Origin of the sequence: Wolbachia endosymbiont (group A) of Crataerina pallida (assembly GCF_964028475.1) — a bacterium.
GTDB classification, from domain to species: domain Bacteria; phylum Pseudomonadota; class Alphaproteobacteria; order Rickettsiales; family Anaplasmataceae; genus Wolbachia; species Wolbachia pipientis.
Map to the genome: position 1 here is coordinate 1,268,772 of NZ_OZ034785.1, position 115,343 is coordinate 1,384,114.

Sequence of the window (115,343 nt, forward strand, 5' to 3'; positions counted from 1 at the left end):
ATATAGTAGAAGAAAAATAGGAAGGAATGAGCAGCCGAGTGCCTGTATAGTAGATAGTCAATCTGTAAAGACTACAGAAAAGGGGGGATCAAAGGCTATGATGGAAGTAAAAAAGTAAAGGGTAGAAAAAGGCATATAATTACAGACACTCAGGGTTTTATACTAGGTTGTTACGTAGGCGCTGCTAACGAAAATGATAGAGATGGTATTAAAATAGCATTAAACAATATGAGAACAAAATATACTAAAGTTAAAAAAATGTGGGCTGACATGGGATACCAAGGAAGAAATTTAAAGAATCACATAAAGGAAGAATATGACATAGATATTGAAATTGTTAAAAGGCCTCCATGTAGATTTTGGGTGCACAAAGATACGCCACCTGAGCTACTACCAACAAGAGAACAAGGGTTTAAAGTACAGCCAAGAAGATGGGTTGTAGAAAGGACTTTTGCTTGGGTTAATAGGAATAGAAGGCTATCGAAGGAGTATGATTTACTCACAACATCCACTGAGAATTTCATATACCTAGCTATGAGTAGGGTTATGTTAAAGAGGGAATATGCTTGAATTTACTAGTTTCCGGACAACCTCTAACTATTGCATTCCTGCACAATTTATTCTCATGATAAAAACGTCTTAACTTTCTCTCTACTTTTTCTGGGTAAGGTCAAATAGAGAATTTTACAAAAATCTATTTTTAACTTACAATCAATTATTACAATTTTAAACCTACAACTTATGTATAACAGACTTATAGTCAAATCTTTTTCAGTATTATGCATCTGTTTATTTGCTTTATACATAACACTGCCAAATTTCTTTGATAATAAGCTTTTTATTTCGAAAAAAAGAATAAACTTAGGCCTTGACCTGAAAGGAGGGGCATCTTTGCTTTTAAACATAGACTTAGACTTCTATTTTAAGGAAAAGCTAAGCATGCTAGCTAACGAAATAAAAGAGACATTGCTAACAAAAAATATTGAATCTAACGTACAAAATAGCGTTATAACTTTAAATAATATTGATGATTATAAAAAAGCATCTGTGTTGATTAATGCGATAAATCCAAATTTAGAGCTAAATAGAAAAGATTCTTCAATTCTCATTTCGTATAAACCCCATTATAAAAATTCTTTGATCAGTGAAGTAGCTGCAGAATCAATAAACAATGTCCAGCGCCGTTTGGACAAACTTGGCACAAAGGAAGTCAGCGTTCAAAAACAAGGGCAGAATAAAATATTAGTGCAGGTGCCTGGAGTAGAAGATACCAAGCAGATAAAATCTCTGCTTGGCAAAACTGCTAAGCTAGCTTTTCATTTGGCAAACACTAACATAGCCAAGGTGCAGGATATAGACCATGAAACCACTGTCATGCTCAAGGATTCTTTAGGTAATTCTTATCCAATATTCCGCAGAACTGAAATAGGTGGTGATTCGCTGGTTAACGCATCAGTTAGATTTGGTCACTTAGGTAAACCAACAGTGCATTTTAAATTTGACAGCATAGCGAGTAAAAGATTCGCAAAAATCACTAAAGAAAATGTGGGGAAACCTTTTGCAATTGTTCTGGATAACACAGTCTTAACAGTACCTACAATACGTGAGCCAATTTTAAATGGAGAGGGAGAAATTAGCGGTAATTTCACTGAAAAACAAGCAAGCGAACTTGCAATACTTTTAAAATCTGGAGCACTGCCAGCACCACTTAAAATAATTGAAGAAAAAAACATTGGCCCAAGTCTTGGAGAAGAATCAATAAAGGCAGGGGAAATGGCAGCAACAATCTCTATTATAGCCGTGGCTTTATTTATAATCATCACTTACGGCAAATTAGGTGTATTGGCCTCTGTTGCACTTTTTTCTAATGTAGTTCTTATATTATCAATTCTCACTCTGCTTGAAGCAACTCTAACTTTACCTGGAATTGCCGGTATTGCACTCACTGTCGGTATGGCGGTGGATGCAAATGTTTTAATATTTGAGCGAATTCGTGAGGAAATCAAATCTGGCAAGAGAGTGGAACGTGCTATTGAAGAAGGGTTTAAAAACGCTATAAAGACAATACTGGATTCAAATATCACTACATTAATTGCTGCAGGAATAATGTTCATTATTGGCAGTGGAGCAATAAGAGGCTTTTCTGTCACTCTATCAATAGGAATTTTATGTTCGATGTTTTCTGCAATCACAGTCACAAAACTCCTGATAGAGTTGTGTATGAACCCGAAGGAACTAGCGCTTTGAATTAAGGATTTAGATCTCAGTCAACCACCTTCATTCCCACAACGTTATATCCTGAATCAACGTGCAAAATTTCTCCAGTAGTGCCACTACTTAAGTCGCTTAATAAGTATAACGCTGCCTTGCCAACATCCTCTATTGTAACATTGCGTCTGAGCGGAGAGTTATTTCTATTCCATTCTGATATGGAGTGAAAATCGCTTATTCCAGAAGATGCTAAAGTTCTGATTGGACCAGCGGAAATTGCATTTACTCTGATATTTTGTGGCCCGAGATCACATGCTATATATTTTACACTTGCTTCAAGTGCCGCTTTACATAAACCCATAACGTTATAATTTGGCATAACTTTTTCAGCGCCATAATAAGATAAAGTAAGTAAACTACCACCATTTGACATCATTTTTTCAGCCCTTTGCGCTAAAGCAGTAAAAGAATAGCACGATATATGCATTGCATTGAGGAAGTTATCCAGTGAAGTATTGACATATTTACCATCTAACTCATTTTTATCGGAGAATGCTATTGCATGCACCAAAAAGTCAAGAGTACCCCATTTTTTCTCTATTATTTCGAAAGCGTTATCTATGATTTTTTCATTTGAAACGTTGCAGTGTAATATTAGCTCCACATTTAGTTCATCTGCTATTGGTGATAGTTTTTCTTTTATTATTTCATTCTGGTAGGTGATTGCAAGTTCTGCTCCGTGCTCTGAGAGAGTTTTTGCTATACCGTATGCTATTGATCTCTTATTTATTATTCCGGTTATTAATCCCTTTTTGCCTTGTAATAGACTTGTCGTCATAGAACTATCTGTTTTTTTATAATTTGGAATATTAACTAGGTAAAGTCAAGATATCACTATGTTTTAAAATATTTTTTGCAGTAACTTGAAGTCTATAAACAGTAATCTTGATTCTTCTACAACAAAGCCATCCCATATGACATTTTACCTATACCCAATCAAGCATATTAATAAGTAAGTAAATCTTAATATAATCTTATTATACTTATAAATACGCTGTATAGAATGAAAGTATGGATGATTTCATAACTGCAAGAAGAAAAGATGATGCTGTGGTATCTGTTTGTCAGGATAATAAGAAAAAAAACGTGTTAATTTTAGGGCTCAATCAAGCCGCAAGGAATTTGTTAAAATACGAGGAAGGGAATTTACTTAATAAGCCGTTGATCAATATTTTAAGTGCAAGAGCAGCTGACGACATGAAGAATTATTTAGAGTATACCGAAAATGGGCACGATTTACTTGATATATTACCTAAAGTGATAGATTTTTCCTTAACTGATGCTAAAGGAGAAGATATCAGGACAAAAGTAAAAGTTTTCCGCACTGCACAATTTGCCAGTAATAAAATAAATTATGAGCTATTAATACGTGATATCAGTTTGTCCCATAAACTAGGAATCTTTAGAGATAAATATCTAATGGGTAAAAAATATAAAAACCATGACTTATTCGATATACCGGGCAATGAGTCCACTATTCTAGAGTTATACGTTATATTAAATTTTGCCTTTCAACATCAAATTAATGCAGCTATAGGAGTGATTGGCTTAAATAGTAGCTGTAGTGAGACAAATAATGCACTGAAAGTTATCATAGAACATTTTTATAAAAATTGCCGTAGTGATGATTTTCTAGGGTATATTGATGAGAATAAAGTGCTTTTTGTTTTGATTAACTGCGATGTAAAAAGTATATCTAAAATAATTAATCGTATACATTCTGCCATTAATAAGCAGTTATTAAAGCGAAAATTACCAAGTGTATCAATAATTTATGGGAATATAGCTCAAAAACAGGCAGCAAAATCTACCAGCGGTGCCTTCTGAAAAGTTGTTTTTTATTTATATTGAGTTTAAACTTAAATTTTTATAAAGATTTAAGTTTATTTATGAAGTTAAAGTACTACCTGGTAGCACTGCTTTCATCATTGTTTTTGCAGAATAGTGCTAGCTCTAAAACAATTTTGGATAAGGAAATATTTTATGCAGAACTAGACGGAAAAATAGATTTGAGATTCGGCTACGCCTTCAACAGAGATTCTTTCAATGCTAAGCCTAAGGATAAAACTTCAAGTTATTCATACTTGCGCTTTCTTTATTTACAGCAAGTTTATCCAAATACTCAAATGGGGGTTAATGTTAAGGCAGGGGTTTCTGGTATTGCAAACCTAAAAGCGTTAGATATAGAAAAGTTAGACATGGAGGAATGGTATTTTATCATAAAAAACCAGGAACTTGGATCAATTGAATATGGTAAAAGAAGTTTAGTTGGTCAGAGCATGTTAATTAACACTTCAAAAATTTATGCAGCTGCTGGAGGAGTAAATGGTCATTGGACAAACTATGCAAATTTGCGCGGTGATCATAAAAAAGATGGTGACCCTGGATATGATCAAGACAAGGTGTTCTGGGTCAAGCCCAATATTTATAGCGATTATAATGAACTCGAACTAGGGTTAAAACAATCATCAATTAACTACATCTCCCCTGAAATCTATAACTTTCAACTCGGATTCAGTTATGTTCCAGGAAAAAATAACTTACAGTACAGCAATTTAATTGCTGCTGGCCTTTCCTATAAAAACAGCTTGTCAGATGATATAGGTTTTACTACAGCTTTGACTGGTGAATTTGCAAGAGAAAATTTAACTGATTGCTCAGATGGGACTTCTAAAAATTATGAATGCCGCAATCAATTACTACACTGGAATTTTGGTTTGAAGCTAAAATTGTTCGATCTTGATTGCATTTTTTCGTATGGTAATGGTGGTAAATCTGGTGAGAAGCGTAATCCTGAAATAAATAATACGTATTATATGAATGCAGGTATCGCTTACCATTCTGATTCTTACAAATCAAGCTTAACATATTTTAGTAGTGGTAGGGATATTGCAGGCGAAGGTACAAACGAGTTAACATCATATGCTTTAAGCCTTGAAAATTCTCTTTTTTTAGGTACTTCATACTATTTCGATATTGTAAAGTTTAGTACAAAAGAGCCTAAAATAGAAAATAACAACTCTGGTTATGTGTTCTTGGCTGGACTGAAATTAAGTTTTTAATATTGCCTCCTTCCAACACTCTTTTCTGTCATCCAAGGTAACCGTTCACACTTAATTTTTCAATCTCACTCATGGAGAGGCCAGTAAACTGACCTTACCCAGAAAAAGTGGAGAGAAAGAAAAGAGTTTTTTTGGGTAAAATAAAATTTTGGAGGATTAGAAATGGTAAGAGAATATACGGCAGAATTCAAATTGGAAGCTGTTAAACTGGCAAATGAACAAAGAAAGGCAGGTCAAACAATTACAAAAATAGCAAGAGATTTAGGAATAAAGGGTGGTTTATTAGGAAAATGGATAAAGAAACACAACGAAAAAAAGTCAGCGGCAAATGCATTTCCAGGTAGAGGTAACATGGCTCCTTACGACAAAGAGAGGTTTGATTTACAAAGCAAGAGTAACAAGGGAAAGAGACATTTAAAAAAAAGCCCTGGCCAGTCAAAAAGAGTAAAATATTTTTTTATAAAAGAGCATAGTATAGCATTTCTCATAATAGTCCGAATAGGTCATAGGAAGGCAGAATCAACAGCACGACGAAAGGATTCGAATAGAGGAATGTTTTTCCTGGCTCTGTTTTTTATAGCAAACCAATGATGCTCAATTTTGTTAAAATCTGGAGAATAAGGCGGCAGATACAAAATTTCTGCACCGACTCCTTTAGCGAGCTTGATAAGCTTATCAGACTTATGAAAAGTAGCATTATCAAGAATGACAGTTTGTCCAGGTTCTAAGATCGGTGCCAAAAATTGCTCAAACCATCCATTAAAAATATCCATATTACAGTGGCCTTCAAATGTTAATGGAGCAACTATCTTTCTTCTACTTAAGGCTGCAACCATGCTGATTCGTTGAGTTTTTTTTCCAGATTTTAGGGCATAAAATCGCTGTCCTTTCTGGCAATACCCATATGGATAGTCCTCCGTGTTATCAATCCCAGACTCATCTATATACACTAAGTTTTCTGGTTCTTTTGTTGCTATAATTTTTAAGAATTCAGCACGTTTTTCTTCGTTCCTTTCCTTGTATCCATATGTCTTTTTTTGCGCGTAAATCCAATTTTTCTGAGAGCTCGGTGGATCGTTTGGATACTAACGTTGCCCCAAAGTTTAGCCATTTCCGACAGAGTTTTTCTACCGTGTTTTTTAGCAAATTCGATAAACTTATTCCAGTCGATAATTTTCTGATTGTAACCTCCATTACCGAGTTTTTTTGACTGAAAGTCGCCTGTTTCTTTTTTTCTTTGCTGCCACTCCCACAAAGTAGTTCGTCCAATTTTAAATCTTGCTGCCACTGCTTCTCTGCTTTCCCCTTCGTCTAGTGCTTCCATTGCTTTTTTTCTTAAATCATAACTATATGCTGCCGGCATCCAACCTCCTTATCGCCATCTATCCTTAATCTTATCATATCCGGACTTCTGTGGAAAGAGCTATAACTATTGCATTCCTGAGCATTTTGATTCATCATTCTCTTTGTGAAAAACATTCCAAACTTTCTCTCCACTTTTTCTGGGTAAGGTCAGTCAAACCTCCATTTTTTTTATATCAATTTATTACTTTTTTTTCGGTTTGACACACTTTTTTGAACATTCCCAACGAAAAAAGAAAAACAAGGTTTAATTTTCTTTTTTATTTGCGATTTATCTATTAATTAACCGTGAAAGGTTACGTGTAATGCTTCTTCACATAATTATCAATAATTGCCTTAAATTCTTCAGAGACATTATCACCTTGTAAAGTTTTGAAATATTTGCCGTTTTTGTAGACTGCTGAAACAGGTTTTTCTCCATATCCAGGTAAGCTGATTCCCAAATTTGCGTGTTTGCTTTCTCCAGGACCATTTACTATGCATCCCATAACAGCAATGTTCATATGCTCTACACCTGGATTTTTTTTCTTCCACATCGGCATATGAGTTTTTATATAGCCATTCACCTCTTCAGTTAATATACGAAAACGATCGCTACTCGTGCGCCCACAACCAGGACATGAATTAACCTGAGGGTTAAAGTGTCGCAAGCCTATAGACTGCAATATTTCCTGACACACCACCACTTCATTAGTACGCGATTCACCAGGACGTTGAGTCAAAGAAGCCCGTATTGTATCTCCAATGCCATTTTGCAATAAATAAGTAAGCCCTGCTGCGGTATTTACCACACCTTTATTGCCCATACCAGCCTCAGTTAAACCCAAATGCAGCGCATAATTGGAAGATTTTGCAAGTGCCATATAAACTAAAATTAAATCTTGTACTTTGCTAACTTTACATGAAATGATTATTTTGTTTGAATTTAGACCAATTTCTTCAGCTTTTTTTGCACTATCAAGAGCAGACATTACAAGTGCTTTGCGCAGTATAACATCAGAAGGCCTTGAATTACTAAGCGAAGAGTTTTCATCCATCAATTTTTGCAAAAGGTATTTATCAAGACTACCCCAATTTACCCCAATTCTAACCGGAAGATCGTGCATTATTGCATACTCTATCACCCTTTCAAACTTCTCATCACGTTTGTCGCCAAAGCCTATATTGCCTGGATTGATTCTAATTTTACCCAGCATTTTGATGTTGTCTGGATAATCTTGAACTAATTTATCTAGCTCATATTGACCGCAGCCTACCAATATTTTACCGTCAAAACCTTCTTTATTTATCTCTTCTACTATATAAGGTATTGCTCTTGCTACCTCCTCTGAGTTCAAGGCAATTCGCACCAATTCTGAACCTGTACGCGCTAGTTCTGTTATCTCTTTTGCATAATGTTTTGCGCTACTTTTTATATTATCAGCATCTATATGCACGCCAAGCGCCATAGATTGTACAACTACAGGATTATTTCCGCCTATCTTTACTTTTCCAACTTCTACAACATGAGTTTTGTGCCTGGAAATCTGCGATAATTCATATGTATTATCATTCAATATCAGGTCTTTATCTAGCATATTATTAATGGCCAATATTGTGATACTATTTTACTGTGTCAGCTACACTGCCAAATGAACTTGAACCATTCAAACTATAAGCATCTACGTTATCCAAATTAGCAATAGAATCATGTGAGCACGTTCTTCTTGATGGAGTTTCTTTTATAGTGACATTTATAGGAGAAACTTTCTTTTCTCGTGTTGAAGTAACTTTCTTCTCTTCTTGTTGTTCACTTTCATGCTGCTTATTTTCATACTGGAAAACTGACTCTTGATCTATAAATACAGCACCCCTTAAACGTGCGATATTAATACCATGCTGATTTATCATAGTGCTCTCTTCATCGTCGACTATGCAAGCTTCCATGTCATTTGGCTCATTATCAAGACTAGCAATTTTTTTCTCTTTTAATTTTTTGATTAGATCTTCTTTATTTATAGCTCGATCTTGTAATTTTTTTTTCTTGAGCAATTCCCTACGCTTCTCATACAGTTTATATGACTCAGCAAAATCCTCATCTGTATGAAAGTTTGCACCACCAGGGTTACCAGGAGGTATGTATCTCTTACTGAGCTTAGATTTAGCTTCAGCACTATGCACAGTAAAAAAGCTAGAAACCAAAAACATTAATATAAATAAAATTTTAGAAAAAACCCTAAGCATATGGTGCTATAGTAAATATCGTGTTTTAAAAGATAGCAATTAACAAACTTTAAGTAAACCAGAATCTTTACTAACTTTACAATACAAATATTTTTCTAAAAAGTGATATGTTTGCTATCAAAAAAACCTACGCAGACTAAGAGAAGAGTAAGGTGTTACAAGTTGCGTAACACCTTTTCAAGAAAAGTGTTATGCAGCTATATGTTTGCAACTTTTAAGTTATTCTGTAGTTTTTCAGTACCATCGGTAGTATCTACATTATTAAGTTTTGCGTCTGGCGTATCTTTAGATAAGTCGTTTTTTTTCTCTTTATCAAGCTTAACTCCCTGATAGATACAGAATGCAACAAAACTAGTTATTGCTATTGCGGCAACAGCACTGACTATGATACAAATTGCCATTATTTTTTGTTGATCTGCTACTGCCTCTGCAAGTGTTTCCACTTTTTCTTGCAGGCCGTTTAAGTGCTCTTGCATAGCTTGAAACTGCTTAGTACCAATCTTGTCTTCTAATGCACTAAAAACTTTTTCAAACTGCTCAACATCTATCTTTTGAGCTTCTTGCCATTCTTTTAATGCACTAAATACCTCTTCAAACTGTTTAGCATCTATCTTTTGAGCTTCTTGCCATTCTTTTAATGCACCAAAAACTTTTTCAAACTGCTCAGCATCAATTTGTTGACTTTCCTGCAATGCTGTTATATCTGACTCATCAAAGCCAAGTACCCATTTAGTTATACCCATTTTTAACCCCCTAGTTAATTAATATATTATAATTTTACATTCCAAATGTTTAAATTATTATTAAATCAATTGTCATTATGTATTGATCTTTTAATAATTTCGTTTGACTTGCTTTTTGAAAGTGCGAAAACTTAAATTAAGGTATTACAAGATTGTTATTCAACCAATATCTCTCTTTTCCCTGAGTAATTTGGAGCGCTGACAATACCTTCCTTTTCCATTCTTTCAACGATGTTTGCTGCTCTGTTATAGCCTATTCTAAGCTGCCTTTGAATGTAACTGGTTGAAACTTTTTGATCTCTTTGAATGATGGCCACTGCTTGGTTATAGAGGTCATTTTCTTCATCCTCCGTTTCATCGTGTGACTCTGTAGAAGAATTTTCATCTTCTTTAGTGATTTCCTCCATGTAGTTTGGCTCACCTTGCATTTTCAGATGATCAACTATATCTTGCACCTCATTATCACTTACAAATGGGCCGTGAACTCGAATGATCTTACCACCAGAGGCCATATAGAGCATGTCACCCATGCCGAGCAATTGTTCAGCCCCTTGTTCGCCAAGTATTGTACGGCTATCTATCTTAGAAGTAACAGCAAAACTGATTCTCGTTGGAAAGTTCGCCTTTATCACACCTGTGATCACATCCACAGATGGGCGTTGTGTTGCCATTATGATGTGTATTCCTGCAGCACGAGCCATCTGAGCTAAGCGTTGAATAGAGCACTCTATTTCTTTGCCGGCAACAAGCATCAAATCTGCCATTTCATCCACGATCACTACAATATACGGAAATGTTTCCATCTTGATTGGTATTTTTTCAAACAGAGGTTTGCCTGTTGTTGAGTTAAAGCCAATCTGCACAACGCGCTCCAATTCTATTCCACTATTCATCGCTTCTGTGATTCTTTGGTTATAGTTTATTACATTGCGCACATTTAAATAGGACATCATGCGATAGCGATTTTCCATTTCTTTCACTATCCACTTAAGAGCGACTACAGCCTTTTTTGGCTCTGTTACCACTGGCGTTATTAGATGCGGTATTGCATCATATATTGAAAGCTCAAGCATTTTTGGGTCGATCATTATCATCTTACATTCATCAGGACTTAATCGATAAACGAGTGAAAGAATCATAGTGTTAATCGCAACTGATTTACCAGACCCTGTGGTTCCAGCAACGAGCAAGTGGGGCATTTTAGTTAGATCTGCAATAACTGGTTTTCCACTTATTTCTTTGCCAAGCGCAATTGGGAGATTTAAGTTTGCATTTTGGTATTCTGGGGATTCAAGCAAATCACGCAGCATTACAATTTCCCGTTCCTTGTTCGGCAACTCTATTCCCATAGCATTTTGCCCACGAATTATTGAAATACGTGCAGAGAGTGCACTCATCGAACGTGCAATGTCATCTGCAAGGCCAATTACTCTTGCAGATTTCGTGCCAGCTTGTGGTTCAAGTTTGTACAAAGTCACAACCGGCCCATAGCATACACTGATAATTTTTCCTTGCACGCCAAAATCACTCAGGACTTGTTCCAGCAGAGATAAATTTTTATTGCTCTCCATTTCATTTAGCTGTTTTCTCTGCAAAGACTCTTCTGCTTTAGAAAGTAAATGGATACTTGGAAACTTAAACTCACTTAAAACCTCCTCGGTAGCTTTTTTCTGTCTTTCTTTTGGTTGTTGTTTAGTAGTGATTTTAGTTCTATGTTTTTCTTCTACTACTAATGGTGCAATTGAATACTCAGTAGTTTTATGTGATCTGAAGAATGGAACATTTACAAATAAGCAAGCTATTTTTTTACATAAGAAGAATAGAGAGTAAATTGTTCTCTTCCAACCAACAGATCCTACAAGACCTATTGATGTTACTATCACAAATATATAAAACGGGCAGTTATTAATTAGTGCATTCCCTATTATTCCACTGTGTCTGTACCTTGCAGTGATGCCTAGCGAAAGTTGTGGTAGTATAGCACATATCCCTAAATTGATTAATATTAAATAGAGAATTTTTAGCAGCCTTTTTGATGGCCTGAAGATCAACAAGTAAACTATGGTTGTAGCTATTGTAACACTAGTTAATCCAAGAAATTGAACCAATATATCAGCTAAATATGAACTTACTATTCCACCTAAATTTGTCACTTCCTCATTTGTAGCTGTGTTTAAGGAAGGATCTTTATAGTTATAGCTAAAAACTGATATATATATATATATTAAAAGGGATAGATATATTGCTGATTTTAGATATTTTTTTAACATCTACCTAAAGTAGTAAGCTACTGTATATTTTACAAAGTGAATTGTTATTAGCAATATCATTATAGATAAATCTAATCCGTTGAACGGTGGTATATATCTTCTAATAATCTTTAGTGGTGGATATGTCAATTGGTTCAAGATGTGCATTATGCTACTGACAGTTTCATTATATATGTTCACCATATTAAGTTTAACCAGCCAGTTTAGGACAACCCAACATATTAGAATGAAGCTATAAAGATCAAGTAACGTATTGAGTAGATATATGATTGGATGCATACATATCTATTACACGAAAGTTATATAAAAGACAAGTATTTAGCCTTTTCAAACTCAAAATGTTGTTTTTGCTGAACCAAAAAAAACTTCATTTTTTGAGCTGCGCAAAGCCACCTAAAGTAGAGAATGGACAAGGAAGGAGGGGTGTATAATATATATTAATGTTGATATTTATTTCTTATAAATATCATCTCTATGTCCTATCTCTGTGATAGTTACTATATGATCTAATTGATTTACTCTGTAAATTACACGATAGTCACCAACTCTTAGCCTTCTACATCCTTTTAAGTTATGATGTAGTGGTTCACCAAAATTTATTGGGTCAACTGTAAGACGTTCTTTTATAGCCTTTTGAACTCTTAGCCTTATTATCTTTGGAAGGTTTGGTAAATCTTTTTCAACAACACTCTTTAGAGACTTAACCTTGTAACGCTCTAATCCCACTTAATATCTTCAAAATCAACTGTTTCTGCACCTTCAACATCACGCTCATCAGAAATTTTAGATACTAAAAAATCCTCCATTTCAAGCTCAACTGCTTCTCTAAATAGTTTTCCTGCTAATTCTTGAACGGGCTGTTTAGTAAATTCAGATAATTCAGCAAGATGCTTTAAAGTTTCTTCGCTAAGAGCTATGTTAATGCCTGAATTTGCCATATGTTTTACCAAAGTCCACTAATAATTATACAACATTTTTTTTAATTTTTCAATAAAGAAAGGAGTGGTGTATAAAAATATATTTAATGTTTCAGTAGGTCCAATATTGCCTGCTTGTAAATATTGTCCCTGTGTCCTATTGAAACAATAATTACTATACGTTTTACAGTATTTACACGGTAGACAATACGATAATCATCAGCAACTTTTATTCTTCTATGTTCCTTTAATCTCTTGCGTAGCAACACACCGTTACCAATAGGATCAGTCTCAAGATACTCTTTTATTGCATCTTTAATACTTGGCTTTACATCTTCCGGCAAGGAAGGCAAATTTCTTTTAAGAACATGCTTTAGATATTTAATGGTGTATTGCTTATTTCCAGATGTCTTCACTATCCTCTACTTCTTCTGCATCATCAGAATTTAACTCCCTAATAATTTTGGAAAATGCAATATCTTCCGCTTCAAGTTCGATTGCTTCCTTGACTAGCTTTTCTGTTAATTTTTGAACAGACTGCTTGGTGGCTCTAGCTAGTTCAACAAGATGCTGCGAAGTTTCTGGGTTGAAAGTTACACTAACTTTTGAATTTACCATAAGTTTTACCAAAGTCTACTACTATAGCTATTTTACAACATTTTTTTTAATTTTTCAATAAAGGAAGGAAGGAGGGCTGTATAAAAATATATTTAATGTTTATCAAGTAGCCTTCTCATAAATGGTGTCTCTATGTCCTGCTGTAGCAACAAATACCTTATGTTTTGCAATATTTACAGTATAAATAATTCGATAATCACTAACCCTTATTCTTCTATACCCTTTTAGCCTGCCACGTAATGGTTTACCAAATTTAATTGGATCAGTTGTAAGCCGCTCGTTTATCGCTTTTGTAATCCTTGATCTTATTGTTTTTGGAAGATTTAGAAAATCTCTTTCAGTAAAGTTTTTTGAGTAGACAATATCGTATTTCAGTTTATGTCCTCTCCCTTTCAGATAGTACTGTATTCCAGTCTACATCCTCACATTCCTTAATAGTTTTATATAACGCAATATCTTCTACTTCGCACTCGATTCCTTCGATGACTAACCTTTTTGCTAGTTCTTGAACGGATTCCTTGGTGATTTCAGCTAACTTAGTAAGGTTATGTGAAGTTTTTGGGTCAAAAGTTATACTAATTCCTGAATCTGTCATATGTTTTACCAAAGTCTACTAATAATTATACAACATTTTTCTGAATTTTTCAATAAAGGAAGTTGATGATATGTAAGAAAAATTTTGCCACCTGCGTTAATAAATAATTAAAGATTTAGCATATTTATCTACCCTCTATTCTATTACTTAAGTTAGACCACTTTTTTCTATTAATATTTTTTGTTTATAAAGATGAGCAGTTACTCATCACGCAGTTGATCTATGGATATAATACTACCGTTTGATAGTTTTTCAGTACATTTTTCACTTTTGTATTCTTTATCAGAGTCGATACTGATTTTGTCAAATATTAAAACATCTCCTGAAATTTTATCACGAAACTCACTAATAGCAAAAAACGGTATAGTAATTCGCTCTTGTTTTCCTTGAAAACTCAAACTGACGCTAAATTTATCCTCAGAAACTTTTAAATCATAGAATTGATGCTGTAATATAATAAGCATTTGAGTAGGGTATGACTTTTTCAAACGATCTGGCATGGTCACACCATTAAAATATGTGAAAAATAATATTTCTAAGTGAGGGATAAAACCATTACCTGATATAACATCTAAAGTCTTTTTGATAACTTGAAACTTAGCAGAATTAAGCAGTTTTTTGTAATCTGTTTGCTCCATATAACTTTCACATACGTAAATTTTGGGGAACTTCTGTTACCCGGCGTTCCCTGAACCGTGCTTATAGCAATGAAGTTATAGTGCTTAAATTAAGCAGCTATTGCGTCGACATTGTCTTCAGCAGCAAAATTATCGTTTGCATTTAAATTATGAACTCTTAGCGGTGGTGTCTAACCGAGCAAAGCTACCATCTTTACTATGCATGTCGATCCTTATTCGTCCCCATATAAATTAAAAAACATGGTGGAGACGCCGAGTACTGCCCTCGGGTCCAATACACCTATTACAAGGTAATTTTATTGCTATAGTACACAAAATGTACATAGCTATTATATAGCAACATTAAATAAATGTCAAGATATTATGACCTTAAGTTGATTTATTGCTAAAACAAAATTAATATTTCCAGTAAAAAATTCTGTGCTCTTAACCTGACACATATGGCTTTTTGAATACTCCCAATGAAAATATTTATAAATAAATATTTACTCTTCTTTTTTATTGTTTTTAGGTTTTTCTTGATCAACCATTTCTCCACCGATCTCTTTTATTTTTAGTATCAACGACTCTGGTACATACATGTCAATTACTTCTTCTGCTGTCACAAATAAAGCCTGATAAGAGTGTGAATTTATTATCCAATTAGGCAATATGTCTTCTGCTTCTATTTTATACTCTCCCTCTTTTTTGTCATATACTGTGTAGCAATATAAGTGCACAGCAAAAAATAATACATAAGAGAGCAATATTCCTTTAAGCACTCCGAGAAAGATTCCAGTAACTCTATCGATAAACCCCAACCTTATGGGTGATAATATGTACATTAGCCAGTTATTTATTATCATGAATATAAGATTAAGTATAATAAATACAGAGATTGTAGAAAGTATGTTTAGTGTAACTTTAGAATCAAAATATTTACTATAATTTGGAGCGAAAAAATCATAGTGATTAGCTGTCAGAAAGACCGATAAAAATAGAAACATTAGTGCGCATAGCTCTTTTATAAAGCCTCTAGTTACCGAGATTATTACGCATAGAACAACAATGAAGATAATTAGGCTATCGAAAAGCATGTTTTATATCTATATGGTTTTCAAGATATAATAGTTGTAAATAACAAGGTTGTAAAATTAATTGTATTTATGCTGCATCAATTGATCTAAATACCTAGCGATCATGTCAATTTCTAAATTCAAATAATCATTTACTTTGTTGTACTGAAAAGTTGTATTTTCCCATGTATAGGGAGTGATATTTACTGTAAATTCCTGATTAATAACTGAATTCACTGTGAGGGAAACCCCATCTAGTGTAACGGAGCTTTTTTTTGCAACAAATTTAATTAATTCTTGTGGGCACGATAGTTTGATTTCATGAGAATCTAAATTTTGATTAATTGTTAAAAATTTTACTATCCCATCAACATGACCCTGAACCAGGTGGCCATCGATCTTATCGCTTAATCTCATTGCTTGTTCGAGATTTATTTTTTTTCCTATTCTCCACGTATTTAAGTTAGCAACCTTCATAGTTTCTTGAGATGCTTGGACTGTAAATGTATCGCTCATTATATCAACAACAGTTAAACACACACCAGAGCAAGCTATTGAATCTCCTTTATTTATAGAGGATAAATTTTGTGTCTTGATATGGAAAATTTGATCAGAGTTGGAGTGAGTGGTAGTATCAGTTATAGTCCCGATATCCGTGATAATTCCTTTAAACATATGGTGAAAATAAATAATTTTACCATGAAAAATTTTTTACAACAACTTATTTCTATTTTGTTATAGTTAAAGTAATTCTGGTTTACCGACAATTTAAAAAACGACAAATTCGTCATCCCGCTACGTGTTAGCGGGATCTAGAGATACCGTGACGGTATGACGTAGGAAAACTGAGCCTGCACTAGCTATAGGCGCGAGAAAGGGGATCGTTTTCACTTACTTGTTCAATAGATTCTATAGAATATTCAGAATATATGAAATAAGCCAAACTCAGAACACATAATGCAGTTAATATTGGTAACCCTATGTTCAATGCTAGCCCAATACTTTCTCTTTTTTCTGGTGGCACTAATCCTTTTAACATTGACACTTTTCCTAACGGAAAATGCCATAAGCAAAGTGTTGATGCAGATGCTACTATTATAAATAGACAAAAATAAGCCTTTTTTGAGGAAAATACAGTTTTTAATGATGATTTGAGTGTAATGTTAGTAGGTGGTAGAGTTTTAGCTTCATTTGTTGCTGGTGAAAGATCTTTAATTGGTAAAGGGTTTGTAGATTTATGAGGAGTATTTTCATGTTGTGGAGAAGGTTGTTGTATATAAACACCTGAAACTAATTTAAGCAATTGCTCTTTTTTTCTATATACTTGTTTTTGTAAATATTCTTTACCTAAAAGTGAGTTACTAAGAGGTTGTGGCCTTTCGAGTATCTGTAATACTTCTGATATCTCGCCTGGCTCTAATATTGCATGTAATTGTTTATCTTGAAAGTAAACAATATTGAATACTGAGCTGAAAATATTGCAAAATGTTTCTGGATCTTGATTTTTGTATCCACTCATCACTTCAATAAATATTTTATCGAGTTTTTTCCCCCTGTGCTCAATTTGGTTATCTATCATAGCTACTCTAGCATCATTTTGTGCTTGTTTTATGGCTAATGGTTTTTCTTTCTCTGATAGTTCTTTGGTCTGCTTTTTTGACTTCTTTTTTCTGTTAGCCTTAAAATACTCTGTGTGCGAAGTAGTTTGACCTACATTCTGTTCTGCTTCTTGAGGTATTGGATTTTCTATACTACCCCCTGTCATCCGAGTAGCTTGACTACTTGGATCCATGTTTCTTTTTTCCTGGTCAAACGCTGGAATAACACCAAATGGTATATTGTTGCTCTGTATAGAAAATTTTGGCAATTGTTGGGAAAAGAATTGTGACGTATTAAAAAAATTGGGTAGACAGAAAAAAGATCTAAACCAGAAAACGTTTTCATGCATTGCAGCAACTACTATCGAAACACGTGTAACTTGTTTTCCATTATTTGTTACATCGAAGCCAAATGAGCCTGTAACTGGTACGATTTGTTTATTTTGTGCATTTTTTTGGTTAGTTTCACTCTGTTCTTTTTTGTCTTCATTTTCAGTTTTTTCTGCATGTTGTAGCTTTTCATTTAGAAATAACTCGATTTGGTACAAGTTGTCCAGGTTAATGTTTTCAACGTCTGTTTGTAGCGTTATCGTTGTGCCCTGCAGAAGGATTTGAGGCGGAGCACTATTTACGAATTCTTCTACAGTTTTATAACTGTTAGTTTTACAGTAGTTATTATATAGTTCACTGCTTTCTTTGGGCACTTTTATGTTGGCTGTAAAATTTTTTTCCCGGGAAAGGCAGATTTTGAAAAAATTAATTAAAGAGTTTATTCGAAATAATCTTATATTAAAGGTGTCTTTATCTGTTGCTGTTAGCTCAAATGAAAATTCTTGTATATTACTTTCAATACTTCTCGAGCGAATAGTACTGATCTTAATTGTTTCGCTAGAAAATGCTTTACTTATGTTTCTGGATTTTTCCTTAAAGAGCTTAGGTAAATCCTCTATTTTATACTTATTCTTAGTTTCAGTATTACTGTTGTGCATAGTTGATACAGCAAATTCATCAACGCAAAGGTAAATAAAAAAGATTAATCAGTCAATAAATTAATAATCAGAATAGGGCAATTTTTCGGATTGTTGATGATATTTAAAATTTCACTATAATGAAAGTTTAAGCCAGCGTTTTTAAGATGAATAAAGAGTTATTAGATGACATACTTTCACTTGAAGATAAAGCAGTTTCCGAAATTGAGAATGCTTCTTCTTTACAAGATTTAGAAAAAGTTAGGCTATCATATTTGGGAAAAAAGGGTGTAATTAAAGCTTATTTTGACAACTTAAAAGAGATAGAAGACGCAGGAAAAAAGCGCAATTTAGGCGAAGTTATCAACGTTTTACGTAATAAGCTAGATCAGCTTATAATGAATAAGGAGAATATACTAAAAGCCGAAGAAGTTAACTTTAAATTGCAGAACGAGGCAGTTGATATCACGTTGCCTGCGAGGCCAGAAAAAATTGGCAAGGTCCATCCACTCAGTAAGGTTCTAAATGAAGTAAAGCTTATTTTTGCACATATGGGTTTTAAGGCAGTTGATGGCCCTGACATTGAAGATGAATTTCATGTATTTGATGCACTGAATACTCCAAGTCATCATCCTGCACGAGAGGAGCAAGATACCTTCTACTTAAAGAATAAAATAGATGATAAAAGAATGGTACTGCGCACTCACACCTCATCTGTACAGATTAGAACCATGGAAAAAACAAAAAAATTCCCAATTAAAATAGTAGCCGCAGGTAGAGTATACAGAAACGACTTTGATGCAACTCACACCCCTATGTTCCATCAAATAGAGGGGTTATATGTCGATGAGAATGTCAATATGGGCCAGTTAAAATTTACTATTCATCACTTCCTTAATAAGTTCTTTGGCGATAAAGGGCTGAAGATACGTTTTCGTAATAGTTTTTTCCCTTTTACCGAGCCTTCTGCGGAAGTGGACATAAGTTATAAAGGTAGTAAATGGATAGAAGTACTGGGATGCGGTATGACGCATCCAAATGTATTTCAAAATGTTGGAATAGACCATACTAAATACAACGGTTTTGCGTTTGGCATTGGTATAGAAAGGCTTGCAATGCTAAAATATCAAATTAGCGACTTGAGGAGCTTTTATGACAACAAAATCAGCTGGCTTGATCATTACGGTTTTCATTTTTCATCTTTAAGATAAGTGATAAGTAAAACTCATACGTTCGTTATACTTGCTGCAGGGCATGGCAGGCGGATGAATTCAGATTTGCCTAAGGTCCTACACAAAATAGGCAGTTTTTCCATGCTCCAGCATGTCATTTACAATGCAAAACAGTTAAATCCTGAAAATATTGCTGTTGTAGTTGATCAGCCTTTAATTGAAAGACTAAAGTGTTTTAAGGATATACAGTTAATTACACAAGAATTAACACTTGGCACGGGAGATGCGGTCAAAACTGCGATGAGAAACCTAAGAGAATTGCCAGATTCAAGCATAGTTGTTGTGCAGTATGGGGATACTCCGCTCATAAAAAGCAGCACAATAACTAAAATGATTAGTTATTTAGAAGGCAAGGCTCTAGTTTGCCTAGGTTTTAGGACAAGCAATAAAGAATACGGTAGGTTAATTATTGAGAATGGTTCCTTAAGAGAAATCGTAGAAGCAAAGAGTGATAAAAATAATCATGAAGAATTTCTTGCAAATGCTGGAATAATGGTTGCATGTGCAAAGAATTTACGTGAATTGGTGGAGAAAATAGAGTGCAATAGCTCAACTCATGAATATTACTTGACCGATATAGTTTCCATTGCAGTGAAGAGTAATTTAAATGTCGGTTACGTTATTACCGGTGGAGAAGAAGCAACGGGAATAAATAACAGAAATGACCTTATAAAAGCTGAGTTTTACTTTCAAGAAAATAAAAGAAAAATTTTTACCGACTCCGGAGTAACGCTTGTTGCACCAGAGACTGTTTTCTTTTCTCTTGATACGCAAATTGCCAGAGATTCAGTTATTTACCCATATGTTTTTTTCGGTACTGGAGTGAAAATAGAGTCTGGTGCGAAAATACTGCCATTTTCGCATTTAGAAAACTGCTTAATTAAAAGTAATGCTGAGGTCGGTCCATTTACCAGAATACGCGGAAACACAACAATTGGTAATAAGGCAAAAATAGGAAATTTTGTGGAAGTGAAAACAAGTGAAGTTGGTCAAAACACTAGAATAAAACACTTAAGTTATATAGGAAATGCTAAAGTAGGGCAGGAGAGTAATATAGGAGCAGGCACTATTGTTTGTAATTATGATGGGAAAAATAAACATGAAACGAATATAGGGAGCAATTGCTTTGTTGGCGCCAATAGCTCACTAATTGCGCCGCTTAATATTCATGATGAATCTGTAATTGCAGCAGGTAGTGTTATAGTTGAGGATGTACCAGAAAAAAGCCTTGCAATAGCAAGAGAAAAGCAAGTAACTAAGAGAATAAAGTAGTCTAATTTAATTATGTTGTTGTGTCATTTTTAATATTAGACTTCTTGCATAACCATATAACAAACTTTTATTGGGAATAGAAACAAAAAAACTTCCTTGACAAACTCCGCCAGCCCCCTTATCATAACAGTGAAGCTATTGTATTTGCTTTCGCCAATCTGCAGATTAAAAGGTAAGGATTACTTAATGTATCGGCGTCTTATGTTTAATTTTTTGCAGTATATAGATACTGTATGTCTTTACAAAACTTCATCTACATCTAGATTTTTATCTAAATAAGCTGAACGCGCTTATAAAGCGTTACAAGACATCAAAAAATGCCAATACTCGACAGAGATAGTAAAAGACTAGCTAACTCGGGGGTCCTTTGTCTTTTTTTCTGCTTAGTAAATTTCTTAAACATTTGCAGCGTAGGTTAGTTGCAATTAAAAGCAGCTAAATTGCAGTGTTTAAGACTTAAAAAACGCCAATACTGAAAATAGACAATGACTAGGGTTTCTTTTGCCTTTTTTTTCATTTGGTAAATTCCTTAATGTTTATGGCTAAACGACAATCGTCATCCCGCTGCTTGTTAGCGGGATCTATTGCTGAGATACCGCGAATGAATCGCGGTATGACGGTTCGCGGCGGTATGACGTAGGACTGCTGTCATCCCAGTGCGTGACACTGGAATCCCAAAAAAGGATGATGTCATCCTAGTGCTCCTTTTTTTGTCATCCGAGTAGCTGACACTTGGATGACATCGTCATAAAGGAACCAGTGTCAAGCTACTCGGATGACAGGAGAAGGGGCTACTTGCATGACGGTGTCGGTAAACTTAGAGCTATAATAACTATTTGCCTTTTTTCTGCTTAGGTTATGCAAGAAGTCTACTGTCTGAGAAAAGGTAGATAAAAGATGAAAACAGATAGAAGTATTTTAGTAGCTCAAAAAGAACGTTAAGTCATGCTTTTTATTTATATTGACAGCGTATATGACATCGTTTACGATTAAAGTTAATAACAATAATTTATATTTATCATGTTTGCAGTAATTGAGACTGGTGGAAAGCAATATTTAGTAAAAGAAGGTAGTATAATAAAGGTAGAGAAGTTAGAAGCTGAAGAAAAAAAAGAGGTGGAAATCAATAAGGTGATTTGTATTTCAAATAATGGCTTATCTTATTCATCTAATGCTACTGTTAAAGCTGAAGTGTTGGAGCAGTGCAGGGGGGAAAAAATTATAATCTTTAAGAAGAAAAGAAGAAAAAATTACCGTAGGAAAACTGGTCATAGGCAGTATATAACTGTTCTTCGTATAAATGAAATTAGTCTTCAAAAGTAAGAGGTAAGATATGGCAACTAAAAAATCAGGTGGTAGTTCCTGTAATGGTAGAGATTCAGCGGGTCGTAGGTTAGGAATAAAGAAGAATGGGAAGGTTATTCCTGGTAACATAATTGTGCGCCAAAGAGGCACAAAATTCCATCCTGGGAAGAATGTTGGTATAGGTAAAGATCATACGATTTTTGCTAAAATAGAAGGCTGGGTCAGCTTTAGAAGGTCAGCAAATAAAAAGACTTTTATTGATATCGTGCCTACAGATAATATGAAAGCTTCAGCTTGAATAAATCATGGGTCTGTAGCTCAGGTGGTTAGAGCGCACGCCTGATAAGCGTGAGGTCGGAGGTTCAACTCTTCCCAGACCCACCATTTAGTAGTTACTAACTGTGTTTTCTATAGCGGTTTTGATATTGTATAAGCAAAAACATGAGTTTATATAAAAATTTAGTAACCAGTGAATCAGTGGCGGCTGGTCATCCAGATAAAGTAGCAGATCAAATTTCAGATGCAATACTTGATGAGTACCTTTTTACTGATCCTTTTGCGCGAGCTGCAATAGAGACTTTAGTCACCAAAGATAACGTTATTATAGCTGGGGAAGTGTTTGGGCCTAACATCAAAAATAGCAGGATTGAAAGTATTGTACGGAATACAATAAAAGATATTGGTTACAAGCACGATGGGTTCCACTGGAGAAAAGTGAAAGTAAATATATTGCTGCATGAGCAATCAAATGACATTGCAATAGGGTTGGATCAAGGTGCTGGAGATCAGGGCATAATGTATGGCTATGCAACAACAGAGACAGAAAACCTTATGCCGGCACCCATTTTTTATGCACACTCGATTCTGAAAAATATCATGAGCGCAGTTAAAGAAGCAAAACTTGGTCCAGATGCAAAGTCACAAATCACTTTGGCATATGAGAATAACCTCCCGGTACGTGCTGAAAGTATTATTGTCTCAATACAGCACCCTGAGGATTTGGATCAATCAAAAGTAAAAGAAATAATTTACCCTTACATAGTTTCATCTTTACCTGAAGGATGGATGTGTCCTGAGGAAAATCTCTTAGTCAATCCAACTGGTAGATTTGTTATTGGTGGACCGGTTAGTGATTGTGGATTAACCGGACGAAAAATTATGGTTGATACTTATGGAGGTTATATTCCACACGGTGGAGGAGCGTTTTCCGGAAAAGATGCAACCAAAGTTGATAGATCTGCGGCTTATATGGCAAGATATCTTGCTAAAAATATTGTCTTTGCAGGTTTGGCTGAACGTTGTCTTGTGCAGCTTTCTTATGCAATTGGTGTATCAAAACCTACTTCATTCTATATTGATACATTTGGTGCGAATAAGGTAGAGGAAAGAGTAATTAAAAAGTTTATCGAGAATAATATAGATTTATCAACAAAAGGCATAATCAAGCATTTATCGCTTAATCATCCTATATATAAACGTACAGCCTGTTATGGACATTTTGGTAAAGAGTCAGAAAGTGACGGTGGATTTTCTTGGGAAAGCATAAACTTGTCTGCTGATCTTCGTAGAGAATTCAATATAGAAGGTAATAGTAAAATTTCTTTAGATTGCTAAAATTTTTGATTTACAGCCCCATATTTATATACTAGCTTATTGTTAAAGCATAGCACGCTTTTTCATAATAATTATACCACATTAGTAATAATTTTTATATTCAATTTTTATTGTGAGGCTTATAAAGTGTATAACGAAATAGAAGGAGAACTGTACAACGTAATTGTAAGAGGTTGTCCGGAAACTAGTAAATTCAAGCATATTCCCTCTTTAACATAACCCTACTCATAGCTAGGTATATGAAATTCTCAGTGGATGTTGTGAGTAAATCATACTCCTTCGATAGCCTTCTATTCCTATTAACCCAAGCAAAAGTCCTTTCTACAACCCATCTTCTTGGCTGTACTTTAAACCCTTGTTCTCTTGTTGGTAGTAGCTCAGGTGGCGTATCTTTGTGCACCCAAAATCTACATGGAGGCCTTTTAACAATTTCAATATCTATGTCATATTCTTCCTTTATGTGATTCTTTAAATTTCTTCCTTGGTATCCCATGTCAGCCCACATTTTTTTAACTTTAGTATATTTTGTTCTCATATTGTTTAATGCTATTTTAATACCATCTCTATCATTTTCGTTAGCAGCGCCTACGTAACAACCTAGTATAAAACCCTGAGTGTCTGTAATTATATGCCTTTTTCTACCCTTTACTTTTTTACTTCCATCATAGCCTTTGATCCCCCCTTTTCTGTAGTCTTTACAGATTGACTATCTACTATACAGGCACTCGGCTGCTCATTCCTTCCTATTTTTCTTCTACTATATTTTGTAATTTCATAATTCATTTTCTCAAAAATTCCCTGCTTCTTCCATTGCCTGAACTGCTCATACACAGTCTTCCATAGCGGAAAATCATTTGGTAAATACCGCCATTGACACCCTGTACGCAATACATAGAAAATTGCTTCTAATATTTCTTTTTTGCTATACTTTGGCGGCCTTCCTCCTTTCTTGTATGATACTCTGAAGTGTTTTTCTATTCTTGCCCATTCCCTTTCGCTTAGATCTGTTGGATACTTTTTTCTCATCTTTACCCCGTACTAAAATTTCAGATATTATAGCCTTTTACTAGTTTCCGGACAACCTCTAAAAGAGTTTTCTGATCTTATTGATAAAATAAAAGAACACCCTTTTAATGTTGAATTGATAAATAATACATTAGATTATGAAAAATTCAAATTCTACCTTCAGCAGGATTTTCTGTATTGTATAGACTGCGCTCGTGCTTTTTTAATTGTTGCAGCTAGAGTTGATGATATTGAAATGATGAGTAGTTTAATCAATTTGGCACAAGGAGCATTTTATGTTCGAGAACAGTATAAAAAACATTTTGAAGATTGTGATCTATCTGATGATCACAAAAAGTCAAGAGCTTGTTCTGCCTTTACTGACTTTTTCATGAGTGCCGCATATCACAATTCTGTTAATGAAGCTTTAGTAGCATCTTATTCTTGCTTTAACATATACCAAATCGTTATACGCCATATGGTAAATGAGATAACAACTAAAGGGGTTAAAAATAACAAATACAAAGAGTGGATCAACATTTATAGTAGCGAAACAGTAAATGCTGTAATTGATGAGGTTACTGATATTACAAATAAGCTATATAAAAAAGCTAGTGACTGTGAAAAAAAGAGGATGTATGAGTTTTTTAAGAAAGGGCTGGAATTAGAAATAATGTTTTGGGATGAGGCATATTACTCTAATATATCTAGCAAAGAATATTAGCAGCGGATTATTTACGTTAACTTGATCTTTTATCGGTAACTACAGTGTTCAGTGGCATAATTAGGAGCTGTTACGGGTCAAATCTTTTAAAGGATATAATTTAGCATCCTTTTAATGTTGAGTTAGCGAATAACACCCTAAATATAGAGAACTTCAAATTCTATGCTCAACAAAAGACGTTGTTCTTAGGTGATTATATTCGTACCACCTTAATTACTGCATCCAAAATGGAAGATTATAGTAGTATTATCTCGCTTGCTGAAGTAGCCCAAAGAGTAGTGACTGTTAATAGAATGCTATATGACTACTACTTTACTATGTACGGTATAAGTCGCGAAAAGAAATCTCTTGAGTGTTTTAATTTCACTAATTTTCTTTTATCCATCTCGCATAGTAATACCTATGAGGCTATGACGGTTTTGTATTCTTGCATGTTTATATACGAGACTGTCGTTGATAGCATGAAAAATAGATTCAAGAAAAATAATAGATATAGGGATTGGTTTAATTTTTGTTACAGTGATTCAGTAAAGTCTGGATGCATTATTTTGGAAAATATTGTTGATGGATATTGCAGCAGAGCAAGAGAAAACGAAAAGAGCAGAATGCTTGAGTTGTTTAGAATAACTGCACAATTTGTGTTAGATTTTTTGAACGGTGCATATAATTTTTCAAGATTCAATCAATTTCCTAAGGAACATTGACAATTTTAAGCTAATTTGTATCCTTAATAAGTATTTTTTAAAATGCTATGAAAAGTAAAGAACATGATTTTCATTTAGTGGATCCAAGCCCTTGGCCAATTGCTGTATCAGCAGCAATTCTTATTCTTGCACTTGGATTAGTTGGCGCGCTTCATAAACAAATTGTCGGAATGTTTTGTTTAGTTTTGGGAATCTCCGCAGTATCAGGGGTGCTGTTTTATTGGTGGAGAGATGTAATAAGGGAGGCCATTTATGACAAATGTCACACTGCCATTGTAAAACATGGACTCAAATTTGCAATGTACTTGTTTATTCTCTCGGAGGTCGTATTTTTTATAGTGTTCTTTTGTTCATTCTTTAAAGCCTGGCTTGATCCAGTTTTTTTATTTGAGGCGTTTTCTCCTGCAAAAAAAGTTGAATGGCCCCCTGAGGGAATTTTGCCACCTGATCCGTGGTCACTACCATTCATGAATACATTAATATTATTGCTTTCTGGTACAACAATTACTTGGGCAAATCACTCTTTACTTAAAAATGATAAAAAGAGCATGATTAAAATGCTGTCCATAACTATATTGCTTGGAGTTTTTTTTATAATAGTGCAAGCAATAGAGTATCATGAAGCGAGTTTTTCTCTACAAGAAACAGGAGAAAAGCTTATTTATACATCCAATTTTTATATGATTACCGGTTTTCACTGCGCACACGTTATAATAGGAATAATATTTTTATCAGTGTGTTTATTTAGAGCACGGAAAGGCCAATTTACACTTCAGGACCATTTGTGCTTTGAGTTTGCCTCCTGGTATTGGCACTTTGTAGATGTAGTCTGGATATTTTTATTTTTGTTTGTCTATTGGTTAAGCGTTTATTAAGTGGTTAAAATAATAGGTCTAGATCCAGGAATAAGCAAGACTGGGTGGGCCATTATCAGCCTGAACGAAAAAAATAATATTGAATTTTTGGGCGGCGGTACCATATCAACTGATGGTAAATTGGGTACAGGTGAACGCCTACATACAATTTTTGAACAATTAAAGAAAGTAATTTCCCTATACTCTCCGAATGAAGCTGCGGTAGAAAAAATTTTTGTTAATAAAAATCCTAAATCTTCACTAACTTTGGGATATGCAAGAGGGGTTGTAATTTTAGCGTTAAAAATAACAAAGCTAACTATGAATGAATATGATGCAAACTATGTAAAAAAAAGCATTACCGGAAATGGCCATGCTGATAAGGATCAGATTATATTTATGGTGAAGCAAATAGTTAAAAATTTGAGTATAAAATGCCACCATGCTGCTGACGCTCTTGCTGTAGCAATTTGTCATGCTTATACGAAAGGTTCTTGTTTTGTTGAGTAACTTTTATATGGGATTCAGTTTGAAGATTTCCAGATCTGGAAAAACTATTTGATTGTATTTATCTTGTCTAACGTTCGTTGCAAAATAATACATGCGGAGATTTTATCATCTATTTTTTTCGATTTTGTGATTGATACTCCAGTAATTTTTAGTGTATGAGTTGCGATAGATGTTGAGAAGCTTTCGTCTTGTAAGTATATATTTACTTTATATTTTTTTATTATTTTATTTGCGAATTGGATTATAGTTTTACACCATTTAGTTTCTTGCTCGTCCATTTTTAATGGTAGTCCTATTACCATTGATCCAGATTCATTTTCTTTGAATATTCTATGCAGATAACCTAAATCTTTGCTCATATTTTTTCTGTGATATATGCTATGAGCTGTGGCTATGAGCTGTGTTTTATCGCTAAATGCTATGCCTATTTGCTTTTCTCCCATGTCAAGGCACATTATGCGCTTATCTTTTGGAATAGACTTTAGAAACTCATCTGGATTTCTATGTAGCATCTATTAGACTTCCTTTAAAGTGACCTTACCAAAAAAGTGGAGAGAAAGTTAAGAAAATTTTTTACAAAAAGAATAATGAATCAAATTGCTCAGGAATGCAATAGACTTCTTGCATAACCCAAACTAAGTAGAAAAAAGGTATCATCTAAGTAGCTGACACTGGTTTCCATCCAAAAGGGCAGTGCCCCTATGATGTCATTCCAGTGCTTGACACTGGAATCCAGACTTTAATTGTTATACTTGTAAATAAGTCTGGTGAGAATAGACGTTCATCTCAAAATGCAGTATTTTTGTTGAAATAGCTCAACTGGATTCCAGCGTCACGCGCTGGAATGACACCTTTGTGTTTGCATAGCTGTACGAACATTGTGATTTGAGAGCAATCTCCACAAGGGAGGATGTCATTCCAGTGCCCAGACACTGGAATCCAGGAAAAAGAATGGTGTCATCCAAGTAGCTGACACTGGGATCCAGAAGACTTAATTTCAACCAAATAATAAAGGCTGGATCCCAGTGCTTGGCACTGGAATGACAGCAATCCTACGTCATACCACGATTCATTCGCGGTATCTCGGCCGCTAACAAGTAGCGGGATGACGGTTATCGTTTAGCTACAGACATTAAGAAATTTACCAAACGAAAAAAAAGGCAAAAGAAGCCCCGTGGTTGGCTAATTAGAGGTTGTCCGGAAACTAGTAAATTCAAGCATATTCCCTCTTTAACATAACCCTACTCATAGCTAGGTATATGAAATTCTCAGTGGATGTTGTGAGTAAATCATACTCCTTCGATAGCCTTCTATTCCTATTAACCCAAGCAAAAGTCCTTTCTACAACCCATCTTCTTGGCTGTACTTTAAACCCTTGTTCTCTTGTTGGTAGTAGCTCAGGTGGCGTATCTTTGTGCACCCAAAATCTACATGGAGGCCTTTTAACAATTTCAATATCTATGTCATATTCTTCCTTTATGTGATTCTTTAAATTTCTTCCTTGGTATCCCATGTCAGCCCACATTTTTTTAACTTTAGTATATTTTGTTCTCATATTGTTTAATGCTATTTTAATACCATCTCTATCATTTTCGTTAGCAGCGCCTACGTAACAACCTAGTATAAAACCCTGAGTGTCTGTAATTATATGCCTTTTTCTACCCTTTACTTTTTTACTTCCATCATAGCCTTTGATCCCCCCTTTTCTGTAGTCTTTACAGATTGACTATCTACTATACAGGCACTCGGCTGCTCATTCCTTCCTATTTTTCTTCTACTATATTTTGTAATTTCATAATTCATTTTCTCAAAAATTCCCTGCTTCTTCCATTGCCTGAACTGCTCATACACAGTCTTCCATAGCGGAAAATCATTTGGTAAATACCGCCATTGACACCCTGTACGCAATACATAGAAAATTGCTTCTAATATTTCTCTTTTGCTATACTTTGGCGGCCTTCCTCCTTTCTTGTATGATACTCTGAAGTGTTTTTCTATTCTTGCCCATTCCCTTTCGCTTAGATCTGTTGGATACTTTTTTCTCATCTTTACCCCGTACTAAAATTTCAGATATTATAGCCTTTTACTTGTTTCCGGACAACCTCTTATAGCATTTCTCATAATAGTCCGAATAGGTCATAGGAAGGCAGAATCAACAGCACGACGAAAGGATTCGAATAGAGGAATGTTTTTCCTGGCTCTGTTTTTTATAGCAAACCAATGATGCTCAATTTTGTTAAAATCTGGAGAATAAGGCGGCAGATACAAAATTTCTGCACCGACTCCTTTAGCGAGCTTGATAAGCTTATCAGACTTATGAAAAGTAGCATTATCAAGAATGACAGTTTGTCCAGGTTCTAAGATCGGTGCCAAAAATTGCTCAAACCATCCATTAAAAATATCCATATTACAGTGGCCTTCAAATGTTAATGGAGCAACTATCTTTCTTCTACTTAAGGCTGCAACCATGCTGATTCGTTGAGTTTTTTTTCCAGATTTTAGGGCATAAAATCGCTGTCCTTTCTGGCAATACCCATATGGATAGTCCTCCGTGTTATCAATCCCAGACTCATCTATATACACTAAGTTTTCTGGTTCTTTTGTTGCTATAATTTTTAAGAATTCAGCACGTTTTTCTTCGTTCCTTTCCTTGTATCCATATGTCTTTTTTTGCGCGTAAATCCAATTTTTCTGAGAGCTCGGTGGATCGTTTGGATACTAACGTTGCCCCAAAGTTTAGCCATTTCCGACAGAGTTTTTCTACCGTGTTTTTTAGCAAATTCGATAAACTTATTCCAGTCGATAATTTTCTGATTGTAACCTCCATTACCGAGTTTTTTTGACTGAAAGTCGCCTGTTTCTTTTTTTCTTTGCTGCCACTCCCACAAAGTAGTTCGTCCAATTTTAAATCTTGCTGCCACTGCTTCTCTGCTTTCCCCTTCGTCTAGTGCTTCCATTGCTTTTTTTCTTAAATCATAACTATATGCTGCCGGCATCCAACCTCCTTATCGCCATCTATCCTTATCTTATCATATCCGGACTTCTGTGGAAAGAGCTATACTTACATTATACTTTCAAGTATGGCGTTTTTTTATTCTAAACACTTAATAACCGCGATTCAGTTGCTTTTAAACCGCAACTAATCTAAATTATAAACGTTAAGAAATTTACTAAACAGAAAAAAAGGCAAAAGAAACCCTAGGGTAGCTAGTTATTCACTATCCATTTTTTAAGTTGGCGTTTTTTTATGTTTTAAACGCTTTATAAGCGCGTTTCAGCTTATGTAGGTAGAAGTTTTATAAAGACATAAGGTGCACATAGTGCAAAAAATTAAACATGAGACGCCAGATACGTGAGTTTTTTTGTCATTTAATCTGTACAGAGAAGATAAATAAATAGCTTCAATTTTATGATAAGAGGGCTGGCGAAGCTTGTCAAGTAATCTTTTGCATTTAACCCGTTTCTATGGGTAAAACAATCTGCATACCACTTAGCTAACATGAGTTTTGTTTTGACTTTTTGTGCTAATTTTGCAGAATATTAAGATTATCATTTAAATAAAATACATGACGAAAGAGGATTGGGAAGCGGTAATTGGGCTTGAGGTGCATGCTCAAGTTTCTTCTAATACGAAGCTATTTTCTAGCTCATCAACGGAATTTGGTGCTGAGCATAACACTCAAGTTTCTCTAGTTGATGCGGCAATGCCAGGTACGCTGCCAATACTAAATTATTACTGCATAGAGCAAGCAATACGCACTGGTCTTGCACTTTCTGCAGAAATTAATAAGTATTCTTACTTTGATCGGAAAAATTATTTTTATCCTGATTTACCACAAGGTTACCAGATAACTCAGTTTTTTGAGCCAATAGTTAAAAACGGTAGAGTATTTATCAACGACAATGAAAAAGAAATAAGAATTGCGAGAATTCATTTAGAGCAAGATGCAGGAAAGAGCGTTCATGAGGAAAGCAGAACTTATGTAGAGTTAAATCGTGCAGGGGTTGCTTTAATGGAAATTGTTTCAGAGCCAGATCTCCGTTCATCTGCGGAAGCTGCAGAATGCATGAAAAAATTGAGGCAGATTTTGCGTTACATTGGTTCATGTGATGGTGATATGGAAAAGGGATCACTTCGTTGTGATGCAAATGTTTCTGTCCGCCTAAAAGGCAGTAGCGCACTTGGCACTCGTTGTGAGATAAAAAATCTGAACTCGATACGTTATATTGTGCAAGCTATAGACTATGAAATACAAAGACAAATTGAAATTTTAGAAAGTGGAGAAGAAATAAGTCAAGATACCTTATTATTTGATGTTGCTTTGGGAAAAACAAAAGTGATGAGAAGCAAAGAGGATGCAAGCGACTATAGATACTTCCCTGAGCCTGATTTATTACCTGTTGAGGTAAGCCAGGATAAAATAGATTCTATTAAATCATCTTTACCCGAGTTGCCAGATCAAAAAAAGCTGCGATACATTGAGGAATTGGGTATCAACGAATACGATGCAAACGTCATTACCTCCGATAAAGCAATTGCTGATTATTTTGAGGAATTGATAAAAAAACATGATTCAAAGCTCGCCGTTACCTGGTTAACCGTAGAGCTTTTTGGTCGTTTGAATAAAGCAGGTATTGATATTGTGAGCTCCCCAATCAAAGCAAATGCTTTGTCCGAACTCTTAGATTTTATCGTTGATGGAACAATCTCTGCTAAACTTGGCAAGCAGGTATTCGATAGTATGTTTGAAACTGGCAAACCTGCATCTTTAATTATAGAAGAGCAAGACCTAAAACAAATAACCGATAGAGGTCAAATATCAGGAGTTATCGACACAATCGTCAATAACAACCAAGATAAAGTTCAAGAATACAAAAGCGGTAAAACAAAGTTATACGGATTCTTTGTCGGCGAAGTTATGAAACTTACCAAAGGAAAAGCCAGCCCTGATGTGGTGAATTCAATTTTGAGTGAGAGATTAAGTAATTAGTCACATTTTTTTATTTACATAACAGCACATCTCGTAGATATTCCAAGGTCTTTGTTACGATATCTGTATATCATGACATATAACTTTTTTACCATTTGTTGGTACTATTTTTAAAATTATGTGAGGTTGAGGATGCCTGAAACTTATCCTGCTTGGGGAAGAAAGCGGTCTCTTCATGGTGATATAGCTCTTTCCACAGAAGTCCGGATATGATAAGATTAAGGATAGATGGCGATAAGGAGGTTGGATGCCGGCAGCATATAGTTATGATTTAAGAAAAAAAGCAATGGAAGCACTAGACGAAGGGGAAAGCAGAGAAGCAGTGGCAGCAAGATTTAAAATTGGACGAACTACTTTGTGGGAGTGGCAGCAAAGAAAAAAAGAAACAGGCGACTTTCAGTCAAAAAAACTCGGTAATGGAGGTTACAATCAGAAAATTATCGACTGGAATAAGTTTATCGAATTTGCTAAAAAACACGGTAGAAAAACTCTGTCGGAAATGGCTAAACTTTGGGGCAACGTTAGTATCCAAACGATCCACCGAGCTCTCAGAAAAATTGGATTTACGCGCAAAAAAAGACATATGGATACAAGGAAAGGAACGAAGAAAAACGTGCTGAATTCTTAAAAATTATAGCAACAAAAGAACCAGAAAACTTAGTGTATATAGATGAGTCTGGGATTGATAACACGGAGGACTATCCATATGGGTATTGCCAGAAAGGACAGCGATTTTATGCCCTAAAATCTGGAAAAAAAACTCAACGAATCAGCATGGTTGCAGCCTTAAGTAGAAGAAAGATAGTTGCTCCATTAACATTTGAAGGCCACTGTAATATGGATATTTTTAATGGATGGTTTGAGCAATTTTTGGCACCGATCTTAGAACCTGGACAAACTGTCATTCTTGATAATGCTACTTTTCATAAGTCTGATAAGCTTATCAAGCTCGCTAAAGGAGTCGGTGCAGAAATTTTGTATCTGCCGCCTTATTCTCCAGATTTTAACAAAATTGAGCATCATTGGTTTGCTATAAAAAACAGAGCCAGGAAAAACATTCCTCTATTCGAATCCTTTCGTCGTGCTGTTGATTCTGCCTTCCTATGACCTATTCGGACTATTATGAGAAATGCTATATCTACCAACTAAAGTGGGTAATGCTGCTTCTCAAACGTGCAGTAGATGTTGGATATTCTTTCCGTTTAGCTACAGAAATGGAATCAGCTACGGGTTTTGATGATATTGTTTTTCAGGATAGGAAAAATGAAAAAATAGTACATAGGTTTATACAAAACAAACACAAGCAAAATGAATGCGAAAAAATCGGTGTAGGTAAATTGCTTTCAAAAAATAAAAGTGGTGAATTTAGCGTTCCAAAATATTTTGTTTCATATCTAAAGATTAAAATTAATCCAGATTTTGCAGATGGTGACCTAAAGGACTTTACTATCTGTACTAATATCGGTTTCGATCTAGCTCAAAGTGCAACACAAAATACAATAAAAAAGTTGAAAGCAAAAACTTCGGGACCAAACAAGGGAATAGAAATTGCAGTTGAAGTAATAAGCACTAGTGATATTTTTTTTAAATACGGCGGTACGAGATACAAGTTCTCTTGTACTCACGATAACATGATTTCAATAGTGCAACCGGCATTTAAGAGTGCTGTAAAAGAAGCAATAGAAGAATTGGAAAAGGAGATAAAAGAACTTCAAGGTAAATCAGATCAAAACTCAAAAAGAAAATTGGAAAGAAATCAGGTATGGCAACGTGAGTTTGAGCGAATGACAAATGAAGGCAAGTTAGAAGAGAATATAAGGGAATTTTTTGATAAATTAGTATTTGCAGTAGATCAACCTAACGAGATAAAACTAGCGGAAATCATTGAGAATGAGTTGGGAAAAGAATTTAATAATCTCGATAAAAAGAACGTTTATAGTCGCTTTCTGGTAGAAGTTCTGGATTGGATGAAAGCAAGAGAGGGAAAGTTTCTATCACATGAAGAAATAAAGGAGTTTTTTGAAAAAATAAGAGAGGAAATTTTAGGAGCGATTTGGTTTGATGTAAGAGGTCCAGTCAGACTATTTACAGGAAGAGATGAGGAATTGGGAATGCTACATGATTCGCTACAACGCGATCCCAAAGGTGCTGTAATTTCATACATAACGTCTATTAGTGGTCCTGGGGGGATGGGAAAAAGCCAGTTAGCTAGAAAATATGCTTGTAAATATAGAAGATATTATGACGGCAATGTTATATGGATAGACGCTGAAAACTTTGAAGCTATGAAAGATTCTTTCTTAAGGTTAGCTAGAGATAGATTAGGTATTTCTTCTAAAGATAAGTATGGAAACGACAAAACGATAGAAACTATTGTTAGAGAAGTATATGCTTTCTTCGCAAGAAGGAGGAGCCTGTTCATTTTCGATAACGTTCAAGAGTACAAAAAGATAAGTAAATTTTTGCCATTTTCTTTATCTCCTGATCTTAACAAGCCTCATATTTTGATTACCTCGCATGATCAGGAACTGGAAAAGGGAATAGACGTTATAAAGCTAGGAGAATTGGAACAAAGAGACGCTATAGAGTTTGTTAAAAAAGGATTTAATATACTAAAAAAAGATAAATCGCAAGATCGGGAGATAGAAAATTTGGTAAGAAGGTTGCAATGCTTTCCTTTAGCTATACAACAAGCAATATCATATATTGAAGATCAGAGAATAATAGAGGAGTTTAAAATTAGTGATTACCTAAAAGAGTATGAAAAGAAAGCTAAGAAGTTGCTTAAGTCTAAAATATTTCAAGGAATTGATAACGACTATACTAAAACAACTTTTACAGCTTGGGAAGTTACGATGGATAAAGTAAGAAGTGATGAACAATATGGACCGTTAGCTTCAGAGATTTTAGATGTTTTGGCTTATTTTGCACCTGATAAAATCGCTAGAGAAATATTCTTAAATTCGGTAAGTGATTATAAGAAAAAGCAGTTAAAGCTAGCCATCCGTTTACTTGTGAGATATTCCATGGTGGGCGGTGAACAAAACCAAAGTGTATTAAATGTCCATAGGTTAGTACAGGAAGTAACTGAATTAAATTTACAAAAGGAAGGCCGAGAAGAAGAAGTTCTCAGAAAAGCCCTAGAATTAATAAATAGTGGTAATATAGTAAAAGATAGTACAATTCATGTTGCATCTATTTGGGGATATGCAAGTAAATATGGTAAATTGATTGATGACTTTTATTTCAGCTCATCTTATGTACATGGAGAACCGCTTTTTATAAAGAAAAGTGCACCTTTACACTTCCTTGCTGTAAGTGGTGATTATGAAGCAATTAGTGCAATAATAACACATATAGAAAGACATTACCCAGGTGAATTGGTAAAAACTGTTAATGTTAAGGACAATCTCGGTCAAACTCCGTTACACCACGCTTCTTATAATGGAAATTTGAGAGTAGTAGAGTATCTTATTAGTAAAGGTGCTGATATTAATGTTAGAAGCGAAAATGACTGGGTTCCATTGCACTATGCTTCTAGGAGTGGAGTACTAGCTGTAGTGGAGCATCTTATTAGTAAAGGTGCCGATGTTAATGCTAGAAGCAAAGATGACTGGGTTCCGTTACACCTGGCTGCTTGTATTGGAGAGCTAGATGTGGTGAAGTGCCTAATTAACAAAGGTGCTGATGTTAATGCTAATGCTACAAAGCCACTTTATTATGGAACTCCATTACACTTAGCTGCATACCACGGAAAATTGAATATCACAAAGTGCCTAGTTAGTGAGGGTGCTGATGTTAATGCGAGGGATGGGAATAACTGCACTTCTGTCCATAGAGCTGCTTACAGTGGAAAATTGGATGTAGTAGAGTACCTTATTAGTAAAGGTGCTGACCTTAATACTGAGGATGGAGATGGCAATATTCCGTTACATAAAGCCGTCCAGAATGGGAAATTAAATGTGATAGAATACTTCGTTGGCAAGGGTGCTGATGTTAATGCTAAAAACAGATATGACTGGACTTTGTTACATTGGGCTGCTTATAACGGCCAGTTGGATATAGTGAGATATTTAATCAATAAAGGTGCTGAGATTAATGCTAAAAGTTGGTCTAATGACACTCCGTTGCACCTAGCCGTATGTAGCGGAGTGTTGGATGCGGTAAAGTGTCTTGTTGGTAAAGGTGCTGAGGTTAATGCTAAAAGCAGGTATGGAGGCACTACATTGTGCTTAGCTGCTATGACGGGAAATGTTGACATAGCTAAGGTGCTACTAAAACACAACGCAGACATTAACACCAAAAATAATGAAGGAAGAACAGCATTACATTATGCTGCTAAATATAATCACCAAGAGCTTGTGGAATTACTTTTAGCTCATGGTGCATCCTATGACTACTAGAAATTTTGCATTTAATTTATAGCTCCGCTTCTGTCAGAGCATAAGATGACAGAAGTGGGCTTTAATAACTGTAGTACTATAGCTGTTATACTCCAAAAGTAAGTATTAGATATAACAAATAGAAGAAATTAGATAGAATGATTAAAGGGGCAAGAATATAAAGGTTTAACTTGAAATAACCTGATAAAATTTGAATCACACTTCCAAGTGCTGGCACCCACGAAAGTAATAAAGTTGCAAAAATTAGCAAATTTTTTGTAACTTTTGGCATTGTATATCCGTTTTCTAATTTGTGGTATGATTTTCGTATAGAGATTGTTATTTTACCTAAGTACCAATTAACTATTCCACCAAGACTTGATCCTAGTACTCCAAAAAATAACATCAGTAGTGGAGTGTGATACGACCTGAAATAAAGCATGGTATTGAACACAAAACCTTGATGTATGGGTAAGACTAATGATGATACTAGACTATCTGTGAATAACAGGAAGTAGTTTTCCATATGAATTTACCAGGTTGTTGTACCATCTTCATTGTCAGAAATTGTAACCCCTATTTGTTTCAACTGGTCCCTTATTTTGTCTGCAGTATTATAATCTTTATTTTGTTTTGCTGCTCTTCTTAAATCTATCAATCTTTCTATTTCTTGATGACTCACACCAGCAGTAAACCACTCTTGATAACTTGACTCAAGAAGACCAATAAATCTGGCACTCTTAACAAAACTCTCAGTTAATTTAAGCTTTTCACTTTCATTACTCATTTTGTTAATTTTTGCAGCCATTTCATGTAATATAGCTAGAGCTTCAGGGATGTTTAAGTCGTTTTTTAAAGCGTCTATAAAATCTTTAGAAATCTCTGCGTTACTTTCATCAATATTTGTTGTATCTAAACCACGTGATAATCGATTAAATTTATTTAAGGTTTCCTGTGCATCAGAAATAACGTTTTCTGTCCAATCAAGTGGTTTTCTGTAGTGAGTTTTGAGCAGTGCATAGCGTATTACTTCACCCTTTATTCCACTATCTAGCAAATCCCTTACTTTGACTATATTAAATAAGGACTTGCTCATTTTCTCTTCATTTACTGTAAGAAAACCGTTATGTATCCAGTATTTTGCAAACATTGATCCAGCAAATGCAGACTTACTCTGTGCAATTTCATTTTCATGGTGAGGAAATTGTAAATCTATGCCGCCGCCATGAATATCAAAATCTTTGCCAAGGTAAGCATATGACATTGCTGAGCATTCTATATGCCATCCAGGTCTGCCCTCTCCCCATGGGCTATTCCAATAACTTGAAAGTTTGTAGTCAATATCATTTGCAGGCTTCCACAGCACAAAATCTCCCGGGTGCTTTTTATTTTCATTAACTTCAACTCTGCTACCTGGAACCAATTCATCAGTTTTTTTTCCTGATAAAGCACCATATTCATGGTAAGATTCTATATTAAAATACACATGTTTGTCAGATTCATAAGCGTGGCCTGATTGCAGCAAATGTTCAATTAATTTTATAATATAATCTACGTTTTTCGTTGCTTTTGGCTCGTGTGTTGGCTCTGCACAATTTATGCTTCTCATATCTTCATGAAAAGCCTTGGTGTAATATGTGCTGATACTTTCTATGTTGCTATTTTTTTCACTTGCTGCATTAATTATCTTATCATCAATGTCGGTTATGTTACGCACATAGGTAACTTTGCCATAACAAAACTTAAGTAGCTGAAATAACACATCATACACAACAACAGACCGTGCATTGCCTATATGTGCTGTGTCATATACTGTTGGTCCGCAAACATACATTTTCACATGATCTTTATCGATAGGTGTAAAAAGCTCCTTTTTTTTTGTTAAGGTGTTGTAAAGCCTAACCATATACGAAGCTTTTGAGAAAAGAAAATGCCCCAATGATAAGTTGTGGCCCTTTGACTACTACAACAAGAGTAAGCAATAGCCCACACAATGATATTAAAACTCCCAATATGGATAGAAACCCATCTTTACTCATAATGCCAAGCGAAATAAGAGTCGTACCAATTGCAGGAATGAAGTTAGTAAGAGGCAATGGAAGAGCTATCGATAATGCAGAAAGCAACATTACAAAAGCTAAAATCTTTTCACCGGGCCCATAGAAAATAAAAGACATTCTTGGTTTCATGAACTTTTCTATTTTTTTTAATGCTGGAGAAGTTTTCTCTACCACAAGAGCTAGTGTTGAACGCTGAAAAGATCTTCTTTCTAGCCAACTGGGCATCCAAGGAGAATCAAATCCAAATAAAAGCTGCAATGAGAATAAGATTAAAGGTATAGAAAGAATAGTTGTATAACCAGGTGGAACCGGTATAGGCACCGATAGCGGCAAGGAGAAGATGATTATTAAAATACCAAAACCACGCTCATGCAAAGCTGTTTTAATGTCAAACAAAGTTACTTTATCGCTATCATTGTTATTGGTATCTGCAACTTCTTTTAGAATATCAGAAGCTAATTTATCACTTTTAGTCAACTTATCATTTTTTGACACGAAAAACCTTTGATAAAAATAATTCTTAACACAATTATTGTTTTATTTCAATATGCATTATTCATTTTGCGCTAGTAATTCGTTCTTTTGTTAAAGTGTTGTAAAGCTTTTAAGAAGAGAAAGTGCTCCGGTTATAAGTTGTGGTCCTTTGACTATTACAACAAGAGTAAGCAACAACGCGCACAATGATACTAAAACTCCCAATATGGATAGAAACCCGTCTTTACTCATAATGCTAAGTGAAATAAGAGTTGTGCCAATTGCAGGAAGGAAGTGAGTAAAAGGTAATGGAAGAGCTATTATTATTGCACAAAGCAACATCATAAAAGCCAGAATCTTCTCACCAGGCCCATAGAAAATGAAAGACAGTCTTGGCTTCATGAATTTTTCTATTTTTTCTAATACAGGGGAAGTTTTCTCTACCACAAGAGCTAGTGTTGAACGCTGAAAAGATCTTCTTTCTAGCCAACTGGGCATCCAAGGAGAATCAAATCCAAATAGAAGCTGCAGTGAGAATAAGATTAAAGGTATAGAAAGAATAGTTGTATAACCAGGTGGAACCGGTATAGGCACCGATAGCGGCAAGGAGAAGATGATTATTAAAATACCAAAACCGCGCTCATGCAAAGCTGTTTTAATGTCAAACAAAGTTACTTTATTGCTATCATTGTTATTGGTATCTGCAACCTCTTTTAGAATATCAGAAGCTAGTTTTTTATCTTTAGTTAGTTTCTCACTTTTTTGCACAATTATCCTTTAATAAAATATTCCTCTTAAGCTAACATAGTTGTTGCTGTATTTCAATATTTGTTATTTATTTCATACCAACACTTCATCTCTTTCATTCTTTAACCTGACTAAGTTTTTAAACAGATGACATGCACTAAGGTGCATGTCACGAAGTATGAGGACGCTAACGATCTGGTTCATTAGACGATAATTTTTCTGAGTCCTTAAGCTCCTGTTTAAGGTTTTTGATGCCTTTTCCTAAATCACCCATAACTTGCGGTAATCTGCCTGCACCAAACAGAACTAAAATTATTATTAAGACTAGAAACAATTGCCATGGTCCTAAACTCATTTTCACCTCCATTTAAAATATTGACCTTTAAATATTAAAACTTGACTGAAGTCAAGTAACACATAGATTATATCACCTTTATTTAATTATAAATCAAGGTTTTTTAATTATTTTATAACAATCCCAAACTAGATTATTTTCTTGCAGCGAATAAGTGGAAACTTTTCGCTTAACTGTAGAGTAGAAGAGAGCTCACTAAAAAACTTTGCTAGCGTATCATCTTTAGGCTTATGGTATATATCGCTAGAAACTCCTGATTGAATAATTTTACCATTTTTCATTACGTAGATAAAATCTGCAACTTTCAATGCTTCTTGCGGGTCATGAGTTACCATTAGCACAGGGATATTTTTACTTCTAAAAAGGGACAATATATGTTGTCTTATTCGGCACTTGAGCAGTATATCTAAATTAGAAAATGGTTCATCTAACAACACAACATCAGGGTTTTGTGCCATCACTCTTGCTATTGCAACTAATTGTTGCTGTCCTCCAGATAAGGCGTTAGGGTACATATTTTCGTATTTTTCTATATTGAGTAACTTCAAAATTTCCAATGCAATTAGGTGCTTTTCTCTCTTGGAAGAGCTGCGGATAGCAAAGGTTATATTTTCTACTACTGTTTTATGAGGAAATAATGCAGAATGCTGAAAAATCAATCCGATATTTCTATGCTCTATAGCGACTGATGCCTTATTACTTGCAACTAACCTATCATTTATAAAAATAGTTCCAGATTTTGGATTTTCTATCCCCGCAATTAATTTCAAAATTGTTGACTTGCCACAGCCAGAATGCCCCAATAAACATGCAACATTTCCTTTCTTTACTTTAATGTTTATATTGCTTAAAGCAAAGTCGTTTTGATTGTTATAGAAATAACCAATATTGTTAACTAGCATTAATCTTACTTAAACCATGTTATTAAATATAATAGCATTATACTCAAGAAGTACAGAAATGTTTTTTGTCGTCATAAATTGGTTATGCAAGAAATCTAGAAAAGAAAGGATTTTTTGCTATAACTTTACATGAATGGTAGGAAATACGGGACTATAGCTCAGCAGGATAGAGCGTTGGACTCCTAATCTGAAGGTCGTGCGTTCGAATCGCACTAGTCCCACCACATTGCTTCACAAATTTTATGGAGATTTTTTTTCACAAATACGCACACCTTTTTTTGCGGTTTTAAGATATAAATTCCCTAATAATAAAACGGGTTTTGTGTCATTCCAGTACTCCTCTCTTATAATTCACGTATTTAAGAATGACTTCTGCTAAACCTTTACTAATTCCAGGTACGTTTTGAATTTCAGCCAGAGAAGCTTTGCTTATATTTTTCACTGAACCAAAATAAGACATCAACGCTTTTTTTCTTTTGTTGCCAATGCCGGGTATTTTGCTTAATTGTGAAACTATAAACTGTTTATCGCGTTTTTTTCTATGTGAAGTTATCGCAAAACGGTGGGCTTCATTACGCAGCGATTGTAAGTAAAGCATGACTTTGCTGTCATTTGCCAGACTGAATTCTTCCCTGCCCAGCATATAAAATCTTTCATTTCCTGCGTTACGATCAGGACCTTTTGCCATACAAGCAAAAGGAACGTTTATATTCAATACTTCCAGTACATTCTGTACTATGGAAACATGTCCTGGTCCACCATCAATCAGTAAAAAATCAGGTATTATGCCTTTTATATTGCCGGAGAAACGTCTGGTTAGCACTTCCCTCATCATTTTATAGTCATCGCCTGAAAATTTTTCCTTTATAGTAAATTTTCTGTACTCACTTTTTAAAAAACCCTCCTGCCCTGCAACAACCATTACACCAATTTGTTGGTTTCCAAATATATGGCTATTGTCATAAACCTCAATACGCTTTGGAATATTTGGTAACAAGAAGATTTTGCTAAGCTCCTCAAGCTTTTCTAGGTTATTTCTATAATCGATAAGCTTCTGCTCTAAGCTATGCTGAGAGTTATCATAAACAAATTTCAATAAATCACGCTCTTTTTTATTCTTTGCATGCAGAACTTTTACTGGCTTTTGAGCAACCTTATATAGTGCTTGTTCTATAATTTCCTTATCCACAATAGAATCTGGAACGTAAATTTGTATTGGAGGTATGTTAGCTGAATTATAAAAATTGACCAAAAAGGTGGATAAAATTTCATCATTTGAGTGATCACCACAGTTCTCGGCAAAGTAAGGAGTGCTGCCGTAGTTGTCTTTATTTCTAAACGATAACACACTAATACATGCTAGATCCTCTTCACGTACAATACTGAAGAAATCTGCATCTTTTTCAAAAGAAAAATCCGTGTGCTGTATTTGAATTTGCTCAAGAAACTTTACCCGATCTCTATATATAGCAGCAAGCTCATAGTTTTCTTCACTGCTGCACTTTCTCATTGTGAAAAGTAACTGTTCTTTCACTTCCTTATTTCTTCCAAGCAATGTATTTCGTGCCTGTTTTACTGATTGGCAGTAGTCGTCTTTTGTGATTTTGTTTATGCATGGTGCTGAGCAGCGCTTAATTTGATATTCAATACATGGTCTTTTTGTTGAGGAAAAGTATTGATCTGAACATACTCTTAGGAGAAAAGCTTTTTGCAATGACAATATAGTTTGCTTAACAGCAGCGGCAGATGTAAAGGGACCATAATAATGAAACTCATTTTTCTTAAATTTGCCTCTATATTTTGCTATTCTTGGATAATCGTGCTTGGAAATTGTTATATAAGGATAAAATTTTCCATCCTTGAGCACAATATTATAAAGTGGTTTCAATGATTTTATTAGCTGTGCTTCAAGAAGCAGTGCTTCGATTTCATTCTCAGTGATGAATATTTCAACCTTAATAACCTGTAAGAGCATAACTCTAATTCGTTCAGAAAGGTTTTCGAATTGAAGGTAGTCGGATAACCTTGACTTTAAGTTTTTTGCTTTTCCAACATATAAAACTTTATTCTTATCTCCAACCATCTTATACACGCCACAGGATTGTGGAGATGATTTGATTTGTTCTTTATATTGCCTGAGCATTTATCCATTGTTTAACCTGTATGAGGTTAAAATCTGCTACTAAATGAAAGATGGAAACTACATTTTCAAGCAAAGATAATCTGTTTCTTCTCAGCTTATCAGAATCACAGTTAATCTTTATACTGTCCATAAACTGATTGATAAACGGAGCAAAACCAGCAAGTTCATCAAGTGCTACATTAAAGTGGTTATTTTTTATCGCTTGTTTTATGTTTTTACAAGCAGTTATAGCACAATTTGATAGCGCAATTTCTTCACTTTCAATCAAAAACCTCTTACCGTAAGATGCACTATAAGTAGTGCCATCACTTTTCCTTGCTTTGCTCATCATGTTACTGACTCTTTTGTAAGTGCTTAGAATTTGTTCACCTTCTGGAGTACTAAGATAACGATCCAATATAACAGTTTGCTTTTCTGCTGTCAGCAGATCATTAATATCGATTTTATATAGTATTGAATCTACAACATCTTGCCTTATATCTCTATTTTTTAAAATAACCTTGAATCTTTCTAAGCAAAATCTAAATACTAGTTCTGAAATTTGTTTTCTATTCGGCTTATCAACTGACGCTGTATTTTTATTAAATAGAAGCCTTGAATATAAAGATACTGACTTGTCTATCATTAGCCTAATTGGAACATGCAAATTATTTTCAAGTATTGTCCTAATTATACCAATTGTCATTCTCCGCAAACCAAATTGATCATACGAACCAGAGATTTTCTCACCTGCTGCAATTAAACCAACTAAGCTATCCACTTTGTCTGCAATTGACACAGCAATTGCAGAAGGAGATTTAGGACACTCCTGCTCTGGCCCGATTGGCTTATAATGCTCAGTTATAGCTTCCACTATTTCTCTATCTTCTTGAAAATAAGAAGCATAATATCCACCCATTACTCCTTGTAATTCTGGAAACTCTCTTACTATCGATGTTGCCAAATCAGCTTTTGCCAAATATGCAGCACGTTCAACTTTTATCAGCGAAGCATGTGGAATAAATATAGCTATATACTTTGACAAAGCCGTAATACGCTTCACCTTTTCCCCCACGCTGCCAAGTGAAGCATGAAATAATATTGAACCTAATCTTTTGACATAATAATCTAGATTTTCCTTTTTATCTTGAGATATTAAAAATTGGGCATCAGCAAGACGTGCTTCTAATATTCTTTCGTGTCCTTTAACAACTTCACCATTGTTGACGTTGACAACAGTGACAAAGTGTGAAATTCTCTTTCCATTACTTAAAGCAAGGTATTTTTGTTGTGTATTAACTATACTAAGTATTACTTCCTTCGGTAATCCAAATGACTTTTCTTGATTCACTTCACCAAACAGTACGATTGGCCACTCTATAAGCCCTGTCAATTCATTTAGTAAATAATCATTTTTCTCAAGTTGTAAATTCTGCTCTTTTGTGAATTTATTAATCTGATCTAGTATAAATTGCTTTCTTTTGTCCATTTGGAGAATTACACTGTTTTTTTCTAGCAATTCAAAATAGTCTTTAGGTGTTTTAACAGTAAGCGCCGTACCACTTGAGAGAAATCGATGGCCATATGTTGTGTTAGATGCTGTGATCCATGCAAAAGATACAGGTATTATTTCATCATTTAAAATGCATAAAATGTTTTTAATTGGCCTAACCCACCTTTCTTTTCCTTCGCCCCATCTCATACTTTTTGGCCAAGAGAAATTTTTTAATATTTCTCCTAGTTGATTTTTAAGAAACTCTTGAATGTTAAATGAGCAGCTTTCTCTTTTAATGAAGTAAAAATCCTCATTATTTACTTTTCGAACGAGCAAATCTTCTTCATTTTTCTGATATTTTCTTAAAAAACCCTCGATAGCACTTTTTGGTGCGTTAATGTTTGGTCCCTTAACTTCGTTATTGGAATCCTTTAGCTCCAAAGCATTTATGTTGTCAACAAATAGAGTAATGCGACGTGCCGTTATAAAAACCTCCATTGATGTAAATTTTACATTATTTTTGTTAAAAACATTGGCAATACAGCTCTTAACTTGAGTTGCAGCTACATTCTGCATTCTCGGTGGTATTTCTTCTGAAAGGCACTCAAATAATAACTGCAACGACATACGCTATTTACTCATGTACAATTCACAACATTTTTTTGTTAGCTCTCTAACTTTACCAATATAAGCTGTACGTTCATTTACACCAAGCACACCTCTTGCATCAAGCAGATTAAGTAGGTGACTAGTTTTAATACATTGGTCATAGGCTGCCATTGGTAGCTCCTTTTCAATAAGGAACTTACACAATTTTTCCGTATCTTCGAATTGCTGCTGTACCACTTTAGTATCATAATAATCTAACGCTAGATAAGAAAATTCATATTCTCTTTGTTTAAAAATATCTCCGTAAGTTACACCGTTATCGTTCCAAATTATATCGTAAACATTATCTACACCTTGTATGCACATTGCTAAACGTTCCAACCCATATGCCACCTCACCAGGAATCATCTTGCAGTCAATCCCTCCAACTTGCTGTATATAAGTAAGCTGTGTTACTTCCATTCCATTGCATGTAACTTCCCATCCAAGTCCTGATGCACCAACACTTGGATTTTCCCAATCATCTTCAACAAACTTAATATCATATTTTTCTGTAGATATGCCAAGAACTTTTAAGCTATCTAAATAGACGTCTTGTAAATTATTACCAGATGGCTTTATTATAACTTGATATTGGTGATGTTGATACAAACGATTAGGATTATCACTATAGCGTCCATCTGCTGGCCTAATTACTGGTTGTAGATATGCAATTTTTGCCGGTTTTGTATCAATTGCAGACATAATTGTTGCAGGATGTAATGTGCCAGCACCAACTTCAGATGTGTATGGGTGAAGTATAACACATCCTTCACTAGCCCAAAAATCTTGTAACTCTTTTATTATACTTTGTAAGTTCACACAAATTGTACACTTTTTATACTAAATATATAAATAAATAAGTACTATTCAATACCTATTTTTTTAACAGTATCATGTAAATAATCACCTAAAACTGCTGAACTTTCCCTCACATACTGAATTATGCTTTTATTTAGGACAATTGCATCATGCATAGTTAAATCGCAGAATATAAATGCTGTTAAATACAGTAAAATCACCGCATAAAATGTGTGAAAAATCCCCTCAAATGTAATTGACATTGCATTATTATAGCTGAGCTGTATTGAACTTATTGGCCATGGTTTTATCACTTCTACGACATTAAAAAATACGTAAGGTATCATAAGAAAAAAGAAAAAGTGCATAAAATCATTAAACCAAAATGGGCATTGAAACATCTGCTTACATATATTCCCATAGAGTTTACTTACAGCATAATAAATCGACATCATTGCCGGCATTGAAAGTGCTACAGTCAGTACTTGCCCTGACGCTATTTGTATTACTATTTCTTCACCACTGTTTGCTGAAGGGTCTTGAGCATGAAAAATAAATATTCCAATTAATTGCATTACTAACATAACTATTGCCAATTTTGTAAAAACAGCAGCTACAACTATTCCTGAGTCTGGCATTTTATATAGTAAGTATTCGCCTCCATATGTAAGAATTAATATAACATCGACAATAAATAATATTAAAAAAGAAGACCAATAGTTCTGCCAACTTGGTAAATATCCTATTCCTAAAAGAGAGCTTACTGTTTTAGCAGGAAAAACCTTGCCTAGCATCTTCCCCAAAAATTTAAAAAAAATCCCCATGTTCTAAGTAACACTTGGTTTATATTATTTATAATACTGTATTGTAATAGACTTATCAATAGCTTAAAACATGTATTGGAAGATTTTAGGTAATATGCAGCAACAGTAGAAGAACGTGCGCCAAAAATTTAATAATTTTATAGGGCTTATGCACTTAAATTTTTTGCAATATCAAGTGCAGCGTAAGTAAATATTGCACTTGCACCCGCACGTTTGAAACCAATCAAAGATTCATAAATCACCTTGTCATAATCTAGCCAGCCATTATTTGCAGCAGCTTTTATCATTGCGTACTCACCGCTTACTTGGTAAGCAAAAATCGGAAAATTAAACTTATCACTTGCTGTTTTGATAATATCTAAATATGGCATACCTGGTTTAATCATAATAAAGTCTGCACCTTCATTTATATCCATTTCAATTTCGCACATTGCTTCGCGCGCATTTTTATAATCCATTTGATAACCACTTTTGTCTATAGAATGTGATAGCCCACATGAACCAACGACTTGCCTGAATGGAGCATAGAAGCTAGAGCAGTATTTTACTGCATAAGATAATATTAATACGTCTTGAAAGTTATTATCATCTAATGATTTTCTGATTCTTCCTATTCTACCATCCATCATATCAGAAGGAGCAACTATATCACATCCTGATGCTGCTAAAGCAAGTGCTTGCTTACATAATATCGACATGGTTTCATCGTTTTCTACGTCCACCTGATTGGCTTTTAAAATGCCGTCATGGCCGTGAATAGTGTATGGATCCAATGCAACGTCTGCAATAATACCAATTTCAGGTACCTTTAATTTTACAGCACGGATTGCTTTGCAGATTAAGTTGTCAGAATTATATGCTCCCTCAGCGTTTTCAGATTTTAGTTTACTATCAACTACAGGAAAAATTGCAACAGCATTAATTCCTAAATCTTTAGCTTCCTTAACTATAGACACTAATCCATCTATTGAATAACACTTTACGCCTGGTAAGCCAGAAATTGGTTCAGTTGTTTCTTCTCTGTCGTGAACAAATAGAGGAAAAACTAAATCATTTACTGATAAGCTATTTTCACTTGTTAAATTGCGAACCCATTTGCTCGAGCGCCTGCGTCTTAATCTTGTATTTGGAAAATTAAACATTGGATCCAGGTAAATTCCCAGTAAAGAGCAACACTCCTGAAATGAGTACCACCCAAAGCACCGATATTGGCAGAAACACTTTCCAACCAAGGCGCATTAGCTGATCATATCGATAACGAGGTATTGTTGCTCTAATCCAAATAAATACGAATAAAAGTATAATTATCTTCAAAACGAACCAAATTAAACCTGGAATTTTATAAAGCAAACCAAGTTCTAACGGAGGATACCACCCTCCTAGAAAGAATATCGTCATCATAGCACTTGCTAAAATCATATTTGCATATTCTCCAAGAAAAAAGAGGGCAAAAGGCATGGATGAATATTCAACGTTATATCCAGAGACAAGCTCTGCTTCAGCTTCTGGTAAATCAAATGGGTGACGATTAGTTTCTGCAAGCAAAGAAATAAAAAATATTATTCCTATAGGCATTAGTAGCAAATCAACCCAAAATGGCATATTGTGTTTCGCTACCACCATCTCTCCAAGATTTAATGTTCCAGTGGTAATAACGACTGCAGCAACTATTAAGCCTATTGAAACTTCATATGAAATCATCTGAGCAGCCGACCGTATAGCGCCAAGGAATGCATAATTGGAGTTGCTTGACCAGCCTGCAATAATCACGCCGTATACTCCCAGCGACGATATAGCTAGCACGTAAAGCACTCCAACATTAATATTTGCTATAACCTTAGGAATAACTACTTGCTGGCCATTTTCTACAATTACTTCAGCACCAAACGGTATAACTGCCCAGGCAATTAATGCCAAGATAAAGGTAAGCATTGGAGCCATAATGAACAGTATGGTGCTCGCTCTAAATGGTATTATCGGCTCTTTAATCAGTAGCTTAATAGCATCTGCAAATGGCTGCAATAGCCCAAAAGGTCCAACTACACTCGGGCCGTGCCTTAGTTGAATTGCAGCAAGGACCTTACGCTCAAAGTATGTCAAATATGCAACTGAAAGTAGTAGCGGTACTAAAATAAATAAAATATTAACTAGTGTGTTCATAAAAAGCTTTAGTACAATCTGCCATTATTTTTGAAGCGCGACTTATTGAATCCGTCATATAAAAATTACACTCCTTTAAAGTAAAAGGTGTATCACTTAAATTTATTTTACCATTGCTAATTGGCACCCATGTGTTTTTTATCACTTGATCAGCATTTCTAAACTGTGGACCGATAGTATCTAATTTTTTTCTCACGTCAAATAAACTATCATATGGTAAGGAGAGATCCAAATATTGCGAGAGATTTTTAATAATTAACCAGTCCTCCTTTGCTTCACCTGGAGGAAATACAGCTAAATTTGTTCTTTGCACTCGACCTTCAGTGTTTACATAAGTTGCATATTTTTCTGTATATGCAGCACCAGGCAAGATAACATCTGCCACATGTGCACCCTTATCACCGTGATGACCTTGATAAATTACAAATGTGTTTTCTAACTTTGATGTGTCAATTTCATCTGCACCAAGAAGATAAACAACTTCTATTTCACCACTTTCTGCATGTTCCAATATTTGATTAATATCCCTTTCGCCTTTTTTAGGAACAAACCCAATATCTAGCCCACCAACTCTTGCTGCAGCTTTATGCAGCACATTAAAGCCATTCCAGTCATCTCTGACCATGTTAAATTCTTCTGCAATTTTGCCAGCTAGAATTAGAATTGATTCAGAATCGTCTCTTACTAATGCATCTTGACCGATAATCAGCATAGGGCTCTGAGCAGCACTCAGCAGCTTACAGAACTTATGATTTCCATTTGCTATTTCACTCAAAATATCAGGATTATCGCCCAATTTCTCAACATGATACAAATATTCAATGTTAGGACCAACACTTGCAACAGGAAAGTTGCCCTGTAAATATCTCTTTCTCAATCTTACGTTAATGATCGGTGCTTCTATCCTTGGGTTTGTATTTATAAGCAGACACAAATCCGCATTCTCTATACCTTCAATAGTGGTATTGAACACATACGATCCACGATTATTTGGTATAAGTTTTGCACCATCCTGCCTGCAATCTATATTTCCCGAGCCGAGCTTCTGCATCATTTCTTTAAGTAGAAGCATAGACTCACAATCTGCTAAATCACCTGCAATTGCAGCTATTTTATTTGATTTTGTATTCTTTAATTTCTTTGCAGCAACAGTTAATGCCTCATTCCAATCAACTGGGGCTAATTTACCATCTTTTTTTATATAAGGTCGATCAAGACGCTGAACTTTTAGTCCATCATAGGCAAAGCGGGTTTTATCTGATATCCATTCTTCATTTACCTCTTCGCTCAGCCTTGGTAATATCCTCATAACCTCCGGGCCACGATAATCAACTCTAATTGCGCTACCCACAGCATCTAGCACATCTATAGTCTCACAATGTGATAGCTCCCATGGACGCGCTGTAAAGGAGTAAGGCTTTGAAGTTAAAGCTCCTACCGGGCAGAGATCTATGATATTTCCGGATAATTCAGAACTAATATGCCTTTTTATGTAAGTGCTAATCTCTACATTTTCTCCCCTTCCGATTCCTCCAAGTTCATTTGTACCTGCAACATCAGACAAAAATCTAACACACCGAGTGCAATGAATGCATCGATTCATCGCGGTCTCAATCAGTGGTCCGAAGTGTTTTTTTGGCACAGCCCTCTTATGCTCATCAAGTCTGCTGGTTCCTTTCCCATAAGCCATCGTGATATCTTGCAAATCGCATTCACCACCCTGATCGCAAATTGGGCAATCAAGCGGGTGGTTAATTAGCAAAAACTCAAGCACACCTTCACGTGCTTTTTTAACCTTAGGGGTATCAGTGTGAATAACCATCCCTTCTGCAACTGGCATTGCACAAGAGGCTACTGGTTTTGGAGGTCCACCCTCCACTTCAACCAAACACATTCTGCAATTACCAGCAATTGCTAAACGCTCATGATAACAAAAACGTGGAATTTCAACGCCCACGACTTCACAAGCTTGAATTATAGTGAGCCCATGCTCTACTTCACATTTCTTAGAATTAATAGTAACTTTAACCACAACTATTATACAGCTTCCCACTTTATAGGATTGCCGCTTACCTCATCTTCAACCAGATTGCCGTTGTCATATTGAGCAGACATATAATTCATGCGCGAATCACGATCTATATATCTAACAGGTTTTACCGGTTTATCTTTATACATTTTTTGCTCAGCTTTCTTACGCTGAGTAGGGTTATTTTTACTAGCTGTCTTTGCTTTCCCACCTGCTGCCATATAAACTCCTAAAAACTTTTCATTCTATTTTAACACTTAAGTATATAGCGTCAATATTTAATAACTTTAAAATTTCAATAGATCTCTTATTATAATCATTTTACAATCATTGTTTAAATAAAAAGTTACCCCTTGATGCCATTCCAGCGCATGACGCACAGCTGTACGAACATTGCAATTTGCAGGCAATTTGCGTGGCAGATTCAAGTAGCTGACACTGGTTTCCATCCAAGACAGCAGTAGCCCTTTCGGTGTTATTTCAGTGCTTGACACTGAAATCCAGGATTTTGATTGGATACTGAGTTGGTAAGCATAAAAGTATAGCTAACGCGAGCTCTACGTCATACCGCGATTTATTCGCGGTATCTCAAAGCATAGATCCCGCTGCGGGATGACGATTGTCGTTTAGCTATAAACATTAAGAAATTTACCAAACGAAAAAAAAGGCAAAAGAAGCCCTGGGGTTATTATCCGCTTTAAAATATTGGCGTTTTTTATGTTTTAAACGCTTGACAAGCAAGATTAAGCTGCTTTTAATTGCAACTAACTTACGCTGCAAATGTTTAAGAAATTTACTAAGCAGAAAAAAAGACAAAGAATCCCCGAGTTAGCTAGTCTTTTACTATCTCTGTCGAGTATTGGCATTTTTTGATGTCTTGTAACGCTTTATAAGCGCGTTCAGCTTATTTAGATAAAAATCTAGATGTAGATGAAGTTTTGTAAAGACATACAGTATCTATATACTGCAAAAAATTGAACATAAGACGCCGATACATTAAGTAATCCTTACCTTTTAATCTGCAGATTGGCGAAAGCAAATACAATAGCTTCAATTTTATGATAAGGGGGCTGGCGGAGTTTGTCAAGGAAGTTTTTTCGTTTCTAACGATTGTTAACATGCTGCAAAAAACTATGCAAGAGGTCTACCACTTTATTAGGTATTTGTGCAGTTATTGGTGTTATCAAGATACTCCCTAATCTTCTTCAAGTCCTCCCAGGCTAAACGTTTTTGTGCCGGTTGGCGAAGTAGGTAAGCTGGATGAAATATAGCGGCTGTGGTGATTGAATTGGACAAATATTGGTTAGTGTACGTATGAAATCTACCACGCAAATTCGATATAGTTTTTGTGCTGTCAAGAAGGCTATAACATGCGATTCCCCCGACTAAAATTAGAATTTGTGGTGAAACCAGTGCAACATGCTTCTCAACAAATGGTCTGCACATATCAAGCTCTAGGTCGGTTGGCTTTCTATTGCCAGGTGGGCGCCAAAATACAGTATTGCTTATGTATACCTTAGTGCGATCAAGATTGATTGCATTTAACATTTTATCGAGCAACATTCCACTTGCACCACAAAATGGTATGCCTTGAAGGTCTTCATTTGCTCCTGGAGCTTCACCAACGAGCATAACTTTTGCGTTTGGATTACCATCGGAAAAGACAGTATTAGTTGCAGTTTTTTTTATCTCACAACCTTCAAATGATTCAACTGCACTTCTTAGTTCATCCACACTATTACATTTGCTTGCAAGTTTCCTTGCTTCGATTATCCAGTCACTTGGAAACATGTCTTTTCCATCTTTAGTGTCACCCCAGCGCGTATCTGCATCTTTCTTCTTGGTCCCAGTTTGGATAACAGAGGGTTGTACACTCTCTTTGCTCTCCAATTTTTTTTCCTCTTCACCCTCCATTAGTGTGCAATCAACGCCCACTTCATGGTAAAATTTTAATAATTCTAGGTCTTTATTGCTCATAATGCTTTTTAACCTTTTGTGCTTTTTTCATGGCCATATCATACTTTAATTTAGATAAATGTCTAATATATAATATGCCGTTTAAGTGATCTAATTCATGCTGAATACACCTTGCAAGCCAACCACTAGCTTTTAGCGTCTGTTCTTCGTTATTTAAGTCTCTGTATTTCACAGTTAGATACTTTGGACGCTTAATTTCATGACTTTGCTCTGGAATTGAAAGGCATCCTTCCTTGAGAATTACTTGTTCATCGGATAATTCTGTAATCTCAGGATTAATCATGTAAAATTTGCCAGTTGAGCCATATCCTGCTGGCTCATTTTCAATCGTTTCTAGCTGAATATCCATAACAAAAATTCTCTTTAACACTCCAACTTGCACTGCAGCAAGGCCAAGACCTTCTGCATCATACATAGTTTCGAACATGTCGTTTACTAATTCTTTAATTTTATCGTTTATATCTGTTACTTCACTGGCACGTGTGATTAGTCTTTCATCAGGGGCAATTACAATTGGTAATATGGACATAAAAATTATAATTCTATGTTTTGCTTTTCCTTTTGTCCAGAATTTAGTGTATATTAAAATGTTGCTATATCTATAATAGAAATATAAATTATTAAAGAAAGCTACAATTTAAATGAAATTGCGTAATAAGGTTAACTAATGTACTCTGCAGTAATAGCAAAACCAAAGAGAAATGTTTTTGCTGTTTTAGACATAGGTACAACAAAGATTATTTGTCTAATCGTTAAGATAAATGGCAACTTCAGCTATAAAGTAACAGGAACGGGTTATAAGATTGCAGAAGGTGTAAACGGTGGATCAATAACTAATGTAAAACACGCAAATTACTCCATCTCATCAACTATAGGTTTAGCTGAACAAGTATCAGAAGAAACCATAGATCAGATATATGTGAACATTGCTGGATGTGGCATCTCATCTTTCAATGTACATAATGAAATTATTGCAGCTAACCATGAGATTTCTGAGCGTGATATAAGACGTGTAGTTTTTCAAACATTTGAGAAATATATTGAAGACAATGTTATCATTCACAATATACCACTAAAATATCACTTAGATGACATGACTGACATAAAAGAAGTTGGTGGATTGTACGGAAAAAGACTATCTGCTGATGTTAATGTTGTCACTGCTTCGCGTCCAGCGCTTACCAATATTGAAAACTGTATTACCAATAATGGTGGATTAAATATGGCAGGTTGTATTGCTTCTGCATATTCTGCAGGTCTTGCCTGTTTAAGTGGAGATGAAAAAGAGCTCGGGACTGCTATTGTTGATATAGGCGGTGGGTGCACTGCAATTGGAATTTTCAAAAGAGGGAAACTTGTGTATGCAAGCAGCGTTCCAATTGGTGGTGTTCATATCACTCGAGATATTGCTTACGGGCTATGCACAAGCATAGAACGTGCAGAGTATATAAAAATACTGTATGGCAGCACTATCGTAACTTCAATAGATGAGAATGAGTACATTACAATGCAAAACAACGAAAATGATGAACCTACTCAAGTATTCAAATCTGAGCTTATTAACATCATAAGACCAAGAGTTGAAGAAATACTTGAAATGGTAAGAGAGCAATTTCAAGAGCAGAAAGATCCAATTAATAAAGTAGTGATCACAGGTGGAACTAGTCAACTCACAAGCATGAAGGAAATTGCAGGCTATATATTCAATAAGCAAGTTCGAATTGGGTGCCCTGAGTCTTGTAGCGGTCTTGATGGCGAATATGATAAAAATCCTGTATTTTCTGCTGCTATAGGCTCTATAAAGCTAATAGTTGACACTTTTTATAAAAATAATTCTGGTATTTTAGGTCAGGATGGTAAAATGAGTAAATTGTATAATTGGGTTAAATCAAAAGTTACAGTCTAGATTTCTGTTTTACCACCTTTCATACAAATGACTTGACACTAGGATCCATAGGACTTATTTTTATAATATGTAAAATTATTATGTTTATGTACTTGCGAGTAAGCGTACCAATTACAATAAGACATGGAAAATATGAACATAACTATACACTCACAAGAAGATTTTGAATTTATGCGCAAGGCTGGCAGGCTTGCTGCTGAAACTCTTGATTTCATTGCACCGTACGTAAAGGTAGGGGTGACAACTAATGAATTAAATGATCTATGCCATGACTTTATAATTAATGCAGGTGCAATTCCAGCACCACTAAATTATAGGGGGTATCCAAAATCAATCTGCACCTCAAAAAATGCCGTTGTGTGCCATGGTGTTCCTGATGATACACCGCTTAAAGATGGGGATATTTTGAATATTGACGTTACGGTGATTTTAAATGGCTGGCATGGTGATACAAGTCGCATGTTTTGGGTTGGCAAGCCATCAATAAAAGCAAAACGTTTATGTGACGCTACTTATAATGCGTTGATGGAAGCAATCAAACAAGTTAAGCCCGGCAATAAGTTAAATGAAATAGGGCTTGCTATAGAGAAATATATTAGAGATTTTGGATATTCTATCGTACGCAGCTACTGCGGACATGGTATAGGAAAAGTCTTTCATGCTCCACCAAATGTAGTGCATTTCTATGATCAAGATGAAGATCTTGTCTTAAAGGAAGGTATGTTTTTTACAATAGAGCCAATGATTAATGCTGGAAAACATGAGACTCTGCTCAGTAAACTCGATGACTGGACAGTAACAACACGCGATCTTTCACTTTCTGCTCAATTTGAGCATACACTTGGAGTAACAAAAGATGGTGCTGAAATATTCACATTATCACCTAAGAATTGGCATTTCCCACCTTATAATTAGATTTTTTTAAATTCTGCTATACTGCAACTATACTTGGTTTACTTTGGGTAATTTTGAAGAAAGCTCACCCTTAATTTGCGATATAGCAACTAGCCCAATTAATGCACAGAAAATCATGTAAAAACTAGCTGAAGTCTCTTGTCCTGTAACCTTGATAATTGTTGTGCATATAAATGGTGCAAGGCCGCCAAAAAATCCAGCAGCTATATTTCTTGATAAACCAAATCCACTGTACCGAACCTTTGTTGGAAATAATTCGCACATAAGTGCACTGACAGGACCAAGCGATGCAGCTATTGGAATTATAAAAAGAATGTGTGCCAGCAAGTAATTGCCACTACATAACATTGAAAAAACTGGATAACTCACTATTACAAAAGCTATAAATGCAAATTTCATAACTTTTTCTCTTCCTACCTTATCAGAAAGTATTGCAAACAATATTGTCAATCCTCCGAGCGCAATTTGACTCAGTATTTCCACTATATGATTAAAATGAGTATTTACTGTTAATATTTTATTCGTAAGCACATTGAAAAATACCAAATATATATAGAGAGACGCATTTTCAACCAAGTCAATACCTATTGATATTAGAACAGGCTTTTTGTAATTGTTTAATAACTCTTTTAGTGGCAATTTAGACGGATTTTTTTGTCTTTTATACTCTGGGCTTTCATCAAGTATATATCTCACATATATGCTAATTAATCCCATTGCTAAACTGAAAATGAAAGGTAATCTCCACCCCCAAGATTCAAAATCAGATACTTTTTTGCATATGAGTACCGCTATCAGGCTTAATACTGAACCAAAAATTGCGCTTAATACTTCAATGCTGCCAAAAAATCCTTTTTTGTTTTTAGGAGCATGTTCTATTAAAAATGGTGCATTTCCTGCTTCTCCTCCAAGGGATATACCCTGCAATAGCCTTAAACAAACTACCAGAATTGATGCTAGTATTCCAATGCTTTGATAACCTGGAACAAAAGCAATTAATACGGTTGATAAAGTCATTAATATAATCGAGAGCAATAAGGCAACTCTTCTGCCATGTTTATCACCAATGTGACCAAATATAGCAGCACCGACTGGTCTCATTAAGAAACCCACTGCAAACACTCCAAAAGCCTTCAATACGCTGGTTAGTTGATCATCCGATGGAAAAAACACACCACCTATTATGTTTATTAAGTGGCCAAAAAGCATGTGGTCATACCACAATAAAGTGTTACAAATCAAACTTGAAAATATTACTTTTGTTATTTGCTGCATAATTTCCCTATAGCCTGTTTGATCTTATATATAAAAAAAAATGTGAACGTTATGTGAATATTATATTAACAATATTAAACCTTGATTTTAATATTATTGCTCATATATTCCGATAAGATACCATATTTTGGCAAGAAAATCTATGTACATAAATAAAATTGATGTGAAGAGTAGAGTAGAGTAGGATATCTACACCAACTGTACTTAAATTTTTTGATATGACACACACTCCAGTTTTGTTAAAAGAGATGCTATCACTACTATCACCGCAGGATGGTGGCATATACGTGGACGCCACATTTGGAGCTGGAGGGTATAGCAAAGCAATATTGGAGTCAGCTGATTGCAAGGTATATGCAATTGATAGAGATGAAACGGTAACTAAGTTTTATGATGATTTAAGCGTTAGATATCCCGATAGAATAAAACTATTCATTGAGAAGTTTAGTAATATTAAAAGTATACTAAGCAGCGTTGAGCCATCTCCTGTCATCCCAGTACTTGATACTGGAAAAAATAACTGGTCACGCGCTGGAATGACATCAAACGGAGTGGATGGAGTGGTCTTTGACATCGGAGTTTCATCTATGCAGCTTGATAACGGAGATAGAGGGTTCTCATTTTTACATGATGGTCCACTCGATATGAGCATGGATAACTCTTCTTATATAAACGCTTCAACGTTTGTTAACGCTTTACGCGAAGAAGAAATCGCAAATACTATATATAACTACGGAGGCGAACGTCATTCTCGCAAAATTGCAAGAGCAATAATAAATGCACGGAAGAAGAAAACTATCAAAACTACATTTGAGCTTGCGGATATTGTACGTTCCGTGGTATTTCGTGGAAAAAGCAAAATTGATCCTGCAACCAGAACATTTCAGGCAATCAGAATATGGGTAAACGATGAGCTGGAAGAACTTGAAAAGGGTATTAAAGCTGCATCTGAGATTTTAAGTGAGAATGGCAAATTAATTGTCGTCACCTTTCATTCCTTAGAAGATCGTATAGTCAAAACTTTTTTTAAAGATTTATGTGCTACTGGTTGCAAGACATTCTCTCTGCTAAATAAAAAAGTGATCGAAGCAAGTATAGAAGAAGTAAGTGCAAATCCACGTTCACGCTCAGCAAAACTAAGAGCTATACAGAGGTTGTCGTGAGAACTTTCTGCATCATCTCAATAGTTATGTTTTTTCTTAGCATTGTAGGACTATTTAAGGTAAAATTACATGTTCAGTCGTTAAATAGAGAGCTAATAAAAATAAAAAGTGAAATTAATTTAGTACAAAGTGATATAAAAGTTTTACAAGCAGAATGGAGCTATTTGAATAATCCAAAAAGACTTGCAAGCCTTGTAAAGAAATACCTGAAAAATAACTCTTTAATACTGGCTAGCCAGGTTAAAAATCTTGACTCTCTAAATGGCCGCAGTGTGCTAGCACAACTTAAAATCCATGATCAACAGTGAGATTAAGTCTTATTTTTTACAGATGAGCACATCACAATAAAACTTACTTTGTATCCGTTCAGGATAGCGGCAAGGTAGTATAACCATAGAGTAAAAGTGAGTTTACAACAAATGGTGTCATCCCAGTGCTTGACACTGGGATCCAGCCTTTCCATAATCATCAAAAACATTGTATTTTAACGTAAAACAGCTATTTTTATGCTTACCAACTTAATAAAATTCCTGGATCCCAGTGTCTGGGCACTGGGATGACAAAGGAGAGCAGTGTCAGCTACTTGCATAACACCATTTGTTGTGCAACTTACTTTAGTATGAAATTGCTTGCGTAAGATTTTGGCAGCCTCTTAACATTTTTTGGCATTTCAATTATGTATTTAACGTTGCGTTTTTTTGCGTAGAATACTGCTTTTTCAAGAGAATCAAACTTTAATACAATCTGTTTTTTTGGATCTTTTGAGCCAACCCACCCCATCAAAGGTTCAATGTAGTAAGAGCCAGATTCAATTTTTAGGTGCCAGAAATTTGTATTACCTAAACCAGATTGTGTTGCAGTTCTTGTTGGTTTATAAATCCTAAAAACTACTTTATCGTCAATGCCCATAGTTCTTGTTAAATAAGCTTAAATATATATCTAAATAAATCCTTTCACAAACAATTAGTATGAAAGAATGAAGTTTGAAATAAATATTTTTATGTTATATTATTGTTAAATTATATTAAAAGGATTAGCTGAATAGGAGTAACCGATGACGCAACAGGAAATAGTAACAATTAATGCAGAGTTACGTGATATAACAAAAACAAAAGCGATGCATTCTCTAAGGAAGAAAGGAAACATCCCTGGAATCATATATGGAAAGGGCCATGATAATGTAAATTTGACATTGTCTGCAAAGGAATTCACAAAGCAATATAAGTCAGGCTCTCTTTCTGCACATTTGATAGAGCTGAATATTTCGGGCAAAAAGGAATATGCTCTTGTTCGCGATATCCAATTGCATGTAGTAAAGGATACTGTGCAACATGTTGATTTTCAGTTTGTTGATAAAGGCAGTGAAATTAAAATAGACATACCTCTATCATTTGTGAATGAAAGTAAAGCTCCAGGAATCAAATTAGGTGGAGTGCTTAATGTTTTGTGTCGTTCTATTGCTGTTAAATGCTCTCCTGATAAAATACCTCAGGTTATTGAAGTTGATTTATCCGGTAAAATGATTGGCCAGTCTATACATATTAATGATGTAAAATTACCAGAAGGTGTTAAGTTTGTAGCTCATGAAGAAGAAAATTTTACCATTGTTACAATTTCTGCTGCCGATAGTGACGTTGAAGAACCTCAAGCAGAAACAGAGGAATAGTGCACCTGATAGTTGGGCTTGGTAACCCTGGTGGTCAATATGAGTTAACTTATCATAATATCGGCTTCATCGTAGTTGATACAATTTGCAAATATTGGAATTTCCAGTCGTTCTCTAAAAAAGCCGATTATCTAATAACCTCTGGCATAATTAATGATAATAAAATCATGTTAATAAAGCCTTATTCATTTATGAATAATTCAGGCATCCCTGTTGCAAAAATACGAAATTTTTACAAATTATCGCTAGATAATATTGTTGTCATACACGATGACGCTGATTTGGAACTTGGAAGAATAAAAATAAAGAAAGGTGGTAGCTCTGCTGGACATAATGGACTTAAATCCATAGATAGTTTTATTGGCAACGATTATTGGCGCTTGAGATTTGGAGTGGGTAGACCTGAAGATCAAAGAAGCTTAGCAGATTATGTGTTATCAAAATTTTCAAATTTTGATAATGTTACTCCCTTAGTGGAAAAAATAGCAAAAAATATACACTTAATGCTGCAAGGAGATAATACAGCTTTTATCAATTTGATTGTATAATATTACGAAACACAGGAAGTGTATGGTCCCAGAGTGTGATGGTGTGGATTTAGTATGAACAATTCAGGAGATTTTGTCCACTGTAAAGATATAAACTCAAAAGGTGTAAGACCCTTAAGAGTTTTGAGTCTTTTAGCATAATTGTAGGCCATAACAAAGTCATAAAGATGCTCTTTGAGTTGCTGGTGAGACTGATAGTAATACTTCTTAACAGTGGCATTCTTTAAAGTTTTGTTCATACGCTCAACTTGCCCATTTGTCCAAGGATGGCTAACTTTTGTTAGACGGTGTTCAATGTCATTTTCTTCACAAGCTCTATCAAATATATGTTGAAAAGCGTATTTATGGCGTTTTTGGTTGGTAAATTGTACACTGTTATCTGTCAAAATAGTGTGGATTTTATATGGTAAAATTTTAATCAAATTACGTAGAAACTCAGCAGCTATAGGTTTTGTAGCACTTTTATGCAACTCAACATACGTAAATTTGGATGTTCTATCTATTGCAACAAACAAATATAACTTTCCTTCTTCTGTTCTGACTTCTGCAATATCAATATGGAAATAGCCTATAGGATATTGTTTGAATTTCTTTTTTGGTTTAACTTCGCCATCAACATCTGGTAGTCTGCTAATGCTGTGCCTCTGTAAGCAACGATGTAGACTAGAGCGAGTCAAGTGTGGGATTGAGGTTTGCAAAGCGTAGAGACAATCATCTAATGGCAATAGAGTATGCTTACGAAATGCAACAATTACAGCCTCCTCTTCTAAAGTTAAAACAGTTGATCTTGCATGCTTCGGACCCATATCAGCGTCTTTGGCAAAAGACCGTTTTCTCCATTTAATGATAGTTTTTGGATTAAGGTTATAGTACCTGGAGAGTTTTGCTATGCTCTCTTTACTATTTTGTATTGCTCTACGAATTGTCTCTGTTGTTTTGGCGCACCCATGTAATATTTGTCCCATAATTCCTCCTTTGATGGTATTGTTTTCTCATATTTTATCATACCATCACACTCTGGGACCATACATCCCCACTGCCATTAAGTTAAGGAAACAGGAGTTAAAATTCGACCAAAAATATAAGTAATTTTGTAATGATGACAAATATTATGGTGAACCTTGAGGGAAGTAAAATTCAAGGTACTGAAAAAATAACAACTGTAGGTTATTGAGTGAAAGATGTAACCTCTAACAAAAAGGTATCTTAGGTTCAAAACACATGTTTTCTAGTTCTTTTTTGGTAGTTCAGTGAACGAGTATCAGTTACTTTATTACGCTCGACCTTCCTTCCTTTTCTCACTACTAAAGTATTCATCAAAAATAACTGTGATAATCGATCCATAATGCAGTCTATGTCTGACTCTGTAGAAAAAACATCGAAAGCTAAATTTTTTATTGCATTAAATGAGACAGATTTATTGATGCTTTTCTCGTACTTGCAATTGGCTAGACCCGCGTTCAATGTCTCTTCTATATCCTCTGTCATAATACTTTCTAAGTTGCTAATAAAGATGGTTGACCAAAAATCCTGCTTTATGGTTTCAACACTTTTACCTGTAAAATTTTCTAAACCTAACCTTCCTTTGAGTTTGGAAAAAAATGTTTCTACTCCCCAACGTAAATAATATAACTCTCCAAATTCTTCAACTTTAAACTGCTGTTCTTCTAACAACGATGTAGCCAACACTTCAATCTCGCCAGAAGAAAGAACTATCTTGACCAATCTAAACTTTATTTTATCAGGTAATCCTAGCTTCCTTAGCTGTCTTGCTACCTTGACAGGTGCGGTTGACACGACTATCGCATCAGATGGACTTTCTGGCTTAAACATAGCATTAATTTCATTAAATGACGAATATGGACAGCGAATTATGTAATTAATACCTCTTTGTGCAAGCTCAGCAAAAAACCGATAAGAAACATATCCCCTATCACAGATCAGCAAATCGTTAGATTTCACGCTGCCAAGCATATCAATAGCTAAGGCAACTTCATAACTGTCACTTCTGCCAAGTACTGATTTTATAGAGACATTATTTAATACATCGTAACATACTTCAAAAGTTGTACTTGTGTAATCTCCAAACTCTTTTTTAGTCCAATTTCTTATTGGTCTTGAGCCAAATTCATTTATTACCTCACTACTTTTTGGCAGGATAAGTATAGAAGCATCAAAGGCAAGCATTCTGAAACCATGATAGGTTTTAAATTCCTTATCTTGATAGTATAGAGAAACTATATCATCGTTTAGCTCTGAAAACGCAGTATGCTTTAGCTTTTTCCTTGCTTGAGTAAATGCACTTGCCGTGATTGTGTGATCCTTTCTTGTATGCAGAACAAACTCATTAAGCATTACTTGCAATGATTTTACACTCTTTCTGAAAATTAGAATAAACACATCAATGAAAGGCAGCTTTCTTTTTCTTGAAAAATCTTTTGAGGATACTTTGTGAGCGTTTATAAAGTTCAAACTCATCAATTTATTTTTTATAAATGTAATTACTCTTTTTTTTACTCATATTATTGCTTCTTTTAACTTATGGATCTTACTTGATTTTATAATACAGTCCATCACTTTTTCTTTAACTTAATGGCAGTGCATACATCCCCCCCCTCCCCCCCTAATTCCTATATCAAACCTTTCTTTACTAGATTATATAGTCAATATAAAAAGCCATATAAAATTGCTTCCACTGCTGCCATGAGGAAATTGCTTATTCTTGCTAACTCTTTAGTCAGAGATGACAGGGTTTTTACTGAGGAATATAACTCTCTGTCTGTTTCTATCTAAGAGCCAGTATAGCTGTGGATAAGCACGTTTATACAGATAAAAGTACTTATCCACAGCTACATCAATTTTTCTATTGACTTTTAACACAACTGCTGAACAGATACATTCGTCATCCCGCTACGTGTTAGCGGCCAAGATACCGCGGCGGTATGCCGTGGGAAACCTGACTTGCATTAGCTATAAAATAGTGATTTATATAAATCCCATAGCATGCCGAATGAAGCGTTTTTTGAGGAAATTTGAATTTTCAACTGCAATCAAGCCAAGATTTCTTAGTGCTTTAGCGCAGAATATTCTGTTGGAAAACATCCTATTTAATCCATCAGTTGCAAGCGCCATTGTAAAATTATCAAAGTATCTGTTACGTGAAATTTTCTTTAATAAATAACTACTGCCAACATCAATACCAGATGCTTTTGCGGCAACTACGTGCTTTATAATACTTTCTACATCTCTAATTCCAAGATTAAGCCCTTGACCTGCAACTGGATGAATTGAATGTGCTGCATCGCCGATAAGCAAAACTCTACCCTTATATAACTTTTTTGCGAAAACAAAACTTAAAGGATAAAGTTTTCTTTCACCCTCTAGTTTTATCTTTCCTAAATAAGAACCAAATCTTTTTTTAAGCTCTATAATAAATTCTTCTTCAGACAGATCCATTAGCATTTTTGAAATTCCAGATTTTTCTGTCCAAACTATCGAAGAAGTATAGCCATCCTTTATCGGTAGAATTGCAAATGGACCGCCAGGAAAAAAACGCTCTACAGCTAAGTTTTGGTGATGCAGTTCATGCTTTACATTAAATACTATGCTACTTTGTTTATAATCAAATTTCGCTGTCGGTATAGAAAATAACTCTGGTAGTTTAGAGTTCTTGCCTTCAGCGCAGATAAGTAGCGATGATATTAATTCCTGGTTATTATCAAGAATAACTTCCACATATCCTGAATCACAAGCAATTGTTTTATAGGAATGTGGAGAGTATATATTTAGTTTATTCAAAAAATTATTGTTGATTGCATTCCATATAGTGGCATTGTTAATAACATAACCCATTGGTTCTTCACCAACCATTTTATGATTGTAATGCACAGTAACCGCATCTAATATGCATATATCAAGTATTGGCTCAGCTTCGCTTTCTATAAACTGCCAAATCCCTAATTTTTCCAATATTTTTTTCGAACCTTGAGAAATAGCAAATGCTCGGTTGTCATCTACTACACGTGGTAGACTATTTTTTTCAATCACAGCTACAGACACAGAGTCACAACTGAGGCCAATGGCAGTAATAAGACCAAGTAACCCACCACCTGAAATGATTACATCATAATTCATTTTATTTACGCTAATTGTAAAATTATATTTTATCTGTTTTGAAAATAGTTTAAACAAACTTTATATATAAATTAAATTTTTTAGATCCCAGTGTCAGCTACTTGGATGACATCTAAAGACACTCCACCTTGTCATTCCAGCACGTAACGAACAACTGTACGAACATTTTGCGAAGGCAGTGTGTTAAATGCTATGGCCGGTTTTGCCTCAAACATAAAGGTGTCATCCCAGTGCTTGACACTGGGATGGCTTTGTTGCATAGCAACTGAAAAAATCTGGTGGCTACTGACAAAATTCATTATAAAATAGCCATTTAACCTTGAAAGAAAAAATATGCCACAAAAAATGAGGGTCAGTAACCATAGCGAATATAACAAATTTCTAGAAAAAAGAGGAAATATTTTTCATTATATCAACGAAGCCATAGAAAAGTGGTACGAGAATGGTCCAAAAATACCAGGTGGCAACAATATTTATAGCGATAAAGTTGTAATTTTGGTGCACATAATAACTTGTTTATTTAGAATAGGCCTGAGGCAAACAGTTGGGTTTATAGCAGGATACCTTGAGCAAATTGGGAAAAATTTGCAAGTTATCAGCTATTCACAATCATCAAGAAGGTTTAAGAAACTCAATATTAAGATCAATGATTGCAGAAAATAATATGGAAGATATCGAAATTGCTATAGACAGTACAGGAATTAGTATATACAACAACACTCCTGGTCATAGCAAAGAAAATAGCGAAGATAGAAAGTATCGCAGCTATGAACAGACAAGAAAATTGCATGTAATGTTGAATACAAACAGCAAAAAAGCCATAGCTGTAAAATACAGTAACGGCTGATCACTATGGAGCTTGTGATTTGCTAAAAGAAGTCGATTTTCAGTATGTCATAAAAGTACTATATGCAGATAGGGCATATGACAGAGAAAAGCTCTATAAGCTGTGTAATCAATATGGTATAAAAACGAAAATTCCTCCGCAAAACAACGCAGCAGAGCATCCAAAATTGGATTATATGCTTGATAGAAATGCCGCTATTCAGTTAATGAAATTACATGGTGAGAATGGTATAAAAAGATGGAAAGAAGAAGTAAATTACGGAAAAAGATCGTATATTGAAGGATTTTTCTCAAGGTTGAAGCGAATATTTGGGTTTAGTTTTAGGAGCAAATCTGAGATTAATCGTGAGAAGGAACTGCTACTCAAGTGTTATTTGCTTAACAAATTTACTGAAATAGGCATGGCTAAGTTTGAGATAGCTTCATGAATTTATTGTACGTTACCTACTATCCGAAGAGCGATGCAACAAAGCCCACTGGGATCCATTCTTCTTTTTTTCTGGATTCCAGCGTCACGCGCTGGAATGACAAAAGCTGCTAATTTTTCATGTAAATAATGGTTATGCAAGCAGTCTATTTTGTAACTAACAAAAGAGGACTTTGATTCGCATGTTTCTCACGCTTATTCTATTGTTTAACTATACTTTGAGCAATGTCTTCATAAATCTCTGCCAAATCCTCACTTAACATTAAAGGATTTCCGCAATCAGAAGCATGGCATATTTGTGGATCTAGAGGAACTCTGCCTAGAAGTTTGATGCCCAGCTCCTCAGACATTTTTTTTGCACCGTCTTTTCCAAATATGTATATTTTTGAGCCGCTTTGAATGAAATAACTCATATTTTCTACAATGCCAATAACCGGTACGCTGAGCTTTGTAAACATATCATAAATTTTGCGAGCATCGATTAAAGAGAGCTCCTGTGGAGTTGAAACTATTATCGCCCCAGTTAAGTTAAAATTTTCCATAAGACTTAAATGCACATCGCCAGTTCCAGGTGGTGTATCAATTATCAAATACTCTATATCGGACCATTTTGTTCCCATTAGCAGACTATAAAGTGCTTTTGTAATCATAGGTCCGCGCCATATTGCTGCACGATCTTTATCGATAAAATAGCCAATTGAAATAGTATGCAGTCCATACTTTTCTATAGGCATTGCTTTACTATCCTGTATTTCTGGCTTTAATTTTTCAGCGCCAAGCATTTTAGGAATTGAAGGACCATATATATCTGCATCAACCAGCGCAACTTTGTGTTTTAACTTTGCTAATGAGAGAGCAAGATTTAGCGCAACTGTGGACTTGCCCACACCGCCTTTACCAGAGGCCACAACGATTATATTTTTCACTCCTTCGATATGTAATTTAGCTTTTTGTTGCCCAGTTTGTTTTTGACAAGTAGCAACCACGGTCACTTTTGTCACCCCCGGTATAGCTTTAACAGCTTGCTCACAATTTCTTCTTAATTCTTCATTTGCTTGCGTGTTACCGGCAACTTCAAGCACAAAACCAACATCTTGACCTTTAATAATAATTGAGGATATTATGCCAAGAGCGATCACATCTTTACCGCTTTTTTGCTCTATGACTTTTTTTAAGTTCTCTCTTACAATTTTTTCGTTGATCATTAGCCTTTTAGGTGATTTCTTCCTGAAGTCGTTTAATCTCAGCTTGAGGAAGGCCGGTTGTCTGAGAGATAATATCAATAGAGATGTCAGCCTTAAGTAGGTTTTTTGCTACTTCAATCTTTCCTTCAATCTTTCCCTCATCAAGTTTTTTAGCGAGGATGCCTTCTTCTTTCCGCAGATCCATTATTCTTTCTTCATATGCTACTAAATCTTTTTCATTCCAGCTAAACCTGTCTAATTCATCGTGGGCTAACTTTATTATTGGTGCTTTTTCTGCTATTTTCCTTAAGTCTTCTTCCATAGTTTCATCTGCATATTGTTGTCTAAGTGAAGAAGGTCGCCCCTCCTCACTCGACTTCAAAACCGTACGTGAGACTTTGCGCCTCATACGGCTTCTCTCCAATTTGGAGCTTTTCATGCACACCTCCTGTGTAATTCATCGTGACAATGTCCATGTAACAAAGATAAGTTTTTGATCATGTTGTTTCGTCTATTCCGGTCTTTGTGATGTATTTCTATTGTATCATCACTTTTAAACCATAGTCTACAATTATCACATTTACTTTGTTGTAACTTCAATAGTTTTATTACTCTTAATGGCTTATCTGGTATTTTTCTCAGACGTTTACCCCAATAAACCCAATCACCATCATATGGAGATCTGGTTTTTTGCACTTTGATATGTCGTTTAATAACATGATCGCTGTGTATAATAAAATGTATCTTGTTACTTGTCATAAAACGCCAGTTATCGTTATTATACTTTTTAAAGTATTTTCTTTTTATCCAGCATTTCCCTTTGTTTGGGTGCCTAAAGACTGACCTTACCCAGAAAAAGTGGAGAGAAAGAAAAGAGTTTTTTTGGGTAAAATAAAATTTTGGAGGATTAGAAATGGTAAGAGAATATACGGCAGAATTCAAATTGGAAGCTGTTAAACTGGCAAATGAACAAAGAAAGGCAGGTCAAACAATTACAAAAATAGCAAGAGATTTAGGAATAAAGGGTGGTTTATTAGGAAAATGGATAAAGAAACACAACGAAAAAAAGTCGGCGGCAAATGCATTTCCAGATGTAGCACCTTATGACAAAGAGAGGTTTGATTTACAAAGCAAGAGTAACAAGGGAAAGAGACATTTAAAAAAAAGCCCTGGCCAGTCAAAAAGAGTAAAATATTTTTTTATATAGTAACTGCTATAAAGTACAGGAATTATGTAGGATTTTCTGCTAGTGGCTACTATAAGTGGACCACAAGAAAAATAAGCAGTAGAGAATCAGCAAATAAAGAGCTACTCGAAGCTATTCAAAAAATATATCAAGTTTCTAAATGTAGATATGGAGCTCCTAAAATTCATGCTGAATTGAAGGCTTTGGGTAAAAGTTGCAATTTGAAAACGGTGCAAAGTATTATGCAGAAAAATGACATCAGGGCTATACTGAGAAGAAAGTTTAAAATTAAAAAACAACAAACAGATAATAGAGCTGTAGCTCCCAATATACTAGATCAAAACTTTATTGTTGATCAACCAAATAAAGTATGGGATTACTTACATCAAAACCAAGGAGGGATGGCTATATTTGGCAGCAATAATTCTCACGTATGGTAGTTAATGAGTAGTGCAATAAATAAACAATTGGTTATGAACTCTTTATTAATGGCCATTAATAGGCGTAAACCTGTTAAAAATCTACTGCTGCACAGTGACCAAGGTTCACAATATACTGCGCAAGGGTATCAATATCTCTTAGCTGTAAAGAATATAGATGAGTAATAAAGGCTGTTGTTACGACAATTCTGTTGCAGAAAGCTTCTTTAGCTCATTGAAAAGAGAAATACTTATTGATACTTCACAACACTCTGCTCAACAAACTAGAACTGCAATATTTGAATACATAGAAATTTTTTATAACAAACAACGTCACTATTAACTATTGCATTCCAGAACAATTTGATGCATCATTCTTTTTGTAAAAAACATTCCACACTTTCTCTCCACTTTTTCTGGGTAAGGTCAATTTTCATTGCACCCTATATTGTCCATTCCATTAGCTTTACTACGCTCATTACCTCACGCAGCATAATGGTCTGTTCTAGGCTGTTGGCTAGACTTTGCCTAAGTTGGATTTTCACCAACTGTATTCTAAACGCTTACTTGGCGCACCCATAACAAAAATGCCTGAAAAACGTTAATAATTATATACTATTATTAATAATTATTCAACCATATTTTAAGCTTACAATTTTGAGCTTAACTGACGCTTATGGATAGGGGCAACTCTATCACCCTGTGTTATGTTTATTTTCTAACGGACGCTGATTTTTGTATCGTAATTTCTTGCTATAAATTGGTTATATAAGAGCTGGCTTCTAAAATTTTATAACCCTAATTTGAATTAACAGACAGTAGAATCGAAAGATTATTACAAGGAGAAATCTACACAGATCGACCCTTTTGTGAATCTGCGTTTCTGCTTTCTTCAACTTGTTTTGCAAAAGATGTTTCCGGTTTCTGAAGTGGCTTAGCAATTTCACGCACAACGGCAATAACTGCTGTTAAAAACGTTTTTAACAATGCACCTAAAGCTCCACCAACTGCTTCCCTGCCATATATATGAGCTTGCTTTTCGTTACCGTCAGCAGTTTCCCCTGCCCTCCTTCTTGGATCCATCCTATGAGCAATCACCGAAAACAACACTCCCCTGATTGAAGACTTCACTTTTTCCTTTGCTTCGTGGACATCCCCATCTTTTGCTGTTTCATGTCCATGACTTAAGTGTTTAGCGTTCATTAGCTCCTTTTGTTGCTGGGCAAACATGCTACTTAATACTTCTTCTATCACTTGCTTTCTTCTCTTCTCTCTAACTCTTTTCATAGATTCTGATTTATCGCGAGTATGCTTTGTGGTTTCAAATTCTGCATCAATATCTTCAGACGCAGCCTGACTATATAAAGTCTCTATGAGCCTGTCTATGCTTCGCTTTATTTGCATAGTCCTTTCGTAACTATCCGAATTATCAATTCCTTCGTCGATCTGATTTAGAATATCCTCAAAAACTTTCAAATAGTCTTGAATATACTGTATTATGTATTGCTTATCTTCCTCTTTGTGTTGTTCTTCTTGATTTTGCTGATTTTCATTTTCTAAACTTCTCTCTCTTTTATCATCGTTATTTTCTTCAATATTATCACCGTCTTCCTCGAAAAGGTTTTCGTCATTCATGATTTTTTTTAATTTAGTTAAAATTCTCACCAGTTATTATTGTATATGAAAAAATTAAATTAACATTAATGAAAAGCGTTTACAACTTCAGCACTAGTTAAAACTACAGTAAAGCTGTCAAAAGTAACAGGATCATAATACCTCTCATACAATTCAACTGAACACCTAAGCCTTATCTTTTCCTTAGCATTAAAACTAATTTCATAATCATTATTAGAGTTTAGCATAGCAGAATTACGTAATAATTCATCAGCTAATACAGAGTCTAAAATTCCATTAATTTTTATCGTAATGTGTCTGCTTCCAGCACAATCGAGCACTTTCCTCCAGCCAAAAGAAGAAATATCTTTCACCTCTTCTCTGTTATTACGCAAAGTAAACCTTAGGTTTCTTATATTATTTAACACAATAAAATTATTGTCATGACCTTTAATTTTTAGCTGTAATTTGCTCATTATCACCTCCTTTTATTAAAATATCAAAATTAATTGTTGAATGTAAAATTTCATCGTGCTGATCCATAGCACAATTACTTTCTAAAATGACCTCACTACTAAAACCTTCAATGCTCTTAAGTATCAAGTTAATATGCCTTATAATGGCAAACATACTGTCTATATGATAAGTATATATGTCGCATGAAAATCTTGCCTTTGTAGCAAAATTGGACAGCATATGCAGGTTGCTATAATTCACTGCGCGCAATCTCAAGTAAGGAATGGTGACCTGTTTAGGTAAGTAGTCATAAATGTTAGTAACATATTTCCTTAAATCAGAATTTGCTTTTAGTGCTGCATAAACGCTATTGTACAACTCGTTTATAGCTTGAATTTTTTCCATGATTAACCCTCGAAAGATATATAGAAACTCGTCATCCCGCTGCTTGTTAGCGGGATCTATGTTAAGAGATACCGCGAATGAATCGCGGTATGACGATAAGGTTTATACCTCGTCATCCCGCTGCTTGTTAGCGGGATCTATCCGTAACAGTATGACGTAGTAGCCCAGTTTGAATGACCAGAAAGAGCTACAAAACAACCTTTGGTTCGCGAAACGGAGAATATACCTTCTTCACTTCAGACAAATGGCTACTTACCTCCGATTCACGATTTTTGTAAAGAGCAGAAACATGCCGCATAATACCTAGTTTTATCTGCTCAGGAACATTGTCATAACCAGCTTCGTATACAACATCAACTCTTATTGCATTCAAACAATTGAAAAACTCAACGTAGCCCCCTACATCACTAAAATAATACTTAAGTGTACTCTTCTCTTGATTTTTAGACATCATTGCAGTAGCCAATACTATCTTACTCACAGGGCCATAGCTTAAATAGATCCTACGAGGTACATAATCTTCATATGAAACTTGCCATGTTTGTTTCACCAGTGACTTTTCCATATGCCATTCAGCGTAATCAGTTGCCATAAAAATTAGATCTGAAATCAACTTATCATCCTGGTCGTTCTCAATGCGTAAAAAAGATTTAACCTCTTCTAAAGTAACTGGAAAAGATTCAGGCTTAGATTTACGTTGCACAGATATTCTTGGTGAAGTAGATCTTATTGACATAATAACCCTCCTTTTTGATATAGCTAGGTCTTGTCGACATAAAAAAATAGTGATATAGAGTACTCTTTATTAATAGGTAAAGAGAATGCTATATGATTTAAAAGATGAGCAATGGGAGAGAATAAAAAACAGTCTGCCAGGTAAGGAAGGAGATAGAGGAAGAAGCGCAAAAGATAACAGGAGATTCGTAGCTGCAATAATGTGGATAGGTAGAACAGGAGCAACATGGAGAGCATTGCCTGCTGAGTATGGAAAATGGTCAAGTGTACATAAACGTTTTATAAGGTGGGCAAAATCTGGTGTTTGGCAGATGATTTTCAACACATTAGCTGTTAATGGAGACACAGAGTGGCTCATGATAGACTCAACAATAATCAGGGCACATCAACATGCTGCTGGTGCAAGAAAAAAATGTGGAAACTGGTAGACAAGAACAAGAGCTGGGACGGTGCAAAGGAGGATTTTCAAGCAAATTACACGCTGCTTGTGATGCTTTGGGCAACCCACTGAGATTTTTTGTTACTGCAGGGCAAAGATCGGATTACGTAAAAGCTTTAGACCTGATAGAAGGCAAGAACATGGAGGCACTTATTGCCGATAAAGGGTATGACGCAAATTATATGATTGAGGCTGCAGAAGCTGTAAATGCTGAGCCAGTAATCCCACCGCGTTCCAATAGAAAAACACCAAGAGAATATGACAAAGAATTGTATAAAGAGAGAAACTTAATCGAAAGGATGTTCAACAAAATCAAGCACTTCCGCAGAGTTGCTACACGCTACGACAAATTGGCCATAGCTTTTCTGTCTTTTGTTCACATTGCTGGCATTTTTCTTTGGTTGAAATAAATGTCGACACTACCTAGAATAAGTAAGGTTTACCTCGTGACAGCGTGGGGTAAATCTTACTTACTTTAGCTATGCAGCTTGCATGTAACATTAAGTTAAATTGGCGCAGCAACAACTCTGAGTGCTTTATCGTATGAATATATTAAGAAGAGAACGTATTAAAGCTGTTTCTCCTTTTTTGTTGATAAAATTTGAACTTATAGCATATTCAACTAGGCTAGATTTTAGTAGATTGACATTTTGAGAATGAATATTATTGAAGATGGAGTTTAACTCTTTAGCAAGCAGACTGCGAAATTTTTGCACACTGTCATATGCGATGTTCTCAAGTTCATGTGCAAATTTATCTTGAGCTATAGTTGTTATATCTTCAATTTCCTTATCAAACTCCTCCAGCTTTTTTTCGTTATTTTTAAAATTTTTCGTAAAAGTTTTCATATCAATTAAACTCAACTACTATTATGATTATAATGACAATGAAAAACTACCGAAGTAAAAAATTCACACTACTTTGTAACTTGCAAATACTTTTTACTATAGCTAAAGTGGCTTAGGTTTACCTACAATTTGAAAAACAACAAATTCGTCATCCCGCTGCTTGTTAGCGGGATCTATGCTAAGAGATACCGTGACGGTATGACGGTTCGCGGCGGTATGACGTAGGACTGCTGGGAAACCTTTATTGGGTTAGTTATAGATTCCAGTGTCAGCTACTTGCATCTGCAAACTGCAATGTTCGTACAGATGTAGGTGCTAAGTTTTACAAACACCGTTGTGCTGAACCTTGAATATTCACTTCTTTCAATTCAGTGTCAGGAGCGATGGGTTTTGATATTGTGTATGTAATGCCACCGGCTATCAGTGCAGATACCACAGAAGCTGCAACTATTAATAGAGCAGACAATCCGGAAGCAATACTAAGAGCAGCACCTACTGCTAACATAGCTGCAAGGCTCGCGTAGGCAACTTTTGGGGAAAATTGTCTTTTTCCTACTTTTTCTAGTGACACTTCATTTGTTTTAGTTTTGCCCAGTTCACCCTCAAGTGGTGTGTTTTCATTCTCCAGACTTCTTATTTTTTGTGTTAGTGATTCATTCTCTTTATTGAATTGTTTCAACTTAGTCTCATGTCTAGCTATACAACTTTTTGATTCTGTTAGTTCCTTTTGCGCTTTTTCTAACAACACTTTTGTTTTAGAATGCTTATTTTCGTTTTCTTCTAATTCGCTATTAAGCGTTGTATTTTTACTTTCTAGATCTTGTATTTTTTGTTCTAGTGATTCATTCTCTTCATTGAGTTTCTCCAGTACTTCCAATTTAGTCTCATGTTCAGTGACACAATTTCTCAATTCTGTTAGTTCCTTTTGCGCTTTTTCTAATGGTACTTCGTCTGTTTTAGTTTTTGTTTTTTCTAATTCACTATTAAGCGTTGCTTTTTCACTTTCTAGATCTTGTATTTGTTGTTTTAGTGATTCATTTTCTTTCTGTTCATTCTTTAATTGAGCACGTAATTCTTTTGACTTAACTTTACGTTTTTTAACCCTTTCTGCTTCTTCTGGAGTTTCCGTTGCATTGTATGTTTCGGAATGGGAAGAAGTACTAGGTACGGCCTCAGATAGCTGACCATACATACCATTTAGTCTATCTATTAGGCCTTCATCCTTTATCAATGAGCGATCTGCTCCATATTTCATCAAAAGGTTGGCTGATTCTTTTTTGTCATTTGCAAGAGCGTAACATAATGGAGTATACTCAGCTTTATCTTGTGCATTAACATTTGCTGCATTTACTACTAGATATTCTGCAATCTCTACACAACCATATGCAGCAGCATAATGTAAAGGGGTCCATCCATCTTTATCCTGTACATCAATTTTTGCTCCACATTTTACCAAACGTTTCACTGATTCTTCATTGTTGTTTGCAGCAGCACGATGTAAAAAAGTCAATCCATTTTCATCTTGTGCATCAATGTCTTCTCCATTTTCTAATATAGATTGGCCTAAAGCTTCAGATCCATCTCCATCAAAACATATTCCACTGTCGTCACTACTACTTTTATTTAAAAAGGTCTGTTCACCATTATGTATAGTATACTGCTCTAGATGTTGATCGTGCAAGTAATCTTGTTCTATGCGCTTCTGATTATTGGCAAGTCGTTGCTCTGCCTCTCGCAACTTTTGCAACATTGCATCTCTTTCTCTTATAGCCTGTTCTCTTTCTAATGTATCATCTACTTTGTTTATATTGTTTTCATTAGTGATTGAGTTTGAAGAAGTCTGTTCATCCTCATCTTGTACATAGATTTCTCTGCTGTTTAGTGTAGTTCCGTTGTTCTTTTTCTGATCTCTTGCATTCCATGCTTGCACTGCAGCAGTTGTGTTATTTCCGTTCACAGCTAAATTTCCTGGAGTTTTATTATTAGGCTGCGGTAAAGTGCCTTGTCTATTTTGTCTTCTCGCAGCTCTTGCCTCAGCATAACGTTGTTCTCCTTCCTCTAACATTTTTATTATAGCCTTTTTACCTTCTACATCGCCGACAATATCCCTTGGAGTTCGGCCTTGACTATCTTTTAGTAAAGGATTTGCGTCATTATTCAATAAAAGCTGAACTATCTCTTGATGACCATGCAAAGCAGCAATGTGCAAAGCAGTTAGCTTAGACTTAGCTTCATCAAGTTCATATATTGGTTCATTAACTTTTGCTTCCTTTGCTAGTAGGAGTTTTACTATTGGTACACTGTTACATTCCACAGCAAGATGTACCAACATATAATTTACAATTTTGTCTGAATCTAATATACTGAACATCTTATCTATCTTCAAATTGTTATAAGTGCTATATACTATTGAGTCTGCATCTTTTAGCTCACTTCCTATTCTTTCAAGTAAATTATTCTCATTTAAACCTTCACTCTTGCTTACCTCATTTATTATTTCAAAAAACTTTTCCTTTTTTATTGCCATAACCTTTCCTCTCAATTTATTTATTATTGCTGAACAGTCTCACAAAAAAGTTAAGTTTGTCGAAATTCCATGTTTGATCTAAAAATTAGTCATAAACATTTTCTATGCAAGTAGCTGACACTGGTTCATTCTATAATGGTGTCACAGCAGTCCTACATCATGCCACCGCGAACCGTCATACCGCGATTCATTCGCGGTATCTCATCCGCTAACAAGTAGCAGAATGACAGCAGTCCTACGTCATACCGCCGCGGCGCTAACAAGAGATCCCGCTAACAAGCAGCGGGATGACGAGCTTATCTTCATGCCGCCACGAACCGTCATACCGCCGCGGTATCTCCAGATCCCGCTGGGATGACGATTGTCGTTTAGCTATAAATATTTAAGAAATTTACCAAATAAAAAAAAAGGCAAAAGAAGCCCTGGGGTTATTATCTGCTTTAAAATATTGGCGTTTTTTATGTTTTAAACGCTTGACAAGCAAGATTTAGCTGCTTTTAATTGCAACTAACCTACGCTGCAAATGTTTAAGAAATTTACTAAGCAGAAAAAAAGACAAAGAATCCCCGAGTTAGCTAGTCTTTTACTATCTCTGTCGAGTATTGGCATTTTTTGATGTCTTGTAACGCTTTATAAGCGCGTTCAGCTTATTTAGATAAAAATCTAGATGTAGATGAAGTTTTGTAAAGACATACAGTATCTATATACTGCAAAAAATTGAACATAAGACGCCGATACATTAAGTAATCCTTACCTTTTAATCTGCAGATTGGCGAAAGCAAATACAATAGCTTCAGTTTCATGATAAGGGGGCTGGCGGAGTTTGTCAAGGAAGTTTTTTCGTTTCTGTGGGCTACCTGGATTAATATTATATAGAAAGTCTGCTGCCAATAAAGCCTAAACTTACCAAATACATTTCTGTAGATTCAGATCTACTTGACTTTGGTTTAAAGTATTTTACTGTTTTAAACATTTTTTTTAGCTCGTTACAAAAATCTTTATCAGATTCTCCTTGGAAAATTTTTACTACAAACGTGCCACCATGGCTCAAGAAATGCTTTGCAAAATTGAGCGCTGCCTCACATAAAAGCATAATTCTGATATGATCCAACGATTTTAAACCACAAGATTCGGGCGCCATATCAGATAAAATTACATCAAATTTTTGATCCTTGAATTTTTCTCTTAAAATTTCAAACTCATTGATAATATCACATTGTATAAACTCTACTCCATTAATTGCGTTCATTGTTTTTATGTCAAGAGCAACCACATTTGCACCTTTCTGAGATGCAACTTGTGACCATCCACCAGGAGAAGCACCAAGATCAATAATTTTTTGCCCTTCTTGGAATAATTTAAATTTGTTATCCATTTCTACCAGCTTATATGCTGAGCGTGACCTATAACCATCCTTGCTAGTTTTTTGCACATACTGATCATTCAAATGACGATGTAGCCACCTTGTTGAAGATAGTTTTCTGCCTCTAGCCGTCTTTACTCTAGTTTTTATTGCTAATACCCTACTTATTATTGATTATATCTTTAAGCTCTTTTTCAACTACTTCTTTTACCAGTGCATGTAGATATTTATTCAGCCATTCTGAGAGCTGAGGTTTTAAAAGAGATGTAACTAATTCTTCAACAGTAAGGTTCGCTTTTTTTTGTTGTTTATGCTGTAATTCGTTTTGCATTTTTCCAAGCAACGCTTTGATCTCTTCCATATTCTCTTTTAAAATTAGATGATCGTTATTTTGCGCTTGTAAGCCGCTATTACTCGCTTTGTTATTACTCATTTGGATATTATCGTACAAATAAATATCTTTTTTTTCTTCTGAATTGTAGCTATGGCCATTAAATTGGTTATTGTTGCAAGCCATTTCCTCACTTTGGTCATCATTATCAATGTCCTCTTTTTCATTATTTTCTTTTTTGCCATCTTCTTCTATTTCTTCTGGATACTCTTCCTCAAGGTATAGCACATCATCATTTTCATCCTTTATTTCTGCTTTATCGTTACTCGCGTTTTTACCCGATATAGCTTTTTTTATATCTTCTAGGATATCTTTTACAGATTGATTACCTTGTTCATCATGCATAGTGCTAATACCATTAAATTTAGAGGTTTATACTATTTATCATAAAAAGCAAGTTGTAAACACTAATCACATAATTGCTTTTTGCTTCAACTAAGTCTGAACGTGCTTTAAATAATGCATCTTCAGTGTCCAAAAGGTCAGATGTACTCTTTAAATTTAAGTTTACTTCTTGCTCAACTCCTTCCAATGCTAGAGCTGCTGCTTTTTCCGCTTCTTGACTTGCTTTGATAATGGCCTTTGCTGTCAACACATTATTCCAAGCATTTACAACTGCTTGTTCTATATTTTTTACCGTTTCATAATAATCGTAGGTAGATTTTTTTGCATCCATTTTAGCTTTACTGACACCAAAAGCATTAACTCCTCTCTTAAAGATTGGAACATCAAGAGTAAAAACTACATGAACATTTTCTAATAGTTTGTCTACCTTCATACCATCCTCCCCAAAATTTTTGCTTGCACTTAGATTTAAAGAAGGAAGCCACTTAGAGCTTTCAGCAATCACTTCCATTCCGGCTGCTCTTTTTTGATAAACTGCTGCTTTTAGAGATAAATTATTGGTTTTTGCTAACTGTAAACATTCATTTAGCTCTGGAACAGAAGGTAGTTTATCATTAGCTTCAGAAAGGTCATCAGCATCTTCGCCAATCAAATGATAATAAGCAATATTTACCAACTTTAATTTACCTTCAGCATCAACTCTTTCGGATATAGAAGACGAAAATTTTGCTTTTGCTAACAAAACTTCAGCATTGGTTACCTCTCCAAGGGAAAAGCGTTTTTTCATAGCTGACAAATGTTCCAAAGAAACGCGTTCTTTATGTTCTCTGAGCTTTAATATTTCTGTCTTTTGTAAAACATTAACATATGCTTTCACAGCATTAAGTGCAAGCTCTTGTTTTAATTGCTGAAATCGCATCTTTTCTGCTTTGAGAAGATGGCTTGATCGACTGAATGTGGCAAAGGTACCACCGCCATCGATTAATTTCTGGCGCAATGTAAGTTTTTTTTCAGATGTATCAAGATTAAAGTTACTATCGAAATTGTATTGCAAATTAATGTCAGGTAAAAATCCAGCTAACCCAGAAGATTTATAGTGTTTTTCTGCGCTTTTATATTGGTAAAATTGAGACTTTATTTTTGAGCTATTTTTGATGGCTTTGCTTATCACTTCTCCCACATCGGTTGCATAGCAACTTATAGTATTAAAAATGATCGCAAGTGTGATAATCAATCGAAACATTCTAATTCCTATGCATATTGGTTGCGCAGCTCAATTACTAACATAAATTACTTTAATAATCAATAACTAATATTGTTGACACTATTGAGAAATTAAGTATATCATAGCTTACTATTGTTGGATTAAATAATGAAGACTTTTTTCTTAAAGGAGAAACAAATCAATAAAAAGTGGTTTGTCATAGATGCAGAAGGATTAGTGGTAGGGAGGCTTGCAGCATTTGTAGCGACACTATTACGTGGAAAGCATAAACCTGAGTATACACCTCATATGGATTGTGGCGATAATGTAATTATTATCAACGCAGAAAAGGTGCATTTCACCGGAAAGAAGCTTAAAGATAAAATTTACTATAAGCATACAGGTTATTCTGGTGGTTTGAAGAAAACTACTCCAGATAATATTTTAAATGGCAAATTTCCTGAGCGTGTAATAGAAATGGCAGTGAAAAGGATGCTTGATGATGGGCCTATGGCACGTAGACGCTTTGAAAATTTGTATGTTTATTCTGGTTCAGAGCATAAGCATCAAGGACAGCAACCTGAAAAGATAGATTTTGCCTCTTTGAATCGTAAAAATAAAAAGTAATGGAGTAAAAATGAAGAGTTCTACAATAAATAACAATGATTGGTCAGAAAAGACAATTAAATCAGCAGTTGATTCGCTTGGTCGTTTATATGCTACAGGCCGAAGAAAAGAATCTGTAGCAAGAGTATGGATAAAGCCGGGGAGTGGAAAATTTAGTGTTAACAAAAAAGGCGATCTAATTTCTTATTTTAAAAGAGAGTCAGTGTGCCAAATAGTAAAAATGCCATTTGTTGCAACTTCCACATTGGATAAATACGATGTATTTGCAACTGTAAAAGGTGGAGGGCTATCTGGTCAAGCAGGTGCTCTAGCTCATGGAATAAGCAGAGCTTTAAGTAGTGTAAGCCAAGATTTGCATTCTATACTACGTAATGGTGAGTTCTTAACTAGAGATTCACGTGTTGTTGAACGTAAGAAATATGGTCAACATAAAGCTCGGAAAAAGTGTCAATTTTCTAAGAGATAGTTATTTTATAGGGGTGTTTTTTTGTAAGTATTATACAAATATTTGCAAAAATGTATGATATCCTCTATTTTTGTGATGAATTTAGTTGACTATCGGTGTCAACATAATATGCTATTTATGTGATTTTTTCAATATTAAGGTAATTTATGAGTAAAGAAGATATAATAAAACAATTAAAGGAAGATTGTTCTAGTCAGAATATAGATATAACAAAATCTGATTTGAGCAAGATTCATGATGCGTTTATTAAAATAATAAAGAATGAGCTGCATGGGAAAGGTGAAATACGTTTGCATGGAATAGGAACATTTTCTACTGCTATCAGTCAGGAAAAACAATGTCGTAACCCCCAAAGTGGTCAGATCATGACTGTTCCTAAAAAGACAAGGGTAAAATTTAAAGCAAGCCAAACTCTTTTAAGTATTTTAAATGAGAAGGAAAAAGCAGCAGTTAGTTAGACATTGTCATTTTCATTGTTTTTACTACGCTGTGTAAGCCGTAAAATACAGCTTCGCTAATTAAATAGTGGCCTATGTTAAGAGCTGAGATGTGAGGTATTCTTGTCATCTTCTTAGCGTGTTTATAAGTTATGCCATGTCCTGCGTGGCATTCTATTCCTAATTTATTGACGTACTCTGCAGCATTAGTAATTAACTGTAACTTTTTTTCTGATGGATTATCACAGTAATCCCCTGTGTGAATTTCTATTATGTCAGGTTTTGTCCCTAGCTTTTCAAGATATTTTAGTTGATCAATATTTGGATCGATAAACAGTGAGACTTTTATGCTAGAGCTATGCATTTCCTCTATTATACTAGAAAGTTTACTGTGCATATTCACGATATCCAGGCCACCTTCGGTTGTTAATTCTTCTCTTTTTTCTGGTACTATACTAATCGAATAGGGTTTTACCTTTTTTGCTATTTCAAGCATTTCTTCCGTGGCTGCAATTTCAAGATTTAGCTCAGTGCTAATGCTTTTTTTTAGGTTAAATACGTCTTCATCTCTAATATGCCTTCTATCTTCTCGTAAGTGTACAGTAATAAAGTCTGCTCCAGCGTCAATGGCTATTTCTGCTGCTTTCAATGGATCTGGATAAGAAGTTCCACGTGCGTTGCGGAGGGTTGCAACGTGATCGATATTAACACCTAGTTTCACAATCTACCTCAGAAATTATTTATAGATTATACATGTTATTAGGTTTTTTGCATAGTCATTGTTTGACCTTATCCAGAAAAAGTGGAGAGAAAGAAAAGAGTTTTTTTGGGTAAAATAAAATTTTGGAGGATTAGAAATGGCAAGAGAATATACGGCAGAGTTCAAATTGGAAGCTGTTAAGCTGGCAAATGAACAAAGAAAGGTAGGTCAAACAATTACAAAAACAGCAAAGGATTTAGGAATAAAGGGTGGTTTATTAGGAAAATGGATAAAGAAACACAACGAAAAAAAGTCGGCAGCAGATGCATTTCCAGGTAGAGGTAACATGGCTCCTTACGACAAAGAGAGATTTGATTTACAGAAAGAGTTAGCAAAAGTAACAAGGGAAAGAGACATTTAAAAAAAAGCCCTGGCCAGTCAAAAAGAGTAAAATATTTTTTTATATAGTAACTGCTATAAAGTACAGGAATTATGTAGGATTTTCTGCTAGTGGCTACTATAAGTGGACCACAAGAAAAATAAGCAGTAGAGAATCAGCAAATAAAGAGCTACTCGCAGCTATTCAAAAAATATATCAAGTTTCTAAATGTAGATATGGAGCTCCTAAAATTCATGCTGAATTGAAGGCTTTGGGTAAAAGTTGCAATTTGAAAACGGTGCAAAGTATTATGCAGAAAAATGACATCAGGGCTATACTGAAAAGAAAGTTTAAAATTAAAAAACAACAAACAGATAATAGAGCTGTAGCTCCCAATATACTAGATCAAAACTTTATTGTTGATCAACCAAATAAAGTATGGGATTACTTACATCAAAACCAAGGAGGGATGGCTATATTTGGCAGCAATAATTCTCACGTATGGTAGTTAATGAGTAGTGCAATAAATAAACAATTGGTTATGAACTCTTTATTAATGGCCATTAATAGGCGTAAACCTGTTAAAAATCTACTGCTGCACAGTGACCAAGGTTCACAATATACTGCGCAAGGGTATCAATATCTCTTAGCTGTAAAGAATATAGATGAGTAATAAAGGCTGTTGTTACGACAATTCTGTTGCAGAAAGCTTCTTTAGCTCATTGAAAAGAGAAATACTTATTGATACTTCACAACACTCTGCTCAACAAACTAGAACTGCAATATTTGAATACATAGAAATTTTTTATAACAAACAACGTCACTATTAACTATTGCATTCCAGAACAATTTGATGCATCATTCTTTTTGTAAAAAACATTCCACACTTTCTCTCCACTTTTTCTGGGTAAGGTCATTTTTGCCTTGACCAAGAAAAAATTCAGCTATTGCCTTACTTTCTCTTGCAACAACTTCTTCCTTAACAATTTTTCCTTTCTCATCAACAATACTTATAAAAGTTTCTTTTAGTGAGATCGCTATAATATTCCATGAGACTGCTCCTACTAATAAAAGTTTAAATTATTTTTGAAGAACTTATTCTACTGAATTCGTTACTTCGTGCTAAAATAATGGACTCCATCATTCAACAGCAATTACAGTATGTTTACCCTTTTTCTTGTTATTTTTCTAATCTATAGCTAGCGTTCAAAACCATATTCGAAAATACGTTTTCGGATTTTTTTTAATGCTGTTTATTTCATCCTCAACATCGTCTCTACCTTTATGAACTAAGTAGCAGCATTAAAAATTATAACGTACCCCTATCTCTAGAGTTGCATCTGGTATTTGTTTTGCTTTTATACCACTTAGTTGCCCACCCATGGTCATACCAACTGCACCAATTATCTGCGGAGTAATTTCATAATCAACACCTAACTTTAGTTTATAGGAAATAGAACTCAGTATTTTATCTACTACAGATGAACCAGCAGCTTCACCACCTGATTCTGGAGCACCTTGTGTTTCTTCTTCCTTTTCTTTTTCTTCTTGTGAACTATTGCCATCACCATCAACTGTATCACTAACACCAAAGCCAAAAGGTGTTATTTGGAGATATCCTCCTAAACCTCCGCTGACATATAGTTTAACGGGATCAATATCAAGGTCAGGATAGAAGCGGTAGTTTGCCAATAAGCTAGCTCCTATGCTCTTTAATGACTTAATATTACTGAGAACCTCAAGTTCAAATTTAGAGTTTTGGTCATAATGGTAACCAAGAACAACACCAGGTTTCATTTTAAAGCCACCACCCCAACCAGCACCAAAGTTGAAACCTGCATAGTACTTATCTTCTGACTTACTTGCACTATTACTAGCTGCACCTGCTAGAGATGAAGTAAGCAACACAGCCAAAACGCACAATCTCTTTATTTTCATATAACTCCTCATACAAAAAAATATATAATGCATAAGTATATATCCTTTATATTAAAAAAGATATAACTACATGTCAAAAAAAGTATAGCCATAAAATCAGATTATATAAAACGTACTACTCAGGTCTTTTATATAACTATATTTACTATCTTATTTAGTACAGCATATACAGTGCGAACTTTGCTTTGATCGATCTTACTGGACACAGAGTCTATCGCTATTTTCTTCAATTCTTCTTGAGGTAAGTTAATTGCCACCTTGATTGTTGTACGTAATTTTCCATTGATTTGCACTGCTATAGTTACCGTATCGTCAACTAATAATGATTCATCAGCTTTTGGCCAAGGTTGACCTCCTATTTCTTGCCATAGGCTTTCAGCTAGATGTGGTATGAATGGTTCGATTACTCTGATTAATATACATATACCTTCATCAATAAGAGATTTTCCAGTTTTTACGTCTATTTCAGCTATTAAATTCGTCATCTCACGAAATTTTGCCACTACACAGTTTAATCTGCAGTTTTCCAAGTCATCTGTAAGTCCGTGTAAGAGTTTATGAATTTTTTTTCTGTACTCTAGAAGTCCACCCATAACATTTTCATTATCATAGTGTATATTTACAGGTCTTAGCTGCATGACCATACGCCACAATTTATTTACATAACGAGAACAACCTTCCACGCCATCATCGGACCATTCCATATCTTTCTCCGGAGGAGTGTCGGACAACACAAACAAGCGAGCAGTATCAGCACCATACTTTTCTATGATAAAGTTTGGGTCAACTGTATTCTTTTTCGATTTGCTCATTTTTTCAACTTTGCCCACTTGAACTTTTGCACCTCGCGCTATTAATTCTTTTGCTTCTGCGGGAAATAGCCACTTACCATTTTCGTCTTTATAAGTTGCATGGCAGACCATTCCTTGAGTGATTAAAGTAGAGAAAGGCTCTTTAATATCAAAATAGCCACATTTGGTTAAAGCACGGCAGAAAAATCTTGAATAAAGCAAATGCAGAATTGCATGTTCTATCCCACCTATATAATAATCAACAGGCATAAAACGATTACATGCATCTTTGTCTATTGATTTATCTTCACTACAGAATGCAGCAAAATACCAGGAAGATTCAAAAAAGGTGTCGAATGTATCAGTTTCACGCTCTGCTTGCTTTCCGCACTTTGGACAATCAACAAATTTCCAAGTTGGGTGCTTATCCAGCGGATTGCCACCACTTGTAAATTCTACATCTATTGGTAGAACTACAGGAAGGTCTTTTTCTGGCACTGGAACAGTTCCGCAATCTTTGCAATATATGATAGGTATAGGGCATCCCCAATAACGCTGCCTTGAAACTCCCCAATCGTGCAAACGATAGTTTATTGTTTTTTTGCCTATTTTTTTTTCTTCAAATTTTTTAACTATGGCTTCCTTTGCTTCACTAACCATTAATCCGTTTAAGAATTCGGAGTTAAACATTGTCCCGTCTCCAGTATACGCCTCCTTTGTCATCTGAGTAGCTTGACACTGGGATCCATTGTAAGAATTCTGGTCACGCGCTGGAATGACACCTAAGTGGGCTGAAGAAATAACGGGAATTATCGGCAAATTATATTTCTGTGCAAATTCAAAGTCACGCTGATCATGTGCAGGGCAACCAAAAATCGCGCCTTCCCCATATTCCATCAACACAAAATTCGCTATGTAAAGCGGCAATTCCTTATCAAGAAATGGATGTTTGACGTTTAATCCGGTGTAAACTCCTATTTTTTCATCGTTCTCTCTTTTTGATTTTATTTCCTGGATCCCAGTGTCAAGCACTGGGATGACAACAGAAGAACCATTCTTTAAATCCTGCACAATAGGATGCTCTGCTGCCACTGCACAAAAAGAAGCCCCAAACAAAGTATGAGGATAAGTTGTAAAAACTTTTAATTTCTTATTCAGGCCAACTACTTCAAACTCTATAGTTGCTCCTTCAGATTTTCCTATCCAACGCTCCTGCATTGTTTTGACTTTTTCTGGCCAATTTTTCAAACTTTGCAGGCACTTGAGTAAATCTTCAGCGAAATCAGTAATCTTTAAAAACCATTGGAACAACTTACGTTTTTCAACAACTGCACCTGATCGCCATCCTTTTCCATCAACCACCTGTTCATTTGCAAGCACTGTTTGGTCCACTGGATCCCAGTTAACCCATGATTCTTTTCGATAGGCAAGCCCATGCTTTAAAAAATCCAGGAAAAATTTTTGTTCGTGTTTGTAATAATCAGGCTCACATGTGGAGAGTTCACGCTCCCAATTATAAGAAAGACCTATAGATTTCAACTGTGTACGCATATTATCTATATTCTCTTTTGTCCATGTTTCGGGGCTAATATTGTTATCCCTTGCTGCATTCTCAGCTGGTAATCCAAACGCATCCCAGCCAATTGGATGCAAAACCTCAAATCCATTAGCTCTCTTGTAACGTGCTATCACATCCCCTATTGCATAGTTACGTAAGTGTCCCATATGAATTTTACCAGATGGATATGGAAACATTTCCAACACGTAACACTTTTCTTGTTTACCACTCTTGCTTACAGAAAAATCCCATTTATCTTGATAAAATTTTTCAACACTTTTAAAATCATATTTCATATAAATCCAAATTCAATTACAGTTCATATGCATCAAAGGATCAACCGCTTGGCCATTATGTCGTATTGTGAAACACATCTGTGGATCTTTATCTTGTGTGCTTGATTTACCTGCAGATCCAATTACTTGACCTTGCTTTACTTTATCGCCAATTTCAACATGTATGTTTTTTAAATAGGAGTACACAGTCATGTAATTATCTTTGTGTTCCACTATAATTAAATTCCCATACCATCTCAGCCCTTTGCCTACATATATCACTTTGCCTGGTGCAGAGGAAACTACGTTCGTTCCATTTTGAGCAGCAATTTTTATGCCATCCTTACACATTTCATCAGAAGAGGTAGCTGAACCTTTAACTGGCATTACAAATTTACAATTTACCCCCACATTTTGTGTATTATTGTTATCTTTGTATATCCTATTTATGATGGCTTTTCTACTTTCTTTTTGCACTGAAGGCTCCCTAATTAAATGGTACTCTCTTGTATATTCCAGATCTCTTTTTCCGTAAAATTCTTCGCCTTTAAGCAGCACAGGTGCAGGTTTTTGCAGGCCACAGCCTATTAATATTGCTAATAACATAAGAAATGAGGCTATATGCCACATTTTAAACTCTCACAAAACTCCAAAATTTTAGCGAGACGTAGTGTTTCACGCCTGCTTGTTACTTTCCTCGTTATTTATTTTACTAGTTAAATAGTCCCTCAAATCGGTGAGTTCTTGCAACAAATTCTTTGTGACTTTTATATCATTACCAAATTCTTTTTGCACTCCTTTTATTGTATATCCTTTATCATATAGCATGTATTTTACTTTCTTTATGGCCTCTATACACTTGCGATCATATAGCCTTCTTCCTTTACGCTTTGTAGGCTTAATTTGATGAAATTGACCTTCCCAAAATCTCAAAACATGCTGTTCCAAATGTAGCTCTTCAGCTACTTCCCCAATCGTATAAAATAATTTTTCCTTGTTCATTAATTATTGATTGATTTTTTTATAATTTTTGAAGGCCTAAAAGAAACTGAATTTCTTGCCTGAATCATCACTTTCTCCGATGTATTTGGTATATTTCCTGGTCTTTCCTTCTTTTTCTTAACCAAGAATGTTCCAAATGACGATATTTTTACTATTCCATCCTTTACCAAGCTTGTCTTTATTTCGTCCAATATATCATCTATTATCGAAACAGAGTCTTCCTTTGATAATCCTATTTCTTGGTTTATATCTCCAGCTATCGTTGCCTTAGTTACTGTTGTGTCTTTTGTTGTAACGTGATCCATTATTGATAAATATTACAATACGTAAATATAATATAGCAATCGACTCGAGATTCAGCTACTTTATTTTTTAGAGTATGTCTCTTTTGTTGCATAATTTAAAATACCGGCAACTATCAATATCGCAAATATTGCAAAAAGTGCCATTTTATGATCTGTAAAAAGTGCTAACATTGACACTATAACTCCACTGCCAATAAACATAAATCCATTGATAATGGATGATGATGTGCTGATGTATTTTCGTTTCACAATCTCGCTGCCGACAGTAAAATTAAGCATATGTCCTCCCGCAAAAAACCCGAACATTAACATACAAAAGTACACAACGTGGACTGTTAAATGGCTGTATAGTAAAATAATAATTGAGACGCCTTGCAATAAAGCAAAAGCAGAAATTACATGTTTCCTATTTTTAAATAAGTTTGAGATTCGATCTGCAATTGGAGCACCAACTGCAAGACCAAGCCATAGTATTGCAGTTGCTATACCTGACTCCATTGCATTGAGTTCTGAGTTGCCCAGTAACCTTGGAGCCCACAAGGTATTAAGTGCTAAAAATGTTCCAAAAGTAATAGCACCCACCACTGAAGTTATCCAGATATCTCTTAATTTTAGCACTGTTAATATAGAGCACATTACTGTCTTCATAGAGCTTTTTATTGTGCGCTTTTCTGAGCTGCTTTCTGGAAGTGTGTTTGGACAAAAAAGCGTAAGTACAAATATCAACACACCAAATAGTATTATGCATACAATCAGATTTTTCCAATATGCATCTTCGGCAAGCAAGTTAGAGAACAGTATTTGAATTACCAAAGCAGAAAGGCTTGAAATTGTCTGCACTAGTGAAAACATTAGTCCAAATTGGGCAGCGGAAAAACATATGCTACTTGTGTGAGCAGCACCAATAAAACCAAATGATGCTCCAGTTGCAATCAACACTTGAGACAAAATCAAATGGGAGAAATTGTCACTATTAATAAGGACAAAAAACCCCAAGATCATAGTTGATAACGAGAAAAAATAAATTTTTTTACTGGAAAAAACATTAAACGTTGCTCCACTAAAAAATTGTAAGATGGCGAAAGTCCAAGTATATGCTGAATTAGCCAGTGCAACTTGCGCGATTGTAAGTCCAAGTTCCTTTTCGAGATTTACACTTATAAAGGTATAAATTATCTGCATGTTGCTGAATATAACAACCAAGTTACTAATCAGCCAAATGAACCAAGCCTTAGCTCTGCTTTCCATAAGATTTATTTTTATAAGTAATCTATTAGAAATTTAACACTAAGTCTCTTTTTAAGCTATTGTTTCCTGACTACTGTTATAGCTAACCCAAAAAACGGTTTCCCTACGTCATGCCGCCGCGGTATCTCTTAGCCGCTAACAAGCAGCGAGATGACGATTGTCAGGGTGTCATCCCAGCGCCCCTATGATGTCATCCGAGTAGCCAACACTGGTTTCCATCCAAGACGGTGTCATTCCAGTGCTTGACACTGGAATCCAGACTTTAATTGTTATACTTGTAAATAATCTGGTGAAAATAAACGTTCATCTCAAAATGCAGTATTTTTGTTGAAATAGCTCAACTGGATCCCAGTGTCTGGGCACTGGGATGACACCATAGGAGGCTACTTGGATGACAAAAAAAGGAGCACTGGGATGACAGCAGTCCTACGTCATACCGCCGCGGTATCTCTAGATCCCGCTAACAAGCAGCGGGATGACGAGCTTATCGTCACGCCGCCACGAACCGTCATACCGCGATTCATTCGCGGTATCTCAGCCGCTAACAAGTAGCGGGATGACGGTTGTCAGGGTGTCATGAAAGTAGCTGACACTGGAATCCAGAAAAAAAGAAATATGTATCAGCTACTTTCATTTGCTGCGCCTCGAAAATAAACGTTCATGTAGCTAAGCCATAAATCCAGTATAAAGACCTTTAATCATTGGCTTCGTAGTACTTCTCAACCAACTTATTAAGTAACCTTACACCAAAACCTACTGCTCCTCTTGGACAAATGTCAGTACCTTTCTCGTGCCAAGCAGTGCCTGCGATATCTAAATGTGCCCAGCAAGTTTCATTCACAAAACGCTGTAAAAACTGTGCAGCCATTATGCTATCTCCACCAGAGCCTGCAGGAGCGATGTTTTGAACATCAGCAATCGGTGAATCAATAATTTTGTCATAAGTTTCATTCATAGGAAAACGCCATAACTTCTCATTTACTTCATTTCCTGCATCAATCAGACGGTTTGCTAATTCATCATTATTTGAAAAAAGACCAGCATATTCGTTATTTCCAAGTGCAACCACTATAGCACCAGTTAAAGTTGCAAGATCAATCATAAATTTTGGTGAGAATCTATCTTGCGTATACCATAAAGCATCTGCAAGTATGAGCCTTCCTTCTGCATCGGTGTTCAACACTTCTATTGTTTGTCCAGACATTGAAGTTACTACATCACTTGGTCTTTGAGCATTACCACCCACTGCATTTTCTGCAAGTGCGACCACACCGATCGCATTTACTTTTGCTTTTCGTCCTGCTAAAGCATGCATCACCCCAACCACAGTAGCAGAGCCTGCCATGTCATATTTCATTGACTCCATACCACGTGAAGGTTTGAGTGATACTCCACCAGTGTCAAACGTTATACCTTTACCAACAAAAGCTATAGGCTTTTGTTCTTTAGAAGCTCCATTCCATTTTATCACTACTAATTTTGGTTCTTTACTACTTCCTTGTGCAACTCCAAGCAAGGCTCCCATTTTTTTCTCTTCCATCTGCTTTTTATCAAGCACCTCGATTTCAAGGCCAAGCTTAGTAAGTTCTTTTTTTATATGATCAGCATAGGATTCTGGATATAGAATGTTAGGAGGCTCTGTTATAAAAGAGCGCGCAAGGAATATACTCTCACCTTCTTGCCTTAAGTGCTCAAATGATCTTTCAGCATTACTTAATTGTTCATCTTTTACTAATACGGTAATCTCCTCTACCTCTGTAATTTTCTCATCCTTTTTAGTTTTATACTTATCAAACTTAAAACTACGCAGAAACGCACCATATGCAACATTTGCTGCACTACCTTCGATTAAAACCGCTGCTTTTTTAATTTTTAATCTGCTTAGCTCACAATATATTTTACCACCAATATTTAATTCTTTATTTTCATTCCATTCATCCTTCTTACCCAGTCCAACAACTATAACATTTTTTTCTTCTGGCAAAGCAGTAGAGAAAAATTCACCAAAACTTCCATTGAAATCGCTAAATTGCTTTATATTATCTATGACCTGTTTTCCTTGCAAAACTCCGCCATCATTTACGGTTTCGTTGTCTTCAAATAAACCCATTACTATTGTTTTAAAATCGGGCGAAATTTTAGAAATTGTTATTTTCATTGCTGGTATCTCCGTTGCAAATAATTGTAAACTGTACATAAAACATAGCAAAAACATCAGTAAGATATTTTTCATATACATCCTAAGTACAATAACACTTAAGTTTACTATGGACTCCCTTACATGCAAGGTTTTTTATCTTTTATTAGAGAACTTATTATATCCGCCCAAGGTAATGTTAAACGTATAGGTTTTTATGACCTGATCACTGTAAGTAAATGGTGTTATGAGAAGGCTTGCAAGCCCATTACTAACAAAATCTTCAAGAACAGGATCAGCGCAATTATGGTCAGCAAAAAACATTTGCGTTGTGAATTCTGGAAAATCCGGATGTTGAACTAGAAAGTTGATATGTGGAGCTCTATCACCAATTTTACCAGGTGCTATCGTAATAAAATTATAATAGCCAAGATTATTCACTACAAACCTTCCTGATCCAGCAAAATTCAGATCATCCTCTATATTCTTATCGTAATGGTTCACGCCGCGTGAATTCGCGTGCCATATAGAAACTACAGCATTTTGTATTGGTAAGCAGTTTATATCAGTAATTCTACCCACTATGTGTATTAATTCCCCTATTGCACTATTTGGAGAACCAGGTTTCCTTCTTAAATTGTTTGAAGAGCTAAAATTTTTTGGCCTTGCATCAAGGTCATATATTTCCGGAGTTTTAATGCAGTTGAGCAAAACAGGATCAGCTGCAAATAGCGGCAAACTGAATATCATTTGTACTAAAAGTGCTAACAAGATATTTTTCACATTCATTTCATTTATAATAGACTTCTTGCATAACCATATAACAAACTTTTATTGGAAATAGAAACGAAAAAACTTGCTTGACACCCTTCGCCAGCCCCCTTATCATAAAACTGAAGGTATTCAGTTATCTTCATCTGTGCAGATTAAACAGCAAGAAAACAACGTAGTTGGCGTCTTATTTTTAATTTTTTGCACTATGTGCACCTTATGTCTTCACAATATTTCTAGGTTTTTACCTACACAAGCTGAAACGCGCTATTTAAAACATTAAAAAACGCCAACTTAAAAAATGGATAGTGAATAACTAGCTACCCTAGGGTTTCTTTTGCCTTTTTTTCTGTTTAGTAAATTGTATCCGTTCAGCGGAGTGGTAGAATAAGGTAGACAAAGCAAGATAATAAAGATAATCATAGAGCAAAAGTGAGGTAATGTGGTAAACCTTTTAGAACTTTGCAAAAATTTACAGCAAAAAATAGAAAAACTGAAAGCAGAGATAGAAAACTTAAAAGCAGAAAATAAAGCTTTAAAGATAGAGAACGCTGAATTAAAGGAAAGGCTTGGTTTAAACTCGAAAAATTCATCTCTACCGAGCTCTAAAGAATTGTACAAAACAAAAAAGGACAAGCCAAAAAGCGAAAGGAATGTTGGCGATCAGGTTGGGCATAAAGGAAATTTTCATGCCACAATGGAAGCGGATAAAGTAGTAAAAATAGAGTTGCCTAATATTTGCGAATGCGGAGGAGAGCTTGTAATATGCGAAAAACCTTATGTTCACCAAAAAGTTGATCTTCCGGAAATTAGGCCTTATGTAGTAATTGGAACATGGTCGTTGTTGGAGATGCAGAAAAAGAAAAAGTAGCAAGTTACCAGAAGGTGTTACGCCAGATACATTTGGTCCAAGGGTTAAGTCTATAATTGCAGCACTCAGCGGATTTTACAAAAACTCAAAGCGTGAAGTGGCTAGTATCATAAATGACATTTTTAATTTGAACATAAGTGTTGGCAGCATATCAAATCTTACTATTACCCACAAATATAAATGTACTTATAAATAAAGTATTACAATATTAAAGTTTGCAAATATTGAGGGTATAAAAATGGCAAACGAGAGTAATGAATGGGCTAAAAATGAATTTGGAGATGCTGTACTTGGAGATAAAAGATTAACTGACCGATTAGTAAAGATTGCTGATAGTTTGATAAGTTTACCTGAAAGCTCAATTAATGAGGCATGCGGAAGTTGGTCAGAAGCAAAAGCAGCATAACGTTTTTTTCAAAATGAGAACGTAAAAGAAGTCGATATTCTAGCTTCACACATTGATAAAACAGTTGAAAGAACAAAAGCTCATAAAAGAATTCTTGTGATTCAAGATACAACTTATATTTCATACTCAAGCCATAAGCGGATTGGGAACTATTGCTGGAAAAGGAGCAGTAATGCATACAGCCCTTGCTGTTAGTACGGAAGCTGGGAATACTGGATCAAAAGATTTACTCGAGGCAACTCATTTCTGAAGAAGAAAAAAGACTAAAGAGCCATCGTAACAACGTTCATATTGAGGATAAAGAAAGTATGAAATGGCTAGAAAGTTTAAAGAAAACAAATAATATTATAGATCTGGCCCAAACCGAAGCTATAACTGTATGTGACAGAGAAGCAGATATGCATGATTTTTTTGAACTTGCACATAATCTTAACTCAGCAATTTTAGTAAGAGCTCGCCACAACAGAAATGTAAATAAAAAATTCATGCATACCAGGAACAAGCAAAAATTATGGTCATTTATCCAAGGCCTCCCTTGCGCTGGAAAAGTAGAAGTTGAAATCCCTGCTAGAGATAACAAGCAAAAAAGGACAGCGTTTTTAGAAATTAGATTCGGAAAATTTATCACATGAAGGCCATATAAAATGTAAAGAAGGTCACATAAAATATAAACCGACAGAGTCTACAACTTCACGCAATTCATGTTGTTGAAAAAAACTCTCCTCCCGAAGCAAGTCCTCTAGAGTGGATGCTTTTTTCCGGTCAGTACTTTTGAAGAAGCTGTTGAAAAAGTTAGTTGGTATTGTTTGAGATGGAAAATAGAGATATTGCATAAGATTTTAAAATCTGGTCTCAAAGTTGAGGAATGTAGACTTGGAACAGCAGAAAGATTAATGAGGTATTTAACAGTCATGAGCATTATTGCTTGGAGAATTTTCTTTATTACATCAATTGCAAGAACTAACCCAACATTACTATGTACTGCCTTATTAGCTGAGGAAGAATGGAAAGTTTTATATGTTAAAATACACAGGAAACCATGTCCAAATATAGCCCCTACTATAAAAGAAGCCGTTTCGTGAACTTGGAGGTCATTTAGCAAGAAAAAGCGACCCAAAACCAGGACCAATTACTCTTTGGAAAGGGTGGAGACGTCTCCACTGCCATTAAGTTAAGGAAACAGGAGTTAAAATTCGACCAAAAATATAAGTAATTTTGTAATGATGACAAATATTATGGTGAACCTTGAGGGAAGTAAAATTCAAGGTACTGAAAAAATAACAACTGTAGGTTATTGAGTGAAAGATGTAACCTCTAACAAAAAGGTATCTTAGGTTCAAAACACATGTTTTCTAGTTCTTTTTTGGTAGTTCAGTGAACGAGTATCAGTTACTTTATTACGCTCGACCTTCCTTCCTTTTCTCACTACTAAAGTATTCATCAAAAATAACTGTGATAATCGATCCATAATGCAGTCTATGTCTGACTCTGTAGAAAAAACATCGAAAGCTAAATTTTTTATTGCATTAAATGAGACAGATTTATTGATGCTTTTCTCGTACTTGCAATTGGCTAGACCCGCGTTCAATGTCTCTTCTATATCCTCTGTCATAATACTTTCTAAGTTGCTAATAAAGATGGTTGACCAAAAATCCTGCTTTATGGTTTCAACACTTTTACCTGTAAAATTTTCTAAACCTAACCTTCCTTTGAGTTTGGAAAAAAATGTTTCTACTCCCCAACGTAAATAATATAACTCTCCAAATTCTTCAACTTTAAACTGCTGTTCTTCTAACAACGATGTAGCCAACACTTCAATCTCGCCAGAAGAAAGAACTATCTTGACCAATCTAAACTTTATTTTATCAGGTAATCCTAGCTTCCTTAGCTGTCTTGCTACCTTGACAGGTGCGGTTGACACGACTATCGCATCAGATGGACTTTCTGGCTTAAACATAGCATTAATTTCATTAAATGACGAATATGGACAGCGAATTATGTAATTAATACCTCTTTGTGCAAGCTCAGCAAAAAACCGATAAGAAACATATCCCCTATCACAGATCAGCAAATCGTTAGATTTCACGCTGCCAAGCATATCAATAGCTAAGGCAACTTCATAACTGTCACTTCTGCCAAGTACTGATTTTATAGAGACATTATTTAATACATCGTAACATACTTCAAAAGTTGTACTTGTGTAATCTCCAAACTCTTTTTTAGTCCAATTTCTTATTGGTCTTGAGCCAAATTCATTTATTACCTCACTACTTTTTGGCAGGATAAGTATAGAAGCATCAAAGGCAAGCATTCTGAAACCATGATAGGTTTTAAATTCCTTATCTTGATAGTATAGAGAAACTATATCATCGTTTAGCTCTGAAAACGCAGTATGCTTTAGCTTTTTCCTTGCTTGAGTAAATGCACTTGCCGTGATTGTGTGATCCTTTCTTGTATGCAGAACAAACTCATTAAGCATTACTTGCAATGATTTTACACTCTTTCTGAAAATTAGAATAAACACATCAATGAAAGGCAGCTTTCTTTTTCTTGAAAAATCTTTTGAGGATACTTTGTGAGCGTTTATAAAGTTCAAACTCATCAATTTATTTTTTATAAATGTAATTACTCTTTTTTTTACTCATATTATTGCTTCTTTTAACTTATGGATCTTACTTGATTTTATAATACAGTCCATCACTTTTTCTTTAACTTAATGGCAGTGGAGACGTCTCCACTGCCATTAAGTTAAGGAAAAAAGATAGATTTTATGGGATAATGATGTATACCAATAAGTTTAAAGGTAGTATGAGTAAAAAAGGCAGTAATAAAATTTATTCAAAATGAATTGGCAAGTCTAGAATTTATAGAATCCCATAAATCATCTTCAAAAGATTTTATGAGAAAGAGGAAGTTATCTTTTATTGACATATTTATCTTAATTTTAAGAAAAAGTGTAAAGTCGCTGCAAGTAATACTAAACGAATTTATTTTATATAGGAAAAAAGACTATACCGTTACTGCTAGTGCTTTTAGTCAAGCAAGAAAAAAAATGAAACACAGTGCATTTTCAGAAATTAACGAAGGTGTGGTTTCCTTGTACTACCAAGACCAAAAATTTAAAACTTGTTTTGGCTTTAGAGTGTTAGCTCTTGATGCCTCCAAAATCATTTTACCAACAAGCGTTGAAATAAAAAATGAATTTGGCTCAAGAAAAATACGTAACCAAAAACCAAAAGATTTAGGTGATTATGCAAGTGCAACCTTTGCGGTTTGTTAAGATGTGCTAAATAATGTTGCCATAAGGTCAGTGTTAGATAGAGGTAACACTCATGAAATTAACTTAGCAGATGAAATGCTTAAAGTTGTAAATACTAATGACTTACTGATTTGTATATTTATCTTATAAATTTCTTTCTAGCCTTACAAAAAGAAAAATTGCTTATGTCATTCGATGTCCCAGATCATCTTTTAATGAAGTGAATGCTATGTTTGAAGAAAAAAGCCCATCTAGTGTTGAGGTTACCATATGTGCTCAGCGTAAGATAAAACAAGAAAATAGTGGAATAACGCTTCAAAGTGGTACTGCCATCTGGTGAAATTGAAGTGTTAGCTACATCATTAATGGATGAACAAAAGTTTCAAACTGGAGGATTTAAGGAGTTATATTTTTTACGCTGGGGAGTTGAGACATTTTTTGCAAAACTCAAAGGAAGACTAAGTCTAGAAAATTTTACAGGAAAAAGTGTTGAGTCTGTTAAACAGGATTTTTGGTCAGCTATCTTTATTAGCAACCTAGAAAGTGTTATGACAGAAGATGTAGAAGAAGCGTTGAATATGGACTTAACCGATGATAAGCTTAAGAGGAGCATTAACAAATCTGTCTCATTTAACGCGATCAAAAACTTGGCTTTCGACATTTTTGCTACGGAATCAGATACTGACTGCATTATGGATCAATTATCAAAGCTATTTTTGATGAACACTTTGGCGGTAAGAAAGGGAAGGAAAGTTGATCGTCATAAGGTACCTTATCTTCGTTCGTTCAATTACCAAAAAAGGGTTAGAAAACACATATTTTGACTAGAGGTAGTATTCATATCTTCTGATAATAACTGGGTAGCTTATTGCCATAGCTCCTGTAAAATGACTTCTAAACAAACTATTTCTTAAGTAATTTACACTTCAGAGTTTATCTGCTTTAAAGTTTACTCTATTCTGTTTCAGTATTTGTCATAAATCCTTAATTATTTCTGACTTTTTAGTTCAGTTTTTAACCATTCTTTCCTTAACTTAATGGCAGTGGTGTCATTCCAACCCCCCCCTCCTGTCATCCCAGTGCCCAGACACTTGTATCTGGGATCTCGTTCCTTAACTTTATAGTGTAAATTATTTCAAATTGTGTCTAGCTGCAAGTATAATAATTTCCATTTATAGATAAAGTATGTTGCAAATGTTATGCCAAAGAGTATAATAAAATCTATATCAAATACTTTACAAGAAAAAGTGGGATAGAGGCAAAAGCAAATATTAATAAGGATAATTTAAGAAAAGCGCATGCTAGAGTTTGAAGAAGCAGTAAAAATAAAAAATATTATTGAAAGGTTAAATAGCACATGATATAATATATATATATAGTGTAAAAATGTAAATAATTTTATTGACATCTTTACATTAATAGTTCTTAAATATTTAGTACTGTAGAATTAAATTATTAAGTTTTATGAAGGAAGTAAAAATAGTGGAAAGCTTTTCAGGTAATAATAAAGATAGTAATTTTATTGAGGGGGCAAAAATAATGGAAAATTTTTCAGATAATAACGGAAACGGTAGCTCGATCTTCCAAGGAAAAATCAGGGAGCAAGATTTCTCTGCAGAGCAGAAGTTAAATGAACTAAAAGCAGCCGTAGAGGAGCTCACCAGACAAGATTTGCTCAGGAGGCTCGAGTGTGAGCGTCAGGCTTCTAGTTGTATCGATGAAATATCATCTCAAGCAGAGCTATATATCGGAGAAGGTGATGATGAGGATTACTTCACTGGTGAAAAAGGAAGAGTACTCGGATATTTCTGGAATTTCTTTGAATCTCTCTTCAACCTTTTTGAAGTAGATGTAGATGATCCGAAAATCTACCAAATGCTCAAGGAGAAGAAAGAAAAAAATTGGCTTCTTTCGATAATTAAATTTATGCGTGACAAGCTTAAGGAGTTAATCAAGAAGATTTTTGCACGCGATTTAAGTTTCAATCAGAAGTTGGACAAAGAGATAAAAGAATTGCAGGAGAAATTAGGCAGTGGTGAGTTATCAGAAGAAGAGTTTGCAAGGGCGTTAGAAAGGTTAACTGCATTGCAAGATCTGAAACTCAGGTTACAAATGGCTGTTGTCGGATGGATTGTTACAATGTTCGCAGAGATGTTTGGAGTTGAGTTGGCGGCTGCGGTAGAGGCATTTACAGAAAAAGAAGATAAAAAAGCAGAAAAAACATCATTAAAGGAAGAAAATAAAGAAGTTTGCGAAAACGTAGAAATGAAAGTGGATGAAAGAGAAAAACCTAAAGTGCCAGTTTTCCTTTTTGACGTTTCACCCGGATTTGTAAGGCCAATTCCTCTGAGCAAACCAGAGCTTGAAATTGTGTCAGATCCTTTGAAACATCTATTGCGTCTTACTGAGCTTGAAAGAAAATCTCATGAAAATTCACAAAAACCAAAAGTGGAAGAAGAGAAAAAAGCGGAACCGAAGAAAGAGGTGTGTCCACCGAAACCTGCGGAGCAGCCAAAAGTTCAGATAGGACAGGGGGAGTGGTTTGAAGCTGTTGATGATAAATCAAAGAAGATGAATTTAGATAGTGGTAATGCTAAAAAGCCTCGAAGAAGACCTACTCCTGTACATGATTATCCAATTGGTCATTATCAAGCTCCATCGGGAACTACTGATAATGGAAAGCCTAATGCTAGTGCTGCTCAGCAAAGTTCTGTAAATAATGCTCAGCCACCAAAAGAATTGACTAATGATATAAAAGTTAATAATCATGTGGATTCAATAGGAAAGGCACCAGAAAAAGCACGATCGAGGTGATAGCTAGTGCTTAGATGACAAAAAAGACTGGATCCCAGTGTCTAGGCACTGGGATGACATTAAAGAGTAGGGATTGATGGCAAAAAGAAATACAGATGTCATTCCAGCGCGTGACGCTGGAATCCAGGGGCATATAGATAGATGTCGACAGTTCGTCATTCCGCTACGTGTTAGCGGAATCTATGCTTGAGATACCGCGAATGAATCGCGGTATGACGTAGGGAACTTAGGGTTGCCAATGACTTGTCATTCCAGCGCGTGACGCTGGAATCTTGAAATTTGGGTTTTATGAAAAAGAGTGAATAAAATTTTTTAAAAAAAAATATAAAAAAGTGCTTGCACTTAATTTTATTTTTAGTATATTAGTTGCATAATATTTTTACTTAGGAGGCAATATGGATAGTAATAGTGGTAATAAAAAAGAATCTGGTCGTAAAAGAGGAGAAAGAGTTGATATAAGTAAAATAGATCCAAAGTATGTTGATGACTATCGTGATAGGTTTAAAGAAAGAGATGAAGAGAGGGCAAGAAGGAATGATCCTAGCAGTTCTATGAGTAGTTGTAATAGTCAGAGTAGTAGTAAAGGTAGTTCAAGGTCATAAGTATATTTAAAATAGGGGGTATTATGCCTAATATAAGTGAAGTAAATCGAGAATTAGTAAAGGCATTTAATATTAATCTTCGTTTTAATAGTATTGCAGTTACTAACCTTACCGTGCAAAATTTGCATGGTAAGGATCATATTGTTATCTCATTTGATAAAAATATGAATTCCAAACAATGTATGAAGTATTTGAATAACATGAAGGAGAAAATAATTAAAAGATCTTATAAAGATGAAAAAGTTGCTGGTGTATCTTATAACACGGAGTTTTTTCCGTTCACTTTTAACACGAAACATTTACCTAGAGATAATAAAGAAAGAAAGAAATTTTCAGTAGAAATAGATGAAGAAGTGGTTTTTAATTTAAAGTGCTATCTAGCTCAAGCACTTGCCGGAGATGTAAAAGAGGGCATGGGAAAGAAACGTAATCCAAAGTATTTAAGAAAACATATATATGATACAAGTTTCGATAGGGACTCCTATTTATATTGTATGCTTTTTCGTGATAAAGGACTACAAAAAGACTTTGTTGATTCATTTTTAGCAGAAATTGAAGGTTATCCAAATCCTCCAAGTGATTACTTGGAAGTGAAAGGTAATCTTGTATACATTAAAAAAGGCATTTTTGATGATATTGAGTTCATTAAAGACATAATAGCATATAATACATCTTTAGAATGTCGTTATCTTCAGACTCCTAGTGCTAAGAACAAAACTGTTGATAAACTGAAATATACAATAATCGATTTTATAGATAGGGTAGCAGACATTCCAGTTCGTACTATTACTCGTACTTCTTATGTTAATAGTAAAGAAGATTCAGTTCTTATTCCTCTTGTACAAAATGGTAAGTTTCTTGAGCTTCTTACTGAAGATGATGCATATAATCTCAGCCGTGTATTTGATGATGCTGTGGTTACCAAAATTAAAAGTCATCATTTAAAAAATCCGTATTGGAGTGATAATGAAGTATACGCTATAGACTTTTCTGACGTAAACATTGCCTATTGTGTGCTGAATAAAATAATAGAAAGCTCTGTAATCAATAAAGACCATGAACTGTCCGTTGACCCTGAGCTTCCTCGAACGCTATTAGCTGAAGCATCACCGACACAGGAGTTTCCCACGCAGAGTCAGGGTGAAGAATTAGGAAGGTCTCCCAGGCAAGGGTTGGAAGAATCTTTTATGCTGCATAAAAAGTTAGATGTTCCTGGAACGAGTGGAGAATTCTTGCCACGTTCACATCTGAGTTATACTGCAGTTAGTCAGGGTACAGAGAAATGTGTAAGTGCTGCTCAAAATGTGCAAGCAGGACCTAGTACTTGGTCTCAGCCAATGAACCCTTTGTTATCACAAAGCACGTCCGGAAATAAATGGACGTCGTCAACGCAGTTTACCCAACCAGGACCTAGTGGTTCATCATGGACACGGAGTGAACCTTCATCATCGAAAGGTGCTGAGGCAGATGATGAAAGTATGCCAATAGAGATTCGGGGTCAGCAAGTGAGCTATAGGTCATCCGGGCCATACATACGCGGAGGTAAAAGGATGCAGTCAGTGTTACAACGGTCACAAATGACCTATAGATCATCATCGATTCCTTCTCCTAGAGCATGGGATAGTTCAACATTCTTAAATCTTGAGGTTTCTAATGAGGAATCTGAAAAACAGCAAGTTACTGATAAAAGTGATCTAGAAAGTAACGATGAGTGTTCTAAAGCAAAGCCACAGAGTGAATCTCCGAGTAGCCGGAAAGGGTCAGAAAGTAATTCGTTTTCAGGTAGTAGTACTTTATCAAAAAAATCTATTATGCCAGAGCTAGAGAAGTTGTTTATATTAGAGCTAGAAAAGTGGTTCCTATATTTTCAGCAAAATGGCAAAAAACTTGACTCGACGCGTTCAACTCATGAGCTTTCAAGTAAAAAAACAGCTACTTCATCAGAAAGAAAAGTAAAAAGTAATTCACCCTCAAAAGTGACTTCTCCTGTTACTGAAACATATACCAAAAGCAAGCTAGAGACTAGTGATTGTTTAAATGATAGTATTTCAGAACTCCCGTCACAAGGTGCCGTAGGCAAGGCTGGGGACCGTAGTTCTAAAGCTTCTATAGATAGTGGTATATGGTCACTTGAGCGGGGACAGTCACCGTCGCTTATTGAAGAGTTTAGTGATTCACTTCAGCAGACACCGTTAATAGTTGATAAACTTGAAAATATATTTAGTAAATTATTAAGTGTTGTTCACAATCTATTAAAAAACCCGGCTTCTCCTACGCATAAAGATGTGTCGGGTGGACTAAAGTTGCAACAACATCTTGATTCTGATCAGAGAGAGAAACTATACAAAGCTCTTTCTTCTAAGATGAAGAAGAAGCTAGATTCCGAACTTTTTCTCCCTGAGTACGAGAAGTTACTATACCTACTTTATGTTGATAAGAGGGAGGTGCGTTTGCTTCTTTCTCCTCCTGGGGAAGTAGAGCAAGTGTGCTCAGTTCTTCCTTCTGAGGAGAAGGAGCAAGCACAATCAAGTTCTTCTGAGGAGGTAGTACGCTTATTTCAGGAGTTCTTTAGTAATCAAAAAGTTAGTGATAACTATCTTACAAGTTCTAAAGATAGTGGTGTTTCTTTAGGATCGTCTTCACAAAAATCGACTAGTGATACTGGAAGTGATGAAGATGAACTAGAAGCTAGTGGTAGGTCGTCAGTCTCATCGAACTCCAGTACTTCCACTGTTAGAACTAAAATGGATGCTACTAAGATCGAGCAATACTTGCAGGAGAAAAAAGTTAACAGTCGTACCTAATCCACTGCTCTCAGCCACCTAAGTGTTTTATTAGCTGACCCTGAGAGCACTGGTGTTGGTTTTTCTTGTCCATTGTAAGTATTGCATGGTACTAAATGTTTAAAAAGTATTAATATAAAGATATCAATAAAATTATTTACACTTTCATGCTATGCCCATAGCATCATATATTACTTAACCTTACAATAATTTTTTTATTCTTGCTGCTTCTTCAAACTCCAAATTTTTAGCATGCTCTATCATTTGCTTTCTCAAATCATCCTTATTAGTATTTACTTTCGGTTCTGCTATTGCCCTCTCCTGTAAGGTGTTTGATATAGGTTTTATTATAGTCTTTGGGACAATATTGTGCAATATATTATGTTCTTCTTGTTTTTTTCTTCTTCTTTCGGTCTCTCTTAATGCACGGTCCAGAGAACCAGTGATTTTATCTGCATACAAAATTACTCTACCTTCAGCATTACGCGCAGCACGACCGATCGTTTGAATTAATGAAGTTTCCGATCGCAAAAATCCTTCTTTATCAGCATCCAAAATTGCAACCAACCCACACTCTGGAATATCAAGACCTTCCCTCAGCAAGTTAACACCTACTAAAACATCGATTTCTTTAGATCTCAATTTGTATATAATTTCTATTCTCTCCAGCGCAGCAATATCAGAATGCAAATAACTCACTCTCATATTCAATTCACTCATATATTCAGCTAAATTTTCAGCCATTTTTTTCGTCAATGTAGTGATTAAAACACAAAATCCCTTCCCTATTGTCACTTGTGCCTCATGAATTACATCATCAATTTGACTCTCTATTGGTTTTACAATGCAGATTGGGTCCGTAAGCCCTGTTGGACGGATAACTTGCTCTATAAATACATTACTGGTCTTTGCCAACTCATACTTTCCGGGAGTGGCTGAAATGTAAACAGTCTGCGGCCTAACTCCCTCCCACTCTTCAAATTTTAATGGACGATTATCAAAAGCGGAAGGGAGCCTGAAGCCATAGTCGATCAATTTCTTTTTACGCGCCTCATTACCACTGTACATCGCACCAACCTGAGGAACGGTGACATGACTCTCATCAACAAATAAAATTACGTCTTTGGGTAAATATTCAAACAAAGTAGGTGGTGGATCCCCAGCTTCCATTCCATAGAGATAACGCGAATAATTTTCAATACCTTTACATATTCCTGTTGTTCTCATCATTTCGATATCAAAATTAGTGCGTTGCTCGAGGCGCTTTGCTTCAACAATCTTGTTTTGCGAGTAGTAATAATCCAAGCGTTCATGCAGCTCTTTTTTGACTAGTTCAACTGCCTGCAACAAAACCTCACGCGGGGTTATGTAATAGCTGTTTGGAAAAATGGTGATTTTATTTACGCCTTTGGTAACATTGCCCGTTATAGCATCAACTTCAGAAATTTCTTCTATTTCATCGCCAAATAACGATAAACGCCAAGCTTTATTTTCATAATGGGAAGGAAATATATCAACAATATCGCCGCGCACTCTGAAATATCCTCTCTCAAACCTGGCATCAGAGCGCTTGTATTGAAGATCAGTTAAGTTGCTCAGGAAATCATTAATACGAATTTTATTTCCAACACTAAGCGGTATGATCATGCTGCGGTAGCTCTCAGGCGAACCAAGACCGTATATGCAGGAAACACTGGCAACTACGATCGTATCCCTGCGCTCCAAAAGGGAGCAGACGGTGGAATAACGCAGCATCTCAATTCTTTCGTTAATTGCAGAATCTTTTTCGATATAAGTATCAGTTTGTGGTAAATAGGCTTCAGGTTGATAATAATCATAATAAGAAATGAAGTATTCAACAGCATTATGGGGAAACAATCCTTTCATTTCCTCATAAAGCTGTGCTGCTAAAGTTTTATTGTGTGCCATAATTAATGCAGGCCTGTTTGTCCTTGCAATAACATTTGCCATAGTAAAAGTTTTCCCAGAACCAGTAACTCCAAGCAAAACCTGATCTCTTTTATTGCTATTTAGCCCTGCAATTAAGCTATCGATTGCCTGTGGTTGATCCCCAGCCGGTTGAAAATGTGTAGCGATTTGAAATTCCATAGACTTTACTTACTATCTTTGATTCATTGCATAGTGAACACTATATTGCTTTTAAGATAAGTTGTATAGCTATCGTAAAGCCATAAAACATTAACCAACAATGTCATGCAAGTAGCTGACACTGGAATCTTGTTTCAATGTTAAACAAAATACCATAGAATTCAAGAAGACAATTCCTAAAAAATCCCTACATCCAAAAAAAGGCAAAATGCTGCTTGAATAAGCTAAATTTTTTTAGATGCAAAAACAATAAAACATAGTTGATACTAAATTATAGTACTCCTATGACAACGTTACAAAAATTAAGGAAATGGATAGCTCTGATCAATTGGAATAGTATTTTCAGGTACCGGTGGTCAATATGACATTTTTAAAATAAAGATTTAGAACCTGTTTAAAATCTTCTCAATAGAAGAGAAATGAAGGAAAGAACGACCATTTGTAGGCTAGTGTTAAGTTTTCGCTCGCAATTTTTCCACAATCGTCTGCATTTTTCTAACCAAGCGAAAGATCGCTCTACAACCCATCTTTGTGGCAATACAGCAAAGGAATGTAATTCACTTCGTTTTATTATAGCTCTTTCCACAGAAGTCCGGATATGATAAGATTAAGGATAGATGGCGATAAGGAGGTTGGATGCCGGCAGCATATAGTTATGATTTAAGAAAAAAAGCAATGGAAGCACTAGACGAAGGGGAAAGCAGAGAAGCAGTGGCAGCAAGATTTAAAATTGGACGAACTACTTTGTGGGAGTGGCAGCAAAGAAAAAAAGAAACAGGCGACTTTCAGTCAAAAAAACTCGGTAATGGAGGTTACAATCAGAAAATTATCGACTGGAATAAGTTTATCGAATTTGCTAAAAAACACGGTAGAAAAACTCTGTCGGAAATGGCTAAACTTTGGGGCAACGTTAGTATCCAAACGATCCACCGAGCTCTCAGAAAAATTGGATTTACGCGCAAAAAAAGACATATGGATACAAGGAAAGGAACGAAGAAAAACGTGCTGAATTCTTAAAAATTATAGCAACAAAAGAACCAGAAAACTTAGTGTATATAGATGAGTCTGGGATTGATAACACGGAGGACTATCCATATGGGTATTGCCAGAAAGGACAGCGATTTTATGCCCTAAAATCTGGAAAAAAAACTCAACGAATCAGCATGGTTGCAGCCTTAAGTAGAAGAAAGATAGTTGCTCCATTAACATTTGAAGGCCACTGTAATATGGATATTTTTAATGGATGGTTTGAGCAATTTTTGGCACCGATCTTAGAACCTGGACAAACTGTCATTCTTGATAATGCTACTTTTCATAAGTCTGATAAGCTTATCAAGCTCGCTAAAGGAGTCGGTGCAGAAATTTTGTATCTGCCGCCTTATTCTCCAGATTTTAACAAAATTGAGCATCATTGGTTTGCTATAAAAAACAGAGCCAGGAAAAACATTCCTCTATTCGAATCCTTTCGTCGTGCTGTTGATTCTGCCTTCCTATGACCTATTCGGACTATTATGAGAAATGCTATACTTCTACAGTTGCTCCAATAATCGTTTTTATTTGAGTTGCAAAATTTTCTCCTGTATAACCTGCATCGACCAGTATATTTTTAACTTCCGAGAGGTTTTCTTTTGCGCTTTCAACCATTCTCACAGCACTGCTAACCCCAGTTGTAAATTAGAAAAAATAGAAAAGGTAAGGAAATAGGGTAAACTCCGAGGTATTTGATATTCATTCCTAAAATAGGAGGTTACCAATGAAAGAGAAAGTAACAGAAATCTTTTGTATAGTCGATGATTTTTGCAATACAGTCGATGAAAATTTTGCAGAAAAACTTCTACCAAGTGGCAAAAAACCAACCAGGACGCCAGAGATTACGCATTCAGAGATTTTTACCATAATATTGCTATATCAAGTGCGACAATTTTAAAATTTTCTATGTGCATTATTTGAAATTATTATACGAATCAGCGTTTCCAAAATTGCCATCCTATAGTAGGTTTATCAGGTTAAAATCGCGGGTTTTATGGTATTTAGCGCTCTTAATGCAATGGTTTTGCGAACAGTCAAAAGTGACAGGGATTTCGTACATAATTTATCGCTGTTTGCCATCCAAAAAGGACCTCGAGAAACAAAGTTTTCAAAGGGTTGGCAAAGATTGGAAAGACTACTTATGGGTGGTTTTTCGGTACATCTAGTAATCAACGAAACTGGCGAAATTCAAGGGGTTACGGTGACAAAAGGCAACGTTGATACCTGTGCCAAATTTAACTCAGAAATTGACTGGATTATTGTTTAGAGATAAAGGATATATCAAAAAAGATCTTTTTCACGAATTATTCGATAGAGGGTTAAAGCTTGTAACCAGTATAAAAAAGGGTATGAAAAACTCATTAATGGTGCTAAATGAGAAGATTTTGTTAAGAAAAAGATCGATTATTGAGACAGTTTTTGGCTCTCTGAAAAACAAATTTGAGATTGAGCATACTCGCCACAGATCACCGATAAATTTTTTGGTACACATTTTTTCTACGCTTGTTTCATATTCCATGCAGCCGCTGCATTTCTAAGCTTTACTTCGTTGGCTAATCCGCAACTGGGGTATATAGGGTTGACACCAAGGCAATATTCTTCTGGAGAAGTTGATCGGCATGGCAGCATATCAAAGATGGGACCAGCGGAATGTAGAAGTATGTTATATGAAGCTGCACAAACAATGCTTACAGTTACCAAGAGGACATTTAAATTAAAAAACTGGGGTTGCGAAGAAAAAAGGAATGAAAAAAGCAATTGTAGCAGTAGCAAGAAAATTAGCTGTAATTATGCATAGGATGTTGGTTGATAAAACAGAATTTTATTATCAATAAACATCAAAAGAGCATAGGACAATAATTTTATTGAAAATAAAGATAGCAATGCCGATGGAAGGGACAAGCAAGAACTTAGTTAGACTTCGTGGTAAACATGTTGCCGTCCACTTCCGCCTAACAAGTATAATGCGGCTTGACAAATTTATTGTCATCTCAGACCGCGGAGAGAACCATATGCTACTTTTAACTTATGTAAAATTACCAAGGATTATGGAGAAGATATGCTGTTTTGATTTGTGTGAAAATTATTGTTGACTTATGTGCAATTAGAGAACCTAAGTCACTTTAGCTATATATAAAAGGTTTAAGTGGTTGTATTGATGTATCTTTGTATTAAAAAACACCCAATAAGCAGAGTTGTAAGTGGAATAAACCACAAAATGTAAGTGCTAGATTTTATAGGCGGTACGATTATAATTGAATTGCCGTAAGAATTTTTTAACTCTGAGATTATCTCTTCATCTGTGTATCCATCATTGATTTTTTTACGAATTGCTTCTCGCATATCATACGCGATCTGAGATCCAGATTCAGACAATGATTCGCCAGAACATATTGGACACCTTATTATTTCAAATAAACTGATTGCTCGTTTTTCCATGCTTTTATCTCTGAGTTTATTATCCAGAGTAAAAGCGTTTACGCCTGAGTGGAATATCAATATGAAAAGTAAGCTAATTACTATTCTCATTCTTGGTTAATTGGATTATTTTACTGAGTTGGTTCATAAAATCAGTGATGGATAACTTTCCAATAAAGCTTGACCCTACATCATCATCGTACTTTATTGAAAATTGAATGCCATTATCAGTTGTTTTTTCTGATAAGGAAGGTACTAATTTTTTGAACGCATCTGAAGTTTTTGAGTCACCAATCATAAACGAGATTAATTCTTTATAATTTGATATAGCCACGTTGATTTTGTCTTTAAATGAATATGTAACTAAGTTGTAATTGTTTACCCCACCATCTGCAGCAAAAGAAAAATTATTACTTTGAATCAAAAATTTCTCTATATTGAAATTAATTCTGGAAGCCGAGATGTCGTTTACAAATTCATAATCAAATTTAATGTCGATACTAAGGTAACTTTCAGGACTTGCAGTATTTTTATACCGATAAGTATACAAATCAAATCCTAGCTTAGCATTTCCACTCAGTTCTTTATCGAGGTGAAATTGAATGTAATTGCTTTTATCATTCACTTCAGTTATAACACTTTGCTGATTTTCTAAAACATCACATTTTAATCCATAATCTTCGTAACGAAGTGTATCTATATAGTCTATCACGGTACTATTTTTGTTGAATCGCAATGAAGATGGTAAATCGTTTAGTCTAACAACAAAGTGGCTGCTATCGTTTGTGTGGCATTTTATATTCTTTTTCTCATCACCATGAACAGCAATATTGACTTCATTGCTTGGTATGTAGATATATACTGATTTATCAAACAATCTATTTTTTATCAATAAAGCATCAGATGAGATGGTTAATTGCTCATTGGAAAATTTTGGGTTTGTCACACGAAAAATTAGGTTAGAAGGAAATCCACTAAAATCATGTGAAATATCAAATTTTTCGTCGTTAATGTATAGTATTGTTTCAGCTAAAAGATTTTTTACCTTACATGCAGAAAAATACCAAAAACCACTATACGCTACAGGAATAAACAAAAGTAAAGAGATGATAATATAGATAAAAATCTTACGCATAGCTAATCACTCCCCTGTTTATCCAATGATATATTTCTTGTACCCCTTGGTATGGTTACACACAAGCCGTCGATATCTTTTGTGATTTTTATTTGGCACCCAAGTCTTGATGTCTCTGTTAAGCCGAAAGCTAGGTCTAACATATCATTTTCCTCATCAGATATAGGGTTATGTATTTCTACAGCATTATAAAACTTTGGATCAACAATTACATGGCATGTAGAGCAAGCAAGAGAACCTTCACATGCACCTTCAAGCAGATCTGGATCACTTCTGTGGGCTAAATTGAGCAGAGTTTCTCCCTCTGCAGCTTCATAGCTTTTCTTACTCCCATCAGGTAAAATAAAAGTAACAGATGGCATATTATTCCTATTAAAATCCTTACTAATTTCTTTATATCCTACAGGTAATAACTAATATTTGCAAACTCTTTACAATTCCAGTGCCTATTTTTTGTTATCCAAGTAGCCGACACTGGTTTCCAGAAAAAAGGGTGTTATGCAAGTAGCTGACACTGGTTTCCATCCAAGACGGCAGTGCCCTCTTCTTGTCATCCTAGTGCCTTCTTCTTGTCATCCCAGTGCCCAGACACTGGGATCCAGGAATTTTATTAAGTTAGTAAGCATAAAAGTATAGCTAACGCGAGCTCTACGTCATACCGCCGCGGTATCTCTAGATCCCGCTAACACGTAGCGGGATGACGGTTGTTGTTTAGCTACAAACGTTAAGAAATTTACTAAGCGAAAAAAAAGGCAAAAGAAGCCCCGTGGTTATTATCTGCTTTAAAATATTGGCGTTTTTTATGTTTTAAACGCTTGACAAGCGAAATTCAGTTGCTTTTAATTGCAACTAACCTACGCTGCAAATGTTTAAGAAATTTACCAAGCAGAAAAAAAGACAAAGAATCCCCGAGTTAGCTAGTCTTTTACTATCTCTGTCGAGTATTGGCATTTTTTGATGTCTTGTAACGCTTTATAAGCGCGTTCAGCTTATTTAGATAAAAATCTAGATGTAGATGAAGTTTTGTAAAGACATACAGTATCTATATACTGCAAAAAATTGAACATAAGACGCCGATACATTAAGTAATCCTTACCTTTTAATCTGCAGATTGGCGAAAGCAAATACAATAGCTTCAGTTTCATGATAAGGGCGCTGGCGGAGTTTGTCAAGTAAGTTTTTTCGTTTCTATTGAATGACAGTTGTAACCTATGCAAGAAGTCTGTTGTAGTTTGTACGATATCTTTATAAAATGGTTCACATAAGTTATCTAGCAGTGCAACTAAACAAATACAAAAATCAAAACGTCGCGGTTTTTGGTCTTGGTAAAACTGGTTTATCCGCCATTAACGCTCTAACAAAGAGTGGTGCAAGAATATATGCATGGGATGATCATGAAGAGCAAATAGCAAATGCAAAAATGATGTATAAAAAATGTAATTTTATTCATCCCAAGGAATACAATTGGCATGAGATCAGTGCATTGGTTTTAAGCCCTGGAGTGCCAACAGAGCCACATTGGATAGTAAAACTTGCAAGGAGATTTGATTGCAAAATAAAATCAGACATTGAGCTATTTCTTGAAGCTAAAACTACGAACCAGAAGGTAATAGGCGTCACAGGAACAAATGGTAAATCAACCACTACATCACTAATAGGGCACATATTAAAATCTGCAGGGAAAAAAGTAGCTATTGGTGGAAATTTAGGCGTTCCTGTTTTGGATCTAGAAAGAGATGCAGAAATTTATGTAATCGAACTCTCCTCTTTTCAATTGGAGTTGATGAATGAAATTAACGTGGACATTTCAGCACTGCTCAATATTACACCAGATCACATAGATAGGCATGGAAGTATGGAGAACTACATAGCAACTAAATTAAAACTGATAAACGGTAGTGAGGTTGCCGTAATAGGATGTGACAATGAGATTACTGCTGATATATTCAACAAATTCACTGGAGACAAAATTCCAATCTCAGCTCCGGTGTCACCCTCTTTGTCATCCCAGTGCTTGGCTACTCGGATCCAGAAGATCTCGTTAAAACTAGAGAATCATAGCTTATCAGTAAGCGACGTGAAAATAAACCTAATATCCAATGCAGAAAACATAGCAGCCGCATATGCCGTATGTAAGCTACTTGGAGTAGATAGCAACACTATTATCAATGGAATCAAGTTCTTTTCAGGACTGAGGCATAGGAATGAACTGCTTGGCAAAATAAGAAATGTGTTTTTCGTGAACGATAGCAAAGCAACTAATGCAAAGTCGAGCGAAAAGGCGATTTTATCTTATGAAAACATATATTGGATTGTTGGTGGAAAAAGTAAAGAGGGTGGAATAGAATCATTAAGCAAGCATTTTACAAAGGTTAGAAAAGCTTTTCTTATTGGAGAATCAACCGAAGCTTTTGCAAATGTTATGGAGAATAAAGTAGATTTTGTGAAATGTTGCAATCTAGAAGATGCATTTAGATTGGCTTTTGAAGAGGCCTTAAATAGCGCAGAAGAAGTAACAATATTACTTTCTCCCGCGTGTGCTTCTTTTGATCAATGGAAAAATTTCGAGGAACGTGGTGAAGCATTTTGTAGAATGTTTGAAAATCTCAGGTACAATCACACATGCTGTTTAGTATGATGTTGCGTGGAACAAAAGTTAATAATAGATAAGCTAATTAGGGTTATTCCATTTGAAGGGATAAGCGATGAAACCCTATTAAAGGTGTGCACTGACCTTAATCTAGCTAATAGCTTTTGCAAATTTCAGAATGGAATATATAGCGCTTTGGAGCACATAGCAGAGGACTTAAATAGCTCAATGGAAGCTGAATTAAGAAATTCTAATTTAGAAGATATGAAAGTGCGAGAGCGAGTAAAGTTAGCTATTCAAATACACCTTTCAAACTATGCTAAGCTACCGAATTATAGAGAACTTTTAAAAAATGTTTTATTATTCTCTGTATCACCAAAAAATACATATTTTTCTAGTAAACTTTTATACAGAACTGTTAGTGCGATTTGGTATGGCATTTATGACCAATCAACAGATTTTAACTACTATACAAAAAGAGCAATATTAGCTGGAGTGTACTTAAGTACGATACTTTTTTTTATCAATGATTATTCAGAAGATTTTGTGGATACTTTATCGTTTCTTGATAACCGTATCAACAATGTCATGACATTTCAAAAATTCAAAACTCGCTTAAAAGGAATCATAGGAAATTTCTTATAAGCTATTGATTGTTGGTAGAAAAGTACTTGAGCACGATCCTGAAAAGGTTTGTGAAAATAAAAATATTCATGCTGATCATAAAGAACATTTAGTTTATCGTGAGGATAATAATGGTACAACAAAATACACCAGTTACGAAGAAAAAGAAAATAAATTTATTGAAGAAGCACATGAATATTTAATAGACTCTGAATTTAATAAAAATTTTGATCTAGGGCAGTACAGAATAAGTAATTTCTCCGGAAACTTGACGAAAATAGAACTGGAACTCATCAATGAAAAGTATATGCAAGTTCAAGTTAATAGAGAAAGAAAAATTATTCTCGCTATACCGTAGGTGCGTTCCAAGATTATACTGAAGTTTTTATTGCACTCAAAATCTTCGTTTTTCCTAATCTCTAGAATTATCAATGCATCATCACTTAACCAGCCTGAGTGAGCTAGTCCATTCAACGTTGATTCAACTAGATTGCTATTGTAAGGTGGGTCTATAAAAACTATGTCACATTTTGAAATAGGTTGTGGTAAGCAGTTAGCACTGCAGCAAATTAGCGTAACATTGTCCGTAATTCCAAAATCTTTTGCTGTTTTTTTAGGCAATTGCAAATTGTAATAATCTGAATCTACCATAAATGCATGTTTAGCGCCGCGAGAAAGCGCTTCAAATGAAAAAGAACCACTACCACAGAATAAATCAAGTACATTCAAGTTATAAATAGGTTTTCTTGAGGAAAGCATATTAAATATTGCTTCTCGGACAATACTCATAGTTGGCCGTGCAGCTAAATGCTTACCTGTAGTTATTTTTCTTCCGCGATATTTGCCTGCAATGATGCGTAGCATATTAAATAAGCTCCAAAATAATTAATTATTTATACTATATGATTAATGTCAATATGGCTTTAGCAGTTTAATAGAGAGAAGCTATCGAGTCGCTTGTAAGAAAAACACAAACACAAGACTCATCAGTTATCTTTTTCTGATTTGCCTGCTGCATTAATTGCTTGACCAATCTCATCTTGTAAATCATCATGATCATTTTTTTCATCATGATTTAGCCCTTCAATTCTGCTTTCTAACTCTAACTTAATTATAGTATTGATTTTATCTATATTATCAAGAAAGCCTCTACATTCTTCTTCACTATACTCTTCACCAGATGCTTTTTTTTCAATAAATAGGTTTTTAAATCCTGCTAGATCAGAATTCTGATCGGTATTTAGTACAACATTTCTCTCTATGAAGCTAAGATCTGACAGCAGTAAGCTAACCTCTAACAGATCTTCACTTTTTACGCTTTTAAGGTCTTCAAGACTTTCTAAAATACTAAACACCTTAATCCTTTCTTGTACAATCTCTTTGTCTTCCTTATCAAATTCAGACAATAAACTATGATTATCTACAAATTTCTCACTCAAAGCTTTATTCAATTTAGCAAAATTGACATCCTTGTCAAGTGATGTGTTATCCCGCAACAAGTCTACCCTTGCCCTACGCGCATTTAAAATGTCGTCGTAGTCATTTAACTTTATGTTGCCATCTTTGTCTTGCTGCAATTTATAATAATCAAGGCCTTTGAAATTTTTATTAGTCTTCATCTTCAATCCTCTTCTCATCTCCTTTTGCATCTGGTTTCCTCATTGGTTCCGGTAATTTCCTTTTACTGTCTTCTCGATTTCTTTTTTCCTCTCTTTCAGCACGTTTTTTTATAGCTTCCTGGGTATTCATTTCAAAAAGTGCCTTAACGTACTCTTCTGGATTTTTTGGTTCTTTAAATAAAGGCTTAAGATTATAAACTTCGTCTTTTCGATCTCTTTCTTCTTTTCTTCTAGCTCTTTCAGCACGTTTTTCTACAGCTTCTGGAGTGTTCATTTCAAAAAGTGGTGAGAGGTTGTAAACTTTATCTTGATTTCTTCTGCCTTCTCTTTCAGCACGTTTTTCCATACCTTCAAAAGCAGATCCAAAATCATCAATTTCATCTGAACCTTTTGGTTCCGTGCCTAAATTTCGTGTCACTTCATTTGATTGATCAGGCTTATCTTCTTCTGTTGGCTGATCATGCTGTAGTTGATTAGGCTTGTCTTCTTGTTCTGTGCTTAGTTCTCGTACTACCTTATCTGGCTGACCTCCCCCTCGTAGTCGAAGAGGGTCGCCTTCTTCTAGTGGCTGATCATGGTTATCTCTTACTAGTTCCGTGCCTAACTCTCGTTCTACCTTATTTGATTGATCAGGATTGTCTTTTTCTGGTTCTCTCTTACGGCCGATAGTGTAATCATGAAGCTTCTCTAAGAAATCTCGCCTATATTCTTTTGCTCTATAGAGTAGGTTATGATCATAGCCATGCTTTCCTATAGAGTCAAGACCATGCTCCCAAGTAAACTTCATAGCATCTTCTATTGTATAGCCCAAATGTGATCCTACGTATCCTTTATAATAATCTAAATATTTACCGATCCTTCTGTGTGTAATATCTTCCTTATCAACTCCAAATGCCCTGTAAATTTTTTCCTCGAGCTTATCAACATCATTTTCAGGCGATGTTGCA

Annotated in this window: 116 protein-coding genes, 2 tRNA genes, 1 other RNA gene and 8 pseudogenes (2 of these 127 cut by a window edge); 52 read left to right on the forward strand and 75 right to left on the reverse strand. The window is 35.1% G+C overall.

Annotation, left to right across the window (positions count from 1 at the left end; translation table 11 throughout):
- Together ABWU55_RS06245 and secD are read left to right on the forward strand one after the other, a co-directional pair.
- A pseudogene (locus tag ABWU55_RS06245) lies at window positions 1-570 on the forward strand (IS5 family transposase) (it extends 263 nt beyond the left edge of the window).
- A 171-nt stretch (window positions 571-741) separates the two neighbouring features.
- The gene (gene secD, locus ABWU55_RS06250) at window positions 742-2,247 is read left to right on the forward strand and encodes a protein translocase subunit SecD (protein WP_353286264.1); all 1,506 of its coding nucleotides are present in this window, start codon (window positions 742-744) and stop codon (window positions 2,245-2,247) included.
- Window positions 2,248-2,263: 16 nt separating this feature from the next.
- Here the strand turns inward: secD and ABWU55_RS06255 are convergent, their stop codons facing one another.
- Window positions 2,264-3,049, reverse strand: a complete 786-nt coding sequence (locus ABWU55_RS06255) for an enoyl-ACP reductase (RefSeq protein ID WP_353286265.1) — start codon at window positions 3,047-3,049, stop codon at window positions 2,264-2,266.
- A gap of 233 nt (window positions 3,050-3,282) precedes the next feature.
- Here ABWU55_RS06255 and ABWU55_RS06260 point away from each other — a divergent pair, with 233 nt between their 5' ends.
- The 3 genes from ABWU55_RS06260 to ABWU55_RS06270 all read left to right on the forward strand — a co-directional run bounded on the left by ABWU55_RS06260 (window position 3,283) and on the right by ABWU55_RS06270 (window position 5,924).
- The gene (locus ABWU55_RS06260) at window positions 3,283-4,098 is read left to right on the forward strand and encodes a hypothetical protein (protein ID WP_151808062.1); all 816 of its coding nucleotides are present in this window, start codon (window positions 3,283-3,285) and stop codon (window positions 4,096-4,098) included.
- Window positions 4,099-4,160: 62 nt separating this feature from the next.
- The gene (locus ABWU55_RS06265) at window positions 4,161-5,333 is read left to right on the forward strand and encodes a porin (RefSeq protein WP_264705760.1); all 1,173 of its coding nucleotides are present in this window, start codon (window positions 4,161-4,163) and stop codon (window positions 5,331-5,333) included.
- Window positions 5,334-5,495: 162 nt separating this feature from the next.
- Entirely contained in the window at window positions 5,496-5,924 is a 429-nt protein-coding gene (locus ABWU55_RS06270) for a transposase (protein ID WP_353286266.1), read from the forward strand.
- On the opposite strand, the gene ABWU55_RS06275 is transcribed toward ABWU55_RS06270, so the two are convergent.
- The 17 genes from ABWU55_RS06275 to ABWU55_RS06355 form a co-directional block, all read right to left on the reverse strand.
- Window positions 5,837-6,696 (reverse strand): IS630 family transposase gene (locus tag ABWU55_RS06275; RefSeq protein ID WP_156518142.1). Its coding sequence is split into 2 segments (ribosomal slippage): window positions 5,837-6,372 and window positions 6,372-6,696, totalling 861 coding nucleotides; the frame shifts between segments, so codons are not numbered across the junction. The two genes, ABWU55_RS06270 and ABWU55_RS06275, sit on opposite strands and share 88 nt — an antisense overlap.
- A gap of 295 nt (window positions 6,697-6,991) precedes the next feature.
- Window positions 6,992-8,272, reverse strand: coding sequence for a flavodoxin-dependent (E)-4-hydroxy-3-methylbut-2-enyl-diphosphate synthase (gene ispG, locus ABWU55_RS06280; RefSeq protein WP_070356735.1), 1,281 nt, complete (start codon window positions 8,270-8,272; stop codon window positions 6,992-6,994).
- A 25-nt stretch (window positions 8,273-8,297) separates the two neighbouring features.
- Window positions 8,298-8,918: a TRP75-related protein gene (locus tag ABWU55_RS06285; protein WP_070356736.1), complete on the reverse strand. Its 621-nt coding sequence runs from the start codon at window positions 8,916-8,918 to the stop codon at window positions 8,298-8,300.
- A gap of 197 nt (window positions 8,919-9,115) precedes the next feature.
- Entirely contained in the window at window positions 9,116-9,661 is a 546-nt protein-coding gene (locus ABWU55_RS06290; RefSeq protein WP_095742623.1) for a hypothetical protein, read from the reverse strand.
- A gap of 155 nt (window positions 9,662-9,816) precedes the next feature.
- Entirely contained in the window at window positions 9,817-11,931 is a 2,115-nt protein-coding gene (locus ABWU55_RS06295) for an FtsK/SpoIIIE family DNA translocase (protein ID WP_010962378.1), read from the reverse strand.
- Window positions 11,932-12,210, reverse strand: a complete 279-nt coding sequence (locus tag ABWU55_RS06300; RefSeq protein WP_006279515.1) for a YggT family protein — start codon at window positions 12,208-12,210, stop codon at window positions 11,932-11,934.
- Between the two features lie 171 nt (window positions 12,211-12,381).
- On the reverse strand, window positions 12,382-12,657 hold the full coding sequence (locus ABWU55_RS06305) for a type II toxin-antitoxin system RelE family toxin (protein WP_007550684.1): 276 nt from the start codon (window positions 12,655-12,657) through the stop codon (window positions 12,382-12,384).
- Window positions 12,648-12,869, reverse strand: a complete 222-nt coding sequence (locus tag ABWU55_RS06310; RefSeq protein WP_006279415.1) for a hypothetical protein — start codon at window positions 12,867-12,869, stop codon at window positions 12,648-12,650. Before ABWU55_RS06310 ends, ABWU55_RS06305 begins: the two co-directional genes overlap by 10 nt.
- Window positions 12,870-12,952: 83 nt before the next feature.
- Window positions 12,953-13,264 carry a type II toxin-antitoxin system RelE family toxin gene (locus ABWU55_RS06315; protein WP_010962380.1) on the reverse strand — a complete coding sequence of 104 codons (312 nt, stop codon included), beginning with the start codon at window positions 13,262-13,264 and terminating at the stop codon, window positions 12,953-12,955.
- The gene (locus ABWU55_RS06320; protein ID WP_095742622.1) at window positions 13,245-13,466 is read right to left on the reverse strand and encodes a hypothetical protein; all 222 of its coding nucleotides are present in this window, start codon (window positions 13,464-13,466) and stop codon (window positions 13,245-13,247) included. Before ABWU55_RS06320 ends, ABWU55_RS06315 begins: the two co-directional genes overlap by 20 nt.
- Window positions 13,467-13,568: 102 nt before the next feature.
- Window positions 13,569-13,874 (reverse strand): type II toxin-antitoxin system RelE family toxin, encoded by a 306-nt coding sequence (locus ABWU55_RS06325; protein WP_310732675.1) that lies wholly within the window; start codon window positions 13,872-13,874, stop codon window positions 13,569-13,571.
- A complete protein-coding gene (locus tag ABWU55_RS06330; protein ID WP_006279413.1) occupies window positions 13,843-14,061 on the reverse strand; it encodes a hypothetical protein in 219 nt (72 codons plus the stop codon). Before ABWU55_RS06330 ends, ABWU55_RS06325 begins: the two co-directional genes overlap by 32 nt.
- Window positions 14,062-14,261: 200 nt before the next feature.
- Entirely contained in the window at window positions 14,262-14,699 is a 438-nt protein-coding gene (locus ABWU55_RS06335; RefSeq protein ID WP_006279412.1) for a ClpXP protease specificity-enhancing factor SspB, read from the reverse strand.
- Window positions 14,700-14,720: 21 nt separating this feature from the next.
- Window positions 14,721-15,060, reverse strand: a transfer-messenger RNA (tmRNA) gene (gene ssrA, locus ABWU55_RS06340).
- A gap of 124 nt (window positions 15,061-15,184) precedes the next feature.
- Window positions 15,185-15,775: a CvpA family protein gene (locus tag ABWU55_RS06345; RefSeq protein WP_010962383.1), complete on the reverse strand. Its 591-nt coding sequence runs from the start codon at window positions 15,773-15,775 to the stop codon at window positions 15,185-15,187.
- A gap of 57 nt (window positions 15,776-15,832) precedes the next feature.
- Window positions 15,833-16,429 (reverse strand): riboflavin synthase, encoded by a 597-nt coding sequence (locus tag ABWU55_RS06350; RefSeq protein ID WP_010082169.1) that lies wholly within the window; start codon window positions 16,427-16,429, stop codon window positions 15,833-15,835.
- A 181-nt stretch (window positions 16,430-16,610) separates the two neighbouring features.
- Complete coding sequence (locus tag ABWU55_RS06355) at window positions 16,611-18,341, reverse strand: hypothetical protein (RefSeq protein WP_138264796.1); 1,731 nt, start codon at window positions 18,339-18,341, stop codon at window positions 16,611-16,613.
- Between the two features lie 146 nt (window positions 18,342-18,487).
- Between ABWU55_RS06355 and pheS the strand changes: the two genes are divergently transcribed.
- From pheS to metK, 6 genes are all read left to right on the forward strand, one after another.
- Window positions 18,488-19,531, forward strand: coding sequence for a phenylalanine--tRNA ligase subunit alpha (gene pheS / locus ABWU55_RS06360; protein ID WP_209472684.1), 1,044 nt, complete (start codon window positions 18,488-18,490; stop codon window positions 19,529-19,531).
- Window positions 19,532-20,824 carry a bifunctional UDP-N-acetylglucosamine diphosphorylase/glucosamine-1-phosphate N-acetyltransferase GlmU gene (glmU, locus tag ABWU55_RS06365; RefSeq protein WP_151808042.1) on the forward strand — a complete coding sequence of 431 codons (1,293 nt, stop codon included), beginning with the start codon at window positions 19,532-19,534 and terminating at the stop codon, window positions 20,822-20,824.
- 1,020 nt (window positions 20,825-21,844) lie between these two features.
- A complete protein-coding gene (gene rplU / locus ABWU55_RS06370; RefSeq protein WP_006279565.1) occupies window positions 21,845-22,147 on the forward strand; it encodes a 50S ribosomal protein L21 in 303 nt (100 codons plus the stop codon).
- A gap of 10 nt (window positions 22,148-22,157) precedes the next feature.
- Window positions 22,158-22,427 (forward strand): 50S ribosomal protein L27, encoded by a 270-nt coding sequence (gene rpmA / locus ABWU55_RS06375; protein ID WP_006279564.1) that lies wholly within the window; start codon window positions 22,158-22,160, stop codon window positions 22,425-22,427.
- A 9-nt stretch (window positions 22,428-22,436) separates the two neighbouring features.
- Window positions 22,437-22,513, forward strand: a tRNA-Ile gene (locus ABWU55_RS06380).
- A gap of 57 nt (window positions 22,514-22,570) precedes the next feature.
- Entirely contained in the window at window positions 22,571-23,743 is a 1,173-nt protein-coding gene (gene metK, locus ABWU55_RS06385) for a methionine adenosyltransferase (protein WP_182282475.1), read from the forward strand.
- Between the two features lie 193 nt (window positions 23,744-23,936).
- Here the strand turns inward: metK and ABWU55_RS06390 are convergent.
- Window positions 23,937-24,769, reverse strand: a protein-coding gene (locus ABWU55_RS06390) for an IS5-like element ISWpi1 family transposase (RefSeq protein ID WP_209472412.1) whose coding sequence is annotated in 2 segments (ribosomal slippage) — window positions 23,937-24,400 and window positions 24,400-24,769 — 834 coding nt in all. Because the reading frame shifts where the segments join, the coding sequence is not laid out codon by codon here.
- A 115-nt stretch (window positions 24,770-24,884) separates the two neighbouring features.
- On the opposite strand from ABWU55_RS06390, the gene ABWU55_RS06395 reads away from it, so the two are divergent.
- From ABWU55_RS06395 to ruvC, 4 genes and pseudogenes are all read left to right on the forward strand, one after another.
- Window positions 24,885-25,472 carry a TenA family protein gene (locus ABWU55_RS06395; protein ID WP_353286267.1) on the forward strand — a complete coding sequence of 196 codons (588 nt, stop codon included), beginning with the start codon at window positions 24,885-24,887 and terminating at the stop codon, window positions 25,470-25,472.
- Between the two features lie 116 nt (window positions 25,473-25,588).
- A pseudogene (locus ABWU55_RS06400) lies at window positions 25,589-26,176 on the forward strand (TenA family protein); the annotation flags it as partial.
- A gap of 47 nt (window positions 26,177-26,223) precedes the next feature.
- Entirely contained in the window at window positions 26,224-27,051 is an 828-nt protein-coding gene (locus tag ABWU55_RS06405; RefSeq protein ID WP_006279354.1) for a cytochrome c oxidase subunit 3, read from the forward strand.
- Window positions 27,052-27,540 carry a crossover junction endodeoxyribonuclease RuvC gene (gene ruvC / locus ABWU55_RS06410; RefSeq protein WP_209473140.1) on the forward strand — a complete coding sequence of 163 codons (489 nt, stop codon included), beginning with the start codon at window positions 27,052-27,054 and terminating at the stop codon, window positions 27,538-27,540.
- A 44-nt stretch (window positions 27,541-27,584) separates the two neighbouring features.
- On the opposite strand, the gene ruvX is transcribed toward ruvC, so the two are convergent.
- From ruvX to ABWU55_RS06425, 3 genes are all read right to left on the reverse strand, one after another.
- Window positions 27,585-28,052: a Holliday junction resolvase RuvX gene (ruvX, locus tag ABWU55_RS06415; protein WP_209473142.1), complete on the reverse strand. Its 468-nt coding sequence runs from the start codon at window positions 28,050-28,052 to the stop codon at window positions 27,585-27,587.
- 701 nt (window positions 28,053-28,753) lie between these two features.
- Window positions 28,754-29,586 (reverse strand): IS5-like element ISWpi1 family transposase gene (locus ABWU55_RS06420; protein WP_094189578.1). Its coding sequence is split into 2 segments (ribosomal slippage): window positions 28,754-29,217 and window positions 29,217-29,586, totalling 834 coding nucleotides; the frame shifts between segments, so codons are not numbered across the junction.
- A gap of 90 nt (window positions 29,587-29,676) precedes the next feature.
- Window positions 29,677-30,536, reverse strand: a protein-coding gene (locus ABWU55_RS06425) for an IS630 family transposase (RefSeq protein ID WP_156518142.1) whose coding sequence is annotated in 2 segments (ribosomal slippage) — window positions 29,677-30,212 and window positions 30,212-30,536 — 861 coding nt in all. Because the reading frame shifts where the segments join, the coding sequence is not laid out codon by codon here.
- 570 nt (window positions 30,537-31,106) lie between these two features.
- Between ABWU55_RS06425 and gatB the strand changes: the two genes are divergently transcribed.
- The 3 genes from gatB to ABWU55_RS06440 all read left to right on the forward strand — a co-directional run bounded on the left by gatB (window position 31,107) and on the right by ABWU55_RS06440 (window position 36,934).
- Window positions 31,107-32,531, forward strand: coding sequence for an Asp-tRNA(Asn)/Glu-tRNA(Gln) amidotransferase subunit GatB (gene gatB, locus ABWU55_RS06430; RefSeq protein WP_353286268.1), 1,425 nt, complete (start codon window positions 31,107-31,109; stop codon window positions 32,529-32,531).
- A 247-nt stretch (window positions 32,532-32,778) separates the two neighbouring features.
- Window positions 32,779-33,638, forward strand: a protein-coding gene (locus ABWU55_RS06435; protein WP_156518142.1) for an IS630 family transposase whose coding sequence is annotated in 2 segments (ribosomal slippage) — window positions 32,779-33,103 and window positions 33,103-33,638 — 861 coding nt in all. Because the reading frame shifts where the segments join, the coding sequence is not laid out codon by codon here.
- Window positions 33,635-36,934, forward strand: a complete 3,300-nt coding sequence (locus ABWU55_RS06440) for an ankyrin repeat domain-containing protein (protein WP_353286269.1) — start codon at window positions 33,635-33,637, stop codon at window positions 36,932-36,934. The genes ABWU55_RS06435 and ABWU55_RS06440 overlap by 4 nt, the downstream gene beginning before the upstream one ends.
- Before the next feature lie 85 nt (window positions 36,935-37,019).
- Here the strand turns inward: ABWU55_RS06440 and ABWU55_RS06445 are convergent, their stop codons facing one another.
- From ABWU55_RS06445 to ABWU55_RS06470, 6 genes are all read right to left on the reverse strand, one after another.
- Window positions 37,020-37,439 carry a DedA family protein gene (locus ABWU55_RS06445; protein ID WP_209473226.1) on the reverse strand — a complete coding sequence of 140 codons (420 nt, stop codon included), beginning with the start codon at window positions 37,437-37,439 and terminating at the stop codon, window positions 37,020-37,022.
- A 6-nt stretch (window positions 37,440-37,445) separates the two neighbouring features.
- Complete coding sequence (gene cysS, locus ABWU55_RS06450) at window positions 37,446-38,819, reverse strand: cysteine--tRNA ligase (protein WP_264329778.1); 1,374 nt, start codon at window positions 38,817-38,819, stop codon at window positions 37,446-37,448.
- Window positions 38,812-39,468 (reverse strand): exopolysaccharide biosynthesis protein, encoded by a 657-nt coding sequence (locus tag ABWU55_RS06455; protein WP_209473222.1) that lies wholly within the window; start codon window positions 39,466-39,468, stop codon window positions 38,812-38,814. The genes cysS and ABWU55_RS06455 overlap by 8 nt, the downstream gene beginning before the upstream one ends.
- Window positions 39,469-39,558: 90 nt before the next feature.
- A complete protein-coding gene (locus tag ABWU55_RS06460) occupies window positions 39,559-40,215 on the reverse strand; it encodes an exopolysaccharide biosynthesis protein (RefSeq protein WP_010962397.1) in 657 nt (218 codons plus the stop codon).
- 166 nt (window positions 40,216-40,381) lie between these two features.
- Complete coding sequence (locus ABWU55_RS06465; protein WP_006013840.1) at window positions 40,382-40,549, reverse strand: twin-arginine translocase TatA/TatE family subunit; 168 nt, start codon at window positions 40,547-40,549, stop codon at window positions 40,382-40,384.
- Between the two features lie 128 nt (window positions 40,550-40,677).
- Window positions 40,678-41,451: an ABC transporter ATP-binding protein gene (locus ABWU55_RS06470; RefSeq protein ID WP_006280146.1), complete on the reverse strand. Its 774-nt coding sequence runs from the start codon at window positions 41,449-41,451 to the stop codon at window positions 40,678-40,680.
- Between the two features lie 147 nt (window positions 41,452-41,598).
- Between ABWU55_RS06470 and ABWU55_RS06475 the strand changes: the two genes are divergently transcribed.
- A tRNA-Arg gene (locus tag ABWU55_RS06475) sits at window positions 41,599-41,675 on the forward strand.
- A gap of 101 nt (window positions 41,676-41,776) precedes the next feature.
- On the opposite strand, the gene uvrC is transcribed toward ABWU55_RS06475, so the two are convergent.
- From uvrC to def, 10 genes are all read right to left on the reverse strand, one after another.
- Entirely contained in the window at window positions 41,777-43,594 is a 1,818-nt protein-coding gene (gene uvrC / locus ABWU55_RS06480; protein ID WP_182318997.1) for an excinuclease ABC subunit UvrC, read from the reverse strand.
- Window positions 43,578-45,695 (reverse strand): glycine--tRNA ligase subunit beta, encoded by a 2,118-nt coding sequence (gene glyS, locus ABWU55_RS06485; protein WP_353286270.1) that lies wholly within the window; start codon window positions 45,693-45,695, stop codon window positions 43,578-43,580. The genes uvrC and glyS overlap by 17 nt, the downstream gene beginning before the upstream one ends.
- A 3-nt stretch (window positions 45,696-45,698) precedes the next feature.
- The gene (locus tag ABWU55_RS06490) at window positions 45,699-46,538 is read right to left on the reverse strand and encodes a glycine--tRNA ligase subunit alpha (protein WP_010082308.1); all 840 of its coding nucleotides are present in this window, start codon (window positions 46,536-46,538) and stop codon (window positions 45,699-45,701) included.
- Between the two features lie 44 nt (window positions 46,539-46,582).
- Window positions 46,583-47,341 carry a phosphatidylglycerophosphatase gene (locus ABWU55_RS06495; RefSeq protein WP_138265045.1) on the reverse strand — a complete coding sequence of 253 codons (759 nt, stop codon included), beginning with the start codon at window positions 47,339-47,341 and terminating at the stop codon, window positions 46,583-46,585.
- A gap of 146 nt (window positions 47,342-47,487) precedes the next feature.
- A complete protein-coding gene (hemB, locus tag ABWU55_RS06500; RefSeq protein ID WP_353286271.1) occupies window positions 47,488-48,483 on the reverse strand; it encodes a porphobilinogen synthase in 996 nt (331 codons plus the stop codon).
- Entirely contained in the window at window positions 48,476-49,501 is a 1,026-nt protein-coding gene (gene nuoH, locus ABWU55_RS06505; RefSeq protein ID WP_353286272.1) for an NADH-quinone oxidoreductase subunit NuoH, read from the reverse strand. Before nuoH ends, hemB begins: the two co-directional genes overlap by 8 nt.
- Window positions 49,485-51,533: an NADH-quinone oxidoreductase subunit NuoG gene (nuoG, locus tag ABWU55_RS06510; protein WP_353286273.1), complete on the reverse strand. Its 2,049-nt coding sequence runs from the start codon at window positions 51,531-51,533 to the stop codon at window positions 49,485-49,487. The genes nuoH and nuoG overlap by 17 nt, the downstream gene beginning before the upstream one ends.
- 5 nt (window positions 51,534-51,538) lie before the next feature.
- The gene (locus ABWU55_RS06515) at window positions 51,539-51,751 is read right to left on the reverse strand and encodes a hypothetical protein (RefSeq protein WP_006279675.1); all 213 of its coding nucleotides are present in this window, start codon (window positions 51,749-51,751) and stop codon (window positions 51,539-51,541) included.
- A gap of 934 nt (window positions 51,752-52,685) precedes the next feature.
- Entirely contained in the window at window positions 52,686-53,507 is an 822-nt protein-coding gene (locus tag ABWU55_RS06520) for a uracil-DNA glycosylase family protein (RefSeq protein WP_264707057.1), read from the reverse strand.
- Window positions 53,497-54,036 carry a peptide deformylase gene (gene def / locus ABWU55_RS06525; protein ID WP_264329787.1) on the reverse strand — a complete coding sequence of 180 codons (540 nt, stop codon included), beginning with the start codon at window positions 54,034-54,036 and terminating at the stop codon, window positions 53,497-53,499. The genes ABWU55_RS06520 and def overlap by 11 nt, the downstream gene beginning before the upstream one ends.
- 138 nt (window positions 54,037-54,174) lie before the next feature.
- Here def and ftsA point away from each other — a divergent pair, with 138 nt between their 5' ends.
- Window positions 54,175-55,413 carry a cell division protein FtsA gene (gene ftsA / locus ABWU55_RS06530; RefSeq protein ID WP_010962406.1) on the forward strand — a complete coding sequence of 413 codons (1,239 nt, stop codon included), beginning with the start codon at window positions 54,175-54,177 and terminating at the stop codon, window positions 55,411-55,413.
- Between the two features lie 132 nt (window positions 55,414-55,545).
- Window positions 55,546-56,328, forward strand: coding sequence for a type I methionyl aminopeptidase (map, locus tag ABWU55_RS06535; RefSeq protein WP_095742848.1), 783 nt, complete (start codon window positions 55,546-55,548; stop codon window positions 56,326-56,328).
- 27 nt (window positions 56,329-56,355) lie between these two features.
- Here the strand turns inward: map and ABWU55_RS06540 are convergent, their stop codons facing one another.
- Entirely contained in the window at window positions 56,356-57,603 is a 1,248-nt protein-coding gene (locus ABWU55_RS06540) for an MFS transporter (protein ID WP_010962408.1), read from the reverse strand.
- A gap of 218 nt (window positions 57,604-57,821) precedes the next feature.
- On the opposite strand from ABWU55_RS06540, the gene rsmH reads away from it, so the two are divergent.
- Entirely contained in the window at window positions 57,822-58,766 is a 945-nt protein-coding gene (gene rsmH, locus ABWU55_RS06545; protein ID WP_353286274.1) for a 16S rRNA (cytosine(1402)-N(4))-methyltransferase RsmH, read from the forward strand.
- Complete coding sequence (locus ABWU55_RS06550; RefSeq protein ID WP_007548286.1) at window positions 58,763-59,074, forward strand: hypothetical protein; 312 nt, start codon at window positions 58,763-58,765, stop codon at window positions 59,072-59,074. The genes rsmH and ABWU55_RS06550 overlap by 4 nt, the downstream gene beginning before the upstream one ends.
- Window positions 59,075-59,375: 301 nt before the next feature.
- Here ABWU55_RS06550 and ABWU55_RS06555 read toward each other — a convergent pair whose 3' ends face one another.
- Complete coding sequence (locus tag ABWU55_RS06555) at window positions 59,376-59,675, reverse strand: NADH dehydrogenase ubiquinone Fe-S protein 4 (protein ID WP_010962411.1); 300 nt, start codon at window positions 59,673-59,675, stop codon at window positions 59,376-59,378.
- 145 nt (window positions 59,676-59,820) lie between these two features.
- On the opposite strand from ABWU55_RS06555, the gene ABWU55_RS06560 reads away from it, so the two are divergent.
- A complete protein-coding gene (locus tag ABWU55_RS06560; RefSeq protein WP_010962412.1) occupies window positions 59,821-60,432 on the forward strand; it encodes a 50S ribosomal protein L25/general stress protein Ctc in 612 nt (203 codons plus the stop codon).
- The gene (gene pth / locus ABWU55_RS06565; RefSeq protein WP_065094970.1) at window positions 60,432-60,980 is read left to right on the forward strand and encodes an aminoacyl-tRNA hydrolase; all 549 of its coding nucleotides are present in this window, start codon (window positions 60,432-60,434) and stop codon (window positions 60,978-60,980) included. Before ABWU55_RS06560 ends, pth begins: the two co-directional genes overlap by 1 nt.
- 2 nt (window positions 60,981-60,982) lie before the next feature.
- Here pth and ABWU55_RS06570 read toward each other — a convergent pair whose 3' ends face one another.
- The 4 genes from ABWU55_RS06570 to ubiH all read right to left on the reverse strand — a co-directional run bounded on the left by ABWU55_RS06570 (window position 60,983) and on the right by ubiH (window position 65,114).
- On the reverse strand, window positions 60,983-61,903 hold the full coding sequence (locus ABWU55_RS06570; protein ID WP_399464206.1) for an IS481-like element ISWpi4 family transposase: 921 nt from the start codon (window positions 61,901-61,903) through the stop codon (window positions 60,983-60,985).
- Window positions 61,867-62,007 (reverse strand): hypothetical protein, encoded by a 141-nt coding sequence (locus ABWU55_RS06575; RefSeq protein ID WP_007548293.1) that lies wholly within the window; start codon window positions 62,005-62,007, stop codon window positions 61,867-61,869. Before ABWU55_RS06575 ends, ABWU55_RS06570 begins: the two co-directional genes overlap by 37 nt.
- Before the next feature lie 185 nt (window positions 62,008-62,192).
- The gene (locus tag ABWU55_RS06580) at window positions 62,193-63,458 is read right to left on the reverse strand and encodes an IS4 family transposase (RefSeq protein ID WP_353286161.1); all 1,266 of its coding nucleotides are present in this window, start codon (window positions 63,456-63,458) and stop codon (window positions 62,193-62,195) included.
- A 507-nt stretch (window positions 63,459-63,965) separates the two neighbouring features.
- Window positions 63,966-65,114 (reverse strand): 2-octaprenyl-6-methoxyphenyl hydroxylase, encoded by a 1,149-nt coding sequence (gene ubiH / locus ABWU55_RS06585; RefSeq protein WP_209473195.1) that lies wholly within the window; start codon window positions 65,112-65,114, stop codon window positions 63,966-63,968.
- Between the two features lie 333 nt (window positions 65,115-65,447).
- Between ubiH and ABWU55_RS06590 the strand changes: the two genes are divergently transcribed.
- From ABWU55_RS06590 to ABWU55_RS06600, 3 genes are read left to right on the forward strand one after another with little or no spacing between them, the layout of a single operon-like run.
- On the forward strand, window positions 65,448-65,777 hold the full coding sequence (locus ABWU55_RS06590; protein WP_007548762.1) for a transposase: 330 nt from the start codon (window positions 65,448-65,450) through the stop codon (window positions 65,775-65,777).
- Complete coding sequence (locus tag ABWU55_RS06595; RefSeq protein WP_010082383.1) at window positions 65,761-65,961, forward strand: hypothetical protein; 201 nt, start codon at window positions 65,761-65,763, stop codon at window positions 65,959-65,961. Before ABWU55_RS06590 ends, ABWU55_RS06595 begins: the two co-directional genes overlap by 17 nt.
- 19 nt (window positions 65,962-65,980) lie before the next feature.
- Window positions 65,981-66,388, forward strand: a complete 408-nt coding sequence (locus tag ABWU55_RS06600) for a transposase (RefSeq protein WP_353286253.1) — start codon at window positions 65,981-65,983, stop codon at window positions 66,386-66,388.
- Between the two features lie 199 nt (window positions 66,389-66,587).
- On the opposite strand, the gene ABWU55_RS06605 is transcribed toward ABWU55_RS06600, so the two are convergent.
- Genes ABWU55_RS06605 through ABWU55_RS06615 form a run of 3 tightly spaced genes read right to left on the reverse strand, consistent with a single transcriptional unit; the run spans window position 66,588 to window position 68,330 of the window.
- Window positions 66,588-67,592 (reverse strand): Mrp/NBP35 family ATP-binding protein, encoded by a 1,005-nt coding sequence (locus ABWU55_RS06605; RefSeq protein ID WP_007548295.1) that lies wholly within the window; start codon window positions 67,590-67,592, stop codon window positions 66,588-66,590.
- A gap of 7 nt (window positions 67,593-67,599) precedes the next feature.
- Entirely contained in the window at window positions 67,600-68,010 is a 411-nt protein-coding gene (locus ABWU55_RS06610; RefSeq protein ID WP_353286275.1) for a hypothetical protein, read from the reverse strand.
- Window positions 68,007-68,330: an HNH endonuclease gene (locus ABWU55_RS06615; RefSeq protein ID WP_022626216.1), complete on the reverse strand. Its 324-nt coding sequence runs from the start codon at window positions 68,328-68,330 to the stop codon at window positions 68,007-68,009. Before ABWU55_RS06615 ends, ABWU55_RS06610 begins: the two co-directional genes overlap by 4 nt.
- Before the next feature lie 154 nt (window positions 68,331-68,484).
- Here ABWU55_RS06615 and ABWU55_RS06620 point away from each other — a divergent pair, with 154 nt between their 5' ends.
- From ABWU55_RS06620 to ABWU55_RS06640, 4 genes are all read left to right on the forward strand, one after another.
- Complete coding sequence (locus tag ABWU55_RS06620; protein WP_010082069.1) at window positions 68,485-68,778, forward strand: transposase; 294 nt, start codon at window positions 68,485-68,487, stop codon at window positions 68,776-68,778.
- Window positions 68,779-68,900: 122 nt separating this feature from the next.
- A complete protein-coding gene (locus ABWU55_RS06630; RefSeq protein WP_094189604.1) occupies window positions 68,901-69,197 on the forward strand; it encodes an IS3 family transposase in 297 nt (98 codons plus the stop codon).
- A 3-nt stretch (window positions 69,198-69,200) separates the two neighbouring features.
- On the forward strand, window positions 69,201-69,362 hold the full coding sequence (locus tag ABWU55_RS06635; protein WP_010082071.1) for a DDE-type integrase/transposase/recombinase: 162 nt from the start codon (window positions 69,201-69,203) through the stop codon (window positions 69,360-69,362).
- Window positions 69,355-69,519 (forward strand): IS3 family transposase, encoded by a 165-nt coding sequence (locus ABWU55_RS06640; protein WP_010082072.1) that lies wholly within the window; start codon window positions 69,355-69,357, stop codon window positions 69,517-69,519. Before ABWU55_RS06635 ends, ABWU55_RS06640 begins: the two co-directional genes overlap by 8 nt.
- Window positions 69,520-70,025: 506 nt before the next feature.
- Here ABWU55_RS06640 and ABWU55_RS06645 read toward each other — a convergent pair.
- From ABWU55_RS06645 to ABWU55_RS06660, 4 genes are all read right to left on the reverse strand, one after another.
- Complete coding sequence (locus ABWU55_RS06645) at window positions 70,026-70,811, reverse strand: hypothetical protein (protein WP_070356729.1); 786 nt, start codon at window positions 70,809-70,811, stop codon at window positions 70,026-70,028.
- Window positions 70,812-70,876: 65 nt separating this feature from the next.
- A complete protein-coding gene (locus tag ABWU55_RS06650; protein ID WP_265025905.1) occupies window positions 70,877-71,266 on the reverse strand; it encodes a phage tail protein in 390 nt (129 codons plus the stop codon).
- On the reverse strand, window positions 71,241-71,651 hold the full coding sequence (locus ABWU55_RS06655) for a DUF3168 domain-containing protein (protein ID WP_264719222.1): 411 nt from the start codon (window positions 71,649-71,651) through the stop codon (window positions 71,241-71,243). Before ABWU55_RS06655 ends, ABWU55_RS06650 begins: the two co-directional genes overlap by 26 nt.
- Window positions 71,652-71,838: 187 nt before the next feature.
- Entirely contained in the window at window positions 71,839-72,387 is a 549-nt protein-coding gene (locus ABWU55_RS06660) for a head-tail connector protein (RefSeq protein ID WP_095742630.1), read from the reverse strand.
- A gap of 85 nt (window positions 72,388-72,472) precedes the next feature.
- Between ABWU55_RS06660 and ABWU55_RS06665 the strand changes: the two are divergent.
- Window positions 72,473-73,235 (forward strand): annotated as a pseudogene (locus tag ABWU55_RS06665) (IS5 family transposase).
- A gap of 126 nt (window positions 73,236-73,361) precedes the next feature.
- On the opposite strand, the gene ABWU55_RS06670 reads toward ABWU55_RS06665, so the two are convergent.
- The 5 genes from ABWU55_RS06670 to ABWU55_RS06690 all read right to left on the reverse strand — a co-directional run bounded on the left by ABWU55_RS06670 (window position 73,362) and on the right by ABWU55_RS06690 (window position 79,542).
- Window positions 73,362-73,673 (reverse strand): hypothetical protein, encoded by a 312-nt coding sequence (locus ABWU55_RS06670; RefSeq protein ID WP_250296802.1) that lies wholly within the window; start codon window positions 73,671-73,673, stop codon window positions 73,362-73,364.
- A gap of 322 nt (window positions 73,674-73,995) precedes the next feature.
- Entirely contained in the window at window positions 73,996-76,200 is a 2,205-nt protein-coding gene (locus ABWU55_RS06675; RefSeq protein ID WP_353286276.1) for an ankyrin repeat domain-containing protein, read from the reverse strand.
- A gap of 868 nt (window positions 76,201-77,068) precedes the next feature.
- On the reverse strand, window positions 77,069-77,647 hold the full coding sequence (locus tag ABWU55_RS06680) for an RlmE family RNA methyltransferase (RefSeq protein ID WP_353286277.1): 579 nt from the start codon (window positions 77,645-77,647) through the stop codon (window positions 77,069-77,071).
- Between the two features lie 76 nt (window positions 77,648-77,723).
- A complete protein-coding gene (locus tag ABWU55_RS06685) occupies window positions 77,724-78,299 on the reverse strand; it encodes a PopZ family protein (RefSeq protein ID WP_010082598.1) in 576 nt (191 codons plus the stop codon).
- A gap of 19 nt (window positions 78,300-78,318) precedes the next feature.
- Complete coding sequence (locus tag ABWU55_RS06690; RefSeq protein WP_010082597.1) at window positions 78,319-79,542, reverse strand: TolC family protein; 1,224 nt, start codon at window positions 79,540-79,542, stop codon at window positions 78,319-78,321.
- A 129-nt stretch (window positions 79,543-79,671) separates the two neighbouring features.
- Between ABWU55_RS06690 and rplM the strand changes: the two genes are divergently transcribed.
- The 3 genes from rplM (at window position 79,672) to ABWU55_RS06705 (ending at window position 81,054) form a co-directional block, all read left to right on the forward strand.
- A complete protein-coding gene (rplM, locus tag ABWU55_RS06695; protein ID WP_010082596.1) occupies window positions 79,672-80,130 on the forward strand; it encodes a 50S ribosomal protein L13 in 459 nt (152 codons plus the stop codon).
- 10 nt (window positions 80,131-80,140) lie between these two features.
- The gene (gene rpsI, locus ABWU55_RS06700) at window positions 80,141-80,596 is read left to right on the forward strand and encodes a 30S ribosomal protein S9 (RefSeq protein ID WP_006279875.1); all 456 of its coding nucleotides are present in this window, start codon (window positions 80,141-80,143) and stop codon (window positions 80,594-80,596) included.
- 146 nt (window positions 80,597-80,742) lie between these two features.
- A complete protein-coding gene (locus ABWU55_RS06705; RefSeq protein ID WP_010082594.1) occupies window positions 80,743-81,054 on the forward strand; it encodes an HU family DNA-binding protein in 312 nt (103 codons plus the stop codon).
- On the opposite strand, the gene ABWU55_RS06710 is transcribed toward ABWU55_RS06705, so the two are convergent.
- Window positions 81,047-81,754 (reverse strand): pyridoxine 5'-phosphate synthase, encoded by a 708-nt coding sequence (locus ABWU55_RS06710; RefSeq protein ID WP_006279877.1) that lies wholly within the window; start codon window positions 81,752-81,754, stop codon window positions 81,047-81,049. The genes ABWU55_RS06705 and ABWU55_RS06710 overlap by 8 nt on opposite strands.
- A 136-nt stretch (window positions 81,755-81,890) precedes the next feature.
- On the opposite strand from ABWU55_RS06710, the gene ABWU55_RS06715 reads away from it, so the two are divergent.
- The 4 genes from ABWU55_RS06715 (at window position 81,891) to ABWU55_RS06730 (ending at window position 82,942) form a co-directional block, all read left to right on the forward strand.
- The gene (locus tag ABWU55_RS06715) at window positions 81,891-82,154 is read left to right on the forward strand and encodes a transposase (protein ID WP_236515149.1); all 264 of its coding nucleotides are present in this window, start codon (window positions 81,891-81,893) and stop codon (window positions 82,152-82,154) included.
- 169 nt (window positions 82,155-82,323) lie between these two features.
- The gene (locus tag ABWU55_RS06720; RefSeq protein ID WP_231115910.1) at window positions 82,324-82,620 is read left to right on the forward strand and encodes an IS3 family transposase; all 297 of its coding nucleotides are present in this window, start codon (window positions 82,324-82,326) and stop codon (window positions 82,618-82,620) included.
- Between the two features lie 3 nt (window positions 82,621-82,623).
- Complete coding sequence (locus tag ABWU55_RS06725) at window positions 82,624-82,785, forward strand: DDE-type integrase/transposase/recombinase (protein WP_010082071.1); 162 nt, start codon at window positions 82,624-82,626, stop codon at window positions 82,783-82,785.
- Window positions 82,778-82,942: an IS3 family transposase gene (locus ABWU55_RS06730; RefSeq protein WP_010082072.1), complete on the forward strand. Its 165-nt coding sequence runs from the start codon at window positions 82,778-82,780 to the stop codon at window positions 82,940-82,942. Before ABWU55_RS06725 ends, ABWU55_RS06730 begins: the two co-directional genes overlap by 8 nt.
- 472 nt (window positions 82,943-83,414) lie before the next feature.
- On the opposite strand, the gene ABWU55_RS06735 is transcribed toward ABWU55_RS06730, so the two are convergent.
- The 8 genes from ABWU55_RS06735 to ABWU55_RS06770 form a co-directional block, all read right to left on the reverse strand.
- Window positions 83,415-84,050, reverse strand: a complete 636-nt coding sequence (locus ABWU55_RS06735) for a hypothetical protein (RefSeq protein ID WP_353286278.1) — start codon at window positions 84,048-84,050, stop codon at window positions 83,415-83,417.
- A gap of 128 nt (window positions 84,051-84,178) precedes the next feature.
- The gene (leuS, locus tag ABWU55_RS06740) at window positions 84,179-86,695 is read right to left on the reverse strand and encodes a leucine--tRNA ligase (RefSeq protein WP_353286279.1); all 2,517 of its coding nucleotides are present in this window, start codon (window positions 86,693-86,695) and stop codon (window positions 84,179-84,181) included.
- Window positions 86,696-86,707: 12 nt separating this feature from the next.
- Window positions 86,708-87,304 carry a murein hydrolase activator EnvC family protein gene (locus tag ABWU55_RS06745; RefSeq protein WP_006279879.1) on the reverse strand — a complete coding sequence of 199 codons (597 nt, stop codon included), beginning with the start codon at window positions 87,302-87,304 and terminating at the stop codon, window positions 86,708-86,710.
- Window positions 87,305-87,349: 45 nt separating this feature from the next.
- Window positions 87,350-87,676: a MerR family transcriptional regulator gene (locus ABWU55_RS06750; RefSeq protein WP_006279880.1), complete on the reverse strand. Its 327-nt coding sequence runs from the start codon at window positions 87,674-87,676 to the stop codon at window positions 87,350-87,352.
- Complete coding sequence (locus ABWU55_RS06755; RefSeq protein ID WP_006279881.1) at window positions 87,676-87,981, reverse strand: integration host factor subunit alpha; 306 nt, start codon at window positions 87,979-87,981, stop codon at window positions 87,676-87,678. The genes ABWU55_RS06750 and ABWU55_RS06755 overlap by 1 nt, the downstream gene beginning before the upstream one ends.
- Window positions 87,982-88,041: 60 nt before the next feature.
- Window positions 88,042-89,229, reverse strand: coding sequence for an MFS transporter (locus tag ABWU55_RS06760; protein ID WP_141456806.1), 1,188 nt, complete (start codon window positions 89,227-89,229; stop codon window positions 88,042-88,044).
- Window positions 89,230-89,923: 694 nt separating this feature from the next.
- The gene (locus tag ABWU55_RS06765; protein WP_233395611.1) at window positions 89,924-91,387 is read right to left on the reverse strand and encodes a leucyl aminopeptidase; all 1,464 of its coding nucleotides are present in this window, start codon (window positions 91,385-91,387) and stop codon (window positions 89,924-89,926) included.
- A gap of 135 nt (window positions 91,388-91,522) precedes the next feature.
- Complete coding sequence (locus ABWU55_RS06770; protein WP_022626196.1) at window positions 91,523-92,155, reverse strand: protocatechuate 3,4-dioxygenase; 633 nt, start codon at window positions 92,153-92,155, stop codon at window positions 91,523-91,525.
- Between the two features lie 424 nt (window positions 92,156-92,579).
- Here ABWU55_RS06770 and ABWU55_RS06775 point away from each other — a divergent pair.
- Both ABWU55_RS06775 and ABWU55_RS06780 read left to right on the forward strand, forming a co-directional pair.
- Window positions 92,580-93,192: pseudogene (locus ABWU55_RS06775) on the forward strand (DUF6444 domain-containing protein); the annotation flags it as partial.
- Window positions 93,193-93,246: 54 nt separating this feature from the next.
- Window positions 93,247-94,584: pseudogene (locus ABWU55_RS06780) on the forward strand (IS4 family transposase).
- 166 nt (window positions 94,585-94,750) lie between these two features.
- On the opposite strand, the gene ABWU55_RS06785 reads toward ABWU55_RS06780, so the two are convergent.
- Complete coding sequence (locus tag ABWU55_RS06785; protein ID WP_353286161.1) at window positions 94,751-96,016, reverse strand: IS4 family transposase; 1,266 nt, start codon at window positions 96,014-96,016, stop codon at window positions 94,751-94,753.
- 225 nt (window positions 96,017-96,241) lie between these two features.
- Between ABWU55_RS06785 and ABWU55_RS06790 the strand changes: the two are divergent.
- The 4 genes and pseudogenes from ABWU55_RS06790 (at window position 96,242) to ABWU55_RS06805 (ending at window position 102,893) form a co-directional block, all read left to right on the forward strand.
- Window positions 96,242-97,497, forward strand: a pseudogene (locus ABWU55_RS06790) (IS4 family transposase).
- A gap of 655 nt (window positions 97,498-98,152) precedes the next feature.
- Window positions 98,153-99,487: a hypothetical protein gene (locus ABWU55_RS06795; RefSeq protein ID WP_353286576.1), complete on the forward strand. Its 1,335-nt coding sequence runs from the start codon at window positions 98,153-98,155 to the stop codon at window positions 99,485-99,487.
- Window positions 99,488-99,882: 395 nt separating this feature from the next.
- Window positions 99,883-100,089, forward strand: a complete 207-nt coding sequence (locus ABWU55_RS06800) for a hypothetical protein (RefSeq protein ID WP_353286280.1) — start codon at window positions 99,883-99,885, stop codon at window positions 100,087-100,089.
- A 23-nt stretch (window positions 100,090-100,112) separates the two neighbouring features.
- Window positions 100,113-102,893, forward strand: a complete 2,781-nt coding sequence (locus ABWU55_RS06805) for a hypothetical protein (protein WP_353286281.1) — start codon at window positions 100,113-100,115, stop codon at window positions 102,891-102,893.
- A gap of 180 nt (window positions 102,894-103,073) precedes the next feature.
- Here the strand turns inward: ABWU55_RS06805 and uvrB are convergent, their stop codons facing one another.
- Window positions 103,074-104,981 carry an excinuclease ABC subunit UvrB gene (uvrB, locus tag ABWU55_RS06810; RefSeq protein WP_353286282.1) on the reverse strand — a complete coding sequence of 636 codons (1,908 nt, stop codon included), beginning with the start codon at window positions 104,979-104,981 and terminating at the stop codon, window positions 103,074-103,076.
- A 394-nt stretch (window positions 104,982-105,375) separates the two neighbouring features.
- Window positions 105,376-105,555: pseudogene (locus ABWU55_RS06815) on the reverse strand (transposase); the annotation flags it as partial.
- A 62-nt stretch (window positions 105,556-105,617) separates the two neighbouring features.
- Between ABWU55_RS06815 and ABWU55_RS06820 the strand changes: the two are divergent.
- Window positions 105,618-106,477, forward strand: a protein-coding gene (locus ABWU55_RS06820) for an IS630 family transposase (RefSeq protein WP_156518142.1) whose coding sequence is annotated in 2 segments (ribosomal slippage) — window positions 105,618-105,942 and window positions 105,942-106,477 — 861 coding nt in all. Because the reading frame shifts where the segments join, the coding sequence is not laid out codon by codon here.
- 25 nt (window positions 106,478-106,502) lie between these two features.
- On the opposite strand, the gene ABWU55_RS06825 is transcribed toward ABWU55_RS06820, so the two are convergent.
- Window positions 106,503-106,625: a hypothetical protein gene (locus ABWU55_RS06825; protein WP_353286283.1), complete on the reverse strand. Its 123-nt coding sequence runs from the start codon at window positions 106,623-106,625 to the stop codon at window positions 106,503-106,505.
- A 109-nt stretch (window positions 106,626-106,734) separates the two neighbouring features.
- On the opposite strand from ABWU55_RS06825, the pseudogene ABWU55_RS06830 reads away from it, so the two are divergent.
- Window positions 106,735-107,548: pseudogene (locus ABWU55_RS06830) on the forward strand (IS982 family transposase).
- Between the two features lie 11 nt (window positions 107,549-107,559).
- Window positions 107,560-107,808, forward strand: coding sequence for a transposase (locus tag ABWU55_RS06835; protein WP_182309100.1), 249 nt, complete (start codon window positions 107,560-107,562; stop codon window positions 107,806-107,808).
- Between the two features lie 344 nt (window positions 107,809-108,152).
- Here the strand turns inward: ABWU55_RS06835 and ABWU55_RS06840 are convergent, their stop codons facing one another.
- Genes ABWU55_RS06840 through ABWU55_RS06850 form a run of 3 tightly spaced genes read right to left on the reverse strand, consistent with a single transcriptional unit; the run spans window position 108,153 to window position 109,925 of the window.
- Window positions 108,153-108,539, reverse strand: a complete 387-nt coding sequence (locus tag ABWU55_RS06840; RefSeq protein WP_353286284.1) for a cytochrome c-type biogenesis protein CcmH — start codon at window positions 108,537-108,539, stop codon at window positions 108,153-108,155.
- Window positions 108,523-109,563 (reverse strand): hypothetical protein, encoded by a 1,041-nt coding sequence (locus tag ABWU55_RS06845; protein ID WP_353286285.1) that lies wholly within the window; start codon window positions 109,561-109,563, stop codon window positions 108,523-108,525. The genes ABWU55_RS06840 and ABWU55_RS06845 overlap by 17 nt, the downstream gene beginning before the upstream one ends.
- A 2-nt stretch (window positions 109,564-109,565) precedes the next feature.
- Window positions 109,566-109,925 (reverse strand): ferredoxin family 2Fe-2S iron-sulfur cluster binding protein, encoded by a 360-nt coding sequence (locus tag ABWU55_RS06850; RefSeq protein WP_010082412.1) that lies wholly within the window; start codon window positions 109,923-109,925, stop codon window positions 109,566-109,568.
- An 890-nt stretch (window positions 109,926-110,815) separates the two neighbouring features.
- Between ABWU55_RS06850 and murD the strand changes: the two genes are divergently transcribed.
- Genes murD through ABWU55_RS06865 form a run of 3 tightly spaced genes read left to right on the forward strand, consistent with a single transcriptional unit; the run spans window position 110,816 to window position 113,135 of the window.
- A complete protein-coding gene (gene murD, locus ABWU55_RS06855; protein WP_353286286.1) occupies window positions 110,816-112,201 on the forward strand; it encodes a UDP-N-acetylmuramoyl-L-alanine--D-glutamate ligase in 1,386 nt (461 codons plus the stop codon).
- 6 nt (window positions 112,202-112,207) lie between these two features.
- Window positions 112,208-112,798: a COQ9 family protein gene (locus ABWU55_RS06860; RefSeq protein WP_353286287.1), complete on the forward strand. Its 591-nt coding sequence runs from the start codon at window positions 112,208-112,210 to the stop codon at window positions 112,796-112,798.
- A 4-nt stretch (window positions 112,799-112,802) separates the two neighbouring features.
- On the forward strand, window positions 112,803-113,135 hold the full coding sequence (locus ABWU55_RS06865; protein WP_006279274.1) for a hypothetical protein: 333 nt from the start codon (window positions 112,803-112,805) through the stop codon (window positions 113,133-113,135).
- Here ABWU55_RS06865 and rsmD read toward each other — a convergent pair.
- The 3 genes from rsmD to ABWU55_RS06880 all read right to left on the reverse strand — a co-directional run.
- On the reverse strand, window positions 113,093-113,641 hold the full coding sequence (gene rsmD, locus ABWU55_RS06870) for a 16S rRNA (guanine(966)-N(2))-methyltransferase RsmD (protein WP_006280837.1): 549 nt from the start codon (window positions 113,639-113,641) through the stop codon (window positions 113,093-113,095). The genes ABWU55_RS06865 and rsmD overlap by 43 nt on opposite strands.
- Window positions 113,642-113,763: 122 nt before the next feature.
- Complete coding sequence (locus tag ABWU55_RS06875; RefSeq protein ID WP_010082417.1) at window positions 113,764-114,396, reverse strand: hypothetical protein; 633 nt, start codon at window positions 114,394-114,396, stop codon at window positions 113,764-113,766.
- Window positions 114,386-115,343 carry the 3' portion of a type IV secretion system protein gene (locus ABWU55_RS06880; RefSeq protein WP_353286288.1) on the reverse strand. 2,753 nt of this gene lie beyond the right edge of the window, so 958 of the gene's 3,711 nt are visible here — the last part of the coding sequence; its start codon lies beyond the right edge, outside the window — the gene reads right to left on this strand; it ends in the stop codon at window positions 114,386-114,388. The genes ABWU55_RS06875 and ABWU55_RS06880 overlap by 11 nt, the downstream gene beginning before the upstream one ends.

Coding starts and splice junctions, on each gene's coding strand:
- secD (WP_353286264.1), top strand. CDS start 742: ATGTATAACAGACTTATAGTCAAATCTTTTTCAGTATTATGCATCTGT.
- ABWU55_RS06255 (WP_353286265.1), bottom strand. CDS start 3,049: ATGACGACAAGTCTATTACAAGGCAAAAAGGGATTAATAACCGGAATA.
- ABWU55_RS06260 (WP_151808062.1), top strand. CDS start 3,283: ATGGATGATTTCATAACTGCAAGAAGAAAAGATGATGCTGTGGTATCT.
- ABWU55_RS06265 (WP_264705760.1), top strand. CDS start 4,161: ATGAAGTTAAAGTACTACCTGGTAGCACTGCTTTCATCATTGTTTTTG.
- ABWU55_RS06270 (WP_353286266.1), top strand. CDS start 5,496: ATGGTAAGAGAATATACGGCAGAATTCAAATTGGAAGCTGTTAAACTG.
- ispG (WP_070356735.1), bottom strand. CDS start 8,272: ATGCTAGATAAAGACCTGATATTGAATGATAATACATATGAATTATCG.
- ABWU55_RS06285 (WP_070356736.1), bottom strand. CDS start 8,918: ATGCTTAGGGTTTTTTCTAAAATTTTATTTATATTAATGTTTTTGGTT.
- ABWU55_RS06290 (WP_095742623.1), bottom strand. CDS start 9,661: ATGGGTATAACTAAATGGGTACTTGGCTTTGATGAGTCAGATATAACA.
- ABWU55_RS06295 (WP_010962378.1), bottom strand. CDS start 11,931: ATGTTAAAAAAATATCTAAAATCAGCAATATATCTATCCCTTTTAATA.
- ABWU55_RS06300 (WP_006279515.1), bottom strand. CDS start 12,210: ATGCATCCAATCATATATCTACTCAATACGTTACTTGATCTTTATAGC.
- ABWU55_RS06310 (WP_006279415.1), bottom strand. CDS start 12,869: ATGGCAAATTCAGGCATTAACATAGCTCTTAGCGAAGAAACTTTAAAG.
- ABWU55_RS06320 (WP_095742622.1), bottom strand. CDS start 13,466: ATGGTAAATTCAAAAGTTAGTGTAACTTTCAACCCAGAAACTTCGCAG.
- ABWU55_RS06330 (WP_006279413.1), bottom strand. CDS start 14,061: ATGACAGATTCAGGAATTAGTATAACTTTTGACCCAAAAACTTCACAT.
- ABWU55_RS06335 (WP_006279412.1), bottom strand. CDS start 14,699: ATGGAGCAAACAGATTACAAAAAACTGCTTAATTCTGCTAAGTTTCAA.
- ABWU55_RS06345 (WP_010962383.1), bottom strand. CDS start 15,775: ATGCTTTTCGATAGCCTAATTATCTTCATTGTTGTTCTATGCGTAATA.
- ABWU55_RS06350 (WP_010082169.1), bottom strand. CDS start 16,429: ATGTTTAAAGGAATTATCACGGATATCGGGACTATAACTGATACTACC.
- ABWU55_RS06355 (WP_138264796.1), bottom strand. CDS start 18,341: ATGCACAACAGTAATACTGAAACTAAGAATAAGTATAAAATAGAGGAT.
- pheS (WP_209472684.1), top strand. CDS start 18,488: ATGAATAAAGAGTTATTAGATGACATACTTTCACTTGAAGATAAAGCA.
- rplU (WP_006279565.1), top strand. CDS start 21,845: ATGTTTGCAGTAATTGAGACTGGTGGAAAGCAATATTTAGTAAAAGAA.
- rpmA (WP_006279564.1), top strand. CDS start 22,158: ATGGCAACTAAAAAATCAGGTGGTAGTTCCTGTAATGGTAGAGATTCA.
- metK (WP_182282475.1), top strand. CDS start 22,571: ATGAGTTTATATAAAAATTTAGTAACCAGTGAATCAGTGGCGGCTGGT.
- ABWU55_RS06405 (WP_006279354.1), top strand. CDS start 26,224: ATGAAAAGTAAAGAACATGATTTTCATTTAGTGGATCCAAGCCCTTGG.
- ruvX (WP_209473142.1), bottom strand. CDS start 28,052: ATGCTACATAGAAATCCAGATGAGTTTCTAAAGTCTATTCCAAAAGAT.
- gatB (WP_353286268.1), top strand. CDS start 31,107: ATGACGAAAGAGGATTGGGAAGCGGTAATTGGGCTTGAGGTGCATGCT.
- ABWU55_RS06440 (WP_353286269.1), top strand. CDS start 33,635: ATGACCTATTCGGACTATTATGAGAAATGCTATATCTACCAACTAAAG.
- ABWU55_RS06445 (WP_209473226.1), bottom strand. CDS start 37,439: ATGGAAAACTACTTCCTGTTATTCACAGATAGTCTAGTATCATCATTA.
- cysS (WP_264329778.1), bottom strand. CDS start 38,819: ATGGTTAGGCTTTACAACACCTTAACAAAAAAAAAGGAGCTTTTTACA.
- ABWU55_RS06465 (WP_006013840.1), bottom strand. CDS start 40,549: ATGAGTTTAGGACCATGGCAATTGTTTCTAGTCTTAATAATAATTTTA.
- ABWU55_RS06470 (WP_006280146.1), bottom strand. CDS start 41,451: ATGCTAGTTAACAATATTGGTTATTTCTATAACAATCAAAACGACTTT.
- uvrC (WP_182318997.1), bottom strand. CDS start 43,594: ATGCTCAGGCAATATAAAGAACAAATCAAATCATCTCCACAATCCTGT.
- glyS (WP_353286270.1), bottom strand. CDS start 45,695: ATGTCGTTGCAGTTATTATTTGAGTGCCTTTCAGAAGAAATACCACCG.
- ABWU55_RS06495 (WP_138265045.1), bottom strand. CDS start 47,341: ATGGGGATTTTTTTTAAATTTTTGGGGAAGATGCTAGGCAAGGTTTTT.
- hemB (WP_353286271.1), bottom strand. CDS start 48,483: ATGTTTAATTTTCCAAATACAAGATTAAGACGCAGGCGCTCGAGCAAA.
- nuoH (WP_353286272.1), bottom strand. CDS start 49,501: ATGAACACACTAGTTAATATTTTATTTATTTTAGTACCGCTACTACTT.
- ABWU55_RS06515 (WP_006279675.1), bottom strand. CDS start 51,751: ATGGCAGCAGGTGGGAAAGCAAAGACAGCTAGTAAAAATAACCCTACT.
- ABWU55_RS06520 (WP_264707057.1), bottom strand. CDS start 53,507: ATGAGCAATAAAGACCTAGAATTATTAAAATTTTACCATGAAGTGGGC.
- def (WP_264329787.1), bottom strand. CDS start 54,036: ATGTCCATATTACCAATTGTAATTGCCCCTGATGAAAGACTAATCACA.
- ftsA (WP_010962406.1), top strand. CDS start 54,175: ATGTACTCTGCAGTAATAGCAAAACCAAAGAGAAATGTTTTTGCTGTT.
- map (WP_095742848.1), top strand. CDS start 55,546: ATGAACATAACTATACACTCACAAGAAGATTTTGAATTTATGCGCAAG.
- ABWU55_RS06540 (WP_010962408.1), bottom strand. CDS start 57,603: ATGCAGCAAATAACAAAAGTAATATTTTCAAGTTTGATTTGTAACACT.
- rsmH (WP_353286274.1), top strand. CDS start 57,822: ATGACACACACTCCAGTTTTGTTAAAAGAGATGCTATCACTACTATCA.
- ABWU55_RS06555 (WP_010962411.1), bottom strand. CDS start 59,675: ATGGGCATTGACGATAAAGTAGTTTTTAGGATTTATAAACCAACAAGA.
- ABWU55_RS06560 (WP_010962412.1), top strand. CDS start 59,821: ATGACGCAACAGGAAATAGTAACAATTAATGCAGAGTTACGTGATATA.
- ABWU55_RS06575 (WP_007548293.1), bottom strand. CDS start 62,007: ATGGTCCCAGAGTGTGATGGTATGATAAAATATGAGAAAACAATACCA.
- ABWU55_RS06580 (WP_353286161.1), bottom strand. CDS start 63,458: ATGAGTTTGAACTTTATAAACGCTCACAAAGTATCCTCAAAAGATTTT.
- ubiH (WP_209473195.1), bottom strand. CDS start 65,114: ATGAATTATGATGTAATCATTTCAGGTGGTGGGTTACTTGGTCTTATT.
- ABWU55_RS06590 (WP_007548762.1), top strand. CDS start 65,448: ATGCCACAAAAAATGAGGGTCAGTAACCATAGCGAATATAACAAATTT.
- ABWU55_RS06595 (WP_010082383.1), top strand. CDS start 65,761: ATGATTGCAGAAAATAATATGGAAGATATCGAAATTGCTATAGACAGT.
- ABWU55_RS06605 (WP_007548295.1), bottom strand. CDS start 67,592: ATGATCAACGAAAAAATTGTAAGAGAGAACTTAAAAAAAGTCATAGAG.
- ABWU55_RS06610 (WP_353286275.1), bottom strand. CDS start 68,010: ATGAAAAGCTCCAAATTGGAGAGAAGCCGTATGAGGCGCAAAGTCTCA.
- ABWU55_RS06615 (WP_022626216.1), bottom strand. CDS start 68,330: ATGACAAGTAACAAGATACATTTTATTATACACAGCGATCATGTTATT.
- ABWU55_RS06620 (WP_010082069.1), top strand. CDS start 68,485: ATGGTAAGAGAATATACGGCAGAATTCAAATTGGAAGCTGTTAAACTG.
- ABWU55_RS06635 (WP_010082071.1), top strand. CDS start 69,201: ATGAGTAGTGCAATAAATAAACAATTGGTTATGAACTCTTTATTAATG.
- ABWU55_RS06640 (WP_010082072.1), top strand. CDS start 69,355: ATGAGTAATAAAGGCTGTTGTTACGACAATTCTGTTGCAGAAAGCTTC.
- ABWU55_RS06645 (WP_070356729.1), bottom strand. CDS start 70,811: ATGAATGACGAAAACCTTTTCGAGGAAGACGGTGATAATATTGAAGAA.
- ABWU55_RS06650 (WP_265025905.1), bottom strand. CDS start 71,266: ATGAGCAAATTACAGCTAAAAATTAAAGGTCATGACAATAATTTTATT.
- ABWU55_RS06655 (WP_264719222.1), bottom strand. CDS start 71,651: ATGGAAAAAATTCAAGCTATAAACGAGTTGTACAATAGCGTTTATGCA.
- ABWU55_RS06660 (WP_095742630.1), bottom strand. CDS start 72,387: ATGTCAATAAGATCTACTTCACCAAGAATATCTGTGCAACGTAAATCT.
- ABWU55_RS06670 (WP_250296802.1), bottom strand. CDS start 73,673: ATGAAAACTTTTACGAAAAATTTTAAAAATAACGAAAAAAAGCTGGAG.
- ABWU55_RS06675 (WP_353286276.1), bottom strand. CDS start 76,200: ATGGCAATAAAAAAGGAAAAGTTTTTTGAAATAATAAATGAGGTAAGC.
- ABWU55_RS06685 (WP_010082598.1), bottom strand. CDS start 78,299: ATGCATGATGAACAAGGTAATCAATCTGTAAAAGATATCCTAGAAGAT.
- ABWU55_RS06690 (WP_010082597.1), bottom strand. CDS start 79,542: ATGTTTCGATTGATTATCACACTTGCGATCATTTTTAATACTATAAGT.
- rplM (WP_010082596.1), top strand. CDS start 79,672: ATGAAGACTTTTTTCTTAAAGGAGAAACAAATCAATAAAAAGTGGTTT.
- rpsI (WP_006279875.1), top strand. CDS start 80,141: ATGAAGAGTTCTACAATAAATAACAATGATTGGTCAGAAAAGACAATT.
- ABWU55_RS06705 (WP_010082594.1), top strand. CDS start 80,743: ATGAGTAAAGAAGATATAATAAAACAATTAAAGGAAGATTGTTCTAGT.
- ABWU55_RS06715 (WP_236515149.1), top strand. CDS start 81,891: ATGGCAAGAGAATATACGGCAGAGTTCAAATTGGAAGCTGTTAAGCTG.
- ABWU55_RS06725 (WP_010082071.1), top strand. CDS start 82,624: ATGAGTAGTGCAATAAATAAACAATTGGTTATGAACTCTTTATTAATG.
- ABWU55_RS06730 (WP_010082072.1), top strand. CDS start 82,778: ATGAGTAATAAAGGCTGTTGTTACGACAATTCTGTTGCAGAAAGCTTC.
- ABWU55_RS06735 (WP_353286278.1), bottom strand. CDS start 84,050: ATGAAAATAAAGAGATTGTGCGTTTTGGCTGTGTTGCTTACTTCATCT.
- leuS (WP_353286279.1), bottom strand. CDS start 86,695: ATGAAATATGATTTTAAAAGTGTTGAAAAATTTTATCAAGATAAATGG.
- ABWU55_RS06745 (WP_006279879.1), bottom strand. CDS start 87,304: ATGTGGCATATAGCCTCATTTCTTATGTTATTAGCAATATTAATAGGC.
- ABWU55_RS06750 (WP_006279880.1), bottom strand. CDS start 87,676: ATGAACAAGGAAAAATTATTTTATACGATTGGGGAAGTAGCTGAAGAG.
- ABWU55_RS06755 (WP_006279881.1), bottom strand. CDS start 87,981: ATGGATCACGTTACAACAAAAGACACAACAGTAACTAAGGCAACGATA.
- ABWU55_RS06760 (WP_141456806.1), bottom strand. CDS start 89,229: ATGGAAAGCAGAGCTAAGGCTTGGTTCATTTGGCTGATTAGTAACTTG.
- ABWU55_RS06765 (WP_233395611.1), bottom strand. CDS start 91,387: ATGAAAATAACAATTTCTAAAATTTCGCCCGATTTTAAAACAATAGTA.
- ABWU55_RS06770 (WP_022626196.1), bottom strand. CDS start 92,155: ATGAATGTGAAAAATATCTTGTTAGCACTTTTAGTACAAATGATATTC.
- ABWU55_RS06785 (WP_353286161.1), bottom strand. CDS start 96,016: ATGAGTTTGAACTTTATAAACGCTCACAAAGTATCCTCAAAAGATTTT.
- ABWU55_RS06800 (WP_353286280.1), top strand. CDS start 99,883: ATGGATAGTAATAGTGGTAATAAAAAAGAATCTGGTCGTAAAAGAGGA.
- ABWU55_RS06805 (WP_353286281.1), top strand. CDS start 100,113: ATGCCTAATATAAGTGAAGTAAATCGAGAATTAGTAAAGGCATTTAAT.
- uvrB (WP_353286282.1), bottom strand. CDS start 104,981: ATGGAATTTCAAATCGCTACACATTTTCAACCGGCTGGGGATCAACCA.
- ABWU55_RS06825 (WP_353286283.1), bottom strand. CDS start 106,625: ATGGTTGAAAGCGCAAAAGAAAACCTCTCGGAAGTTAAAAATATACTG.
- ABWU55_RS06840 (WP_353286284.1), bottom strand. CDS start 108,539: ATGAGAATAGTAATTAGCTTACTTTTCATATTGATATTCCACTCAGGC.
- ABWU55_RS06845 (WP_353286285.1), bottom strand. CDS start 109,563: ATGCGTAAGATTTTTATCTATATTATCATCTCTTTACTTTTGTTTATT.
- ABWU55_RS06850 (WP_010082412.1), bottom strand. CDS start 109,925: ATGCCATCTGTTACTTTTATTTTACCTGATGGGAGTAAGAAAAGCTAT.
- murD (WP_353286286.1), top strand. CDS start 110,816: ATGGTTCACATAAGTTATCTAGCAGTGCAACTAAACAAATACAAAAAT.
- rsmD (WP_006280837.1), bottom strand. CDS start 113,641: ATGCTACGCATCATTGCAGGCAAATATCGCGGAAGAAAAATAACTACA.
- ABWU55_RS06875 (WP_010082417.1), bottom strand. CDS start 114,396: ATGAAGACTAATAAAAATTTCAAAGGCCTTGATTATTATAAATTGCAG.